Origin of the sequence: Ruegeria lacuscaerulensis, assembly GCF_013034745.1 — a bacterium.
GTDB classification, from domain to species: Bacteria; Pseudomonadota; Alphaproteobacteria; order Rhodobacterales; family Rhodobacteraceae; genus Ruegeria; species Ruegeria lacuscaerulensis_B.
Genome location: NZ_WQGP01000001.1, coordinates 113,986 through 225,746, shown reverse-complemented (window position 1 = coordinate 225,746; position 111,761 = coordinate 113,986). Strand labels below are relative to the sequence as shown.

The window sequence follows — 111,761 nt, the reverse complement described above, 5'->3', positions numbered from 1 at the left end:
TCGTGCCCGGGCCAAAGATCGCCTTAACACCGTTGTCATAGAGGAATTGATAGTCCTGCTGCGGGATCACGCCGCCACAAATAACGATGATGTCCTCAGCCCCGGCTTTCTTCAGTTCCTCGACCAGTTGCGGTGCAAGCGTCTTATGCCCTGCCGCCTGCGACGAGATACCGACCACATGAACGTCATTGTCCACCGCGTCCTGCGCAGCTTCGGCCGGCGTCTGGAACAGAGGGCCCACGTCCACGTCAAACCCGATATCGGCAAAGGCGGTTGCGATCACTTTGGCGCCCCGGTCGTGCCCGTCCTGCCCCATCTTGACAACCAGCAAACGCGGACGGCGGCCTTCGGCCTCGGCAAAATCTTCGATGGATTTTTGAATGGCGGCGAAGCCTTCATCACCTTCATAGGCCGCGCCATAGACACCGGCCAGCGTTTTCACCTCGGCGCGGTGGCGACCGAATTCTTTCTCCATAGCCATACTGATCTCTCCTACGGATGCACGGGCGCGGGCGGCCTCAACGGCGGCGGCCAGCAGGTTTCCGCCCTCTTGGGCAGCTTTGGTCAGGGCGTCCAGCGCCTGTTGGCACGCGGCCTCATCGCGCGTGGCGCGGATATTTTCCAAACGCGCCACCTGCGCTTCGCGCACAGCGACGTTGTCAACGTCCAGAATGTCGATCGGGTCTTCCTGCTCCTTGCGGTACTTGTTGACGCCGACGATGACCTCTTCGCCCCGGTCGATCATCGCCTGACGGCGCGCGGCGCTTTCCTCGATCCGCAGCTTGGGCATGCCCGAGGCAACAGCCTTGGTCATGCCGCCCATCTCTTCGACCTCTTCCATCAGGGCCCAGGCTTTTTCGACCAGCTCATTGGTCAGGCTTTCAATGTAATATGAGCCCGCCAGAGGATCGACCACATCGGTTACACCGGTCTCTTCCTGCAGCACCAACTGTGTGTTGCGCGCGATGCGGGCTGAGAAATCAGTGGGCAACGCGATTGCCTCGTCCAGCGCGTTGGTGTGCAAGCTTTGCGTTCCACCCAGAACCGCGCTCATCGCCTCATACGCCGTGCGGATCACGTTGTTGTATGGGTCCTGTTCCTGAAGCGAAACGCCAGAGGTCTGACAGTGAGTGCGCAACATCTTGGACCGCTCTGATTTCGCCCCGAAATCGGTCATCACGCGGTGCCACAGGGTGCGGGCAGCGCGCAGTTTTGCGATCTCCATGAAGAAGTTCATACCAATCGCAAAGAAGAACGACAAACGGCCTGCGAACTTGTCGACATCCATCCCGGCTTGCGTCGCCGCACGCACATACTCGCGCCCATCGGCCAGCGTATAGGCCAGCTCTTGCACCAAGTTCGCGCCGGCCTCCTGCATGTGGTAGCCCGAGATCGAAATCGAGTTGAACTTGGGCATCTCGTTCGAGGTGTAGTCGATGATATCCGAGATGATCTTCATCGACGGCTCAGGCGGGTAGATATAGGTGTTGCGCACCATGAACTCTTTCAGAATGTCATTCTGAATGGTGCCGGACAGGACGGATTTGTCATGCCCCTGCTCTTCGCCTGCCACGATGAAACTGGCCAGAATCGGAACCACAGCGCCGTTCATGGTCATCGAGACCGAGACCTTGTCCAACGGGATGCCATCGAACAGGATTTTCATGTCCTCGACAGAGTCGATTGCTACACCAGCCTTACCCACATCGCCGACAACACGCGGGTGGTCGCTGTCATAGCCGCGGTGCGTGGCCAGATCGAAGGCCACAGACACGCCCTGCTGCCCGGCGGCCAGATTGCGGCGGTAAAAGGCGTTCGATTCCTCAGCCGTCGAAAACCCGGCATATTGGCGGATCGTCCAGGGGCGCCCCGCATACATCGTGGCCTTCACCCCGCGCGTGAACGGGCCGAACCCCGGCAAATTGCCCATATGCGGCAGATCTGCGGTATCTTCAGCCGTGTAAAGCGGTTTGACGTCGATGCCTTCCAGCGTCTCTTTGGTCAGATCATCCAACGGCCGTCCGCGCAGCTCTTTTTCCGCCAGCGCCTGCCAGTCCTTGGTGTTGGTCATGTCGATTTCCTCTCGTCAATTCGGATCACGGCGGGCTGAGGCCACCGCGGTGTTGTGCTGCACCCTGCCCCGCCAACCCGGTCAAAGCGCGAAATTTTGAGCGATCCGGGCAAATCGCCGGTCGCATTCGTCAAAGCAGCAGCTATATTCAATGGAACAGGAGGCCCCATGACACGCACGCTTGCCCTTGTTTTCTCGGCACTAATCCCGCTGGCTGCGATGGCGGCCGATGGGTCCGCACCTGCGGAAGATGAGTTTGTTCGACCCGCAGGCGACAGCGAACTGTCCGAGTTTCTGTGGGTCAACCGGCCCATCATCGTCTTTGCCGATACCCCCGCCGATCCGCGATTCCAGCAACAGATCGACATGCTGGTCGAAGGCGAAGCCGCGATGCGTGATCGCGATGTGATTGTCATCACCGACACGGACCCGTCTGACCGCTCCCCGATCCGCTCGCAATTGCGCCCGCGCGGGTTCCAGATGGTGTTTGTCGACAAGGACGGCGTGGTAAAACTGCGCAAACCGTCCCCTTGGAGCGTGCGTGAGATTGGCCGATCCATCGACAAAACCCCCCTGCGCGAACGCGAGATTCGCGAACGGCGCGAGGGCGGTTGAGCGCCTTCGCCACGCCCCAAGTTCCCGGCGCAGAACGCCGGGACGTCATAGGGATATGACAATAGCACGCTCATGATCATTCGAACTCGATGATCACATCGTCCACGGCAAGGCTGTCACCAGGGCCCGCGTTGATCTTGGCGACCACGCCTTTTTTCTCGGCGCGCAGAATGTTTTCCATCTTCATCGCCTCGACGGTGCACAGCGCCTGACCTTCCTGTACTTCTTGCCCCACTTCGACGTCGATCTTCACGATCAGGCCGGGCATCGGGCAGAGCAGCATTTTCGAAGTATCTGGCGGCAGTTTCTCGGGCATCAACTTGGCCAGTTCCGCCTGACGCGGACGGCGGACATGCACCTTCAGGTCTGCACCCCGGTTGCGGATACGGAACCCACCCGAAATTTTGCCGACCTTCATGACCAGCGACTCTCCGTCGACATCCAAAACAGCCAGTTGGTCGCCCGGTGTCCAATCCGAGGCAATCCGCAGGCTCGTGCCGTCCGAGAAGGCAACCGTCGCGCCCTCTTTATCCGCTTCGATCCTGACGTCGAACTCCTGACCCTGCAGCGCAACATTCCAATGCGCGCCGACCTTGCGCTCGTGGTTGTCCATACGGCCCGAGACGCGGGTGCGACGAATTTCAGCGACACGGTACATGGCCGCGCAAGACGCTGCGATACGGCGCAGGTCTTCTTCTGGCAGGGTGACGCCTTCAAAACCGTCGGGATATTCTTCGGCGATGAAAGCGGTGGTCATGTCGCCACTGATAAATTTGGGATGATCCATCACCGCTGACAGGAATGGCAGGTTGTGACCAATGCCCTCGACCTCGAAACTGTCGAGCGCCACACGCATCGCCTCGATCGCTTGATCACGGGTCGGGGCCCATGTGCACAGCTTGGCGATCATCGGGTCATAATACATGCTGATCTCGCCACCTTCATAGACGCCGGTATCGTTGCGGACAGCGGCGGGTCCTTCAGGCGCGTCGCCTTGCCACTTACCATTCACCAACATCGGACCAGCCGCAGTTTCCTGTGGTGGGCGATAGCGGGTCAGACGGCCAATCGACGGCAGGAACCCTCGATATGGGTCCTCGGCATAAAGGCGGTTTTCAATCGCCCAGCCGGTCAGGGTCACGTCATCTTGGGTAATCGACAGCTTTTCACATGCGGCCACGCGGATCATCTGTTCGACCAGATCGACGCCGGTGATCAACTCGGTCACAGGGTGTTCCACCTGAAGGCGGGTGTTCATCTCCAGGAAGTAGAAGTTCTTTTCCCCATCCACGATGAACTCGACGGTCCCGGCGCTGGCATAGTTCACGGCCTTGGCCAGCGCGACAGCTTGTTCACCCATCGCCTTACGCGTTTCCGGGTCAAGGAACGGCGACGGAGCTTCTTCCACAACCTTCTGGTTCCGGCGTTGGATCGAGCATTCACGTTCGCCCAGATAGATACCGTTGCCGTGGCTGTCGCACAGAACCTGAATCTCGATATGGCGCGGCTGAGTCACGAATTTCTCGATGAAAATCCGGTCATCGCCAAAGGAATTCGCAGCCTCGTTCTTGGACGATTGAAACCCCTCGCGCGCTTCTTCATCATTCCACGCGATGCGCATGCCTTTGCCACCGCCACCAGCGCTGGCCTTGATCATTACTGGATAGCCTATGTCGTTGGAAATCTTCACGGCCTCATCGGCATCCTCGATCAGGCCCATATAACCCGGCACCGTCGACACGCCCGCGTCCTGCGCGATCTTCTTCGAGGTGATCTTGTCACCCATACTTTCAATCGCACCGACCGGAGGGCCGACAAAAGCCACGCCTTCGGCCTCAAGCGCCTCGGCGAACTTGGCGTTTTCAGACAGGAAGCCGTAACCGGGATGCACCGCCTGAGCACCGCTTTGACGGATCGCGTCCATCACCTTGTCAATCACGATATAGGACTGGTTCGCGGGGGGCGGGCCGATATGTACGGCCTCATCCGCCATCGACACATGAAGCGCGTTGCGGTCCGCGTCCGAGTAGATGGCGACGGTGCCAATTCCCATTTTGCGCGCGGTCTTGATGACCCGACATGCGATCTCGCCCCGGTTGGCGATCAGGATCTTGTTGAACATGGAACGTCCTTTGTCTTGATGTTTGAGAAACGCAAAACGCCGCCGCGGGGCATAGACCCCACGACGGCGTTTCGCGCGATGACGGTCGAGGCGACACGCGCCCCGTTGATTTCTTTACCTACAGTTGTTTTGCGTTTTGCAATACAATACGTTGCCAGCGGCCCCGACGGCTGCGCCCACGATGGGGTCCGCGTTGAGAACGGCGGCACCCAGCGCCCCCGCGCCGCCGCCGAACAGCGCCTGTTCGCCAAAGTTGTCGCCGCAGGCCGACAGGCCCCCGCAGACGGCCAGCGCCAGTGCCAGTTTCGAGAATTGCATGATGTCTGCCCCTTCAGAATTTTTACTGCATTCGAACGCTGATGTCGGATTTGCGGAGTGATATTCAATAACACCAGGGGAAATTGCAGAATATGCGCAGGTTTTTGCCGTCCTAGAACCGATTCATGGACAAAGAAAAACGCGGGCAGGGTTTTGTGTAACTCACAAGCCTGCCCGCGGTAGGAAGGGGTACGGAATAGTAGGTGCATGTGCGACGCAGGCAAAGTAGAGCCGCACGGCCCGCTCAACATGCACGGTGAAGTTGCACGTGAAAACTGCGATCCACGAGGCACACGGTTTCCGGCTGGAATCTGCCCATTCCCGAAAAAGCCGCGCAAATAAGCGCCTATACCGATTCTCACGCCTTCACGAGGAACTGGGCTCAAAAGCGTCACAAATTCGTTACGATTTACTATCGGAATGAGACACTTTGCAAGTGCAGCATCACTTTTCGCCACCGCAATGTGAACGTCAAAATCCCTTGTATTCCACGTTTTAAATACAGGCTTCACACGCGTGTGAAATCGAGCGTTTTTCGGAGCACTTTTTCTTGAGAAATTTACGCTCTGCAGTCCCGATCTCGTGATTTCCAAGAATTTCGCTGCCGTGGAAGGTTGCGCGTGCACACTCGCACACAAGGAAACATCCAAATGATTACAAAGAGAAAAACGGCATCTCTGCTCGCTGCCACTGCGCTCAGTGTGACCGGCACGCTTGCTTATGCCCAGGATGCGAATACGCAGGCCGAACTGGAGGAACTGCGCCTTCGGATCGAAGCCTTGGAATCTCAGGGACCGAACGCGACCCCCGGTGAATTCAGGATCGGGAATACGACGCTGGACGTCTACGGCTATGTCAAAGCCGACTTCTTTTATGACTTCGACTTTGATCAAGGCGACACCGCTTTCGTGAACGTCATCGGTGAACCTTCGACGGCAACCAGCGGCACTTTTGGTGCGACCGTTCGTCAGTCGCGCATTGGCCTGCTGACCAGCACACCCAGCGCCATTGGAGACATTGGCGGGCAGTTGGAACTTGACCTGTTTGCAGGCGGTGGAGCTGCTGAACTGCGCCTGCGTCACGCCAACATCCGCATTGGTGACGCATGGTTGATTGGTCAGTTCTGGACCAACTTCCAGCCGCTGGACACCTATCCGACCTCGGTCGAATTTAACGGTCCCGTCGGTATCGCCTTTGCCCGTGTTCCGCAGATCCGTTATACTGTCACCTCGGTCGAAAACACCGATATCGCTTTCGCAATCGAAGAAAACGTCGGCGGATCGAACTCTGATGATCCGGTCTTCACCGCGTCGGCTGAATACAATGACGGCAAATACATCGGACGCATTGCCGGCCTTTACGGTCGCGCGCAAGACGGCGGCGGCCTCAACGAAGTCGACCAGTGGGGCGTGACCCTGTCTGGTTCTGCTCGTTTGTGGGAAGGCGGTCTGTTCCAGGTCAACTACGTGACTGGTCAGGCGCTGGGTCCGTGGCTGATCGGCTTGGGTGATCCGGTCGTTGGCGGTGAAGCCAACGATGTCGACGGTTTCACCGTTGAACTGCGTCAGCAAGTCAACGACAAGTGGAACGTTGGTATCGCTTACGGTTACGAAGACTATGACCTTGCCACCTCGACTGGCGATCTGGCCTTCACCGAACTGGAGACGATCCACGTCAATGCTTTCTATCAGGCAACCGAGACTCTGACTCTGAGCGCTGAATACATCTACGGCGAGCGGAACGACGTAATCTCGGGTGAGGACTTTGACGGTAGCCGCGTTCAGGTTGCGGCGCAGTTGAACTTCTGATCGCATATTACGACCCTGCCCCCCACTGCGGGGCCGGGTTTTCCCATTGGGAAACACCCGTGAAGGATATGCGACCTCAGCAAGCACGCTTAGCGCAGTCCGTCAAAGATGTCGGGAAAGGACATCTTGGCCACATCCAGATCAATCACCAAAAGCGCATCATAGCTGGCAGGATCAAACGGGTCCTCGGCCGGAACGACCTCGCGTTCGAACAACCAGCTCAGACGGCCGGCATCCAGATTGCCACGCTCAAATGGTTGATCCCCGAAGTGCTGCCATAGCGCCTCCATAAAACCCGCATCGGCGCGCCGGTCGGCTGGTTTACGATCCCGAAAGCGCTCGCGCCGGGTCAGGGGCGTTACCCCCTTGGGGTTGGCGCGGCGAATGGTGAATTGAAAATCTGTTCCGGCAAGGCGCCCCGGAAATCCGCGATGCTTCAGCATATCGCCACCCCGCTGGCACTAGTGCCTTCCAGGAAAAGAAAATCACATCCGTTGATGGACGAGGTCATATCGCACGCCTCCAAAGCTGCATGGCTGGTCAGAAACGCTCTGTCCGTCTGAAAATCAGCATTCATGGTCAGAGCCCCTCCCAGATACACTGCGATTGCTCTAACCGGTAGGCTTCGAAAAACTGCGTGGCATCGGGCTCGGTCTGCCCAAACTCGGTCGGCCGGTCCGACAGCGAAATCACCACGCGCGCAGGATTCAAATCGTATTCGGCGACATAGGCGACAGCCAGCGTTTGGCACAGATGTTGCATGTCCACCGAGGCGACGTCATACCCAATACGACCAACATCTGATCCGATCTTGGGCGCCACAAAGCGAAAGCGCAGCCACAGTTCGCCCGGATTTTCATCCAACAGAACTTGAGTCAGATGAACGGGTTGACCGGACGGCACGGGCAGCTGAGGGGGCGTTTCAGCAACCGCAGGCAAAGTAATATTCAGGAAAAACAGAGTTAAGGCGCAATCCCGGACCCACCAAAGGTGAGCTCCTCTCTCCGGGATTGCGCGCGCATGGCTTTTGGCCCGCGCTTTTCTATTTCTGATAAGGGTATCCATGTATCAGCTTTGCACTCAGAGTCAAACTTGGCCCATTGTAAAAGTTATGTGACATTGGCCGGCAGCGCGTGAATTTCGGCGATTCATCGCGCATACCGAAACCAGCCCTCTGTTACAGAGGGATATTGTCGTGCTTTTTCCACGGGTTCTTAAGCTTCTTGTTCCGCAGGCTTGCGAAGGCGCGCGAAACACGACGTCGCGTCGATTGCGGCATGATCACCTCGTCGATGAAGCCCCGCTCGGCTGCGACAAAGGGATTGGCGAAACGATCTTCGTAATCCTGCGTGTGTTGCGCGATTTTCTCGGCATCACCCAGATCGGCGCGGTGAATGATCTCGGTCGCGCCCTTGGCACCCATCACCGCGATCTCGGCTGTGGGCCAAGCATAGTTGAAGTCGCCGCGCAGGTGTTTGGATGCCATAACGTCATAGGCCCCGCCATAGGCTTTGCGGGTAATCACCGTGACTTTTGGAACGGTGGCCTCGCCATAGGCAAACAACAGCTTTGCACCGTGCTTAATCACGCCACCATATTCCTGGCTGGTACCCGGCAAGAAGCCCGGAACATCGACCAGTGTCAGGATCGGAATTTCAAAGCAATCGCAGAACCGCACGAACCGCGCCGCCTTGCGCGAGCTGTCGATGTCCAGACACCCGGCCAGAACCATCGGCTGGTTGGCGACTACACCTACGGTCTGCCCTTCGAGGCGAATGAAACCGGTGATGATGTTTTTGGCATAGTCTTCCTGAATTTCGTAGAAGTCGCCCTCATCCGCCACCTTGGTGATCAGTTCCTTCATGTCGTAAGGCGTGTTCGGATTGTCCGGGATCAAGGTATCCAGCGAGGTCTCGATCCGGTCGGGTTCATCAAAGAACGGGCGGACCGGAGGTTTCTCCTGGTTGTTGAGCGGCAGGAAATCGACCAGACGGCGCACTTCGGCCAGCGCCTCAACGTCGTTTTCAAATGCTCCATCAGCGACCGAGGATTTCTTGGTGTGGGTCGATGCGCCGCCCAGTTCTTCGGCGGTAACGACCTCATTGGTGACAGTCTTCACCACGTCAGGGCCAGTTACGAACATGTAGGACGTGTCTTTGACCATAAAGATGAAGTCGGTCATCGCCGGGCTGTACACTGCGCCACCCGCGCACGGACCCATGATGACACTGATCTGCGGCACCACACCCGAAGCCATAACATTGCGCTGGAACACCTCGGCATAACCCGCCAACGAGGCGACACCTTCCTGAATACGCGCCCCACCCGAGTCGTTGATCCCGATCACCGGTGCACCGTTTTGAATCGCCATATCCATGATCTTGCAGATCTTCTGCGCATGGGTTTCAGACAAAGACCCGCCAAACACGGTAAAATCCTGGCTGAACACATAGACCATACGACCATTGATCGTGCCCCAACCGGTGACCACCCCATCGCCCGCAGGCTTTTGGTTTTCCATCCCGAAATCGGTGCAGCGATGACTGACAAACATGTCGAACTCTTCAAAGCTGTCTTCGTCGAGCAGCAGCTCTATGCGCTCGCGCGCAGTCAGCTTGCCGCGCCCATGCTGCGCGTCGATCCGCTTTTGACCACCCCCCAAGCGGGCATTGTTGCGGCGGTTTTCAAGCTCGGTCAGGATGTCTTTCATGACGATAATCCCCTATGTAATTTGGCGGGACACTATACGGACAAAGCGCCATTCCAAAGCAACTTTCGGCAAATTTGCAAAGTTTTGACTACACAGCTAAAGAATAATGCAAAATTGAAAAGTTACATACTCATGTCAAATGGTAGGTGGCATTCCCGAAATCCCAGATTATACCATTGAACCATGCAGTTCGGACCACCTCCCGCACGGCGTTCGCCTCCGTCTATCGCCACGCTGGTACTCTTATCGGGCCTGTCGGCGCTCAGTCTGAATCTTTATTTGCCCAGCCTGCCCAACATGGCCGTGCATTTCCAAACCGACTACAGGGTTATGCAGTTGTCCATCGCGCTGTACCTGATGGTCAGTGCGATCTTGCAGATTCTCATCGGCCCGATTGCGGACAAGGCCGGTCGCAGACCCGTTTTGCTGTGGGGCATGGCCCTGTTCCTGATCGTAACACTTGGCTGCATCTACGCGCCTACTGCCGAGGTCTTTCTGGCTTTTCGCATGTCGCAGGCGATTATTGTCGTAGGTATGGTTCTCAGCCGGGCAGCTGTGAGAGACCTGTATGATCAGGATCAGGCGGCGTCGATGATCGGCTATGTGACCATGGGCATGGCCGTCGTTCCGATGATCGCCCCGGCAATCGGAGGGCTGTTGGAGGAATCCTTCGGCTGGAAGGCAAATTTCTGGCTGCCTTTCGTGTTGGGTACTCTGACACTGATCCTGTGTTTCAAGGATTTCGGTGAAACCTCGGCCAAAAGCGGCAAGACGCTGCTGCAACAGTTCCGCGAATACCCCGAACTCCTCACCTCGCCCCGCTTCTGGGGTTATTCGATGTCGTCCGCCCTGTCATCCGGCGCGTTTTTTGCCTATCTCGGCGGCGCACCTTTCATCGGAACCGAGATCTTCGGCATGTCCGCAGCCGAGGTCGGCGTTTATTTCGGTGCACCCGCTCTGGGCTATTTTGCCGGGAACTTCATCAGCGGGCGGTTTTCCGTCAAATTCGGTGTGAACCGGATGGTCCTGCGCGGCTGCATTCTGAACGCGTGCGGCGTGCTGATTTCCGCACTGTTGTTCCTGATTGGACTTGGGACACCGCTCAGCTTTTTCGGCTTGATGACGATTGTGGGTATCGGAAATGGCATGACAATTCCCAATGCCACATCCGGTGCCCTGTCGGTGCGCCCGCATCTGGCGGCAACGGCGGCGGGTCTAAGTGGTGCCATCATGCTGGCAGGCGGAGCTGGTCTGAGTGCACTGGCCGGGTTTCTGCTAACCCATGAAACAGGAGCGATGCCGTTGCTTTGGCTGATGCTGATAACCGCTCTGCTTGCCGTAGGCGCGATAGTCTCTGTTATTCGGCGGGAAAGACGGCTGGGTCTATAGCGGTACTTGCACAGTTATTTTTGCAAAGTTAGCTTGCCGCAACAGAAAAGTTGCAAAGGCCCGCTATGGCGACCCAGAAACTCTATGCCGGTGCGAAACTGCGCGAAATGCGCACGCGCCTGACGCTGACGCAAAAAGAATTCGCTGCCAAACTTGGGGTTTCCCTGCCCTATTTGAACCAGATGGAGAACAACAACCGTCCGATTTCCACCACCGTGGTTCTGGCCTTGGCGCAGGAATTCGGCATGGACGTGACCGAGCTTAGCACTGGTGACAGCGAACGGTTGGTGTCGGATATGCGCGAGGCCCTGGCCGACCCCGTCTTTGATGATGCCACGCCACCTCTTGCCGATCTGCGGCTGGCGGCCTCAAACGCACCGGCATTGGCCCGCGCCTTCATCGCACTGCATCAAACCTACCGCCAAACCCATGAACGGCTGGCCTCACTGGACGAAGCGCTGGGGCGCGAAGACGCGCAGATTCAAGCCAGCCCCTGGGAGGAGGTTCGGGATTTCTTCCATTATTGCGACAACTATATCGACGCCGTCGACCGCGCGGCCGAGCGATTCGCAACCCGCGCACAAGACACTGGCGGCGTGCGTGCCGCCGCGATCAACAGCTTGGCCGAGCGTGACATACGCGTTCAGTTTTCCGATATCGAAGAAACGCGCAAATATGACGCTGACAGCAAAACGCTTCTGCTGTCCTCCCGCATTGCGCCGCAAACGCAGGTTTTCCAACTCTTGCTGCAAGTAGCGCTGATTCAGCAAAACAAGCTGCTCGAGGCCACATTGGACTTTGCCAAGTTCCAGACGGAAGAGGCCCGCGCGATCGCGAAAATCGGTCTGGCGAACTATTTCGCGGGTGCGTCGCTAATGCCCTATGGCACATTTTTGGAGGCGGCGCAGGACTGTCGTCACGATCTCGAGCTGCTCAGCAACCGGTTTGGGGCGTCGATTGAACAGGTAGCGCACCGATTGTCTACCATGCAGCGGCCCGGCGCCAAAGGTATCCCTTTCTTCTTTGTCCGCGTCGATCAAGCGGGCACCATCACCAAGCGCCATTCTGCAACGCGGCTGCAATTTGCCCGGTTCGGAGGCGCCTGCCCCCTGTGGAACGTCCACCGCGCGTTCGAAACACCGGGCCATTTCCTGCGCCAACTGGCGGAGACACCAGACGGGGTTCAATATATCTCGCTGGCGCGGGATGTCTCGAAATCCGGCGGCTCATTCGGGGCCCCCGTACGTCGTTATGCCATCGCTCTGGGTTGCGAAATCCGTCACGCTGAAGCGTTGGTCTACGCCGACAATCTCGATATCAACAATGCCAGCGCTTACGAGCCTATCGGCATCTCGTGCCGAATCTGCGAGCGGCAAAACTGCCACCAACGCTCAGTCCCGCCTCTGGAAAGACGCCTCACGATTGACGCGCACACACGCGGCACCCTCCCCTACGAAGTGACCTGACCTTCTTCTGTTCAGAATACCTCGGGGGAGTCGCCGAAGGCGACGGGGGCAGAGCCCCCGCCCCTGATGTTCAACCCTTGGATAAGATCGACCAGATCTCGTCCTTCAGCGCCGCACGCTTCTTGCGCAGCTCGCCCTCAGCCAGATCTTCCATCGGCTCGACATTGGTTTCAGCGCGATGAACGACACGGTTGATTTCATGATACTCATCCGCCAACCGCGCAAAATGCGCGTCTGATTGCTTGAGCTGGCTCATCAATTCAACTTTGTCCGGAAATTCTTCGGCCAGCTCATGCGGGGTGTGGGACATTCCTGTTCGCTCCTAAAATATATCGTTGCGAGTCAAGTCTATAGATGTCTTCCAAAACCCGCTTTGACGCGGATCAAATCACCGTTGCGCGGTAGCCCATTGCGGATGTATCCACGGGCGATCATTGGCCTTGGGCAAGGCGTCTTTCCCCAGCAGATGGTCCGACATCTTCTCGCCCACCATGATCGAAGGTGCATTGAGGTTGCCATTGGTAATCTGCGGAAAGATCGAGCTGTCGGCGACGCGCAACCCGCCCACACCAATCACGCGCCCTTCAGGGTCCACGACAGCGTGTTTGTCTTCCGCCCGCCCCATCCGGCAGGTACCACACGGGTGATAGGCGCTTTCGGCATGTTCGGCGATGAAAGCGTTCAATTCATCATCTGTTTGAACGTCAGCACCGGGCTGAATTTCCTTGCCGGCATAAGGTTTGAACGCCTCCTGCCCGAAAATCTCGCGGGTCAGGCGGATACAGGTGCGGAAGTCTTCCCAATCCGTCTCATGACTCATGTAGTTGAACTGGATCACAGGGGCATCCTCGGCCCTTTTGGATCGCAATGTCACAGCACCCCGCGACGGCGACCGCATCGGCCCAACATGCGCCTGGAACCCATGCCCCTCGGCCGCCGCCTGCCCGTCATAGCGTACGGCAATCGGCAGGAAGTGGTACTGAATGTCAGGATATTCGACACCCGGCTGCGAGCGAATGAACGCCGCGCTTTCAAACTGGTTCGATGCGCCAAGCCCGGTTTTGGTAAACAGCCACTGCGCGCCGATCAAGCCCTTGCTGATCAGGTTCCAGTGTTTATACAGCGTGATCGGCTGCAGCGATGCCTGCTGGATGTACAGCTCAAGATGGTCCTGAAGGTTCGCACCTACACCCGGACGATCGGCGACCACCTCAATCCCATGCTCGGCCAGTTGCGCCGACGGGCCAATCCCTGACAACATCAGCAGCTTGGGTGAGTTGATGGACGACGCCGCCAACACCACCTCGCGCCGGGCGCGAATGACCTCAGTCTTGCCACCGCGCACAAGTTCAACTCCGGTCGCACGGCCATTCTCGATTACGACCTTCGACGCCAGACCCCGCACAATATCGCAATTGTCACGCTTGAGCGCAGGCTTCAGATACGCGTTCGCCGCCGACCAGCGCCGCCCCTTCCAGACGGTTTGCTCCATTGGGCCAAAGCCTTCCTGCTTTTCGCCGTTATAGTCGCCCGTGACCTCGTACCCTGCCTGTTGGCCCGCATCGACGAACGCTTTGAACAGCGGATTCTCGCGCGGCCCACGCGACACATGCAGCGGACCATCGGTGCCGCGCCACGCCGTGTCGCCCCCGTGCCCACCGTCGTGCCAGGTCTCCATGCGTTTGTAATAAGGCAGCACATCAGAATAGGACCACCCATCCGCCCCCATCTCGGCCCAGGTATCAAAGTCCCGCGCATGGCCGCGCACATAGACCATGCCGTTGATCGAGGAAGACCCTCCGATCACCTTGCCGCGTGGACAGGCCAAACGACGGTTGTTCAGATGCGGCTCGGGCTCGGACTGATAGCCCCAGTCGTAGCGCGACATATTCATCGGATAGCTCAGTGCAGCCGGCATCTGGATGAACGGTCCAGCATCCGTTCCGCCATGCTCGATCACCAGAACCGAGGCCCCCGCCTCGCTTAGCCGGTATGCCATCGCGCAGCCTGCGGAACCTGCGCCGACGATGACGAAATCTGCTTCCATTTTCGGGTCTCCGTTTCCCACCGGTGCACCAAGATTTTCCATCGAAAAACCTTGGCGGAACCGAAGGGGGTATTACTAAATCAGTCTGTTATTCTCCGCGGGGAAAGCGTTGGCTTTCCTCGACGACATTCAGGTCCATGTGGTTGCGCATGTAACGCTCGGATGCCTTTTGCAGGGGCTGATAATCCCAAGGGTAGTACCCCCCCTGCCGCAGCGCCTCATACACCACCCATCTGCGGGCTTGACTGGCACGTACATCTTCGTCGAACCGGTTTAGATCCCAACGCGCCTCGGACTTGGCACGCAGGGTTTGCAAGGTGCCTGCATGTTCAGGTTTTTCGGCGAGATTTTCCAACTCATGCGGATCGGCCTCAAGGTCGAACAACTGGTCGGGGTCCAACGCGCAACGGTTGTATTTCCACTTGCCATACCGCAGCGAAACCAGCGGCGCGTATGACGCCTCGGCCGCATATTCCATCGCCACGGGCGCAGTCCGCTCGGCGCCTTTAGCCAGCGGCACGAGGTCTTCGCCATCGGTCCATGGTGCGATTTCGGCCATGTCGACACCTGCAAGCGCGCCAAGCGTCGGCGTGACGTCGATGGTCGAGACCGGCGTCTCAATTCGACCCGCTGGTAAATCGGGCGAAGAGATCATCAGCGGCACCCGCGACGAGCCCTCGAAGAAGGTCATCTTGAACCACAGGCCCCGCTCACCCAGCATGTCGCCGTGGTCCGAGACAAACAGGATCGTTGCCTCTTGTCGCGTGGTTTCCAACACTTCGAGGATTTCGCCGATCTTATCGTCCAGATACGAGATATTGGCGAAATAGGCCCGGCGGGACTTGCGGATATCGTCCTCAGAGATGTCAAAGCTACGCCAGTCATTCGCGTCGAAAATCCGTTTGGAATGCGCGTCCTGATTGTCATAGCCAAGGTCCGAAACTTCGGGCAGCAGATGCTCGCAATCCTCGTACAGATCCCAATATTTCCGACGCGCCACGTAGGGATCATGCGGATGGGTAAAGCTGACGGTCACGCACCATGGGCGATCGTCCTTGCCGCGCGCCAGATCATAGAGCTTGGCCTTGGCGTTATATGCGACCTCGTCGTCATATTCCATCTGGTTGGAAATCTCGGCCACGCCGGCACCCGTCACCGAACCCATGTTGTGATACCACCAGTCGATCCGCTCGCCCGGTTTGCGATAATCGGGCGTCCAGCCGAAATCTGCGGGGTAGATGTCAGTGGTCAAGCGGTCCTCGAACCCGTGCAATTGATCGGGGCCGACGAAATGCATCTTGCCTGACAAGCAGGTATAGTACCCAGCCCGGCGCAAGTGGTGCGCATAGGTAGGGATGTCGCTGCGGAACTCGGCCGCGTTGTCATAGACGCCGGTGCGCGAAGGCAACTGCCCGGACATGAAACTGGCCCGGCCAGGCGCACACAAAGGTGAGGCTGTGTAGGCATTGGCAAACCGCGTGGACCGGGCGGCCAGTTTTTTCAGGTTCGGTGCATGCAGCCAATCTGCGGGACCATCCGGAAAAAGGGTCCCGTTCAACTGATCCACCATCAGGATCAGAATGTTGGGTTGTATCATTTTTCAGCCTCAAGAAACGTGTCGAGCACGCGCATTGCGTGGTTAACTGCCAGTTCCGGTTCCTCCGGGGCGTTCAGTGCGGCGTGGATATAAAGGCCGTCAATCAGCGCCACCATGTCATCCGCGACCTCGACAGGGTCCGACAGTAATGGGCGCAGCGCGTGGATCAGATTAGAACGGATGCGCGCCTGGTATATTTTCCAAAGACGCAGGGCCTCCTCGTTGGTTTGTGCCAGCACATAAAAGGTCATCCATGCAGCGATCACATCGGGCGTAAAGCACGAGGGCGCAAAGCAGGACCGGATAATCGCCTGCGGGCGTTCATCAGGTGCGGCGGAGCTCAGCTCTTGTCGGGCCTCAGCCCCGAAGTCGGACAGGATACGGCGCATGGCCGCCAGGAAAATCTGATCCTTGCCCCCGAAATAATGATGCGCCAGTGCGCTGGACATACCGGCTCGCTTGGCAATCTGACTCACAGTGACGTCGAGGGATTTCTTTGCGCCAAGCTCGGCAATCGTCGCCTTGACGATCGCATCCCGACGGATCGGCTCCATTCCGAGTTTTGGCATCTCTCCCCCTTTCACTGCGCAGGATGGAAAAACGCTAGGGTGTTTTTATTGACTCGTCAATCAATAACACCTCTGCCACCTGGAAATCGACTAGAGCTTGGGGGCAATGCTGGGCGTGGTCAGGCTGCTGCGGTTCAAAACCGCCTCGCGCCAGGCGATGAAACTGACGGCGGCCAGAATCAGTGTGCCACCGGCGACAACCCAAAAGTCGACGCTTTCATGAAAGACCAAAGCCCCCATAAGCGTCGCCCAGATCAGCTGCAGGAAGGTCACCGGTTGTGTGACGGCCACAGGGGCTGCCTGCAAGGCCAGCGTCATCAAATAGTGCCCCAGCGTGGCGAAGCTGGCGATCAGGAACAGGATGCCCAGATCGTACCAACTGGGCGGCGTCCAGACCGCAATCGCAAAGGGGATCAGCGCGATTGTTACCCAGATGGACATATGCGCCACCACGACCGAGGGCGGCAGATCCCGCACCAGCCGCTTGGCGAGCAGATAAGACGCCCCCAATGTCAGCGAGGTCATCAGCATGGCGATATGACCTGGCGAAACCTCTCGAAACCCCGGCCTGAGGATTATGGCAACCCCGATCAGGGCCACGCCGATGGCCGCGATACGCCGAAACGCCAGCGGTTCGCCCAGAAACAGCGCCGCACCAAGCGTGACATAGACCGGGGTCATGTAGTTCATCGCCGTAACCTCGGCCAAGGGGATCTGGGTCATTGCATAGAACCAGAACATCACCGACACCGCATGCACTATCCCGCGTATCCCGAACAGGGTCAGATGCTTGCGCGTCAGCGGCGTGGACACGATTAGTCGCAAAGCAGGCAGCAGAAAGACCAACCCGAACACAAACCGGAAAAACGCGGCCTGTATCGGGTCCATACTGGATCCCAGCGACTTTACCAGCGCCGTCATGGCCACGAACGATATCCCGGCCGAGAACATCCAGAACATGCCGGCGACAGGCCGGGAGGGCGCGGTGAGGGTTGTCATGTTAACGGTTCAACACCGAATACCGCCCAAGAGCAAGACCCTTAGAGTGAGACAAGCTTGACCGCAATCGACAGCATCACCACACCGATAATCGCGTCCAGCACCTGCCATGCCCTGGGGCGCGCGAAGATCGGGGACAAGACCCCTGCCCCGTAGCCCAGCGAAAAAAAGAAGACAAAGCTGGAAATCATTGCGCCGGCGGCAAATGCCAGACGATCCTCATATTGCGCCGAGATTGATCCGATCAGAACCACGGTATCCAGATAGACATGCGGATTCAGCCAGGTGAAAGCCAGCACCGTCAGCAGGACCGAGCGCAGGCTGGCACGCTGGCCGCCCGTGACCTGCATCACCGCGCCGCCGCGCCACGCGGATCGCAGGCTGCGTAACCCGTACCATGTCAGGAAAATCGCACCACCATAGCGCATCGCGGTCTCAAACCACGGGACCGCCTGCGCCAGCGTTCCGAACCCGGCCACGCCCGCCGCAATCAGAATCGCGTCCGAGACGGCGCAGGTCAGACACAGGGGAAACACATGCTCGCGCCGCAGCCCCTGTCGCAGGACAAAGGCATTCTGGGCCCCGATGGCAAGGATCAGGCTGAAGCCAAGCGCAAAACCGGCGATCAGGGATGTGGACATGGGACCTCCTTACGCGATGCCCCGTTGACTACGACGATCCTGCCGCCCTATCAAATTAAAGATGTTGAACTTGATTAAGCTAAGCTAATGCTGCTCGATCCCAACCACCTGTCGGCTTTATCCGCCATTCTGCGCCGCGGCAGTTTCGAGGCCGCCGCGTCCGAGTTGTCCGTCACGCCTTCGGCCATTTCCCAGCGGATCAAAGCGCTGGAGGATCGGGTCGGCGCAGCCTTGATCCTGCGCGGCACCCCGTGCACGGCCACCCCCGCCGGGCTGCGCATTGCGCAACATGCCGAGGATATTGGACTGCTTGAAGCCCAACTGGCGCGTGAACTGACGCTGGACCGAGAGGCCCCCTTGACCCGCGTGCGCATCGCTGTACCCGCCGATGTTCTGGCGACATGGTTCATTCAAGCCATGGCGCAGGTGGATGGGTTGTTGTTCGACCTTGTACTGGACGATCAAGACCATTCCGCCGACTGGTTGCGCCGGGGCGAGGTCAGCGCCGCTGTCACCATTGGCGGGCAACCTGTAGCGGGATGCGATGCCTTTGCTTTGGGGTCGTTTCGCTATCTCGCGACGGCCAGCCCTGCCTTTATGCAAAAGTGGTTCTCAAACAGCGTCGATACCGTCAGTCTTGGCCGTGCGCCTTGCCTGACCTTTAACCGCAAGGACGGCTTGCAAAAGGCTTGGATCGCTCAGGAATTCGGGCGACGCATCTCACCGCCGTCGCATTTTCTCGCGTCGTCGCACGGCTTTGTCGATGCGGCCATTGCCGGATTGGGATGGGGTATGAACCCGGAAAATCTGGCGAAATCAGCGCTGGAGGATGGCCGACTGACTGTACTAAAACCCGATGCCCCGTTTGACGTGCCACTGACATGGCAGGTCGGGCGCATTCTGGCCCCGGCCCTGCAACCGTTGACCCAAGCCGTGAAACGCAGTGCAAGCCGCACGTTGCGGCCGCTATAGGTCAGGCTGAAGCCGAGCTTTCCGGCATCGGCAAAACAAGACGATAGCAGGCAAAGGCCGCAAAAACGGCCACCACAACGATAAAGGCAATGGCCCAGGCGACCTCGTGCATATGCGCCACCGCGGCCAGCGCGGCGGAAAGGATGACTGCGACTAGGCGGCTGACGCTTTTGATCGCTGCCGCGCCCTTGACGCGCTGATCCTTGGGGGCCACGTCCAGAAAATACAGTTTTCGTGCGCTGCTGATACCGGTCACGGCCACTGTCACGATGAACAACGCGATGGCGTGCAGATGAACATCATGATCCAAGTGCAAGAAATGAAAGACCAAAAGCACCGTCCCTGTGATGGCGACCATCAGGTTCCCTGTCACCATGACCGCCCGATGGGACTTCATGTTCACCGCCTGCCACAATGGCGCGGAAACCAGATAGCCAGATGCCGAGGAAACGATCATGGCCGTCAGACCCTTGGCCGAGGCATGGTGCGCCTCAGCCGCGATCAGGGCGAAAAAGGGCACTGAAAGCGTGGCCGCGACCAGAGGCAATCGCATGATCAAGTAACGCCGGAACCACGGCTCGTTGAACATCGCGATGATGTCGGTGAAATAGGTGATGAACTTGCGTTTCGCCTCAGGCGCGGTATCGCGGGTGCTTTCACCACTGCGCGCGCCTTCGAACATCGCCAGAATGGCCAGCCCAGACAGGACGAAAAAGCCTACGGACACAAAGATGATTGCTGAATGGCGCGAGAAAGGCGGGTTTTCTTTGACGATCTCATGCACCAAAAGCGCCAGACCGATGGCGCCAAGTCCCCCGACGCCTAGTTGCAGATAACGCATGATCATGCGGGATTTGGATTGAACGTGATCGCCCAATAAATCCGTATACATCAGCATCTGCATCTCATCGACCAACCCGATGATGAAGAAAACAAGGACAAACGCCGCCGCGATCAGTGGCACATAGCCCGTCGTCGCCACCCCCAGTGCGATCAGAAGGCAGAGGCCAACCGCGACTTCGGTCAGCGCAATGCCGCGTTTCTTGCGGTCGTGAGCCGAAATCGAACGCGCCAAGAACACATCCGCAATCACGCTGCCCACCATGCGAACCGAGACCAGCGCGCCCGCTATGAACATCGGCAATTCCAGCGAGACAGCAAGAAACGGCAGCACGATGGAGGGGCTGCCTAGCGTCCAGGCGATTTGCGACAGGATGCTTTGCCCGGTCAACACAGGCAGGTTTCGTTTTGCAGGGATCGGGGGACTGTCCGTCATGCTCTCATTGCTGTTTTACGAACAGCTTACCGAGTTTAACGCAATCCGCCAAGCACACTGAAAAGGCGCATAAAAAAACCCGACCAGAGGCCGGGTTTTCCTGATCGATTAACGACAGGATCACAGCTGAGCCATGACCTCATCAGTCGCTTCGAAATTGGTCGTTACGCGCTGCACATCGTCATCATCTTCCAGCGCATCGACCAGCTTCATCAGCTTTTGCATATCTTCCAGACCCAGCTCGGTCGTGGTCGTGGGTTTCCACACCAGCTTGGTAGATTCGGACTCGCCCAAGGCCTCTTCCAGCGCGTTGGATACGTCGTTCAGATCGGTATCGGCGCACCAGATGATGTGACCGTCTTCCGAGCTTTCGACATCTTCGGCACCCGCCTCGATTGCGGCTTCAAAGATCGTGTCCGCGTCGCCCGCGTCCGCCTGATAGACAACCTCTCCCTTTCGGTCGAACATGAACCCGACCGAGCCGGTCTCGCCAAGATTTCCGCCATTCTTCGAGAAGGTGGACCGCACAGTCGAGGCGGTACGGTTGCGGTTATCGGTCATGGTTTCGACGATCACGGCCACACCGTTGGGGCCATAGCCCTCGTACCGGATTTCTTCGTATTCGTCGCCTTCACCAGCCACCGATTTCTTGATCGCGCGGTCGATCACGTCCTTGGGGACCGAGTTCGACTTGGCCTCTTTCACCGCCAGACGCAGGCGCGGGTTCTTGTCGGGATCGGGGTCGCCCATCTTGGCGGCAACGGTGATCTCTTTCGACAGTTTGGAAAACAGTTTGGACCGCGCGGCGTCCTGACGTCCCTTGCGGTGCTGGATGTTGGCCCATTTGGAGTGGCCTGCCATAGTGCGTCCTCGTCATCATGTTTGCGTGTTCGGCGCTCATATAGACGTTTGCGGGGGGCAGGATCAAGAGAGCGGCTTGCCCGATATCCCGTCGCAGGTATGGTGGCGACATGACAAGTGATCAAATTATTCTTTTTGCCCTTTTCGCCACGGTTTTCGGAATGCTTCTATGGGGGCGGTTCCGATATGATCTGGTTGCCTTTTCGGCGCTGATGATTGGTGTTGTGCTGGGCGTCGTGCCCGTGGACAACGCATTCGCCGGGTTTGGCCATCCCGCGACCATCATCGTGGCGCTGGTTCTGGTCGTATCCGCCGGGCTGGTCCGCTCGGGCGCGGTGTTTCTGATCACGCGCTCGCTCGTCGATGCCTCGCGCGGGCTTGGCGCGCACATCGCGCTGATGGGCGGGATCGGCGCGGTTCTATCGGCCTTCATGAACAACGTGGCGGCACTTGCGCTTTTGATGCCGGTCGATATCCAGACGGCGCGCAAGGCCGGACGATCGGTCGGCCTATCACTGATGCCGCTGAGTTTCGCTACCATTCTGGGTGGCATGGTTACACTGATCGGCACACCGCCCAACATCATCATCGCCTCGATCCGAGCAGAGACGCTGGGTGAGCCGTTCCAAATGTTCGATTTCGCCGCCGTAGGCGGGATTGCGGCCATTGCCGGTCTGGCCTTTGTCGCTCTGATAGGTTGGCGGTTGATCCCAAATCGAGGCCCGCAGACCGAAAGTTCTGAGGCACTGGCCGAATATATCGCTGAACTGACCATCCCGCCCGAGTCGCCCCAAATCGGCAAGCGCGTCAGCGAGTTGTACGAGGTGGCCGAGAAATCCGACGTCGCCATCATCGGCCTGATCCGCGACGGCAAGCGTCGCTATGGGCGTTCAGCCCATGCCACCCTGCACGCGGGCGATGCGCTGGTGCTGGAGGCCAGACCCGAGGCGCTGGACGAATTCCGCTCGGCGCTGAACCTTGATTTCTCGGACACGCGACGGCAGGAATTGCTGACTGCCGAGGGTGACGGGTTAGAGGTGATCGAGGTCGTCGCCACCGAAAACGCCCGTATCACCGGGCGCACCGCCCAAGGGTTGGCGCTGGCATGGCGCCAAAGCACAGTGCTTATGGGCATCTCGCGCCAAGGCCGACAGATCACCGAACAAGTCCGCAAGACCGAGGTCGAGGCGGGCGATATCCTGTTGCTGCTCTGTCCGCGTGACCGCAGCGTGGACGTGACCGAGTGGCTAGGCTGTCTGCCTCTGGCCGAGCGCGGCCTCAACGTGACCGCCAATGACAAGTCTTGGCTGGCGATTGGTCTGTTCGGGGCGGCCGTGCTGGCGGCCAGTATCGGGCTGATCTACCTGCCGATTGCGCTGGGTCTGGTCGTGGTGGCCTATGTGCTGACCAAGATCATGCCTATTAGCGAGATCTACAACCATATCGAATGGCCCGTCGTGGTACTGCTGGGGTCGATGATCCCACTCGGCAGTGCATTGGAGACTTCTGGCGGGACTGAATTGATCGCAAATGCGCTGATCCAACTGACCGATGGCCTGCCCGCCTGGGCGATCCTGACTGTGTTGATGGTCGTCACCATGACCCTGTCGGATGTGCTGAACAACACCGCCACAGCCATTGTCGCCGCCCCAGTTGGCATCCAGATGGCCCGCACGCTGGAGGTCTCGCCGGATCCGTTCCTGATGACGGTCGCGGTTGCGGCCTCGGCTGCGTTTCTGACGCCGATTGGCCACAAGAACAACACGCTGGTTCTGGGCCCCGGCGGCTATCATTTCGGCGACTACTGGCGCATGGGGCTGCCGCTTGAGATTTTGATCATCGCGGTCTCGATCCCCTCGATCCTTGTGTTCTGGCCGTTGTGACGGGTAAAGGCTGCGGATGAAACGATTTCTGATCCTGCAACTGCGTCCCGAAACCGATGCCTCGGATGCCGAATATGCCTCGATCCTGGACAAAACCGGATTGACGCCCGAGCGAACGCACCGCATCCGGCTGGATTGCGAGAACCTGCCCGAGGGGCTGGACGTGACCGACTATGCCGGTGTGATCGTCGGCGGTGGTCCCGGATGTGTCAGCGATGATCCGGCAACAAAATCGGCGGTCGATGCGCGGGTCGAAGCAGCGATCATGGGACTGATGCCGCAGATTACCGCACAGGACCATCCGTTCATGGGCTGCTGTTATGGTCTTGGAATACTGGCCGCGCATCTGGGCGGTTCGGTCAGCAAGGCGCAGTATGGCGAACCCGTTGGCCCCTCGACCTGTCACATGACTGAGGATGGCGCCCAGGACCCGCTCACCAACGGGTTGGCCGATACGTTCGACGCCTTTGTCGGCCATAAAGAGGCTGTGCAGGCCTTGCCCGATGGCTGCGTGCATCTGCTAGCCTCGGACCCCTGCCCGTTTCAGATGATCCGCTTTGGCCACAACGTCTATGCCACGCAGTTCCACCCCGAGGCCGAGGCAAAAGACTTCGAGGAACGTATCAACATCTACAAGCATCACGGCTATTTTCCGCCCGAAGACGCCCAGCGCCTGATCGACATCTGCCACGCGGCCGACGTCACCCAGCCGGCACTGATCCTGCGCCGTTTTGCGGAACGCTATGGCTGACCCAACGGCGCGGTTGCGCAATTGCGGACCGCTCGCATAGGCTGTCCAGAACGGCTTTGGGAGGAGTTGTTCTTGGATCTACTCATATCTGTCGGCTTGCCCCTGTCGCTGGCCATCATCATGCTGTCGTTGGGCATCGGGCTTGAGCTCGCCGATTTCCGCCGCGTCCTGACGCGCGGCTACCCCTTTGCCATCGGCGCGCTGTGTCAGGTCGTGTTACTGCCGGTCGCGGCTTTTGCGACCGTTGCGCTGTTCGCGCTGCCGCCCGAGATTGCCGTGGGGTTCATGATCCTCAGCTTCTGCCCCGGCGGAGTGACCAGCAACATTCTCTCCAAACTGGCCAAGGGCGACGTGGCGCTGTCGGTCAGCCTGACGGCGGTGATCAGCCTATTGTCGATGCTGACCGTACCCTTTCTAGCGGCATGGTCGATCAACTACTTCATGGGCGACAACGCGCCCGAGGTCTCGATCACCGGCCTGGCCATCGCCATGTTCCTGATCACCACCCTTCCCGTCGCCATCGGCGTCAGCATCCGCCATTTTGCAATCGAATTTGCCAATCGGATCGAACCCGGATTGTCCAAGCTGGCGACCACGCTGTTTGTTCTGGTGGTGCTCGCGGCGCTGGCAGGGAATTGGCAACTCTTTGTCGATAACCTTGGGATCATGGGGGCGGGGCTGATCACTCTGAACCTTGGCCTGCTGCTCATCGGGCTGGGGCTGGCGCGGGTCGCGAACCTGTCTTGGAATGAGGCTAAGACTGTCTCAATCGAAACTGGCATTCAGAACTCGACCCTGGGCATCACGCTGGCTGCGCTGATCACCGGGACGGAAAGCGGGTTCAGCCCATTGGCCCTGCCTTCCGCCGTCTACGGGATCACCATGTATGCGGTGGCCCTGCCCTTCATCCTCTGGTTCCGCCGCCGCTGAAAGGACGCTACATGACCAAGAACACAGCAGATGCCATCGTCGTTGGGGCCGGTCTGGCGGGGCTGGCTGCCGCTGCAGAGTTGGGCGACCGGGGCAAAAAGGTGATTGTCGTCGATCAGGAACCCGCGCATTTTTTGGGCGGGCAAGCATTTTGGAGCCTTGGTGGCTTGTTCATGATCGACACTCCAGAACAGCGCTGCATGGGCATTCGCGACAGTCATGATCTGGCCTTTCGGGACTGGATGGGCAGTGCGCAGTTCCACCGGGATGAGGACGCATGGCCGCGCAAATGGGCCGAGGCCTATGTGGAATTCGCCGCTGGCGAGATGCGTCCTTGGCTGCATGACATGGGCCTGCGCTGGTTTCCGGTGGTCGGCTGGGCTGAACGCGGCGGGTCCTATGCGGATGGTCACGGCAACTCGGTCCCTCGGTTCCACATCACATGGGGCACCGGGCCGGGCGTGCTGGAACATTTCATCCGCCGCATACGCGAACATGTAGATAGTGGACTGGTCGAGCTAAAATTCCGCCATCAGGTCAGCCATATCATCATGCAGAACGGCTGCGCCAAGGGGGTCTCAGGCGAGGTTCTGGCCGACGACACCGCCCAGCACGGGGCCAAGACCAACCGCGACGAAGTGGGTGAGTTTGAGGTCTACGCGCCTTCGGTCATTGTCAGCTCTGGCGGCATTGGTGGCAATTTCGAGATGGTGCGCAAGAACTGGCCACGTGATCGGCTGGGGGAGCCGCCCAAGGATATGGTCGCAGGTGTCCCCTTTCACGTCGATGGCCGTATGATTGCCATCAGCGAGAAGGCGGGCGGTCATGTGATCAATGGCGACCGGATGTGGCATTACACCGAAGGCGTGCGGAACTGGAATCCGATCTGGCCTTCGCACGGCATTCGCATCCTGCCCGGCCCTAGTTCGATGTGGTTTGACGCGCGCGGCAACCGGTTGAAACCGCCTTGCCTACCGGGGTTTGATACCTTGGGCACACTAAAGGAAATCCTAAAAACCGGCTATGAATACAGCTGGTTCGTGCTCACTCAGAAGGTGATCAAAAAGGAATTCGCCCTGTCAGGGTCCGAACAGAACCCCGACATGACCGAAGGTGGTTGGCGCGAAGTGTTGTTTCAGCGCGTGCTGACCGGTTCAAAGGCCACCGCGCCGGTCGAAGCGTTCAAACAGCATGGTGAAGACTTCATCGTCGCCAACACCCTGACCGAACTGGTCAGCGGTATGAACCAGATGGGCGACGCCCCGATCGATGAGGCTCATCTGCGCGCCCAGATAGAGGCGCGGGATTCACAGGTTGATAACCCCTTCACCAAAGATGCCCAGATGGCCGCCGTTCTGGCCGCGCGTAACTATCGTGGCGACCGGCTGATCCGCACAGCCAAGCCGCACAAGTTCCTTGACCCGAACAACGGTCCTTTAATCGCGGTCAAGCTCCACGTTCTGACGCGCAAGACGTTAGGTGGGTTGCAGACCAACCTCGACAGCCAGATGATCGGGGCAGATGGTCAGGTCGTTCCCGGCCTGTTCGCGGCCGGAGAAGTCGCAGGCTTTGGCGGTGGCGGCTATCACGGCTACAACGCGCTTGAAGGCACGTTTCTAGGCGGCTGCATCTTCTCGGGCCGCAATGCCGGACGGTCGCGCGCTGTGGCCTGATTACTCGGCCCGGACGAATTTCAAAACGGGCTCACCGCCTGCATCCAGCATCACCAGGCTGTCCCCTGCGACCGCATAGCGGGTTACGGTCTGAAGAGCGGCCAAGAATTGATCTTCGACTTCTTCAAGCTCGGGCGGGCATGCCATCAGGGTGGCGGCCATGTTGTCGGGAAAGCTCAGGCTGTCACCGCTGATTTCAGCCTGACCCGAAAATCTGTTGCACCCGCCTGTACCGCCGAATGCACCGTCTTGTTCGAAGGTGATTTGCGGCGGGCGTTGCGCTTCGACCACATCACCGTTGATGCCGATTGCCGTCCAGTTGGTGTTGTCCAGACTGACGGTTGCTTTCGGAGAAACCTTCACCAGCACAAGATCAGCGGTATCTCCACCACCCCGTGTCAGGACAGGGTTCACCGTATCCGTTGTGAACAGCAATTTGTTGCCGTGATAGATTGAACCTCGGACCGCATAAGTCTTGCCGTCCTGGATCAGCGCATCATCATAGTTCAGCGCGTATTCAGCCGGTACACCTGTCAAGGCATAGCGCTGCGACGCCAGCGTGACAGCGGGGGCATCCGCGAGGGAAATATCTTGCAACTCAACATATAGCGTCGCATCCGGTGCCACCGCGATCCGCTCGCGGTAGGTTGCAGTTCCTGTGATGGTACCTGCATGGCTCTGACTACCTAAAATGGTTAGCGCCACTGCGCCTACGACGATGGCTTGGCCGAGTTTTGGAAAAGGCATGATCCAATCCTTTCACATTCGCATTTGATGAAAAGATTGTTACGGTAACTGTATTTACAAGTGGCGCAAACCCTTGTCGGCAAAATCGCGCCGTCTTTAAAGCGGCCAGATCAACGGAATCAGCAGCGATGCCAGCAAGCCCACTGTCAGGTTCAATGGCACCCCGACCTTAAGGAAATCGGTGAAACGGTACCCACCGGGGCCATAAACCATCATGTTGGTCTGGTATCCGATGGGCGTCGCAAATGAGGCCGAGGCCGCCACCATAACTGCCACCACCAACGGACGCGGGTCGATGCCCACCGCTTGCGCCAGCCCGATGGCAATCGGGGTCACCACCACGGCCACCGCGTTGTTCGAGACCAGCTCGGTCAGCACCGAGGTCAACAGATACACGGCCCAGATGATCAGGAAAGGCGGCAGGGCGCTGAGGCGCGGTGCGACCGCTTCGACAATCAGCGACACTGCGCCGGATTTGTCTAACGCTGCGCCAATCGCCAGCATCGAGAAGATCAGCGCCAGCAGGCGACCTTCGACAAAGGAAAACGCCTCATCCGCGTCGATACAGCGAGTCAGCAGCACCACCGCGACCGCCAGAATGGAAAGCAGAAGGATCGGTGCAACGCCCAGCGCGGCCAAAGCCACGATCCCGACCAGCGCACCGATGGCAATCGGCGCATGACTGCGTCGGAACGCGCGGGCTGAGGGCTGTGAGACGTCGACCATATCCATATCAGCGGCCAGCCTCTGGATGTCTTCGGGTGCGCCCTCCAGCAGCAGCGTATCGCCTACGCGCACCACCAGATCATCCAGTTGGCGCCCGATATTCTGGTTCCGGCGATGCACCGCCAGCACATAGACACCATAACGCCGCCGCAGACGCATTGCGCCCAGTGTCCGGCCAACCATGCGGCAGCCGGGGGTGATCAGAACCTCGACTGTCTTGGTCTCGACCGCCGAAACTTGGTCGACGCGCTTGAGTTCCTTGTTGCTTTGCAGACTCAGCAGTTCCGTCATTTCGGTGCGCAGAACCACGCGGTCGCCCAGTTTCAGCTCGACGCCTTTAAGGTTGCGGCGCAATGACTCGTCGCCTCGGATCACGTCGATCAGTCGGACGCCGGGGCGTTTGAAGAGCTGTACGCCCGTTACTTCGCGCCCGATCAGGTTGCTTTCGGGAGGGATGACGGCCTCGGTAAAGAATTTCATCTTTGAGCGGTCGGACAGAAGCGTGGCCATACTGTCACGATCCGGCAGCAGACGTGGCGCGATGAACCGCAGGTAGACCATGCCATAGATCACCAGCGCAACACCCAGCGGAGTGACCTCGAAAATGGTGAAGGGAGCCATACCCTGCGACCGGGCTACACCGTCCACCAGCAGGTTGGTCGAGGTGCCGATCAGCGTCAGCGTACCCCCAAGAATCGCCGCATAGCTGAGCGGGATCAGCAATTTCGACGCAGGCACGTTCAGCGTGCGGGCGATCTGGACAAAGACCGGGATCATCACAACGACAACCGGCGTATTCGACACCACGGCCGAGGCCAGCACCACAAACCCCATCAACAGACCAATGGCAATCCTTGGGTTGACCTGCGCCTGTTTCTGCGCGGTTGAGGTGAACGCATCCAGCGCACCCGTGCGCACCAAAGCCCCCATGATGATGAACATCGCGGCAATGGTCCAAGGTGCGGGGTTGGACAGCACGGCCAGCGCGCTTTGATAGGGCAGAATGCCCGTTACCAGCATCACGGCCACGCCGCCGATGGCGACTACCTCGGTCGGGTAAACCTCACGCAGGAACATGATGAACATGCCCGCGACAACCAAGAGCGCCAGTATCGCGCTGCCTGTTTCTGAAAGCTGAAGGAGTTGCATTCTTGGTTTATGTCCGAACCCTGACCCGAGCTGCGCGCTCGTCAGGCAGTTTCACGCATTGGGATGGGCAGAGCAAGCTTTACTGCGGCCCTGCTTGCTGCAAACGCCCGCCAACGCGCACCATTTGCACAGATTTTGCCTCTCCGGTGCGGTCATCAGTCTCGACAAACACGCCGCTGAGCGTGGCCTCGCCATCGGCGGGGGTAAATCGGGCTTTGGGCATTCCGGTGATAAAGCGACGCATCGGTTCGACCTTGTCCATGCCGATGACCGAGTCGTAATCGCCACACATCCCCGCATCGGTCAGATAGGCGGTTCCATTGGGCAGAATCTGCGCATCTGCCGTTGGCACATGGGTATGCGTGCCGACCACAAGGCTGGCGCGTTTATCGCAATAATGACCCATGGCCATCTTCTCGGATGTGGCCTCACAATGCATGTCGACAATGATTGCTTGCGCCTGACCACCGCGCGGGTGGGATTTCAGGATCGGCTCGATGGCCGAGAACGGATCATCAAAGGGCCGTTTCATGAAGACCTGCCCCAGCACCTGCACCACCAGAACCTTGCGCCCGCCCGGCGCGGTATACAGGCGATGCCCCCGCCCCGGCGCGCCTTTGGCGAAATTTACCGGGCGCACAATACGAGACTCTTTCTCGATGAATTGAAGCATATCTTTCTGGTCGAACGCGTGATCGCCCAGCGTCAGGCAATCGGCGCCGGCATCCAGCAGCAGCTTGGCGTGATCGCCGGTCAGCCCCATCCCGTTCGAGGCGTTCTCGCCATTGACCACAACAAAATCCAGCCGCCATTTGTCGCGCAGACGTGGCAGATGTTGTTGGATCGCCGCACGCCCGGCGCGGCCCATAACGTCACCCAGAAAAAGTATCCTCATACGAACCGTCCTAAGTGTGGCAATGACCAAGCACAAGTGGTTAAACTCAGGTCATAAACTGCCAATACCATTCATCGGAGCGTTTCATGACCCGCCTATACCTGCCTGCCCTTCTGCTGATCCCCCTCGCTGCATGCGAACCTGCGTCTGATAACTCGGCACAACTCGCCAACCCTGCGGCGACGTTCTGTGTCGAAAGCGGCGGCGATTATCGCATTGTCGACGGGGCCGACGGCCAAACAGGGCGGTGTACCCTACCCGATGGGCGCGATCTGGATGCGTGGGAGTATTTCCGCGAAAACCATGCGGGGTGAGCAGCGTTAAAACGTCAGAACCCGGCTTTCCGTGATCACCATGTCCAAGGGCTGATCGGTCGGCTCCAGCGGCAGGCCCTCGGCCTCTTGTGCGTCAAAGGCGAAACCAATGGCCAGTGTCGGGCGTTTGGCGCGCAGTCCCTCCAGCGTGCGGTCATAGAATCCACCGCCATAGCCCAGCCGTCCACCCTGCGCATCAAAGGCCACCAGCGGCACGATCAGGATTTCCGGGTCAAAATAATCGTCGACCTCCGGCACCTTGGCCCCGAAAGGGCCGTCTTTTAGAGCGCCTTCGGGGGTCCAGTGCGAAAACTTCAGCGGCTGCGCGGCAGCTTGGATCACGGGCACGCCGACCGGACCATAGGCCGAAGCCTCGGCCATGGCGGGCAGCGGATCAATCTCGGTGCGGATGGGCATGTAGCCCGAGATCGGCACGCCCCGGTGCCCGGCCAACACTTCGGACAAACGCCCTGCCGCACCGGGAAGTCGCGCGTCAAAGGCAGCCTTTCGACGCGCAAAGGCCGCCTTGCGCGCGGCGGCTTTGATTTCGGTCAGATCGGTCACAGTAGCACCACGCTGGCAAGTCCCAGAAAGATGAAAAACCCCATGACATCCGTTGTCGTCGTCACAAAGGTCCCCGACGCCAGCGCCGGGTCAACGCCCAGACGATCCAGCACCACCGGTACTACCGTACCCGCAAACCCCGCGATCACCATGTTCACGACCAAGGCCGACCCGATCACGACACCCAGCATCGGAGAATCAAACCACATCATCCCAACCGTGCCCAGCACGATGGCAAAACACAGCCCGTTCAGAAGTCCCACCAGCAATTCCCGCCGGATCACCCTCATCACGTTGGCGTTGGTCAGGTCGCGCGTCGCCAGCGCTCGCACCGCGACTGTAAGCGACTGCGTACCTGCATTGCCCCCCATCGAAGCCACGATCGGCATCAGGATCGCCAGCGCCACCAGCTGATCAATTGCTGCCTCGAATTGCGAAATCACCAGCGAGGCACAGATCGCCGTGCACAGATTCACCGCCAACCACGGCAGCCGTCGCTTGCTGGTATCCGCCACACTGTCCGAGATTGAGCTTTCGTCGCTAACCCCAGCCAAACGCAGGATATCTTCCTCGTGCTCTTCATCCAGAACCACCATGGCGTCGTCGATGGTAATGGCACCAACCAACCGCCCATCAGCATCCACCACCGGGGCCGAGATCAGGTGGTACTGGTTGAACGCATAGGCCACGTCCTCTTCATCCTGATCGACCGGAATAATGTGCAGCTCTTCATCGGCCAGATCGGCCAGCCGCACTTCGCGGCGCGCCGCCATAAGCTTGCCCAGTGTCACCTGCGCCACAGGTTTCAGGCGCGGATCTACCATGACGACATAGTAGAATTGCTCGGGCAGATCGTCATTGGCGCGCATGAAATCGATGGCCTGACCCACCGTCCAATGTTCGGGCGACATGACCACTTCGCGCTGCATGAGGCGACCGGCCGAGTTCTCGGGGTAAGACAGCGCTTGCTCTGCCGCGATCCGCTCGGAATCCTCCAGCGCGTCCAGAATGGCCTCTTGCTGCGGCTCTTCGAGGTCCTCCAGCAGGTCGACGACATCGTCGCTTTCCATCTCGCGCACGGCGTCGGCGAGAACGTCGGGCTTGAGAATGCCGATGATCTCTTCCCGCACGGCCTCGTCAAGTTCGGACAAGATGTCGCCGTCAAACTCTTTGTCATACAGCCGGATCAGCTGGGCGCGGTCGTACGGGTTGATCTGTTCCAGAAGGTCGGCGATGTCGGCGGCGTGCAGCGGCTCCATAAGCTCAACCAGCTTGTCGCGGTTATCCACATCGACAGCATAAAGAATTGCCGTGATAGCCTTCGGGTCCAGCGCATAAACGTCGTCGTCACTGGTCGACTCGACTTGGGGTTCGTCAATGCCTGTGGTCATGTCTGCCCCCGCTATCCTTCGGTCATTGCCCTTTAAATAGAAGAAGCAGCTACCGGAAAACAATGACAATGCGCCGATTTACCCAGAAGTTTCCCGCGCCTATGCTATTTGACGGTTCCATACAGGCGGAGATGAATGAAAATGGCGCAGAAAACGCTGCTGAAAGGGCGTGTGCTCAGCTTTACCGGTTCCCCGTTCGAGGGCGAGCCAACCGACGCCGTTGAGTTCAGCGAAGCAGTGGTGGTCGAGGGTGGCCATATCGCCGCGGTGGGTGATGCCGATACGCTGCGCTCTGCGCATCCCGACGCGCAGGTGGTCGATCACGGCCAGCACGTGATCATGGCCGGATTTGTGGACGCGCATGTGCACTATCCACAGACCGCGATGATTGCCAGCTGGGGCAAACGTCTGATCGACTGGTTGAACACCTACACCTTCCCCGAAGAGATGAAGTTCGGCGACCCGACATACGCCGCCGAAATTGCAAACCGCTATCTGGACCTAACAGCGGCCCATGGCACCACGACGATGTGCAGCTTTTGCACCATTCACCCCGAAAGCGTCGATGCGTTCTTTGCGGCTGCACAAGCGCGCAACCAGCGTGTGGTGGCAGGCAAGACCTGCATGGACCGCAACGCGCCCGAGGGGCTGCGGGACACTGCGAAAACGGCCTATGACCAATCGGAGGCATTGCTAGAGAAATGGCATCGTGTTGACCGTTTAACCTATGCTATCACACCGCGGTTTTCACCGACATCCACGCCTGAACAGCTTGAGGCGATGGGCGCGCTGTGGGCCGAGCACCCTCATTGTCTAATGCAGACCCATCTGAGTGAACAAACGGATGAAATCGCCTGGGTCCGCGAGTTGTTTCCCGAGGCGCGCGACTATCTGGATACTTACGAGAAATTCGGTCTTCTGGGTTCGCATGGGGTCTATGGCCACGTCATCCATCTGGAGGCGCGCGAGCGCGACCGCCTGCGCGAGGTGGACGCGGCGCTGATCCATTGCCCGACCTCTAACACCTTCATTGGCTCGGGCCTGTTCGATATGACCGGATTGATGCATGACGGGCATCGGGTCGGGTTGGCCACGGATACGGGCGGCGGGTCGAGTTTCTCGATGCTGCATACAATGGCCTCGGCCTATGAGATCGGACAACTGCGCGGCGCGCCTCTGCATGCGGCGCAACTGTTGTGGTTGGGCACGGTCGGATCGGCGCGGTCGCTGCGGTTGGACGATCGGATTGGCAATATCGCACTGGGGATGGAGGCGGATCTGGTCGTGCTTGATCTGGCCTCGACCCCGGCCATCGCGCAGCGCGAGGCTTGTGCGGATGATATATGGGAGGCGATCTTCCCGACCATCATGATGGGGGATGATCGCGCCATTGCCGAGGTTTGGATCGGTGGGGCCGCTGTCGTGTGAGGGAATGCGCCTTGCGGCGCATGCCTCCGGCGGAGGTATTTTTGAACAGAAGAAGAGTTTCAGCTTTGCAGGGCTCGCGCCAGCGCGTTCTGCCGTTCGATCACACGTGGCAGGTCCAGAGTGGTGATAGCCCCGCTGCGCACGATTTGGCGGCCTTCGACGAACAAATGTTTCACCTTCATCGGCCCGGACAGCAACAGCGCCGCCGGGTCCCAACTGCCTGCGCTTTCGATACCGCCTATGTCCCAGATGGCGATATCTGCGCGCTTGCCCGGCGCTAACCGACCGCAATCGGGGCGGTTGAGGACATCAGCACCGCCTCGGGTTGCGATTTCAAGCGCCTCGCGGGAGGACATCGCATCCGCGCCATTGGCGACCCGTTGGAGGAGCATGGCCTGTCGCGCCTCGAGCACCAGGCTGCCATTGTCATTGCTGGCCGAGCCATCCGCGCCCAGCCCAACTGGCACGCCGCAATCGCGCATTTTCCGAACCGGCGCGATCCCTGAGCCCAGCCGACAGTTCGAACAGGGGCAATGGGCAACGCCGGTCTGTGTGCGGGCGAAGAGGTCGATCTCGGCGCCGTCCAGCTTGACGCAATGAGCGTGCCACACATCCGGGCCAGTCCAGCCCAGATCTTCGGCGTATTGACCGGGGCGGCAGCCGAATTGCGCCTGGGAATAGGCGATATCCTCATCGTTTTCGGCAAGATGAGTGTGCAGCATCACGCCCTTGTCTCGCGCCAGTACGGCTGTGTCGCGCATCAGGTCACGGCTAACCGAAAACGGAGAGCATGGAGCCAGGCCGACCCGGCACATTGCGCCCTCGGACGCGTCATGAAAGGCGTCGACGACGCGGATCATATCGTTGAGGATTGCATCCTCGGTTTCAACCAGCGCATCCGGGGGCAGGCCACCATCGCTTTCACCGATGCTCATCGCGCCACGGGTCGGGTGGAAACGCAGGCCGACCTCGGCAGCGGCGGCGATGGTGTCGTCCAGCCGTGCGCCGTTGGGGTAGAGGTACAAGTGGTCCGAACTAAGCGTACAGCCCGAAAGCGCCAATTCGGCCAGCCCAATCTGAGCTGAGGTGAACATTTCATCCGGTCCGAACCGTGCCCAGATGGGGTAGAGCGTTTTCAGCCAACCAAAGAGCAGCGCATCCTGCCCACCGGGTACGGCGCGGGTTAGGGTTTGGTAAAGATGGTGATGTGTGTTCACCAAACCAGGTGTCACCACGCATCCTGTCGCGTCATGGATTTCTCCGGTCGTGGTCAGGCCCTGCCCGATCTGCGCAATCTGGCTGTTTTGGATCAGAATATCGGCCCCGCGCAATTCGCGTCGCGTGTCATCCATTGTGAGGATGGTATCTGCGTGTTTGATAAGGATTTCGGTCATCTCGCCCCTCCGTCGCATCAACCCGTCTCATGCTTGGAGAATGCGGGCTGGCGGAAAACGGGCGTAAGAACCAACCGGTCAGAAAATAACCGACCGGGCCGGTCCGGGCAACCGGATTCAGTATTGGCGCAAGATATCCAGCGCAGCGGCGTGCAGATCGGCATTGGCCGCTGCCAGAGCGCGACCGCCGTTGTGGGCGGGGCCACCCTGCCAGTCGGTGACGATGCCGCCAGCCGCCTCGATCACGGCTATGGGTGCCTGGATGTCATAGGCTTGCAAACCGGCCTCGATCACCAGATCCACCTGCCCGGCGGCCAGCAAGGCATAGGCGTAGCAATCCATGCCATATCGCGTGAGGCGCGCGTGCCGCGCCACGGCCTCGAACCCGGCGCGTTCTTCCGGGGTGCCGACCTCGGGGAAAGTGGTAAACACGATGGCCTGAGCCAGCGAGGTTGTCGCCCGCGTGTCCAAAGGCCGGGTTCCCGTGGGTCCGCTGACCTGCGCAATATCGACCGAGCCCACGAACCGTTCACCAATATATGGCTGATCAATGACCCCCATGATCGGCCCGTCAGCGCTGCTGAGCGCAATCAGAACACCCCATGTGGGCGTCCCGCTGATGAACCCGCGCGTGCCGTCGATCGGGTCCAAGACCCAGGTTCGGCCGCTGCTGCCCGGCACCTGACCGAATTCTTCCCCCAAAATCCCGTCATCAGGGCGATGTTTGGCCAGAATGTCGCGCATTACACGCTCGGCCTCACGATCGGCGATCGTCACCGGATCGAACCCCTGTGACAGCTTGTTCGAGGTTTCCAGATTTGCTTGGCGGAAAAACGGAAGAATGGCCGCGCGCGCTGCGTCGGCCATTTCTTCTGCTACGTCCAGATCGGTCAGAATAGGCTGTGTCATGCGCTACCCGTGCGGGGCACACGCATCAAAGTCAACCCGCTTAATCAGGCAACGTCGCTGAGAACACGCGCCAGTTCGAACAGTCGACGGCGCTGGTTTTCCGGGATCGCATAGTAGGACCGAACCAGATCCAACGCCTCTTTGTCTCCCATCAGATCAGCAGGCACCGATTTTTTGCTTGAGGTTTCCTTCTCAGCCTCTTCCAAACCTTCGAAGAAAAAGCTGACCGGAACATCCAGCGCTTCGGCGATGTCCCACAAACGCGACGCACTGATGCGGTTCGCACCCGTTTCGTATTTCTGAATCTGCTGGAACTTGATACCAACTTGCTGCGCCAGTTGCTGCTGGGTCATTCCAATCAGCCAGCGGCGATGCCGGACGCGCTTGCCCACATGGACATCGACGTGATGGGTCATTGGTATTCTCCTCTACTACACAACTACCGGGGACGTGCGATATATTTCATCATCGCATAACTAACGAGCAGTTCTTAACCGCTCACTAAGTTGGAACATGCCCCCAAATCAGCACCATAGCGCACTATTGCCCTATTTGCGTTTTTTTTCAAGAAGGTTGAGTAAGATTTCAAGGGTAAGGATTTGTGGTTGTGCGATGCGCACACATAATACCTCTATGTTTATTGCATTATGTATATATTAGCGTTCGTGCCAGTTTTTTGCGCGCAAGGTCACTGATTGACAATTCAACCAGAAAACGAATCTACTCCGCCCAAAATCACGGAGCACCTTTATGCTGGCCTACAGAATCTCATCGAAAGGCGCGGACGCTCAGCTGTGCGATATCGCGCTCCCTGACCCCGGTCCGGGGCAGATTCGCGTCGCCATCAAGGCCTGCGGTCTGAACTTCGCGGATCTGCTGATGCAGAAGGGCACCTATCAGGACACCCCCTCAGCCCCCTTCACGCAAGGGATGGAAATTTCTGGTATTGTCGATCAGCTTGGCCCGGATGTGACAACCTTGTCCGTAGGGGATCGTGTGGCTGTCTATTCAGGTCAGGGCGGTTTGGCGGAATTTGGGGTGTTCGACGCAGATCGTGCGATCCCCCTACCCGCTTCGACGAGCTTTGAGGACGCCGCCGCCATCCAAATTGCATATGGAACCAGTCACATTGCGCTGGATCACCGCGCCCGATTGCAGCCGGGTGAAACCTTGCTGGTCACAGGGGCTGCTGGTGGCGTCGGATTGACGGCTGTCGAAATCGGCAAGTTGATGGGGGCCACGGTGATTGCGCAGGCGCGCGGGGCGGAAAAGCTGGAGGTCGCGCGCACCGCAGGAGCCGATCACCTGATTGACGCCTCCGAAGATCTTCGGTCGCGCGTGAAGGAATTGGGTGGCGCCGATGTGGTCTATGACGCCATCGGCGGCGACGTGTTCCAGGCCGCCTTTCGTGCCACTAATCCCGAGGGCCGTCTGCTGCCCATCGGGTTCGCGGGCGGCGACGTGCCACAAATCCCCGCCAATCACCTTCTGGTCAAGAACTTGACTGTCATCGGCTTTTACATCGGCGGCTATCTAAGATTCCGCCCTCAGATCGTGCAGGACAGCTTCGCCACCCTATTTCGCTGGCATTCGGAGGGGAAAATCAAACCCCATATCAGCCATACCCTGCCCCTGACCGAGGTCGCGCAAGGCCTGCAACTGCTGAGGGACCGTGCGGCCACAGGCAAGGTCGTCATCACACCCTAGCCCGCGACAGCCTTCAACGGTGTCCCCGCCATGATGCGGAAATTCTGTCGTACCAGCGCCGCCAGGGCTTCGATGATTTCCCCGCGACCCGAGTCGCCGCCGTAAAGGTTGATCATTTGAACCGGTAGATCGGGAAGAGCGCCGCCCGATTCGATCAGCTCAAGATGGGCGGCCTCAGTGCCTTCCAGCATGGCCGAGACAGCCAGATCGGCGCTGACCGTGGCCTCGATGGTGCGGTCATCTTCGGAATCAACGGCCAGTTCCCAGGGAATATCGGCTCCGTCCAGTGCGCTGATGACCTTGGGCCGAAACAGGCAGCGTCGCCCCTCAGCCAAGGGGATCGGTCGCTTGCGCCATGCCGACCCACCCGGCGCGCCAACCCAGCGCAGAGGCAATTCGGCAATCGTTTCTGCCCCTTCCGCGGCGTTTGATTCCGTCGTCAGGATCAGATCGCATTCGCCTTTCCTATACATCTCTTTCAACTGCATCGAAAAAGACGAGAACAACTGTACCTTCACGCGTGGGAAATCAGCGTTGAATCGCTTCAGAACCCTTGGAATCGCGGGGTAAACGATGTCGTGCGGCACACCCAGAACGACCTCGCCCTCGAACGCCTGATCGGTGAGCTTCGAGATCACCTCGTCATTCAACGCAATCATGCGGCGTGCATAAGCCAGCAGTTGCTCCCCCGATGCCGTCAGCGCAATTGTGCGTCCGCTGCGGTCCAGCAACTCAAGCCCCAGCAGTTCCTCCAGCCGTTTCAACTGCATCGAAACCGCAGATTGCGTCAGGTGCAAAAAACCGGCTGCCCGCGTTACGCCGCCTTGATCGGCAACCGCCACGAATGAGCGCAGAGTGGTGATGTCCAGATTTCTCATCTTCACGATCCCTTATGCATTCCGTCAAAAATATTCATTTTTAAAATGTGTCATATCGGGACATATAGATCAAGGAAGTTGATGGAAATTCTAAAAACCATCGGAAACGAAAGAAAGGACAATACCTATGACCCAGATTGCGCTGACATCCCGCTGCAAACCGCATCGCCGGTTTTCCGTTTTGACTCTGTTGGACGCCTTGTCCCTGCATCGCCAGCGCCACAAGCTGGCCCGATTGGACGACCGCGCATTGAAAGACATCGGTATCACCCGCGAACAAGCCGAAGCCGAGGCTGCTCGCCCCATTTGGGATGCGCCGGATTTCTGGCAAAAGTGATTTCTGAATGTATCTTTTTCTCATCAATGGCGACCCGCGTCAGCAGGTCGCCATTTTTGTTGCGTGTTTTAGCCAGTTTCCAGCGTTAAACTCTTGAAACACAGCCCCCACTTGCCGATATTTGCGGGGAAGGCGTCTCGCTTGCAGACGCACCAAAGAATTAACGAAGGGAGACCCTTTTATGGCACAATTTGACACGATCCGGACGGCGGCCGGCGCGCGCGCTGCCCAGATTGACGAGGGCCTGCGCGCCCATATGAACAAAGTCTACGGCACCATGTCCGTGGGCATGCTGATTACTTTTGCTGCTGCATGGGCGATTGCCGGCATGGCTGTATCCAGCGTTCCGACCGAATACCAGATCAGCGCGAACACGTATCTGACCCAATTCGGCGCGACCTTGTTCACATCGCCCCTGAAATGGGTGATCATGTTTGCCCCGCTGGCTTTTGTGTTCGGCTTTGGCGCAGCAATCAACCGTCTGTCGGCAGCAGCGGCTCAGCTGGTGTTCTACACCTTCGCCGCAGTGATGGGTATTTCGATCAGCTGGATTTTCCTGGTCTTCACCGGTCAGTCGATCATCCAAGTCTTCCTAATCACCTCGATCGCCTTTGCCGGCCTGTCGCTGTATGGCTATACGACCAAAAAAGACCTGTCGGCCATGGGCACATTCCTGATCATGGGCGTGATCGGCCTGATCGTTGCGTCCGTTGTGAACATCTTCATCGCCTCGTCGGCCATCGCGTTTGCAGTTTCCGTTCTGGGTGTCCTGATCTTCGCAGGCCTGACCGCGTATGACACGCAGAACATCAAGACAACCTACCTGCAAATGGCCCATTCGGGCGATCAGGAATGGTTGGGCAAGGCCGCAATCATGGGCGCGCTGAGCCTGTATCTGGACTTCATCAATATGTTCATGTTCCTGCTGCAACTGTTCGGCAACCGCGAATAAGCAACCGATACACATCAAACAAAGGGCGGGTTATTGACCCGCCCTTTTTCATTTGCGCCTGAAGATCCAAGGCCTATCGGGCAAAAGAAAAAGCCCCCACCCAGATGGGCGAGGGCTTTGGAGTTCTCTCAGACCGGGATCAGCTACAGTTCAACGCAACCGCGAAGCCCGAGCTGCGCGAGGACGAACCTTTGCGGAATACGTCTCCGGCGGGTAGGCATCCGGTGAACTGTTCGGCGTTCCGGCCAAAGGCGGCACCGATTTCGTTGTCCACGCGGGTGCTGTTGTTAGCTGTACGCAGCACGCCATAGGGCGTGCCATTCACATTGACCGTGCTTAGGAACAAGTTGGTACCCGAGCCATTCAGAACAACCGCGTTGCTATCTCCGCGCCCGCCATTGTCGATTGCGACGCGCGCGACTTTCTGGGCTTCAGTCTCGCCTGTCGACACCGAGACCGGCGTCAATTCCGCCAGATCAGCTGGGATGTTCCGCGACTCGGGAACAAATGCGACAGTGCCCGGCACGTCCGAGGATGTCCGGGGCTCTCCGCTAAGGCCAGCAAAGCCGACGCCCTGACGGTTATAGAGATCTTCGCAGCCCGCAAGGGCCAGAACGGTGATTGTGGATAACAAGATTTTTTTCATGACGGCCAACATTTTGGAACGGTTAGCTGAAGCGTATGGGCAAGGTGTCCCAAAAAGCAACCCGCACCTCACTCGAATGCGCAGGTGGCTGATGCGCCGCTGCAACGGACTGGTGCTGACCTCAGCGCAACTGGATGCCGATCGAACATGAAAAAGGGCTGCGCCGTGGCGCAACCCTTTTAAACTGTCCAAGCGGATCGGCAGATTACTTGATCTTGCCTTCCTTGTACTCGACATGCTTCCGAGCGACCGGATCGTATTTACGAATGGTCATTTTCTCGGTCATGGTGCGCGCGTTCTTTTTGGTCACGTAGAAGTGGCCCGTGCCCGCGGTCGAGTTCAGACGGATCTTGATTGTCGTCGGCTTCGCCATGGTTATCTCCTGCGTCCGGAAAGGCAGGGGCCTTTCGGTTGAATTCCTATGAGCGTGCGCTTTTACCCGGTCGCGCAGCCGAGTCAACCGGAATCGGGCTGATTTGCGCAGTTTTCCAATCGAGTTTCCGACAACAAGCCGGCCCTCGTTTGGCGAGATCACGGTTCCGTGATAGTGTGCATCCAGTTTGTCAAACCAAGACGTCGGAAATCGACGCGACAGTTGAGGCACAGATCTGACGGCAACCCCTGACCGAGTAGTTCTTTTTTGTGCAAATTTACTTGGGGGCAATCATGACAGAATGGACAATTCAGGCTGAAGAGCTGGCCAATTGCAACTGCAATTTCGGCTGCCCGTGCCAGTTCAGCGTTCTTCCCACCCATGGCAACTGTGAAGCTGTTGTCGTCTATGACATTGAGTCCGGCCATTACGGCGACACTGACCTTGCCGGGGTCCGCGCCGCTGGCGTGTACTACTGGCCCGGCCCGATTCACGAAGGCAACGGTCAGATGCAGTTGATCATCGACGAAAGCGCCAGCGACGCGCAACGTGCGGCTTTACAAGCCATCATGACCGGTCAAGACACGGACGAAATGGCGACCTTCTGGTATGTTTACAGCGCCATGGCACCGACCAAACATGAGACGCTGTATCTGCCCATCGAACTGGACTGGTCGCGTGAGGACCGCACAGGCTATGCTAAGGTGAAAGGTATTTTCGACCTGAATGTCAGGCCGATCCCCCATATCGTTTCAGGTCAACCGCACCGTGCGGCGATCCAGCTGCCCAACGGGTTCGAATACCGACACGCAGAATCAGCCTCGGGCACGACCACCACCCATGGGGGTGAGATCAGCCTGAGCTTTGATGCGACCCATGCCCATCTGGCGCATCTGAATATCTCGGGCCATGGCGTTCTGGGCGCTTAGATGAAACCCAATCCATCTGCACCCACGCCTGGGGTGGTCGAGCAAGTGCTGCGTCGTGACGGCAGTATCGTGCTGTTCTGCGTTCTGATGATCGTGCTGTTTGCCTGTTGGTATACGGTTGCGGGCATCGGCATGAACATGACAGCGGTTGATATGACCGCGATGGCCGGACCGATCGGCACTCCGATGCAAATGGGCGGCGAGGTTCATTGGTCCCTAAGCTATGGCATTCTGATCTTCCTGATGTGGTGGGTCATGATGGTTGCCATGATGACACCCAGCGCGGCACCAACGGTGCTGCTGTATACGGCGATCAAACGAATGGGATCTGAGCAGGCGCGCTCAACCCGGCTGAGCCTTTTGTTTCTAAGTGGGTATCTCGTCGCATGGGCCGCCTTCAGTATGCTCGCAACCGGCAGCCAATGGGGGTTGGAGCAGATCGGCCTGTCGGACGGGCCGATGATGACGATCCGGTCCGAGGTCTTTGCAGGTACTGTTTTGCTGGCCGCTGGTCTCTATCAGCTTTCCAGCCTCAAGACGGCCTGTCTGCGCCATTGCCGCAGTCCGGCGCGGTTTCTGGCCGACCACAACCGCCCAGGCCTCTATGGCGCGTTTCGGGTCGGCGTGTTGCATGGGCTTTACTGTCTGGGGTGTTGCTGGGCGTTGATGCTGCTGCTGTTCGTTGGCGGCGTGATGAACCTCTATTGGATCGCCGGTATCGCGCTTTATGTCGGGTTGGAGAAACTACTTCCCCAGGCGCGGTGGTTGGTCCCGGCAACCGGGGTTGCGCTGATCGTCGCCGGTATCTGGGTGATCGGGCGTGGGGTCTTGCCGCTTGCTTAGAGCGGAATATGCGCGGAAGGCCTGTAAGCCGGATCTTGTTCCGGGGTTGCCCCCTTCGATGACCATTCCTCTAGGCCGTGCATTGCTGCGCGGCTCAAGCTGCCAACCCGGTCCCTCTGGGCCAAGACAGGCCTAGCGGCGGTATCGGCGGACGCCGACCGGCCCGCGCGGGGACCCTATTTGGCATTGCTCCCGGTGGGGCTTGCCGTGCCGCCCCTGTTGCCAGCGGCGCGGTGGGCTCTTACCCCACCGTTTCACCCTTACCACACGCATGTGGCGGTCTGATTTCTGTGGCGCTTTCCGTCGGGTTGCCCCGCCCGGGCGTTACCCGGCACCGTTGTCTTGTGGAGTCCGGACTTTCCTCTCGGGCCCTTGGACCCCAGCGGCCATCCGGCCCTCCGCGCGTGGGATGGGTTAGGCGTTGGGCCCAGCGGCGTCAAGAGTTGATCGGTAGGTAGAAGGGGCCAGCCCCTTCTTGGCCTGCGGCCAATTCAACCCCGGGATATTTTTGGCCAGATGAAGGGCGGATCATGCGCTAACGGCAGGCGGCATCAAGGGAATGAAGTCTTCGGCGGTCAGGGGTCCGGTCGCCCAGGGGCGGTATCTGAGGCGGATTGTTGACAGGAGAGTTTTGTAATCCGCGTCGGCGGTGTATCCGGCCGCTTGCGCGCAGGCGCGAAAGGACGCCGGCGAGGTGTCTTGCGGGGGTGCGCTGCTGCCGCGGCTGGCGGCAAGCGCCTGGCGTTCCAACCTTAGCCAGTCGAACCGAGGGCCGGGGTCGATTTTGCGGCCCGGAGCCATGTCGGAATGACCAATAATGCCGGTTTCGGGGATATTCCAGCGGGTCATGATGGCAGGTAACAGGGCCTCAAGCGAAGTCATCAGCGGATCGGAAAAGGGGTGATCGCCGCGATTATCCAATTCGATCCCAATGGAGCGCGAGTTTATGTCGCTTTGCCCCATCCACTCCCCCGCGCCCGCATGCCACGCACGGTCTGTTTCCTGCACCATGTGCCAGAGCGTTCCGTCTGCGCCGATCAGGTAGTGGGCCGAGACCTCGTATTGCGGATCGCACAGGCGGGTCAGCGCGGCTTGCGCGCTGCTCATCGCTGTATAGTGCAGGACGATCAGGCTGGGTTTCAGGCTATCCCGTCGCGGACCAAAGTTGGGCGACGGGTGCCAGATCGGGCTCAGCTCAGTTTGCGACGGCACTGCGGAACGGGCTTGGGTCCCAGCTGCATGCATAGCCATCCCCATCCGGGTCCAGACCCTTGCGGTCGCGTTGCGGGCCGCCGTTGGCCAAGAACTCGATCTGCGCTTGATCCGCCGAGGGGAACTTGGCGCAGTTGCGCTGCGCTTTGGCTTGCAGGTTGAACCCCGCCCGGCTGTAGAGCTGTGTTCCGACCGGGTTGGATGTATTCAGCGCATATTGGACGATATTAGGCTGTCCGTCGGTGCCACGCTGCGGGACCGCGGTAGGGGCGACCACTTCGTAGGTCTGGCGGTTTTGCTCGATCCGGGCCGCGTCCGATTCGATCGTGCGTCGGTCGGATACAGCGGCGAAATCCTGTTCGTCAGAGATGGTGTTGTTGCTTGGGATCGCGGTTTGAACCGGGGCCGTCGTGGCCGGATCAAAGCCGCCCGCTGGCTGCGCATTGGACGTGCTGGCCAAGGCTGCCGCCGTGGCCGAGGCCAAGTCGGCATTTTCACCTGTCGGGGGCAGCGCGGAGCCCGGTGCTCCCAGAGCCTGTTCAGACACATCTACGGGACCGGTCAGCGGGTTGCCCGTATATCCCTGCCCCGTCAGCGCGGCCTCGCGCTGTGCTTGATAGGAGGGTGTGTTGAACCCGGCGCCCTGAATGGGGGCCACCGTATTGCAGGCGGTTACGAGCCCGAGTGCGGGGATCAGAAGCGTGATGCGCATCCTGCTGCTCCGTGTTGCGATGTCTTGCCTTGGCCCAGACCTACCACCATTTGCCCGGCTTGGCCACAAAGCCTGCCGCGTTTTCCAGCGCGTAGGCCGTATTAAGCAGATCACCCTCTTCCCAAGGGCGACCGATCAGTTGCAGACCCAGCGGCAACCCTTGCGCATCCAGTCCGGCGGGGACTGAAACACCCGGAAGACCGGCGAGATTCACGGTGACGGTGAAGACGTCGTTCAGATACATCTGGACCGGATCGGCCTCGGTCATCTCGCCAAGACCAAACGAGGCCGAAGGGGTGGCTGGGGTCAAGATCGCATCGACACCTGCGGCGAAGACGTCTTCAAAGTCTTTCTTGATCAGGGTGCGAACACGACGTGCGCGGTTGTAATAGGCGTCGTAGAAACCAGCCGACAGCACATAAGTGCCGATCATCACGCGGCGCTGTACCTCGTGGCCAAAACCCTCGGCGCGGGTTTTCTCGTACATCTCGGTGATGCCATCGCCTTGCGCCAGATGCGCGCGGCGGCCATAGCGGACACCGTCATAACGGGCGAGGTTCGAGGACGCCTCGGCCGGAGCAATCACGTAATAGGCTGGCAGCGCGTATTTGGTGTGCGGCAGCGAGATATCGACGATCTCGGCGCCCGCGTCTTTCAGCATCGCGGCGCCATCGGCCCAAAGCTTTTCGATCTCGGCAGGCATACCATCCATGCGGTATTCTTTCGGAATACCGATCTTTTTACCTTTGATATCGCCGGTCAGCATCGCTTCGAAGTTGGGTACGGCCAGCTCGGCGCTGGTGGAATCCTTGGCGTCATGGCCACACATGGTTTCCAGCATGATCGCCGCATCGCGCACGTTCTTGGTCATCGGACCGGCCTGATCCAGCGAGGAGGCAAAGGCCACGATGCCCCAGCGCGAGCAGCGGCCATATGTGGGTTTGATGCCGGTGATGCCAACAAAAGCGGCAGGCTGACGGATCGAGCCGCCGGTATCGGTGCCGGTTGCCGCCAGACAAAGGTCGGCAGCCACAGCAGACGCCGAACCTCCCGACGAGCCGCCAGGTGTCAGTTGCGCGTCGTCATTGCCGCGCCGCCACGGGCTGACCGCGTTTCCGTAGACCGAGGTTTCGTTGGACGAGCCCATGGCGAATTCGTCCATGTTCAGCTTGCCCAGCATCACGGCACCGGCATCGGCCAGTTGCTGAGACACAGTGGATTCGTATTCCGGCTTGAAGCCTTCCAGAATCTTCGAGGCCGCCTGCGAGGGCACGCCCTTGGTGCAGAACAGATCCTTGATGCCGATCGGCAGACCACACATGGATGGCGCGTCGCCTTCCTTGATGCGTGCGTCCGCGGCCTTGGCGCGCTCCAGCGCAATCTCGGGCGTTTTGTGGACAAAAGCGTTCAGCGCGTCGGCGTCATCAATGGCTTTCAGGCAAGATTCGGTCAGCTCGACCGAGGTCACATCACCCTTGCGCAGCGCATCGCGGGCCTCGGCCAGGCCCAGTTTGTTCAGATCGCTCATGTCTTACTCCACCACTTTGGGGACTGCGAAAAAGCCCTCGCGCGCGTCGGGGGCGTTGGCCAGAACCTTGTCCTGCTGGTTTCCGTCGGTGACCACATCCTCGCGCCGTTTCAGGCGCATCGGCTCGACCGAGACCATGGGCTCGACGCCTTCGACATCCACTTCGTTCAGTTGCTCGATGAACCCAAGGATGGTGTTGAACTCGGACGCCAGCGCGGGCAGCGCGTCATCCTCGACCTTGATCCGGGCCAGTTTGGCCACCTTGGCGGCGGTGCTTTGGTCAATCGACATCGGAAAACCTCTTGTGCGTTAGGGGGCATTTACCCGTCTGATGCCCCGGTCGCAAGAGCGGCAGAGGCCTGTTTTCCCCTGTCCCGGCCCAGACGGCGCCCTTGCGCCATCAATTCCGCATAGCTGTCTTGCATAAAAGTAAACCAATTAGTTCATTTTTGCCCTTGAAAAACTAAACTGTACTGTTCATTTCATTTACACGGAAACGCTATATCGGAGAAAGACGATGAAAACGTTCATGACCGCCCTTGTACTGGCCTCGACCGTTCTGGCCGCCCAAGCACAGGCATTCGGGCCGACCATGGACAGCCTGACTCGCGACCTAAACTTCCCCGAAACGGTCGCAGAGCCTGTCTCGCAAGACAAAACGAAGATCGGTAAATGATATGACCCCTTCGTCCGGGTCGGGAACTCCTCCTCCCGACCCGGGTTTTTACAATCATGTGCTGCGCTTAGCGTGATGACGCGTTACGATGCTCGAAAGATGTCTCATCCGACGGAGCCTCCGATGACCACCCGCAAGCAAGCCGTTCTGGACGCAATCGACGCGGCCAATACCCAAGACCCCACCCTTGAAGACGGTCAGCCGGCCGCATTGCTTTATGGCCAGCGGATGAGCGCCGAGCTGGACCGGCTGTTCCCTGACGCATCAGACCCGTTGCAGATCGCCGCGCGTGGACAGCATGTCGAGCGGTGGAAACTGGCGCGCAGCGAATATCCCGAGGGGCGCACGGGTTATCTGACCTGGCGCAAGGCACAGGCGGAGCATCATGCCGAGGTGGTGGCCGGTCTGATGGAGCTGAGTGAATATGGCGCTGGCGACATCGACGCGGCCCGGCGGATGCTGCGCAAACAAGGCATCAAGCGCGATGCCGAAGTTCAGGCGTTGGAAGATGTGATCTGTTTCGTCTTCCTCAAGTGGTATTTCGCACCCTTTGCCGCAAAGCACTCTGCCGAGAAAATCCAAAGCATCGTCGAAAAGACTGCCCGCAAGATGTCGGCTGAGGGTCGCGCGCGGGTATTGGACGAATTCGACCTGCCCGCTGACCTTGCCGACGCCTTTCGGGGTTAAGCCATGCGGGTCATGTGCCTGCGATAGACCTCGATCATCCAGCCCAGCATGGTGGCGTTCAGGATATGCCACATGAAATGTGTGCCCAACGGCAGGTGGCCGCAGATCGGTTCATCCAGTGCGCGGAACGTGATCGAGGCGATCAGGATGGCTGCGCCGATGGCTAGCCCCTTGGCCGTGCCGGGGGCGCGATGGCGCAGCAGATAGGCATAGATCAGAATCAGTAAGGGGACCGGTGCATAGGCTGATGACGCGCCCAGTCCCGGTATCAGTTGAAACAGCGGCACCGTCGCGGCAGCGTAGGGAATAAACAGCGCGGTTACGGCTCCGGCAATAAGCGGTCGCATCTGCCAGACATCACGGTTGATGGCAAAGATATAGACCAGGATATACAGCACGATCGGCAGCACGTCAGCCATGGCGGCCCAGACCTGCGCATGAGTGTGAAACAGATAGCTACCCACGCCGATCGCCGCCAAAATCGCCACCAGCACCATTGCCAGCGCCATCCCCTGCCCACGCACCCGACGCCACATGATGAAAGCGGCAATCAGAAAGGCAGCGTTGGTCACGGCGTTTATGGGCTCGGCCCAATAGGCGGGCGACAAGCGCTCGCAATAGCTGTCAATTTCCTGAAACCAGTCCATAGAATTTTACATAGCCGATGCTAGGGTAAAGCCAACAGTCTGATTGGGAGGAATTATTCATGAATATCATTTGGCTGGGCCACGGCAGTTTCCGCATCGAAACCGGAGGACAAGTGCTGTTGATCGACCCGTGGCTGACCGGTAATCCGGTTCTGCCCGAAGACCAGCACGACGCGGCGCTGGATGGTGCGACACATATCCTTCTTACGCATACGCATTTCGACCATGTGGTTGATGTTGTCTCGCTGGCAAAGCGCCTCAAGATTCCGGTAGTCGGCCAATACGATCTGATGGGGTATTGGAGCGAAGCTGAAGAGATCGAGACCGTTGGCTTCAACAAAGGTGGCACGGTCAACCTGAACGGCGTGATGGTGTCGATGGTTCCGGCCTCACACAGCTCGACCTTTTCCACTCCCGACGGCCTGCGTACGGGTGGCAGCAAAGTTGGATTCATGATCGCGGGCGATGGTCACATGCTCTATGTGTCGGGGGACACGGACATCATGGCCGATATGGACTGGATGGGCGATTATTACGAACCCGATATTGGGATCCTGTCAGCGGGTGGGCATTTCACTATGGATATGAAAGGCGCTGCTTATGCCGCGCAGCGGTATTTCAACTTCAAAACCGTGATTCCCTGCCACTACAAGACCTTCCCGATCCTGGAACAATCTGCCCAGACGCTGATTGAAGGACTGCTCGGCGTCGATGTGATCGAACCCGAGGTGATGAAACCTATCACGCTTTAGGATCACGCCGCGCGGCAAAGAAAGCCTTCAGCAAGTCGGCGGCCTCTTGCCCCGCGATACCATCGTATACCTCGGGCGCGTGATGCGCCTGAGGATGCGTGAACACCCGCGCCCCATGCGCCACCCCGCCCGATTTCGGATCGGCCGCGCCATAGTAAATGCGCCGGATACGCGCCGCAGACAAAGCGGCAGCGCACATCGCGCAAGGCTCCAGCGTCACATAGAGGTCATGATCGGGTAGCCTCTCGGACCCCACCTCAGCACAAGCCGCACGCAGAGCCAGAATCTCGGCATGCGCCGTTGGGTCGTTTAGTTCGCGCGTGCGGTTGCCCGCCGCAGCCACCACTTGGTCGCCCTGCACGATGACAGCGCCCACCGGAACCTCTCCACGATCGGCAGCTGCGCGGGCCTGTTCCAGCGCGATGTTCATAAAGGACTTGAAAGTCATGCCTCTGACTGCATCAGAAACCTGTCTTTCGCAAGCCGGCGGGATGCGCTATGGGCTGCGGATGACCAAAACCCCTCCTCCCGGCGACCGGATCGCCAAAGTGCTTGCCCGCGCGGGCGTCGCCTCGCGCCGTGAAGCTGAACGCATGATCGAAGCCGGTCGTGTGACCGTGAATGGCAAGGCTATCACCGGCCCCGCCTTGAATGTCACCAGCAAGGACCGGATCACTGTGGATGGCAAGCCGGTGTCCGAACCGGAACCCTCGCGCCTGTGGCTGTATCACAAGCCCTCCGGATTGGTGACGACAACGCGCGATGAAAAGGGTCGCGCGACGATCTTCGACAACCTGCCCGAGGACATGCCCCGCGTCATGAGTGTCGGGCGGCTGGACTTGAATTCCGAAGGCTTGCTGCTGCTGACCAATGATGGCGGCATCAAGCGCAAGCTGGAACTGCCCTCAACTGGCTGGCTGCGCAAATACCGCGTGCGGGTGAACGGTCGCCCCAAGGACGAAGATTTTGCCCCTTTGCGCAAGGGCTTGGTGATCGACGGTGAGCGCTTCCTGCCCATGGATGTCTCGCTGGACCGCCAGCAGGGCGCCAATGCCTGGCTCACCATCGGGCTGCGCGAAGGCAAGAACCGCGAAATCCGCCGCGCGATGGAAGATATCGGCTATGCCGTGAACCGCTTGCTGCGTGTGTCTTACGGCCCGTTTCAGCTGGGTAATCTAAAGCCGGGCGAGGTCGAGGAAATTCGCCGCCGCGTCATGCGTGACCAGCTTGGACTGGATCCCGCACCCGAAGCCCCGGTCAAACGCCCGACCAGACCTCAGCGAAACAGGCCACCGGTCGGCAAGAAATCACGCAAGTGACGCGGGTTAGGCAACCTTCCCCCTAGCGCCAAGGCCCCTCATGCCCTAAATTTTCCGTGAGCATTGTCATTGGGGGCTCTAATGTCCGGCACCGGAGTACAGAAACTGGCCTATGCCGCCCTTTTGGCGCTGTTATTTGGTGTTTGCACCGGCCTTCTAGGGGGGCTGTAGACCATGGCCAAAAGATTTGGCGGAAAATACAGCCCGTCAGGTGACGCATCCAAGTCGGAGAGCGGGTCGCGCGGGCAGTTCGACGGCGCACGGGTTGAACCTGCCGGTGCGCGCGCCAATCTGTTGTTTCTACCCGCCATCCCATTGGTGTTTTTGTCCCTGAACGATGGTGCCATCGGCATGACCGTCGGGTTGATCGCCGCCGCAACCCTGACCGGAGCTGCCTTCTTACTGCGCGAAGGGCTGCGGGCCGAGGCCGCCTATAACGCGCGCCGCACAGCGCGGCGTCCGGCGATTCCGCGAAAGATCTTTGCCAGCGTCCTGACTGGGCTTGGCACAGCGCTGGCCGCCTACCGCTCGGAACTGGTGGATGCAGCGGCTCAGGCGAGCTTACTCGCCCCCGTTCTTTTCGGAGCAGCCGCGACAGCACTGCACGCGGTGTCCTTTGGACTTGACCCGCTGAAAGACAAGGGGATGGAGGGGGTCGATACCTTCCAGCAAGATCGCGTGGCGCGGGTTGTGGAAGATGCTGAAAAGCACCTGACCGAGATGACCGACGCCATTAAGCGCGCAGGCGACCGCCGGATCGAGGCGCGGGTCGAGCAATTTCAGGACACCGCCCGCGACCTGTTTCGTACGGTCGAGGATGACCCGCGTGACCTGTCGGGCGCGCGCAAATATCTGACCGTCTATTTGCAAGGCGCACGGGATGCGACCGTCAAATTTGCCGATGTCTATGCCCGCACGCGGGATGCGCAGGCGCTGGCCGATTTCACGGCCCTGCTGGACGATCTGGAGCAAAATTTCGCTGCTCGAACCCGCAAGATGCTTTTGGATGACCGCAGCGATCTGACGGTTGAAATTGACGTGCTGCGCGAACGGTTGCAGCGCGAAGGCGTCCGGTTGAAATGATCAGCCGGATTTTTTGAGAAAGGATTTCCCATGTCCGACGACATTAAGAACAAGGCGGTTGAAGCCGAAACACTGGTACAAGAGGTCACCGCTGTGACCCTGCCCGAACCCCAGTCCGAAGTTGTCCCGCTGGAAGAAGCGGACGATCCGGTCAAGGCCGAAATCCGCACCCGCATGGATGAGATCGATATGGACAACACGAACTCGATCGTGTCCTTCGGATCGTCGGCGCAGGCGGAATTGCAAGAGATCAGCCAGGCGATGCTGGCCGACGTGCGCAACAAGGATGTGGGCCCCGCTGGTGACAGTTTGCGCAACATCGTTACCACGATCCGAGGTTTTTCCGTCAGCGAGTTGGACGTGCGCCGCGAACGCAGCTGGTGGGAAAAGCTGATGGGCAAAGCTGCTCCGTTCGCCAAGTTCACCGCCCAGTATGAAGAGGTTCAGGGGCAGATCGACCGCATCACCGACGACCTTTTGGCGCACGAACATACGCTGCTGAAAGACATTAAATCCCTCGATCTACTCTATGAAAAGACACTGGGCTTTTACGACGAGCTGGCGCTTTACATTGCGGCAGGCGAGGAAAAGCTGACCGAGCTGGACAGCCATGATATCCCCGAAAAAGAGGCCGCCGTCCAGGACGCGCCGGAAGACGAACAGGTCATGCGCGCGCAAGAATTGCGCGACCTGCGCGCCGCACGGGATGATCTGGAACGCCGCGTGCATGACCTGAAACTGACCCGGCAGGTAACGATGCAGTCCCTGCCTTCGATCCGGTTGGTGCAAGAAAACGACAAGTCCCTGGTGACTAAGATCAATTCGACCTTGGTGAACACCGTACCGCTGTGGGAAACGCAGTTGGCGCAAGCTGTCACGATCCAACGCAGCGCCGAGGCGGCCTCGGCCGTGCGTGAGGCCAACGACCTGACCAATGAATTGCTTACTTCGAACGCGGCCAATCTGCGCCAGTCAAACAAGATGATCCGCGAAGAGATGGAACGCGGCGTGTTCGACATCGAAGCTGTGAAACAGGCCAATGCCGATCTCATCGGCACCATCAACGAAAGCCTCGCCATCGCGGATGAGGGCAAGGCGAAACGCGCTGCCGCCGAGCAGGAATTGCAGAAGATGGAGACCGAGTTGCGCGACACGCTGGCCGCCGCTAAGGCCCGCAAGGATGGGATCGGCGACAATGCCGGTACCGCCGTACCGGGCTGATTCGCGTGACCCTACGCGCCCTGGTCAAACCTGCTCTTGGGCTGGCTGCGTTGCTGGCCCTGGCCAATTGTGACGAGGCCCTAACCACGTCTGTGGCACCGCAAGCCCCTGCGGCACCGGCGCTCCCTGCGGCCAATGCCTATGTGCCGCCCTCAGCGGCCAGTCAGGATCTGGCCCGGTTCTATCAGCGGGTCGAGGGCGATCTGCTGACCCGAGGGATGCTGCGCATTGACGGCGGCGGGCCCGATACGCCCTATGACGCGGACGATCTGGCGCGCAATTTCGAGGCTATTGCCTTTTACAGCGAATATCCCGACCACACGGTGACGATCCGCAGCCCGCAAACGGACGGGCGTCTCAGCCGTTGGGCAGGCCCGGTGCGCATACAGTCTGAATTTGCCCCTTCGGTGGCCCCAGACACACGCGTGGCCGATGCGGCACTGGTCGATGCTTTTGCCACACGGCTGGCGCGGGTGACGGGGCATCCAATTTCGGTCGTGACGCGCAAACCCAACTTCCATGTCTTCTTTGCGGGTAAGGATGACAGTGCCTATGTGGTCAAACGCCTGAAAGAGCTGGTGCCGGGGATCAGCGCGCCGCTGCTGGATCTGGTGGCCAATCCGCGTTCGAATATCGACTGTCTGGTTTTTGCCTCGCAAACCCCGAGTGCGCCTTTCAAATTCGTGCGCGCGGTCACGCTGATCCGGGCCGAGCTGCCGGATCTGACCCGGCTTAGCTGCATTCATGAAGAGATCGCGCAAGGTTTGGGTCTGTCTAATGACAGCCCAGCGGCGCGACCGTCGATTTTCAACGACGACGACGAATTCGCGCTGTTGACCAGCCATGACGAGAAACTTTTGACCATGCTTTATGATCCGCGCCTGAAACCCGGCGTGTCCGCCGAAGACGCGCGCCCCGTGGTGCGGATCATTGCGCGTGAATTGATGGGCCAGCCGCTTTAGGCCCAAGAAAAGGAGACCCCAATGGGCATTTTCGATTTTCTGACCGGAGAATTCATTGACGTCATTCACTGGGTCGACGACACCCGCGACACCATGGTCTGGCGGTTCGAGCGTGAAGGCCACGAGATCAAATACGGCGCCAAGCTGACAGTGCGCGAAGGTCAGGCCGCCGTTTTCGTGCATGAGGGGCAGCTGGCAGATGTGTTCACCCCGGGTCTTTATATGCTTGAGACCAACAACATGCCGATCCTGACGACCTTGCAGCATTGGGATCACGGCTTTCAATCTCCGTTCAAGTCCGAGGTCTATTTCGTCAACACGACCCGGTTCAACGACCTGAAATGGGGCACCAAGAACCCGATCATGCTGCGCGACCCCGAGTTCGGACCCACGCGCATTCGGGCTTTCGGTACCTATACGGTTCGGATCAAGGACCCCGCAAAGTTCATGGTCGAGATTGTGGGCACAGATGGCGAATTCACCATGGATGAGATCAGCTTTCAGATCCGCAACATCATCGTGCAGGAATTCAGCCGCGTGATTGCGGGCTCGGGCATTCCGGTTCTGGACATGGCCGCCAACACCGCCGATCTGGGTAAACTGATCGCCGCCGAAGTCTCGCCCGTGCTGGATGGCTATGGGCTGGAGATGCCTGAGTTTTACATCGAGAACATCTCATTGCCGCCAGCGGTCGAGGCGGCGCTGGATAAGCGAACCTCAATGGGGTTGGCGGGCGATCTGGGCAAGTTCACCCAGTATTCCGCAGCCGAGGCTATGACGGCAGCTGCCAACAACCCTAGTCAGGGCGGCGGCATGGGCGCGGGTCTTGGCATGGGAATGGGAATGGCCATGGCGCAGCAGATGTCAAACATGGCAGCGGGTCAGCCGGGCGGCCCGTGGGGCAGTTCCGCCCCCGCTGCCCCGCAACCCTCGGCGCATGTGACACCCCCGCCTCCGCCGCCGGTCGAGCATGTCTGGCATATCGCCGTGGATGGTCAAACCAGCGGACCGTTTTCCAAAGCCAAGATGGGTCGCATGGCCGCTGACGGAGAGCTAACGCGCGACACCTACGTCTGGACCGCCGGTCAGGATGGCTGGAAAAAGGCCGGTGACGTGCAGGAGCTGGCGCAGCTGTTCACGATCTTGCCGCCCCCACCGCCGGGGGCGTGAATTTTTCGTAGGGCTGTTAAATGACAGAAGAACACCGTTTCCCCTGTGACCAATGCGGCGCGGATTACCGTTTCAACCCGACCGACGGATCCCTGACCTGCGACCATTGCGGCCATTCCGAGGCCATCGGCGCAGGACCGTGGGGCGGGGCCAGTCTGAAAGAACTGGATTTCGACGCCGCCATCGCCGACCGCTTGCCTGACAGCGAGATCGAGGAAACCCGCGTTCTGTCCTGCCCGAACTGCGCCGCTCAGGTCGAGTTTGATCCAGACACCCACGCGGCGGAATGCCCGTTCTGTGCGACGCCGGTGGTGACGGATACCGGCGTGAACCGACATATCAAGCCGCGCGGCGTTCTGCCCTTTGCACTGGAGGAACGCGCCGCCCACGCTGCCATGACCGAATGGTTGGGCCGGCTGTGGTTTGCGCCCAACGGGTTGAAAGACTATGCCCGCAAGGGGCGTAAGATGCAGGGAATTTATGTACCCTACTGGACCTTTGACGCGGACACCAAATCCTCTTATCGGGGTGAGCGGGGCACGGTTTACTATGAAACCCGAACGGTCATGCGCGACGGCAAGCGCGTGCAGCAGCGGGTGGCCAAGGTGCGGTGGTCGCCGAAATCCGGCCGTGTCGCGCGGTTCTTTGACGATTTGCTGGTTTTGGCGTCTCAATCCTTGCCCAAATCATATACCGACGCCTTGGAACCATGGGATCTGCCCGCGCTTGAACCTTACCAGCCTGAGTATCTGGCTGGATTTCGGGCAGAGGCCTACACGGTCGAGCTGCGTGAAGGCTATGGGCAGGCCCGCGCGCATATGGCCCGCGTGATCGAACGCGACGTGCGGTTTGATATCGGCGGCGACCGTCAGCGCATCCATGCGGTCGACACCGATGTGCACGATGTCACCTTCAAACATATCCTGCTGCCGGTCTGGATGGCCGCGTATAAGTTCCGGGGCAAGACCTATCGGTTTGTCGTGAACGGCCGCACTGGGCGCGTTCAAGGCGAACGCCCCTGGTCTGCGATCAAGGTCACGATTGCTGTTACACTGGGCCTGCTGGTTGCGGCCGGGGTCGGTTACTTGGTGGCAACGGGCCAGCAATAGCAAACAACCGGGTCGGTGTTTTAATCGCTTGAACATCCCAGGCGCAGGCGTCATCTTGCGCGTCGTCAGCACCGAAGGGGAGGTCAGTGTGACGCTATCCGATCTGAACAGATTGCTGGACCAGCGCCATTCCTGCCGTGCGTTTCGCTCCGATCCCGTTCCGAAAGAGCAGATCGAACAGATCCTGACCAGCGCAGCCCGCGTGCCCAGTTGGTGCAATGCGCAACCCTGGCAGGTCACTGTCACCAGCGGGGCTGAAACCGACGCCTTCCGCAAGGCGTTGCAAGACGAGGTTCAAACTGCCTCACACGAACCCGACCTGCCGTTCCCGACCTCTTATTCCGGCGTCTATCGGGACCGCCGACGCGAATGTGGCTGGGCGCTGTACGAGGCAGTCGGGGTACAGCGCGGCGACCGCGCCGCATCTGCCGAACAGATGATGCAGAATTTCGCGCTGTTTGGTGCGCCGCATTGCGCGATCATTTCAAGCCCGCTCGAGCTTGGATCTTACGGCGCGCTGGATTGTGGCGGGTTCGTTACCGCATTCACCCTTGCGGCGCAGGCCTTGGGGGTGGCGACCATTCCACAGGCGGCACTGGCCAGCTATAGCCCGTTCCTGCACCGTTATTTCGATATTGCCGACGACCGCTTGATCCTGTGTGCGATCTCGTTTGGCTATGCCGACACCGATCACCCCGCAAATTGCTTCCGAACCACCCGCGCCGCCCCCGAGGCATTTGTGAACTGGGTCGGGTAATCGCGATACTAATACCTACGGAGAAAAATTTTGCGCGCAGTTCTACAACGGGTCAGCCATGCCAGCGTTTCAGTCGATGGCACTGTCATCGGGCAGTGCGGTCAAGGGATGATGATACTGGTTTGCGCCATGCAGGGCGATGACGAGGCGCGGGCCGGCCAGCTTGCCGCCAAAATCTCGAAACTGCGGATATTCAAGGATGACGCGGGTAAAATGAACGGGTCGTTGTTGGATATCGGTGGCTCGGCCCTTGTGATCAGCCAGTTCACGCTGGCCGCTGATACGTCGCGCGGGAACCGGCCCGGCTTTTCCGAGGCTGCCCCGCCCGAGCTTGGAAAGCACCTGTATGAAACCTTCGCGCAACAACTGAGCGATCACGGCATCCCCGTTGAAACCGGTCAGTTCGGCGCGGATATGGCTGTTGAGCTGGTCAATGACGGGCCGGTCACGATTTGGATGGAAAGCTGATGGAGCGAACAGAAAAAGCCCTGCGGATCTGGAACGCCGGAGTGGAGGCCGTGGGTGGCTATGCCGCGACGAAGGCGGTTCTGGGCGATATCGAAAAGCCTGATCAGATACTAGCCGTGGGAAAACCTGCGGCGTCGATGGCGCTTGCTGCGCTGGAGCATTTTGGCACAGTCCCGACGCTGGTCGTAACCAAGGATGACCATGCAGGCGACTTGCCCGACCACGTGCAGGTCATCGAAGCCTCGCACCCAGTGCCCGACGCGCGCAGTCTGGAAGGCGGGCGTGCGCTACGCGAATCGGTCGAGGGTCTGTCGACTGATGCGCATCTGCTGCTGCTGGTCTCGGGCGGTGCGTCCTCATTGGCTGAGGATCTGGTGCCGGGCAAAACGCTGGACGATCTGGCTCAGCTCAACAAACAACTGCTGTCGCAGGGGCTAGACATCACCGCGATGAACGCCCAGCGCCGCAAGCTTTCGCGGATCAAGGGCGGCGGGTTGTTGTCCCATTTCGCGGGTCGCAAGGCGACTGTATTGGCGATCTCGGACGTGCCCGGCGACGATCTGAATGTGATCGGCTCGGGGATCGGCGTCTTGCCCGTGACCCGCGATTTTGAAGCAACGGCGCAGATCGTGGCCTCCAACGCCCATGCCCGCGCGGCGGCGGCCAGGCAGGCCGAGGCCGAGGGCGCGCGTGTCATCGCCAATGAAGAAGCGCTGCATGACGACTATCAGGCGGTTGCGACAGCTCTTGGCCCTCGCCTGCGCGATATGCCGACAGGCGTGATGGTGTTAGGGGGCGAACCGACCGTCGTCCTGCCCGAAACCCCCGGGCGCGGTGGGCGCAATCAGGCGCTTGCGTTGGCTTTGGCCAAGGAGATCGCGGGGGCCAAGGGGCTGACGGTAATCGTTGGCGGTACCGATGGCACCGATGGCCCGACACAGGCCGCTGGGGGCATCGTCGACGGAACCACATGGGGCGATGACGCGGAACAGGCGCTGCGCGATGCCGACAGCGGCAGCTTTCTGGAAAAGGCCAGGGCGCTGTTGGTGACAGGTCCGACCGGGACGAATGTTATGGACCTGCTTGTCGCAATCCGCGATTGAATTGACGATTTTCATGACACACCCAAAACCCAAGGCCCTGACACTCAGACCATGACCAGCCCTTCAAACACGTTGCGCGAGATCGAAGACCTTCCCGATGTTGGCATTCAAATGCCTGATGGCTGCCGCCTCTCGGCGCGGGTCTGGTGTCCGGTGGATGCCCATGATGCACCGGTCCCGGCCATTCTGGAATTCCTTCCCTACCGCAAACGCGACAGCACCGCGACGCGCGATGCGCTGACCCATCCGTGGTTTGCCAAGCGCGGCTATGCCTGCATCCGCGTGGACATGCGCGGCAATGGCGACAGTGAAGGGCTGATAGAGGACGAATACACCCAGCAAGAGCTGGACGACGCGGTTTCGACCATCCAATGGCTGGCCGAACAACCTTGGTGCACCGGCCATGTGGGAATGATGGGGATCAGCTGGGGCGGTTTCAATTCGTTGCAAGTGGCCGCCATGCAGCCCGAGGCGCTGAAGGCGATAATTACCCTCTGCTCGACTGCCGATCGATATGCGGATGACATTCACTATAAGGGCGGTTGCCTGCTGAATGAAAACTTGGGCTGGGGAGCCACCATGTGGTCCTATTCCTCGCGCGCGCCCGACCCAGCGCTGCGCTCGAACTGGCGCGAGCTATGGCTTGAACGGCTTGAGAATGAACCCTTCTTGCCCTCGGTTTGGCTGCGCCATCAGACGCGGGATAGCTATTGGCAGCACGGATCGGTTTGCGAAGATTTCAGCGACATCCGTGCGGCAACCTTAGCCGTCGGTGGCTGGGGGGATGCCTACAAAAATACGGTACCTCTGCTGGTCGAACAGCTTGCCGCCCCGGTCAAAGGCATCGTCGGCCCCTGGGTGCATAAATACCCTCATTTCGCGGTGCCCGAACCCCGGATCGGGTTCCTGCAAGAGGCACTTCGGTGGTGGGACCACTGGCTGAAAGGTGCGGATACCGGCGTGGATCAGGACCCCGACTATCGCACCTATCTGATGGATGGGGTGCGACCGCAACGTTGGTACACCGAGCGCCCCGGCCGCTGGATTACCGAAGACAAAGGCGCAACCACGCATCTGCCAATTCAGACGCTGGACTTGGCGGATAACGGGCTTGGCACCGCAGGCACATTGGACGCACGCATCCGGTCTCCACAAACTTGCGGGATGGAAAGCGGCGAATACTGCGCGATCTGGCTGGGCCCTGACATGCCCGGCGATCAACGCGCGGACGACGCGCTGTCCGCCTGTTTCGACAGTGCCCCGCTGGCCGACGATATGGATGTCGTGGGTGCCCCCCGCCTGCGGCTACGGATAAGCGCAGACCGGCCACACGCCCAGTTGGCGGTGCGACTGAACCATATCCACCCCGACGGTGCCTCGACGCGCATCACCTATGGGGTGCTGAACCTGTCCCATCGAGATAGCCACGCAACGCCGTCGCCGTTGACCCCCGGTGAAACCTATGAGGTCAAGCTGGATTTGGATCACATTGCGTACCGCGTGCCCAAGGGGCACCGGTTGCGGGTTGCGATCTCCAGCGCCTATTGGCCCTTGATTTGGCCCACGCCCGAAGCCGCCGAGTTGCATTTGACTCAAGGTACGATTGACATCCCCATCCGCCCCTCGACCGTTGATGAATGGGTGTTTCAACCGCCCGAATCCGAAACTCCGCGCGATGTCACCACTTTACGTCCCGACAAAAATGCGCGACGGGTCGAGGTGGACATGAACACCGGCGAAACCCATCTGATCATCGAAGATGATTTCGGCCTGATCACCGACAACCATCACGGCCTGACCCATGGCAGCACGGCCACGGAACGGTGGTCGATCCATCCCGACGACCCACTGTCAGCACGCGGCCATTGCCTTTGGACGCAAGAAATGCAGCGTGATGACATCCTCCTGCGGACAGAGACATCCTGTACGATGTGGTCAGACGCGGAAAACTTCTACCTCCGTGCCGAGCTAAAGGCCTATGAAGGGCAAGACCTGATCTTTTCGAAAGAGCTGGAGGATGAAATTCCGCGCAATCACATGTGACGCGGCACCTGCCGGGGCCAAGATTAACCCTTGCCCGTCAGGACGAATTCCGCCTATTTTGACTCATGCGTCAATAAAAAGCCCTCAAGGGTAAAATCCAATCAACCGGGAGACCATAATGAACGAACAACTCACTCACATGACCAAACAGGTCACTTCGGGCAAACTGACCCGCCGCGAATTCATGGGGAAAGCGGCGGCTCTGGGTGTTTCGGCAGCGATGGCCAGCACCATTTTTGCCGACGCGGCGCGCGCGGCGGGCCCGAAAAAGGGCGGCGATCTGAAGTTTGGCCTGCAAGGCGGCGAATCCACTAACTCGCTAGACCCGGCCACCTATGCCAGCTCGGTTCCGTTCCAAAACGGCAAGCAATTTGGCGACCAACTGGTCGAAGTTGCACCAGATGGCTCGATCGAACCTCGCCTGGCCGAAAGCGTCGAAGGTAGCGCAGACGCCAAGGTCTGGACCTTCAAGCTGCGTCAAGGTGTTGAGTTCCACAATGGCAAGACCATGACCAGCGATGACGTGCTGAAAACCATGCAACGTCACTCCAATGAAGATTCGAAATCTGGTGCCCTTGGCATCATGAAGGGCATCGAATCGATGAAGGCCGATGGCGACAATTTCCAGGTCACCCTGAGTGAGGGCAACGCCGACCTGCCGTATCTGATGGCTGATTATCACCTGATCATTCAGCCGGACGGAGGCATGGACAACCCTGGCGCAGGCATCGGTACCGGGCCCTACAAAGTCGAAGTCGACGAGCCGGGCGTACGTCACCTCTACACGAAGTTTGAAAACCACTGGAACCCGGATTTCGGTAATTTCGACAGCGTCGAGGTGATCGTAATCAACGACGCAACTGCCCGTACTGCTGCGCTGCAATCAGGTCAGGTCCACGCGATCAACCGTGTCGAACCGAAGGTTGCAGATCTGTTGGGCCGCGCGCCCAACCTGACCGTGCATTCGACTGCCGGTCGCGGACACTACGTGTTCATCATGCATTGCGACACCGCACCATTCGACCAGAACGAACTGCGTCTGGCACTTAAGCATGCGATCAACCGTCAGGAGCTGGTCGACAAGGTTCTTCGCGGCTATGGCACCATTGGCAACGACATGCCCATCAACGCAGCTTATCCGTTGTTCGATGGCTCTATCCCTCAGAGGGAGTTCAGCCTTGAAAAGGCAGCTGAACACTACAAGAAATCCGGCCACGATGGTTCGCCCATCATCCTTCGTGTGGCTGACGGTGCCTTCCCGGGGGCTGTGGATGCTGCTGCGCTGTTCCAGCAAACTGCTGCGCAAGCTGGTATCCCGCTGGAAATCAAGCGTGAACCCAATGATGGCTACTGGTCCGAGGTCTGGAATGTGCAGCCCTTCTGCGCGTCCTACTGGGGCGGCCGCCCGGTACAGGATCAGATGTACTCGACCGCGTATCTGTCAACTGCAGACTGGAACGACACGCGCTTCAAGGTTCCGGCCTTTGATGAGATGCTATTCCAGGCACGTGCCGAACTGGACAACGACAAGCGTAAGAACATCTACAGCCAGATGGGTCAAATGATCCGCGACGAAGGCGGCCTGATCTGCCCGATGTTCAATGACTTCATCGAAGGTGTCAGCAATCAGCTGGCCGGCTGGGAAAGCGATCCCACCCAAGAGATGATGAATGGCAACATGTCCCGCAAGATGTGGTTCGCCTGATAGGGACCACGGATCATGCATCCTATTGTCAAATTGGTTTCCCAGCGCATTGCGCTGGGAATACTCTTGCTGCTCGGCGCTTCGGCCCTGATTTTTGGCCTGACCGAAGCCCTTCCCGGAGACGCCGCGCAAGCCGTCCTGGGGCAGTCCGCAACCCCTGAATCTCTGGCAAACCTGCGCGAGGAAATGGGCCTCAACCGCCCTGCCCTGACCCGCTATTTCGAGTGGCTGGGGGGTATTTTACAGGGCGATCTGGGACAATCACTGACCAACAAGCTGGATATCGCTGAAAGCATCGGCAAACGTTTGGGCAATACCCTGTTTTTGGCCTGTGCCGCCGCAGTCGTGTCGGTTCCGCTTGCGATCTTTTTGGGTCTTCTGGCCGTCCGGTTCCGCAATCGCTGGCCGGATAAACTGATTTCTGCGATCACCCTGACCACGGTTTCGATACCGGAATTCCTGATCGGCTACGTGGTGATCTACTTTGTCTCGGTGAAACTGGGATGGTTCTCATCGCTGGCGATGATTAACGAGTCGATGTCATTCGGTCAAAAACTGAACGCCATCGCCCTGCCGGCCTTCGTGCTGACACTGGTGGTTCTGGCGCAGATGATGCGCATGACCCGCGCCGCGATCCTAAACCTGATGCAATCGGCCTATATCGAAACGGCCGAGTTGAAGGGCCTGTCGAACTTTCAGGTCATTGCGAGGCATGCGTTTCCCAATGCAATTTCACCCATCGTCAACGTCGTGATGCTGAACCTGGCCTATCTGGTCGTGGGCGTCGTCGTAGTTGAGGTGGTGTTCGTTTATCCCGGCATGGGCCAGTATCTGGTCGACTCGGTGACAAAACGTGACGTGCCTGTTGTTCTGGCCTGCGGCGTTGTCTTTGCCGCCGTCTATATCGGGCTGAATATGGTGGCTGACATCGTCTCGATCCTTGCCAACCCAAGACTGAGGCACCCGAAATGATGAAGAATATCCCTATTTCGGCGATGATCGGTCTGTTTTTTACGGGCCTGTATTTCTTCGTCGCCTTCGCCGCCCCGCTGATCGCCCCCTATGGCATGGCCGAGGTCGTCGGCGATGTGTGGGAGCCTTCAAGCTCCGCGCATCTGCTGGGTACCGACAACATCGGTCGCGACCTGCTGACCCGCATGATCTATGGTGGGCGCACGACGATCTTTATCGCCGCGGCCGCAACGATCCTCAGCTTTCTCACCGGCACCTCCCTGGGCCTGCTGGCCGCGGTTCTGGGTGGCTGGGCGGATCAGGTTCTCAGCCGGACGGTAGATCTGGTCATGTCGATCCCGACACTGATCCTGGCGCTGGTCATTCTGGCGATCGTACCGGTAACTGTGCCGATCCTGATCCTTGTGATGGGCCTGCTGGACGCCACACGCCCCTATCGCCTGTCGCGGTCGGTGGCCGTGGACATCAACGTCATGGACTATGTCGAGGCCGCCAAGCTGCGCGGAGAAGGACGCTCTTGGGTCATCTTCCGCGAGATTCTGCCCAACGCCCTGTCACCGCTGGTGGCGGAATTCGGGCTGCGGTTCATCTTCATGGTTCTGTTCATCTCGACCCTGTCGTTCCTGGGCCTGGGCGTTCAGCCGCCGCTGGCCGATTGGGGCGGGATCGTGAAAGAAAACAAGGACGGCATCGTCTATGGTATCGGCGCGGCGCTTTACCCTGCTGTGGCCATCGCGACGCTGGCTATCTCGGTCAACCTTGTCGCTGACTGGGTCCTGAACCGAACCACATCGCTGAAAGGAGGCCGGGGATGAGTGAACCGCTTCTCAAAGTCCGTGGCCTCAAGATTGGCGCGACAGTCTATCCGCCAGGCGAAAAGCCCCATGACATCGAAATCGTGCACGGAGTCGATTTTGACCTCGAACGCGGCAAGGTGCTGGGGTTGATCGGTGAATCCGGGGCCGGCAAGTCTACCATCGGTCTGGCCTCGATGGCCTATGGCCGGGGCGGTGTAAAGATCACCGGGGGCGAGGTCTGGGTCAACGGGCGTGATATCCTCAAGTCGTCGCACGGCGATATCCGCAAGTTGCGCGGGGGTGAGGTCACATATGTGTCCCAATCCGCCGCGGCGTCCTTCAACCCAGCCAAGAAGATCATGGATCAGGTGGTTGAGGCCGCAGTTGAGCAGAAAAAGTTCAGCCGGAAAGAAGCCGAAGCCCGCGCGCGTGAGCTGTTCGCCAAGCTGGGTCTGCCGGACCCGGACAATATTGGTAACCGCTACCCGCACCAGGTGTCGGGCGGGCAGTTGCAGCGTTGCATGACGGCACTGGCCCTGTGCCCCGAGCCTGATCTGGTGGTGTTCGACGAACCCACCACGGCGTTGGATGTGACCACGCAGATCGACGTTCTGATGGCTATCAAGGAAGCCATCGCGGATACCGGCGTTGCCGCGCTCTATATCACCCATGACCTTGCCGTCGTTGCGCAGGTGAGCGATGACATCATGGTTTTGCGCATGGGCAACACGGTCGAATACGGCAATACCGACCAGATCATCAACAACCCGCAGGAAGACTATACCAAGGCGCTTGTCTCGGTCCGGTCCATCGAGCATGACGAGAAACAGCCCACAGCGGAACCGGTGCTGAGCATTGCCGGCATCACTGCGCGCTACAAGGGGCTGAATTTCGACGTGCTGCACAACGTCAATGTTGACCTCCATCCTGGGCAGACACTGGCAGTTGTGGGCGAATCCGGCTCGGGCAAGTCCACGTTGGCGCGGGTGATTACTGGCTTGCTGCCTCCTCGTGAAGGTGAGATCACGTTCAACGGGCGTAAGTTGTCGCCCGACCTCAAGGGACGTACCCGCGAGGACCTGCGCGAGTTGCAGATGATCTACCAGATGGCCGACGTTGCGATGAACCCGCGTCAAACCGTGGGCACCATCATCGGCCGGCCGCTGGAGTTCTACTTCAATATGCGCGGTGCGGAAAAACGCAAGCGGATCGTGGAATTGCTGGATGAAATCGAGCTGGGCGAGAAGTTCATCGACCGCTATCCGGCAGAACTGTCTGGTGGGCAGAAACAGCGTGTCTGCATCGCGCGGTCACTGGCGGCCAAGCCCAAGATGATCATCTGCGACGAGGTCACCTCGGCACTGGACCCGCTGGTGGCGGACGGCATCCTGAAACTGCTTCTGGACCTGCAAAAGATCGAGGACGTGGCCTATCTGTTCATTACCCACGATCTGGCGACAGTCCGTGCGATCAGCGACAGTATCGCGGTGATGTATCAGGGTCGCGTGGTTCGCTACGGCCCGAAATCACAAGTGCTGAGCCCACCGTTCGACGACTACACCGACCTTCTGCTCAGCTCGGTGCCCGAAATGCATCTGGGCTGGCTGGAAGAGGTGGTCGCCCACCGCAAGATGGAAAGCGCCGGGAACTGATCCCGCGCAAAACAATCAAAAAATCCCGGCGCTTGTCATAAACAGGTGTCGGGATTTTGCTATTTGGGGCGTGAACAAGCTGCCCCTGCTCTGCGAATCTCGTAGGGTCGCCGAAAGATCCCATGAAAAGGCCGAACCATGGACCGCAAACTTCTTCTCATCATCCTCGACGGTGTTCCCTGGCGCAATTTCCGCCGTCTGTTCGGCAACCTTGAAGGCTGGGTCGACAGCGGCGAGGCGCGCGTATGGAAGCTGCGCTCGGTGCTGCCATCGACCTCGGCCAGTTGCTATGCCTCGATCCACACCGGGGTGACACCACAGGAACATGGCTGCACCGGTAACGGCAATGTCTTCCGCTTGAGCCACAAAGACGTGTTCAGCCAGGTTCGCGAGGCCGGAGGCGTCACCGGAGCTGTCACCCACAGCTATTGGTCGCAGTTCTTCAACCGCCATCCCTTCGACTATGTGCGGGACGTGGAATATGACGAGCCGGACAGCACCACAATCAATCACGGTCGGTTCCACACAATGACCGGCTACGGCAAGGCGAACCAGATGACGCCGTCCGATGTCGATCTCTATGCCACCCTGACCAACCTGTGCCTGCGCTTCGGACTGGATTACGGCATTCTACACGCCTGTACCCTGGACAGCATGGGGCACCGGTTCTTCCATGATTGCGAGGAAATGGACCACGCCTGTTTCGTCGCAGACGAGATGCTGGCTCCATTCATCCCCCGCTGGCGGCAGTTGGGCTATGAAGTGATCGTCACCGCCGACCACGGGCAGGATGAACGAGGTCATCACGGCGGGCGCGGACCACTGCAACAGGAAACAGCACTGTATTATTTCGGCGATGCCAAAGGCCCCGAGGCTGATACGGTGATCGACCAGTTGCAACTGGCACCCACGATCCTGAACCGGATGGGCGCACCAATCGCCGAGACAATGAAAGCCAAGCCGTTCTTGAAGTAATCAGCCGTAGGGCCAGATCTGTTGGCCCAATGCCTCAATAGCGACGGATATCCGCTCAAAACTGTCTGCGGCGCGTTTAACCGAGGTGCGCGCCCGCAGATAGCCATGCACAAGGCCTGGTTCGTTGATGCAATGGGCAACCCCTCCGGCCTGCGTGATCTGGGCGCAATAGTCGGGCCCGTCATCGCGCAGCGGGTCGCAATCAGCAGTCACAACCACGGTCGGAGGCAGGTTCGAGAAATCGCTGTCCTGCAACGGCGCGTAAGTCGGATCGCTCTGAGGAGGTTCTCCGCTGCACCGCACCTTTTCGTAGAAAACGATATCATCCAGCGTCAAAAGCGGCGCGTGGGCATGTTCCAGATACGATCCCTTGGTCCGATCACCACCCAAACCGGGATAGATCAGAACCTGCCCCAAAATCGTATCCAGCCGACGCCGTGCATGATGGGTGACGGCAGCAGCCAGATTGCCTCCTGCACTGTCCCCCGCCAATACCAGCGCGTTACCATATTCCTTCGCGGCCCAGTTCACTGCCGTCCATGCGTCCTGAAACTGCGCGGGGTGCACATGTTCAGGGCAAAGGCGATAGTCTACCGCCACCACCCGATATCCCGTCTGCGCACAAATCTCGGCGCAAACGTCGTCATGGCTGTCCAGCCCACCGACAACAAAACCACCGCCATGCAGATAAACCACCGTCCGCGTCGGATCACCGGCAGTATAGACGCGAACAAGCACGCCGTCGGCGTGCTTGTCCTCAGCCTCGACCCCCATCGGGCGCGGCTGCCGAAAGTCACGACACATCGCGTCATAGACCCCGCGCTGATCCTGGATCGAAAGATCGACCGCATCATCGGGATAGCTTTCGGCGGTCCTGCTTATGAACGCCCAAGTTTCTTCATCAATCAGGCGTTCATAATCCATGTCCCCTCCGCGATCAGGCAGCCCATTCCCATGGCCGGGTGAATGCGCCCAGCACTTTGCTGACATCGTCCTCTGAGGAGCCGTTCGCGTCAAGCTGTGCAACAAGCCCACGCTTTTTATCATCGAGCACCGAGACGACCCGCGCATCCACGCCCGCCTTTTCCAGCGCGCCATTGTAGATACGGGTGATCGCCTGTTTCCGCAGTTCTGGCTTGAACACTTTGCCCACCGCGGTTTTCGGCAATTCATCGAGAATGGTCATATGCTTGGGCTGCGCGGCACGTTCGTGGACGTGAACGTCGCAGTATTCCATCAACTCCTGCTCGGTGACCGAGGCACCGTCAACCAGCTCGACAAAGGCGCAAGGCACCTCGCCTGCGTAGGCATCGGGCTGACCGATGGCCCCAGCGAAGGCGACCGCGTCGTGGCCCAGAAGGGCCTCTTCAATTTCAGCGGGATCGATGTTGTGTCCACCCCGGATGATCAGATCCTTGGCACGTCCGGTGATCCACAGATAGCCATCCTCATCGAACCGCCCCAGATCGCCCGTGCGCAGATATGAGTCAAAGTGGTAGAGGTCGACGTTCTTTTCCGATTCGGTATAGGTATTGCCCGCATAAACGCCGGGATTGGAAACGCAAATTTCACCGATTTCGTTGGCCGCAGATTCCACTGGTCCATCCGGTCCGTCGGTCAATATTTTGACGTCCGTATAGGGGAACGGAATCCCGATCGAGCCGATCTTTTTCTCACCATCCACCGGGTTGCAAGACACAAGGCATGTCGCTTCGGTCAGGCCGTACCCTTCGACAATGGTGACACCTGTGGCCTCTTCAAATCTACGGAACAGCTCCACGGGCAAGGGGGCTGAGCCCGAGAACGCGGTTTTGACGGTTGAGATATCGGCATCCACGAGGCGCTGCATCTTGGCGGCAATCGCGGTAGGCACGGTGATGATGAACGTCACTTTCCAGCGTTCGATCAGCTTCCAGAAATTGTCAAAGACACCATCACCACGATAGCCCTGCGGCGTTGGGAAGATCACATGCGCGCCCGAAGATACGGCTGCCATCATGATCACATGCACTGCAAATACATGGAACATCGGCAGCGGGCACATGACCACGTCCTCTTCCGAGAACAGCAGCGTATCGCCCAGCCAACCGTTATAGATCAGGCCCGAGTACTTGTGCTGCGCCACTTTGGGCATGCCCGTTGTGCCGCCGGTATGGAAATAGCAGGCAACGCGGTCTTCCTTGCTGTCTTCGAATGTCAGCGTGGTTGGTTGCTTGGCCAGTTCGGCGTTGAAGCTTTTGTAATCCGCGTGAGCCAGATGTTCCTTGTCGCCCATTTTGGGGCGCAGGAAAGGAACGATCCATGACTTGGGCGGCGTCAGGTAGCGGTTCAGGTCAATCTCAAGGATGGTGTTGACCTTGGGCGCATGGCGCACGGCCTCTTCCACTTTTTGCGCCACATCGGTCTTAGGGAAGGACTTGAGCGTCACAACCACCTTGGCGCCGGTTTCCCGTAGAATGGCTGCAATCTGTTCAGGCTCCAGCAGCGGATTGATCGGGTTGACGATCCCCGCAACTGCGCCACCCATCATGGTGATCAGCGTTTCGTTGCAATTGGGCAGGATATAAGCGACCACATCCTTTTCCCCGACGCCCAGCGACCGAAACAGGTTGGCGGCCTGATTGACCTTGCCCAGCAAACCCGACCATGTCAGCGTCTCGGCCTTGTCCGTAGGGCCGGAAAACAGTTGGAAACTAACCGCGCTGCTATTCGGATACCGGGCCGCTGTACGAGACAGCATCTGGTGGAACGTGACCGGGATATCCCGATCCTCCCACGGCATTTCTTGTTCAAGTTTTACCTTGTCGTCGATCCCCTCAAAGGCCATGCGTCTCCTCCCTATTGTGCCGCACGCTTCGCGCGAATTATTCCACAGTAGGATGGGTGCAAAACCGCGCTGGTTCAAGCAAGGGCTTAGCGGCTCAGAGTCAGAAAAACAAAATGACGCTGCGGCGGTTAGGCCTTTCCCTCGCGTCAGCCTATTCAGCCGCGACCCCGTCTGTGAACTGAAGTCGCGCCAGACGTGCATATAGCCCATCTTGTGCTACCAGGTCGTCATGGGTGCCCTGTGCCACAATTTGGCCTGCCTCCATCACCACGATACGGTCGGCCTTTTTGACGGTGGCCAGACGGTGCGCCACGATCAGAGTGGTTCGTCCGGCGCGCATCTGATCCACGGCCCCCTGCACCGCGCGCTCACTTTCTGCATCCAGCGCCGAGGTCGCCTCGTCCAGCAGCAGAACCGGTGCATCGCGCAGGATGGCGCGCGCGATGGCGATGCGCTGTTTCTGACCGCCCGACAGCATCACCCCGCGCTCGCCGACAAAACTGTCATAGCCTTCTGGCAACACCGAGATGAAATCATGCGCGGCAGCGGCGCGGGCGGCGGCCTCGACCTCGGCATCTGTTGCGTCCAGACGACCAAAGCGAATGTTCTCGCGGGCCGATGCGGCAAAGATCGTCGGGTCCTGCGGCACCAGCGCCATGTGGCGGCGGAATTCAGCCCGGTTCAGGTTGCGCAGGTCGACACCGTCCAGACTAACGCCACCAGCGTCTGGGTCATAAAACCGCTGGATCATCTGAATGACAGTCGTTTTGCCTGCACCAGAAGGACCAACAAAGGCAACTGTTTCGCCAGGACTTACGGTCAACGACATCTGGTCCAGCGCAACAACATCGGGGCGCGCAGGATAACGGAAGGTTACGTTTTCAAACCTGATTTCGCCACGCACGGGTGCAGGCAGCGCTTTGGCCGCCGTTGGGTCGTTCACCGTGTCTTGTGAATTCAGCAATTCAACCAGGCGTTCGGTCGCCCCCGCGGCGCGCTGAAGTTCGCTCCAGATCTCAGACAGGGCAGCGACCGAGCCTGCCATGATGATCGAATAGATCACGAACTGGATCAAAACGCCTTCGGTCATCACGCCGTTACGGACGTCATTCGCCCCCATCCACAAAACGCCCACGATGCCGGAGAAGACCAGAAAAATCACGATCACCGTCAGCACCGCACGAGTCTGGATTCGGCGCAGAGAAACTTCGTACGAAGTTTCTGTCATCTCACCGAACTGAGCGCGGCTTGCCTGTTCGTGGGTAAACGCCTGAACGGTCTGAACCGCACTCAGTGCCTCGCCTGCATTGCCGGATGAGGCGGCGATCCAGTCCTGATTTTCGCGGCTGATGACCCGCAGACGGCGACCCAGAACCAGAATCGGTACTACGACCAGCGGGATCAGCAGAAGGACCATCGCTGTCAGCTTGGCCGAGGTCAGCAACATCAGCACCAATCCGCCGACAAACATCAACATGTTGCGCAGTGCAATCGACACGGATGAACCCAGCACCGACTGGATCAACGTGGTGTCTGTGGTGATCCGGCTTAGAACTTCTCCGGTCATAATCCGTTCGTAGAATTCGGGGCTCATCCCGATGACGCGATCGAAGACGGCCTTGCGAATATCGGCCACCACGCGTTCACCCAGCCGCGTCACCAGCGAATAGCGGATGCCTGTACCGATGGCCAAAATTCCAGCAATGCCCAGCGCGGCCAGAAAATACCAATCCAGCAGCTCGCCATCTTCGATGCGGAAATTGTCGACCACTCGGCGCACGGCCAGTGGCAGGGTCAGCGTCATACTGGCCGTGAGGATCAATGCCAGCGTCGCCCCGATCATCAACAGGCGGTACGGCTTCATGAAGGGCCAAAGTGAGGCCAGAACGCCTATTTTCCGGGATCGCGCGCGCTCTTCGCTAGCGCCGGGCGCAGCTTTTGCGGATGGACTGGCTGAGGCGTTTCTTGCCATGACTGGGCCCTACGTCGTGTTCAAACTTACTAATGCGCTTCTTGGCGGTCAGTGCAGGTGGGGTCAAGCTGCACGGCAGAAATGCAGCCTCAAACGGGCCTTTTGACGCAGAATGTAAGGGCTGATTTGGAGCGGGCGGCGGGAATCGAACCCGCTTCATCAGCTTGGAAGGCTGAGGTAATAGCCAGTATACGACGCCCGCTCAGCGGAGGTCGGTTTAAGCGATGCGTCAGATGGCGTCAAGCGCCGTTCGGTGCCGGATTTCAAAATCATTCCTGGAAAACAATCTCCCGCCCGGTGCGGCAGAAAAAGGGCGCGACTGCCTACAGCCACGCGCACTTGTCGAGCGTTCCGCTGATGCGGATCATGCTGTCGCGGGTGATGGCAGCGCCCGGCATTCGCCCGATCAACTGTGCAGGATAGGTGGTGGCAGCGGCCAGCGCCGCAGGCAAAGGCACGCCCACTTGCGTGACCAGCACCCGGATGGCAGTCGTCAAATCCAGATCCGCGCCAGCCAGCGTCCCGTCTTCCAGCGTCAGCCGCCCGTCAGTGCGGGTGATCCTGCGCCCTTCCAGACGAAACTCGGATTGATCCGTTCCTGCAACCGCCATCGCGTCGCTGACCAGATAGATTTGCCCCGGTCCAGTTTTAGCCGCCCACGCCGCCCGCATGACCTGCGGGTGGACATGGATGCCATCAGCAATCAGCCCGGCCGAAAACCCACCATTCGACAGCGCCGCGCCGACCAATCCGGGTTCGCGGTTGCCCAACTGGCTCATGGCGTTGAACAGATGGGTCACACATCGCGCACCAGCGGCGGCATAGCGCTGGCAGGTGGCGAAATCCGCATCAGTGTGCCCCAACGATACCAGTACACCCGCATCGCTTAGCGCGCGAACCTGCTGCTCTGAGACCGATTCGGGCGCCACAGTCACTTTGAGACAAGGCAGATGACCCGCCGCCTCTATCAAGGCAGCGAGGTCTGCATCAGACATCGGACAGATCAGATCGCCATCATGCGCCCCTTTGCGCGCAACCGACAGGTGGGGCCCTTCCAGATGTAACCCGGCGACGCCCGGCACGCCCTCATTGACGGCGTGAATGGCAGCATCAATCGCGGCACGGGTCTTATAGGCCGTATCCGTGATCAAAGTCGGCAGCAGCGCGGCGACCCCCAACCGGCGATGAGCCTGCGCGATGCGCCGGATCGTTTCGACCGAGGGGACGTCATTCAGCATGACCCCATCGCCACCATTCACCTGCAAGTCTACATAACCGGGGCTGACGATGTCTCCGTTCAGATCGACATAGTCACCGGTCGCTATATTCGCATCGGACACAATCCTCCCGGTGGCATCGCCGTCACAGATCAACGCATGATCATACAGCAACCGCTTGCCATCAAAGATTGCCCCGTTTCGAAAGATCACCCTGTCCGTTGTCATACCGTCTCGGTCACTTTCTTGAGGTGGCGCGGCGCGTCAGGGTCGATTCCTCGCATACTGGCAACCGATTCGACCATGCTGTAGAAGGCGGTGACCGCCGTGATCGGATCGGTGATCCAGTGATCCGTGCGCTCGGCCGGCAAAGACTGCGCTCGCGTGACCCGATCCGTCGTCGCAAACACCACCGCGCCTTTTTCAGCCAAAGCATCAGCAGCCTGTGCGGTTGTCTCCTCCGCCGCATCCTGAGCAGCGAAAATGATTGCAGGGAACCCCTCTTCAACGATCGAGACGGGGCCGTGCAGCACTTCGGCAGCCGAATAGCTTTCAGCGTGAATCTGGCAGGTCTCCTTGATCTTTAATGCCGCCTCGCCCGACACCGCAAAGGACGGCCCCCGGCCCAGCGTAAACAGAGACCGACCCGTGATCGCCGACGCCGCTGCGGACCAGTCGCAACGGGCTGCGCGGTCCAATTGGGCGGGCAGAGCCCGGATAGCCGCCAGCAAGTCGGCATCCCCTTTGACCTCGGCCAGCATCCACAGACCCGCGACAAGCGAGGTTACGAAGGTCTTGGTCGCCGCAACGCTCAGTTCAGGACCGGCGTGCAGCGGCAGCACCGCATCAGCAGTTTCCGCCAGACGCGAGGTTGAATTGTTTGTGATCGCCAGTGCCACCGCGCCCGAAGACCGCAAGGACCGCGTCAACCCGACGATGTCAGGGCTTTGGCCGGACTGCGACACGGACACACAGACCGCCCCCCGCGCCATCAGATCGGCCCCGTAGATTGAACTGACCGACGGCCCGACCGAGGCCACAGGCAGACCAAGGAGCAACTCACTGGCATATTTCAGATAGCTGCACGCATGGTCCGACGACCCGCGCGCCACGGTGATCATAAACCGCGGATCGGCGTCGCGGACCAGCCCTGCGGCGTTTTGAATATTGGCCGCGCCACTGCCCAGCAGCCGGTCGACCGCATCGGGAATTTCCAGAATTTCCTGACGCATCTTGGATGTATGTTCGGACATCGGCCTTTGATCCTTCCGGTTATAGCCGTAGCTCGGCGACGAAATCATAGGCGTCACCGCGATAGAGCGAGCGGGTCAACTCTGCGACCCGACCGTTTTTGAGAAACGAGAGACGTTCGATATTCAGCCCCGCCGCCCCTTCAGGCACGTCCAGCAACTCGGCCTCGCGCGCTGCCAGATTAAGCGCCGAGATCTTCTGAACCGCCCGCACCGGACGATGACCCAACCCATCCAGCACCTCGTAGAGCGAGGTCGTCACCTCGATCGGGTTTGGCAGGATGTCCAAGGGCAAGGCCGCTTTTTCCAGCGCCAGCGGGCGGCCATCCGCCTCGCGCAGACGATAGATACGGGCGATTTGCGCGCCGTCCAACAGGTTCAGCGCGGCCACCTCGTGTGGTGTTGCGGCGAACACGCCACGTTCCAACCATTTAGAGGTGGTCTGCATCCCCCGGCTCGACATATCTTCGGTGAATGATGTCAGATGGGTCAGCGATTGCTCGACCCGAGGCACGCGCTCGCGGATGAACGAACCCGACCCCTGACGCTGTTCGATCACGCCTTCTTGCACCAGCTCCTGGATTGCTTTGCGTACGGTGACGCGGGACAGGTCGGTGATTTCCACCAATTCCCGTTCTGACGGCAGCGACGCATTGGGGGCCAGCACACCGGTGTCGATCCCCTCTTGCAACCGGCGGCGCAGCTGTACGTATCGAGGGCCGTTTTCAGGGCTTAGCCATGCATCGGCGCGCAGGAATTCAGCGATGCTCATCTGCCACCTCCTTTGCCAAAGCCAACGCACCTGCCAGCGGTTCCCCCTGCGGCGGACGGATTGCCTCTTGCATTTCGCCGGGCAGGTAGTCGGCGTAGTGCGGTGCAATTCCCCCGGTCAGACATAGCGTCAGACCGGGTTTCCAACCCAAACGGGCGGCCATATCCGTAAGGTAATCCGCACCTGTTTGCAGAACTTTCCGGGCAACGATATCTCCATCGACCGCCGCCGACGTAACCTGCGGCGCCAACGTGCCAAACTCTCCCGGCGACGCTTGGCCTGCAAATGCAACAATGCCTGCGGTACCACCCAACCGATCAGACAGGGCCCGGGTCAGGCCCGAGCTTTCCTGAACACCATCTGCAACGTTCAACGCTTCGGCCAAGGCGCGACGTCCGACCCATTGGGCCGAGGCCTCATCCCCAAGGATTGAACCCCATCCCCCAGCAAACCGCATGCGACCACGGGTCTGGAGCGCAAGGAATGAGCCCGTGCCGCAATGCGCGACAAGGCCGTCTGTTGCTCCCAAGGCCCCTCGGACGGCGGCCGGCCGATCATCTTCCACCCGGGCATTCGTCAAGTTCAGAACAGCCTGCAAGCGCCCAGCTACCGCGTCCCCAGTCACTCCGGCCAAGCCTACGAAAGCGGGCCAATCGAACAGGTCGGCGGCGGGCCGTCCGAGACGTTCGGCCAAACGCGCGACGCCCGTCCTGATCTGGTCGGCACCACCCTCAAAATCGGTTGAGACATTGGCCGCACCTGTTTCGACCGCATGGACTTCACCATCCACATCGCAGGCAACCCGGCATCGGGTTCCACCGCCATCAACGGCCAAAACTGCGTGGTTTTCAGACTCACTCATGACAATACCATTATAATACCTTTTGCCATCAGAAAAGATCAAACCTGCTATGATTAGCAATTTTAGAGAGATTTATGCGAAAAAATCGTTCATCTCGGTCGCAATAAGAAAGTTATGGACAGGTGGTATTAGATAGGTATTGTAAAGGAACTGTAAGGGGGATTCTCTTGACGCTGCCGTCGACTGAACAACTGCACACTGATGCCGCACGACTTGACCCGAGCGATCTGGCAGGCTCCGCCCGCGCCTTGGCCGCCGGTCAAATCGCTGCGGCGCAGGCGGTTGAGGGGGCCGTCGACAGCATCGCGCAGGCTGCACTGGCAATGGCAGAGACTTTGCGTACGGACGGGGTGCTGCACTATGTGGCGGCGGGCTCGTCAGGATTGATGGCCGCCGCAGATGCCCAAGAGCTGGGCGGCACGTTTTCGATCTCACCCGCGCGGCTGCGCATTCACATGGCAGGCGGCCTGCCCACCGGGGTTGAAATGCCCGGCGCAGCAGAAGACGCGGATGCGGGCCTTGCCGACGCGTTGCAAGACTTGCGCCCGCATGACACTGTCATCGCTGTGTCGGCCAGTGGATCGACACCCTACACCCTAATCGCCAGCACCATCGCACAGTCCAAAGGTGCCAAGGTGATCGGCATCGCCAACAATGCAGGCAGCCCCCTGCTGCTGAATGCGGACATCCCGATCCTGCTGGCCACGCCGCCGGAGTTGATCTCGGGCTCGACCCGCATGGGGGCTGGTACGGCGCAGAAGATAGCCCTTAACATGCTGTCATCCCTTATGGCGCTAGAGTTGGGGCATGTGCATGACGGCATGATGGTCAACCTGCGCGCCGACAATGACAAGTTGCGCGCCCGCGCCGCAGGGATCGTAGCGCGTATTGCAAATGTAGACACCGCTGTCGCGCAATCCGCGCTGGACACAGCCAAGGGTGAGGTCAAACCAGCGATCCTGATCGCGGCGCTCGGCCTGTCATTGCCCGAGGCCATGACCCAACTGGGCAACTCGGGCGGAAACCTCAGCACCGTTCTTACAACAGATAACAACCGCTAACCAACTTGGAGACTGAAATGAAACACAAAAGCCTGAAACTGGCCCTGTTGGGCACAACCTTGGTGGCAACATCGGCCTTGGCCGAAGACGTGACGATCACCATCGAAAGCTGGCGCAACGATGACCTGACCCTGTGGCAAGACCAGATCATCCCCGCATTCGAGGCCGCCAACCCCGGCATCAAGGTCCAGTTCACCCCATCGGCGCCCGCCGAATACAACGCTGTTCTGAACTCGAAACTGGATGCGGGCTCGGCCGGTGATCTGATCACTTGTCGCCCCTTCGATGCTTCGCTGGCGTTGTATGAGGCAGGACACCTGACGGACCTTTCGGGCGTTGAAGCCATGAGCAATTTCTCGGACGTCGCCAAATCCGCGTGGCAGACCGATGACGGCGCGGTCAGCTTCTGCGTTCCGATGGCCTCGGTGATCCACGGCTTCATCTACAACAAGGACGCCTTCAACGAGCTAGGCATCGAAGTGCCCACCACCGAGGATGAGTTCTTTGCCGCGCTGGACAAGATCAAGGAAGACGGCACCTATATCCCGATCGCGATGGGCACCAATGACCAGTGGGAAGCCGCCACAATGGGTTACAACAACATCGGCCCGAACTACTGGAAAGGTGAAGAAGGCCGTCAAGCGCTTATCAAAGGTGAGCAGAAGCTGACGGATGAGGCCTGGACCGCACCTTACGCAACACTGGCCCGTTGGGGCGAGTATATGGGCGACGGGTATGAGGCACAGACCTATCCCGACAGCCAGAACATTTTCACGCTAGGCCGCGCCGCGATTTATCCCGCCGGTTCGTGGGAGATTTCGGGTTTTAACACGCAGGCCGATTTCCAGATGGGCGCATTCAAGCCGCCGGTCCGCAACGCGGGCGACACTTGCTATATCTCGGATCACACCGATATCGGCATCGGCATGAACGCCGCCACCGAGAACCCCGAAGCGGCTGAGACGTTCCTGGCCTGGGTCGCAAGCCCCGAGTTCGCGGAAATCTTCGGCAACGCCCTGCCCGGCTTTTTCCCGCTGTCCAGCACCCCGGTCGAGCTGCAAGACCCGCTAGCCAAGGAAATCGTCGGCTGGCGTGATGAGTGTGAATCGACCATCCGCTCGACCTACCAAATCCTGTCGCGCGGCACGCCGAACCTCGAGAATGAGACCTGGGGCGCATCGGTCGCCGCCATCAAGGGCGCCAAATCGCCCGAAGAACTGGGCGCCGAGTTGCAGGAAGGCCTAGCCTCCTGGTACGCGCCGCACCAGTAAACTGACCCCTACTCGGGCGGCTCATCCCGCCCGAGTACCCCCTGACACCCCTTTGAAAGCTGACCCATGAACCGCCCCCGCTTCCGCTGGCATATCGTCGTGTTTCTGGCCCCTGCTGTGCTGGTCTATACGGCGGTGATGATCTTCCCGCTGTTCAACACGCTGCGGCTGGCGCTCTATTCCGAAGTGGATCAGAGCCGCGTGTTCGTGGGCTTGCAGAACTTTCAAACGCTGTTTTTCGATCCCATCTGGTCCGAGCAGTTCTGGAACGCTTTGGGCAACAACTTCTGGTTCTTCCTGATCCATATGCTTGTTCAAAACCCCATCGGGATCGCACTGGCAGCCCTGCTCAGCCACCCGCGCCTGCGGTTCTCGGCGCTCTATCGGTCGGCGATATTCATCCCAACGATCCTGAGCTTTGTGATCGTGGGCTTTGCATGGAAACTGATCCTGTCACCCATCTGGGGCATCGCGCCGTCGATGCTGGATGCCGTGGGCCTGAAATCCCTGTTTGCGCCGTGGCTGGGGAAAGAGGAATATGCGCTCACCACGCTGGCGCTGATCTCGGTCTGGCAATTTGTGGGCATCCCGATGATGCTGATCTATGCCGCCCTGCTGACCATCCCCGAGGAAATCCTTGAAGCCGGAGAGATCGACGGCATCACCGGGGCCTCGGCCTTCTGGAAGATCAAACTACCGCTGATCCTGCCCTCGATCGGGATCATCTCGATCCTGACTTTCGTGGGCAATTTCAACGCGTTCGACCTGATCTATGCCGCACAAGGCGCGCTGGCGGGGCCGGATTTCTCGACCGATATCTTAGGCACCTTCATGTACCGCACCTTCTTTGGGTTCCAACTGCAATTGGGCGACCCGCATATGGGTTCCGCCATCGCCGGGGCCATGTTCGCGATCATCCTTGTGGGCGTCTGCATTTACCTGTTCGGCATCCAGACCCGGATGCGCCGGTATCAACTGTGAGGGGCCAGCGATGAACAAAGCACGTCATAACCCGCTGAATACCGCCGCGATGCACGGGGCGCTGATCCTTTACACGCTGATCGCCCTGTTCCCGGTTTTTGTGATCATCATCAACAGCTTCAAATCCCGCCGCGCGATCTTCCGCGAGCCGCTGGCGCTGCCGAATGCCGACAGTTTTTCCATGATCGGATATGAGACGGTAATGAAGCAGGGGGATTTCTTCCTCTACTTCCAGAACTCTATGATCGTCACCGTCGCATCGCTGTTTTTCATCCTGCTGTTCGGGGCCATGGCGGCCTACGCGCTGTCGGAATATCAGTTCAAGGGCAACCTGCTGATGGGGCTGTATCTGGCGCTGGGGATCATGATCCCGATACGCATCGGCACTGTGGCGATCCTTGAGATGATGGTGGCCACCGGGCTGGTGAACACGCTTTGGGCGCTGATCCTGGTTTACACCGCGCAAGGGCTGCCGTTGGCCGTGTTCATCCTGTCGGAGTTCATGCGACAGGTCAGTGATGATCTGAAAAACGCGGGCCGTATCGACGGGCTGTCGGAATATACGATCTTTTTCCGACTGGTTCTGCCTCTGGTCAGGCCCGCGATGGCGACCGTGGCCGTGTTCAACATGATCCCGATCTGGAATGACCTGTGGTTCCCGCTGATCCTCGCCCCGGCTGAAGAAACCAAGACGCTCACGCTGGGCAGTCAGGTCTTTATCGGACAGTTCGTCACCGACTGGAACGCGGTTCTGTCGGCCCTGTCGATGGCGATCCTGCCAGTGCTGGTTCTGTATGTCATCTTTTCGCGCCAACTGATCCGCGGCATCACTTCGGGAGCTGTCAAATGACCAAAGTTCTGATCGCTGGCCTTGGCAATATGGGTCTCAGCCACGCGCTGGCTCATCACAACCACGCGGACGCGCAGATCGTGGGGCTGGTGAACCGCTCGGGCCACGTGGATCACCCCGAGCTGGGCCAATACCCCGCCTATTCGGATTTCCACACCGCGCTGGCCGAGACCAAACCCGATTTGGTGGTCGTCGCCACCTATTCCGACAGCCACGCCGATTTCGCCTGCGCCGCAATGGAGGCTGGCGCGCATGTGTTTGTCGAAAAGCCGCTGGCCACCAACGTGGCCGATGCACGGCGCGTGGTCGAAACCGCCACTCGCCTGAACCGCAAACTGGTCGTGGGCTATATCCTGCGCCACCACCCCTCTTGGATGCGCCTGATTGCCGAGGCGCGGGACCTGGGCGGGCCGTATGTGTTCCGCCTGAACCTGAACCAGCAATCCTCAGGCGCTGAGTGGGAGACACATAAGGCGCTGATGCAGACGACCTCGCCCATCGTGGATTGTGGTGTGCATTATGTGGATGTGATGTGCCAGATCACCGATGCGCAGCCCGTCCGCGTGCATGGCATGGGCCTGCGCCTGTCCGATGAGATCGCCGACGACATGTATAATTACGGCCAGTTTCAGGTGATTTTCGAGGACGGCTCGGTCGGCTGGTACGAGGCCGGATGGGGCCCGATGATGTCCGAAACCGCGTTTTTCGTGAAAGACATCGTCTCGCCCAACGGCTCGGTCTCGATCACCGATGGCAACAAGGGCGCGTCGGCGGATATTGACGGCCATACCAAGGTCGGCGGCTTGTTGATCCACACTCCGGGCGGCGACCATACGGTTGAGATGCCCGATGAACCCGGCCATCAAGAACTCTGTGACGCCGAGCAAGCCTATATGCTGCGCGCCATCGCTGACGATATCGACCTGACGCGCCATAAGAATGACGCCGTCCAATCCCTTGCCATTTGTCTGGCCGCCGATGAAAGCATCCGCACCGGCCAGTCCGTTTCGCTTAAGGTACCCGCATCATGACCGCTTTGACCCTAACCAATGTGAACAAGTCCTTTGGCGAGGTGCATGTCCTGAAAGACATCTCGCTTGAGGTCGAAGAAGGCGAGTTTGTCGTTTTCGTAGGCCCCTCGGGCTGTGGCAAATCCACCCTGCTGCGGGTGATCGCAGGGTTGGAGGATGCGTCCTCGGGTGAGATCAATATCGACGGCCAGACCGTCAATCTGGTGCCGCCGTCGAAACGTGGCATCGCGATGGTATTCCAAAGCTATGCGCTCTATCCCCATCTGAACGTGCGCGGGAACATGACACTGGCGCTGAAACAAGAGAAGCAGCCCAAAGCGGTGATCGAAGAGCGCGTCGCCAGCGCCAGCCGGATGCTGAACCTTGAGGAATATCTGGACCGCTATCCATCTGAGCTGTCCGGCGGTCAGCGCCAACGCGTCGCCATCGGGCGGGCTATCGTGCGTGAGCCGAAACTGTTTCTGTTTGACGAGCCGCTCTCGAACCTCGACGCGGCGCTGCGGATGAACACACGGATTGAGATTGCAAACCTGCACCGGGCACTGGATGCCTCGATGATCTATGTCACCCACGACCAGACCGAGGCGATGACGCTGGCCGACAAGATCGTCGTTCTGCGCGATGGGCGGGTCGAACAGATTGGCAGCCCGATGGAGCTGTATAATAACCCCGCCAACCAGTTTGTCGCGGGATTCCTTGGATCTCCTTCGATGAACTTCCTGCCCGAAAGCCTGCTAAACCAGGGGTCAGACACCCTTGGTATTCGCCCCGAAGACCTGTTCCTGTCTGACGACGGCCCCCTGTCAGCGCAGGTCAGCCATGTCGAAAAGCTGGGCGGTGATACCAACGTCATTGCGACCGTTCAGAACCATTCGGTGACGGCGCGCTTGTTCGGGCAACACGCAATATCCGAAGGCCAAGACCTGCGTCTTGGGTTCGCGCCCGAAAAAGCGTATCGGTTCAATGCTGATGGGCAGCGGCTGCGCTAACCCAATCACGACGATGTGATCAATCCGCTTTGATGACTGAAAACCCTGCTTGCGTCTCGCAGACAGGGCTTTGGCGCGTTTCAGCGCATCAAAAATGAGTCTATTTTCAGGTCGAAATACAGCGGCTTTAATGGCGCTGTTAAGAACCTGTCACAAAGACCTCTTAAATGCCGTTCATCAACTTTCATTTTAGCCAGGAGCCATCCATGAAAGACGTCGACAACACCACACTTTCCGCAGACGACTGGGACGAGCTGCACTTCCCCCGCCCCGAGGAAAACGACTTTGACCGCGTGGTCGAAAGCGCCATTTCCCGCCGTGGATTTCTGGCCGGTGTGGTGGCCTTTGGATCGGGCGCTGCCGCAATGGGCACAGGTCTGCTCAGCTCGACCTCGGCACAGGCCGCTGACGCGTCGCGCTTTGCCTTTACCCCGATCGCAGCCCAGACCGACGGCACCGTTCACGTCCCCGAAGGGTACGAATGGAAAGTCATGATGCGCTGGGGCGATCCGCTGTTCTCGGATGCCGACGGCTATGACATCGCCGATGGTGGTTCGGTCGAAAAATCCGACCGTATCTTTGGTGAGAACACTGACGGGATGGAAACCTTCTCGTTCCAGGGTCATGAACTGATCGCGATCAACCACGAATACCCCAACCGCAAGATCAACCTGCCGGCCGCTACGGAAGGTGTTCCGGCAAACGCAGGCGATGTTCTGAAGCTGCAGAACATTCAAGGCGTGACAGTCATGGAAATCACCGAAGGCCCTGAGGGCTGGTCTGTTGTCAAAGACAGCCCCTTCAACCGCCGTATTCATCATAACACTCCGATGAAAATCGTTGGCCCCGCAGCCGGTCATGACCTGCTGAAAACCGAGGCTGATCCGACCGGCACCACCTCGTTGGGCACCATGAACAACTGTGGTGCGGGCAAGACGCCCTGGGGCACCTATCTGACCTGCGAAGAGAACTTCAATGGCTACTTCGGCTCGTCGGATGAAAATGCCGCCTATGACCAGAAGGTCTCGGACGGTATGGCGCGCTACGGTATCAAGGCCGAAAGCTGGAACGGTTACGAGTTCTTTGACCCGCGCTTTGACACCTCGAAGAACCCCAACGAGCCGCATCGCGCAGGCTGGATCGTCGAGATTGACCCAACCAAGCCTGACAGCACCCCTGTCAAACACACTGGTCTGGGTCGTTTCAAGCACGAGAACGCCGAAGTCACCCTGGCTGCCGACGGTCGCGTGGTTGTCTACATGGGCGACGATGAACGTGGTGAATACCTGTACAAGTTCGTCTCGAACGGCACCTATCAGCCCGGTGGTGAAACCGAGAGCCTGCTGAACGACGGCACGCTTTATGTCGCCAAGTTCAACGACGACATGAAGGGTGAATGGCTGGCTCTGACCGCGGAAACCACCGGAATGGACGATGCCGAGATTCGCATCTTTACCCGCATGGCCGCCTCCAAAGCGGGCGGCACCACCATGGACCGCCCCGAATGGGTCGCCTCCAGCCCGGTCGCGGTCGAGGCCTATTGCTGCCTGACCAACAACAAGAACCGCGGCGTCAAGCCAAACGCCGGTGGTGATGATACCTCGGTCAACGCGGCCAACCCGCGTGAAGCCAACAAGTATGGTCAGATCGTTCGCTGGCGTCCGGCCAATGACGACCACGCCGCCCAAGCGTTCGATTGGGACCTGTACGTCATGGCAGGCAACCCCACCGTGCATTCCGATGACCGCGCCGGTTCGCCCAACGTGAACGAGGGCAACCTGTTCAACTCGCCCGACGGTATGGTGATCGATTCGACCGGTCTGATCTGGATCCAGACAGACGGGAATGACGACAACGAGGAAGATTTCGCAGGCAACGGCAACAACCAGATGCTGGTTGGTGATCCCGTGACCGGTGAGATTGCACGCTTCATGACTGGCCCGAACGGCTGTGAGGTGACCGGTCTGGCGTGGTCCACAGACCTGCGGACCATGTTTGTCGGCATCCAGCACCCCGGCAGCAACTGGCCCGACGGCGGCACGCCGCGCTCGTCGGTCATTGCGATCAAACGCGCCGATAACGGTCTTGTCGGCTAAGTCCCAAGATCGAAAACCCCCGGCCTGTTTGGTCGGGGGTTTTGTATTTCAGATGTCTTGGCCTTGTGGTGCCAACGGCCCTCCGGGGTCCATCAAGTGGCGTTCAGAGAGCCACGGGTTCAGCTCCAGCGCCTGTTCCAAAGCCTCGCGAGCTTCGTCGATCCGCCCAAGCCCTAACAAAGTCAGTGCACGCCCACTGATTGCTGCCACATGATTGGGCGACAGTTCGATTGCCCGATCCAGATCCGGCAGAGCGGCCTGATAATCCCGGCCCAGAAAATAGGCGAAGGCGCGCTGGTTATACCCTTCGGCATAAGATGGGCAGTAATCTATCAGCGAGTTGAAGTCTTCGATTGCGCCCAGCAGATCGCTTTGACTACGACGTGTCATCCCCCTGTCCAGCGCGACTTGTGCCTTGCTATCCGGTGCATCTGTCCAAAACTCCCAAAGCTTGCCCGACAAAACCTGCGCGGCGCGCTCGGTCTCGGCCTGTTGAATTTGAGAGATAATCCCGGCCACCCCGTCCGAGTGATCCGGAGCGGCGGGACAGTCCTGTGAATGGGCAGCGATGGTGCCTGCGACCAGCACGACAAAGGCTGAGGCGATGTGTTTCATGTGTCTATGGTGACGCGCAGACAGGCTGCGTCAACCCTTGGGCTCGTTCAAGTCTTCGTCACACACCTCGCCACCATGCCGTATGCTGCGTAAACGTACCTTGACCTTGCCCGCCCGAAAGCCCAGCGTCGCGCCATGTTTCCGATCCGTGACCATAACCCCTCGGGGCGCACCCCATACGTCGTCTATCTGCTGATGGCCGCGAACATTCTGATTTTCCTCAGTTATGTAGGCATCATGAATGACGCGCGGTTGCTCAACCGGCTTTATTTCGACTACGCGGTCATCCCGGCCCGGATCGAAGACGGGGTCGCGTATGAGACGCTGTTCACCTCAATGTTCCTTCACGGCGGCTGGATGCATCTGGCAGGGAACATGCTGTTCCTTTGGATATTCGGCGACAATCTGGAAGACGAGATGGGCCACCTGCCCTTTTTGCTTTTCTATACGATGGCCGGTATCGGAGCAGGCCTGATCCACGTCCTGACGGCCCCGGGATCAGTGGTGCCGACCATCGGGGCCTCTGGTGCAATCGCCGGGGTCATGGGGGGATACCTGTTGATGTTCCCTAAGGCCCGCGTGGATATTCTGCTGATCCTGATCGTCTATGTGCGGGTTTTCACCATCCCGGCCTTCGTCATGCTGGGGGTCTGGCTGGGGATGCAATTCCTGGGCAGCCTTGCCAGCAACCCGGACGAAGGCGGCGTTGCCTATTGGGCTCATACCGGCGGGTTCTTTGTCGGTCTGCTTTTGTGCATCCCGCTTTGGGCCCGGCGGGGCGGTACGCGGTATTGGAACCGAACACATGGCCACCCGCCGCACCCCGAGCATACATACAAACTGTCACAATCCCGCATCCCCCGAATCCCGCGCCGGTAGATGCATATCCTTGCACGACATTGGCGGCCTTGATCGCCTGTGCTGCCGACAACAAAAAAGCGCGCCTCGGACAGGGCGCGCTTGTTCGTCTCAGGGTTCTGCAAGTCAGCCCCGGATCACCTTCGAGAACTGGTCGAAGATCGGTTCATTCGAACAGATAACCTCGCCATCTTCCAAGACGCTACCTTCGGGGTTCAGAGCCTGCACAAAGCCACCGGCTTCTTTCACGATGATGATACCAGCAGCCACGTCCCACGCGTTCAGGCGGCGTTCCCAGAAGCCCTCGTAACGGCCTGCAGCCACATAGGCCATATCCAGCGCCGCAGCGCCCCAGCGGCGCACGCCTGCGCAAGTGGGCATGATCCGCGCCAGATCCTGAAGGGTCGCAGGCAAATCAGAACGTCCGCCAAAGGGCAAACCGGTCGAGAAAATGGACTCGATCATGCGGTGGCGGCCCGAAACGCGGATGCGGGTGTCGTTCATCCACGCGCCCTCACCTTTTTCGGCAAAGAACATCTCATCCTTGGCGGGGTCATAGATCACGCCGGCAACGATCTTGCCCTTGTGTTCCAAAGCGATAGAAATCGCCCAATGCGGCAGCCCGTGCAGGAAATTGGTGGTGCCGTCCAGCGGGTCAACGATCCAGCGGCGTGTCGGGTCTTCACCGGCCTGCCCGCCGCCTTCTTCACCCAGCCAGCCATAGGTCGGGCGGGCACCCAGCAGTTCCTCTTTCAGGATGTTTTCAGCAGCAATATCGGCCTTGGAGACAAAATCGCCCGCGCCTTTCATCGAGACTTGCAGGTTCTCGACTTCACGAAAGTCCTTGACCAGAGACCGCCCCGCCTTGCGCGCGGCTTTGATCATGATGTTGAGGTTTGCACTGCCTACCATTGTCCCACGGCTCCTGTTCGGTCAAACCGCGCGTATACTGATGCAATGCGCCCTTGCCAAGAGGCTTGATGCGCATAGCAGACCCGCGTTTCCCGCCTATTGCGATTGCAGCTTGCGCGCCTCGGTTCCGGCAAGGTCGATCAATTCCTGCACATAGGGTTTTTCAAGGTCCTCAGCCCGCACTGCCGCATACAAGCTACGGGTGATCCCATCCTTGGTCAGCGGGCGGGTCACATAGTCTGAATTGTACTTCACTTCCCTCACCACCCAGTCTGGCAACACCGAAATTCCGCGATTTGATGCGACCAGCAATAAGATCACCGCCGTCAGTTCCACCTGCCGAATAGCGGCTGGTTCTACCCGCGCCGGGATCAGCAATTGGCTGAATACATCCAACCGGGTGCGCTCGACCGGGTACGTGATTAGGGTCTGGCCGCGAAAATCCTCGGCCTCGATGAAATTCTTCTGCGCCAATGGGTGTGCCGAGGCCGCAACAAACACCGCGTCATAGTCGAACAGTTTGATGAACTCGACCCCCGGCAGGTCCTCAGGGTCGGACGAGACGACCAGATCGACCTCTTCCTTTTGCAGCGCGGGCAAAGCGTCAAAGGCCAGACCGGGGCGGATATCTACATCCACATCGCCCCAGGATTTGCGAAAGGATTCCAGCACCGGAAAAAGCCATTCGAAGCAGGCATGGCACTCGATGGCGATATGCATTCGACCAGTGCGCCCATCGCGCAGCGAGGTGAACTCCTGCTGCGTCGCTTCGACCTGCGGCAGAATCTGTTCGGCCAGCCGCAACAGGCGCAGCCCCGCCGCAGACAGTTTCATCGGTTTGGAGCGGCGCAGGAACAATTCCACGCCGGCCTGATCCTCAAGACCTTTGATCTGATGGCTCAGCGCCGACTGAGTGATATTCAACTGATCCGCCGCGCGGGCCAACCCGCCGCACTCATGAATCGCCTTGATTGTGCGCAGGTGCCGAAATTCGATATGCATTCAATGGAACTCATGTTGTTCTTGAGGAATATGAGTTTGTCTCACAATGCGTCACATGGCACAAGACCCACAACTGGAATATGCGAGGCCATGATGACCCAACCTGAGATTTCATTCGAGTTCTTCCCGCCCCAAACGCTCGAAGCTTCGTTCCGCCTTTGGGATACGGTTCAAACGCTCGCCCCGCTTGAGCCCCGATTCGTCTCGGTCACCTACGGCGCAGGCGGCACAACACGTGAGCTGACTCGCGACGCGGTCGCCACCTTGCACAAATCATCCGGCCTGCCGGTTGCCGCGCACCTGACCTGTGTGGATGCCACGCGCGAAGAAACCCTGAAAATCGCCGATTCCTTTGCAAAAGCAGGCGTGCGGGACATCGTGGCCTTGCGCGGCGATCCCCCCAAAGGACAGGAAAAGTTCGTGCCTCACCCGGAAGGTTTTGCCAATTCGGTTGAACTGATCAAGGCACTGGCTGACACTGGAAACTTCAACATCCGCGTGGGTGCCTATCCCGACATCCACCCCGAGGCCCAATGCGCCCGTACGGACATTGACTGGCTGAAAGCCAAGCTGGACGCGGGAGCCGACGAGGCGCTGACACAGTTCTTTTTCGAAGCCGAGACGTTCTTTCGCTTCCGCGATGCGTGCGCCAAGGCGGGCATCGACAAGCCCATCGTGCCGGGCATCCTGCCCATCGAAAACTGGAAGGGCGCGCGCAGTTTTGCCAAACGCTGCGGCACACGTATCCCCGCGTGGGTTGAACAGGCTTTTGACAAGGCGATCCGCGACGACCGCGAAGACTTGCTGGCAACCGCACTGTGCACCGAGCTCTGCTCGGATTTGATCGAGGGCGGTGTGGACAAGCTGCATTTCTACACGCTGAATCGCCCCGAATTGACCCGCAACGTTTGTTTCGCCTTGGGCATTACGCCTAAAGCCGATCTGCAAAACGTGGCCTGAGCGAAAAGTCGGCTCTCACAAGCACATTCACCAGAACAATCCTGCAGTGCATGGCGGGATTGTTCTACGTTTAGCCTCAAAAAACCATCAAATTTGACAAAAATGCGGCCATCCCAACACTAAGAGCACGTTGTTGTTTTAACGAGTGTTTTGGGTATGGAAGCTGTTGAAAAGATGAAGGCCCGCGCTGCGGCGCTGGCCGCCCTTGGCCTAGATCAGACCGCCGGTTCTGAGGATATCAGACAAGCGTGGCGCAACATTGCGTTCAATGTGCATTCTGATCGAACCAGGGGCGACAGCTCGGAATTTACCCGTGCGAAAGAAGCCTATGACCTGTTGCGGCTGGAAGGTTTGGTCAGCAAGGGCGCGCAGACCGGCAAACCACGACGTCCGAAATTGCGCAAGCGGGTCATCTCGCTGGATATTACCGATATCGATGCCTGCCGGACGCTTTTGAACAAAGCGCTTCCGCGAGGTGCCAGCGGCGCGGACGAGACTTGCACCGCTGACTCGATTGCCGATTCCGATCACATCCCCGAGGCGGTCGGCTTTCATGGCCGTAACCTGACCTATTTCGTGTCCTCGCCCGTTCGGCAGGGGCAAAACCGGGTGGCTTTGCCCACTTCGGTTCTAGCTGGTGCACGCCGTACCGAAACCGAAGTGCTGAGCTTTCAGGCTAAGGAAACCGGCGGTGGAGAGGTTGTCGTTCCAGATACAATCCGCGATCGCAAATTCCCCGGCGCCAAAAACGTGCGTATCCGCTTTGATGCAAGTAAGCAGATACGAGACGAATTCTGCCTGGCAAGCTGATCAAAACGTAAAAAAGCCCGGCAAATAGACAGCCGGGCTTTTCTGTGAGTGGACCCTTAGTTCGAGATCGGGCCTTTCGAAGTGAATTTCGGAATGACTGCAGTCGATGCTTTCGCAGGCTCGATCCCCGGCCAGTTGCCTTCGGCCAGGTTGATGTTGCCCGGAATGTCTTCTTCAAAGAACCCAACAACTACATCGGTGATGTTCAGGTACAGCTTGTCATCAACGATGCGCCACAGGTTCGGGTTTGCCGGAACCTTACCGCCGCGCGAAACACCATAGGCACAGTGCCCGTCATATTCCGGTGCGTAATAGGCGGGGTTTTCCAGAAACTTGTCGCGGTTCTCTTCAGTCGAGAACGCCCATGTCGCACCGTTATATTCTGCGGTGATGTCGGAACGGCCACGCACACCTTCTGGCTGGGACTGACCAACCGGGGCCTGATCCAGGCTGCGGTAGGCTACAACATCGTAACCCGATACAGCGAATCCGGTACCGTCTACATACTGATCACCGGCAAAAGCGGGAACAGCGAAAGCCAGGGTCGCTGCAACGGTTAGGGCAAAACGTTTCATATAGGTCGTCCTTTTGTCCTCAGGTTTAAGGGGCACCCGTGTTCCGGGTCTGCTCAGACAATAGGTGATTCCAGCCGACAGAGCAGTCCTGCTCGCGGGCCTGTGACGTCGAATGAAGAAACGTGAGACTATTCCTGCCGAATGTTACAGAAAGAAGCAAACAACCGGGGTTGGACTCGGCGCTTTGCAATATTAGCTGTTGTGACGGACGGACAATTCACCCCAGATTTGCTGAGAAAGGCAAGAGATGAGCGAGCAATCGACCTATACCCCCCCGAAGGTCTGGACATGGGACAGTCAGAATGGCGGGCAGTTTGCCAATATCAACCGCCCCATCGCCGGTGCAACCCACGATAAGGATTTGCCTGTCGGACGCCATCCCCTGCAGCTGTATTCACTGGCCACGCCAAACGGCGTGAAGGTCACGGTACTGCTGGAAGAATTGCTAGCCCTGGGTCATGAAGAAGCCGAGTATAATGCGTGGCTGATCAATATCGGTGAAGGCGATCAGTTCGGGTCGGGCTTTGTCGAAGCCAACCCAAACTCGAAAATCCCTGCGCTGTGGGACCGATCCAGCGACAAGCCAGTGCGCGTCTTCGAAAGCGCCTCGATCCTGTTCCATCTGGCCGAAAAGTTTGACGCCTTCCTGCCCAAGTCAGGACCCGAGCGGACCGAGGTGATGAACTGGGTGTTCTGGCAGATGGGCAGCGCGCCCTATCTGGGCGGCGGATTTGGCCATTTTTACGCCTATGCGCCCGAGAAATTCGAATACCCGATCGACCGCTTTACAATGGAAACCAAGCGTCAGCTTGATGTTCTGGATAAGCAACTGGCGGAGAACACCTATATTGCTGGTGAAGACTATACCATCGCCGACATGGCCATCTGGCCCTGGTATGGGCAACTGGTTCTGGGTCGCCTTTATGATGCGGCCGAATTCCTGGACGTCGAATCCTATAAGAATGTCATGCGTTGGGCCAAAGCGATCGATGCACGCCCAGCCGTTCTGCGCGGACGCATGGTGAACCGCCCCTTTGGCGAAAAGCACTTGCAGCTTCATGAGCGCCACGAAGCCAGCGACTTTGAAACCCGTACGCAGGACAAGCTGGAAGCTGCTGCAGAATAAACCTGTCGGGCCTCGCCGGGATCTGGTGAGGCCCTATTTATCTGAGGATTGGTGGCTTTTCCGGGTCACTGCCCGGCGCGGTCCGCAGGAGCCTAGAGGTTTCCGGCTGCGGTAAATCGAACCGTAGCCCCACCTGCGCCAGAGCGGACGCGGCAGCGTCGTGGGCTGCAAAAAAACCCACATCCATTGCGCCCGCCTCGATCCCTGAAAAAGTCAGCGCTTCGGACGCGGCCTTGGCCAAGGCCGCTTCCGCCCCTTCAACCGCGCCGACAAAACCCAGAAGGTGGCCGGTCCCCCCCTCAGATGTCTTGGTGCCGACCAGATAGGCGGATTGCGCCAGACCAACGGCCGTTGCCAGTTTGGCATCCAAAGCCGTCAGTAGATCGTCGGGCAAACCGACTGGGGGCAGGAATTCCGACAAGTGCTGCTGCACCTCTTCCGGCGCGTGCTGCAAGGTGGTCGCCAACCAGCCCAGCGCCTCGGACGGGATCAGCATCGAGGACGGCGCGACCTCAAGATTCAGGCCCAATCCGATGCCCTGCCCGGCCAACATATTCGACAACACCCGCCCTGACAGGGCGACGTAGGGAACAGGGCGTTCAGCAAAGCGCGCCAAACGATCCTCGCGGTCGAACGCCAGAACAAAGCGGCCATCGACCACGTCAAACAACTCGGGCGAGATGTTTTCGCCCTTTGCCTCTTCGGTCAGAAGCAGGAACAGTTCGCTATCGGCCAGCCGCTCAAAGAACCGCAACCGGGCGGCATCGTCCTGCGGCGCGGCCTCCATCCCGGAATGGGCCGAGTCCAGAGCGGTCATGTCAGTCATTCAGAACCTCTTGCACCCGTGCGCGCAGGACCGGCAGAAGGTCGGCCTCGAACCACGGGTTTTTCTTCATCCATGCCGTATTCCGCCACGACGGATGAGGCAAGGAAAAGACGCGCGGCGCATGGTCCTGCCAGTTGCGTACCGTCTCGGTCACGGACCCGCGCGCCTTGAGGTGGTATTTATGCGCATGCCCCCCGACCAACACAGTCAGCGGCACATCACCCAGCGTCTGCATCACCTTGTCATGCCACGTCTGCCCGCAGATCGGTGGCGGCGGCAGATCGGCCTTGCGCGCGTCATAGCCCGGAAAGCAAAAGGCCATTGGCACGATCGAGACACGAGCGCGGTCATAAAAAACGTCTTCCCCGATCCCCAACCAGTCGCGCAGACGATCCCCCGAGGGGTCCGTAAACGGACGGCCCGAGGCATGAACCCGCGCGCCCGGCGCCTGCCCTGCGATCAGGATCGGGGTACCTTGCCGAAACCAGACGACCGGGCGTGGTTCATGCGCCGTTTCGGTTGCGGCAAACCTGTCGGCGCAGATTCTGCAGGCGGCGATGTCTTTTTCGAGGGAATTCATCAGATCGCAAGGTTTCCTGAAGCACAGTGGTTGACACTTGGCAACAAAGATAGTCACCGCAGTGGCGAGAACCAACAGATGGAAAAGTCACAATAACAACAGCCTGCGGCAGCGCGGATTGATCATCATGTGCAAAACTGGACATAATGCCGCCAACATGGCCGGACATGAGTCATGAGATCACGCCGTCCGGCTGCGGCAAGAATAAGCAGACAGGCCCAAAATGCTTGAGTTCGAGAATGTCAGTAAGTCCTTTTGGACCGGGACACGCCGCAAGGTAATCCTGGACCGGGTCTCGTTCCGGGTCGAACTTGGCACCTCAATCGGCATTCTCGCCCCGAACGGGACGGGCAAAACCACGTTGATCAACATGATGGCGGGGTTGGAAAAGCCGGACGAAGGCGTCATCCGCAAATCCTGCCGGGTGTCCTTTCCAATGGGGTTTACGGGTGGCGTGGCCAACAAACTGTCGGCACTGGAAAACGCGCGTTATATCGCCAAGATCTATGGTATGGACCCCGACTATGTCGAAGCCTATTGCAAGTGGCTATGTGGTCTGGGCGAGTATTTCGATCAACCGATGGCGACCTATTCCTCGGGGATGCGGGGGCGGTTTACTTTTGCGCTGATGCTGGCGCTGGACTTCGACATGTATCTGATTGACGAGGGCATGCCCGCCACGACGGATGTCGAATTTAACAGAAAAGCAGGGGATATCCTGCAAGAAAGGCTTCGGACGACGACATTGGTGATCGTGTCGCACAACCCGACCGTGTTAGAAAAATTTGCACAGCAGGCCGCTGTCCTTGTCGATGGGCAACTGCATGTGTTCGACTCCTTGGAAGAGGCAAAACAACTGTATGACTACCAAACCCAAGGCTAGAATATACAACTGGCGACGCAAACGTCAGGGTCCGGCAGATGCCGAGGCCCGCGCCGACGCGATCTCACGCATTCGCAAAGCGACGCAACCACCCGAGGCGGCCAATGATGCACAGACCTCTGAGCTGGAAAAGATCAAGGCTGAGGGGCTAACCGGTCGGCAGCTTCGCATTGCGCGAAAGCTGGCGCAGAAAAACGGGGTCGAGGCGGACTCGGATTATGATGCTGTGCGCTTGTTGCGCAAAAAGGGTATCGACCCATTCGAACGCAGCAGTCTGCTGGACCTTGCCGCCGAGAAAAAGCGTGTCGAAGATGAAACCAAAGACAAGGTGACGATCCAACTGCCTCAGCCCATTCTGCAATCGCCCGAAACTCTGCCCGGCCCCGAGATGAGCCCCGCGGAACGGCGCAACTATGAGATCGGGCAAATTCAGAAGGACATCGCGCGCCGCCGCAGGCGCAAACTGTTTGCTCTGTTTGCGCGTTTGGCAGTGTTTGTATTGCTGCCGACGCTTGTGGTCGGGACTTATTTCTATCGCTTTGCAACGCCGATGTATGCCAGCGATTCGGCCTTCTCCATACTTCAAGCGGATGGCGGCGGAGCCTCATTCGGAGGTTTCTTGGCGGGCACCCAATACGCAACCGCGCAGGACTCGGTTGCCACGCAGGAATTTCTGGAATCCAAGGACGCTCTGCTACGGCTTGAGCGCGATATGGGGTTTTCCGAGATATTCAAACAGGACTGGATTGATCCGATCCAGCGTCTGTCGCCCGACGCAAGTCTGGAAGAGACCCACAAGCTGTACATGCGGATGATCACCATCGGCTATGACCCCAGCGACGGCATCATCCGAATGGAGGTCGCCGCGCCCACACCTGATATCGCAGTCGCGATCTCGGACAGGTTGCTGTCCTATGCCGAAGACACCATCAACGGACTGTCCGAACTGAAACGCGAAGACCAGATGCGCGACGCCGTGGCCAGTTTCGAACTGGCGCAGGAGGCGCGCAACAAAGCGCAGGAAGCCCTGATCGAAGCGCAGCTGCAAGGCGCTCTGCTAGACCCAGAAAACGTGCTTGCCGGCCTACGCGGCCGAATAAACACGCTTGAGGCGCAATTGCAGGATAAAGAACTGCAACTGGCTTCGCTTTTAGACAATCTGCGGCCCAATCAGGCCAAAGTGGACGGTGTACGCGCCGAAATTGCGCGCTTCGAAGAAGTGCTGGAGGAGCTGAACGCCGAGATGTTGGATGTCTCGGCTGGCGAAAACTCGCTGGTGCGTCTGACCTTGCGAATCCAGACTGCGCAGGCTGATCTGGCTGCACGGGACATGATGCTGCAAGCAGCCATGCAGCAAATGGAAACCACCCGGACCGAGGCCAACCGCAAGGTACGGTATCTGACCGTCTCAGTGAACCCGGTTCCCAGCCAGGATCCGACCTATCCGAGGAAATTCGAAAATACGATTTTGGCATTCCTGTTGTTTGCTGGTATCTACCTGTTGATCTCGCTTACCGCGTCGGTCCTTCGTGAACAGGTATCCTCGTAAGACACATGAAACATGTAAAAATCTCCGATCTCACGGTCGGCAATGATCTGCCTCTGACAATCATTGCCGGTCCATGTCAGCTTGAAAGCGCCGATCATGCCCAGATGATCGCCGGCAAAATGAAAGAGGCCTGCGATGCGGCCGGAGCACAGTACGTTTTCAAGGCGTCATATGACAAAGCTAACCGTACTTCCTTGTCCGGTGTCCGTGGCCTGGGTATTGACGCTGGATTGAAAGTTCTGAGCGATATTCGCAACTCGATGGGTATTCCTGTTCTGACTGATGTTCATACTGAATCCCAATGTGCCCTAGCGGCCGAGGCCGTAGACGTATTGCAGATTCCCGCCTTTCTCTGCCGCCAGACGGATATGTTGCTGGCTGCTGGTGAAACCGGGAAAGCCGTTAACGTCAAGAAAGGTCAGTTTCTTGCGCCTTGGGAAATGGGCAACATCGTTGACAAGATCGAAAGCACGGGAAACACGAATATCCTCCTGACGGAACGCGGCACATCTTTTGGATACAACACACTGGTTGCTGATATGCGCGGCCTGCCGCAGATGGCGAAAACGGGCTACCCGGTCGTGATGGACGCAACGCATTCGGTACAGCAACCAGGTGGCAAAGGTGGGTCCTCTGGCGGTCAGCGGGAGTTTGCGCCGGTCATGGCGCGTGCGGCAGTGTCATTGGGTGTCGGAGCTGTGTTCATTGAAACCCATCAGGACCCTGACAATGCGCCATCTGACGGCCCCAATATGATCTATCTTGACCAGATGCCGCAACTTATTGACACTTTGATGCGCTTTGATGCGCTGGCCAAGGCAAACCCCATTCAGATTTAACGATTGAGATTTTCTATGACCAAACCAATCCCCGAGGTGACCCCGAACACCTGGAGCTTTCTGCGCGATGCCATGATCAAACCCACGGGTTTCCGTGAATATGACGCCAGGTGGAAATACCCCGAGGAAATCAACCTGCCCGGCATGACCGCGCTGGGTCTGGGGCTTGGGACGCAGATGCGCAGGCGCGGGATTGCACCGGTGATCGCGGTGGGAAACGACTACCGCGACTATTCGCTGGCCATCAAGAACGCACTGATCCTGGGGCTGATGCAGGCCGGCATTCAGGTCAAGGATATCGGCCCAGCGCTCAGCCCCATGGCCTATTTCGCGCAATTTCATCTGGACGTGCCGGCGGTTGCTATGGTCACTGCCAGCCACAATCCCAACGGCTGGACCGGGGTCAAGATGGGGTTTGAGCGTCCTCTGACCCATGGCCCCGATGAGATGTCCGAGTTGCGCGATATCGTCCTGAATGGCGAAGGACAACCCCATGAGGGTGGCTCGTATGAGTTCGTGGACGGCGTGAAAGAGGCTTATATCGACGATCTGGTCGGCGATTTCAAAATGTCTCGCCCGCTGAAAGTGGTCTGCGCCACCGGGAACGGCACCGCCTCGGCCTTTGCGCCCAAGATATTCGAACGAATGGGGGTCGAGGTTGTGCCCAGCCACACCCGGCTGGACTACACGTTCCCCAACTACAACCCGAACCCCGAAGCGATGGAGATGTTGCACGACATGTCCGACAGCGTGAAATCCAGCGGTGCCGACCTGGCGCTGGGGTTTGACGGCGACGGCGACCGGTGTGGTGTTGTCGATGATGAAGGTGAAGAGATTTTCGCCGACAAGGTCGGTGTGATCATGGCCCGCGATCTGGCCAAACTGTACCCGAACGCGACCTTTGTGGCTGATGTGAAATCAACCGGTCTGTTCGCAAGTGATCCGCAGTTGCAGGCCCGTGGGGTCAAGGCAGATTACTGGAAAACCGGACACAGCCACATGAAGCGCCGGGTCAAGGAAATCAATGCGCTGGCCGGGTTCGAGAAGTCGGGCCACTACTTTCTGGCTGAACCGATCGGGCGTGGCTATGACTGCGGCATGCGCGTGGCGGTTGAGATCTGCAAACTGATGGACCGCAACCCCGATCAGAGCATGTCTGATCTGCGCAAGGCCCTGCCCAAGACTTGGTCGACTCCCACCATGTCGCCCTATGCGGCAGATACCGAGAAATATGACATACTCGCCCGTCTGGTCGACAAGCTGGTGGCCAAATCCGAGGCGGGAGATTCCTTTGCCGGACGCGCGATCAAAGAGGTCGTCACCGTCAATGGCGCTCGGGTCATTCTGGACAATGGCAGCTGGGGTCTGGTGCGGGCATCCTCGAACACGCCCAATCTGGTCGTGGTCTGCGAAAGCAGCGAAAGCGAGGATGAAATGCGCGCGATATTTGCCGATATCGACGCTGTCATCCGTACAGAACCCGGCGTGGGCGACTACGATCAGACAATCTAGAGCCTTGGGGCGCGTCTTGCGCCCCGCCGCTCAATCCGCGCCCAGCAATTTCAGCAGCCCTTTCGTGGCCTCTTCCTGCAATTTGTTCTTCACCGCATTCTCGATGCTTTCGGAGTCTGTCACGGCAGTCCCAAGCTCGTCGCTGACCTTGTCCAGCACCTGTTGTTTGGCGTCGTCCTCAAGTTCTTTGATTTTGCCTTCGGCGGCCGCTTCGATCACTTTACTGAGGTCGGGTTTGATCGACGGATTACTCCACGGTCCAACAATGCGCACCGGCACCGACAGGCCCTGACCAGAATTTGCCCGCAACGCTGTGGGGGTGAACAGATAGTCGATATTGCGCTCGCCTAAGCCGACGCGACCGGCGCCATCGGCACGGAAATTATCCAGTGACATCAGCAGGTCATCATTACTGAGAACACCCTGATCAATGGTGAAACTAGCGGCAAGACTGTTGAACACAGTAGTGCCGCCTGACCCTTCGCCCCGCCCCATCAGGCGGTCCAGGTCGAACCCGTTGATCACCCCCTGCCCCACATCCACGCGACCCTTGCCGCTGAGTGAACGCATGATCTGATCCTCGCTTTGCCCAACGCCCAGAAACTCGAACGAACCGGTGCCCGTGCCGGACAATCGGTCAATATCGGCCAGCGTCATCAGGGCCTGTTGGATGTCGATCCCGTCTGCCTTCATGTTGCCACCGACAGACAGCCCGTTGCGGTTATTCGCGACGACCTGACCGGTCAACTGACCCGAGAACAAGGTGGCCGGGTTCATCTGCAACACCGCGCGTGACCGGTCCAGATTCAAGGTCAGATCGCTGGGACCAAGGGTCAGGTCGGGCACTGCTATCGAATTCGCCTTCAGCCGGATTTGCCCATTCGCCAAAGCCAGCGCCGAGGCGTCAATCGGTGTGGTCGACCAGCCATCGGATTGGCTTGGCGCAGCGCCGCCACCACCGCCCGAGCCTCCATTAGACTCGTTGAATCGGGACAGATCCAAATCGCCCGCGTCAAACCGCGCGGTGATCTGTGGTGGGTCCGAGATCACGATATCCGCCTCGCCGGTCAGGCGGTTGTCGTCCAGTTGCGCCACCAATTCACGCACCGACAGACGCCCGTCCTGCGTATAGGTCATACGACCGACCAGTTCCGCGCGGCGACCCAGACCCAAAGGCACGGCTGTACCGGGCTGTCCGAAAGCGGCCAGCAATGTCTCGGTATTTTGGGTTTTAAGGTGCAGGTCGCCGTCCATCTCTCCGGCAAGATTCACGCGACCGTCAAAGTCGACTTCACCCCCGGGCGCGCGCAGCAACAGATCCAACTGGGTGGCCGCGCCGGTTGCATAAGCGGGCAGATCTGGGATTTTCATATCCACCTCAACCGCGCCCCCTGGTACCGCCATTTTCGCCTCCAGCAACAACGGTGCTGTGACCTCGGGCCAGCTTGCCGACAGGTCGACTTGCGAGAAATCGAACGTCACCGCCCCGTTTTCCAGATAGAGCAGACGCGCATTTGTTAATTCCAGCCTATCCAGCGTTACGACACCCGGTTGCCCCTGCGGGGCGGCAGAGGTGCCAGATCCCGAGGACGCCGCCGCAGGCGCTGACGCGCCAAACTCCCAATTGCCGCGCCCGTCAGACAGTTCCAACCGCAGCGTCGGGTTTTCCGCAATCACCCGCCGGATACGCAAATCCCCTGACATCAACGCCGCCGCATCCACACCAACGGCCAGATGATCCGCGCTGAGCATCGGCTCGGACCCGGCCCAAGGGGCATTGCTGAACGTCACAGGCCCGGTCTCCATCCCTAGCACTGGCCAGAATGACAGTTTCACATCTCCTGTCAGGGTCAGATCCCGGCCCGTTTCGGCCTTGACCTGCTCGGCCAGGATACGCGCCAGCTTGTCGCCGGGCATCATCAGCAAAGCCCCGATAACCAGCCCGATCACGGCCACGATGAGAAAGAGAATGCGCACCAGCCACTTCATTTTACCGCTCTTTGCTTTTTGTTATGCGTTGAAATTATCATTCTAAGCCCAGCGGCCATTTGCAAGGGGAAGCGTTCCCCACTATATGCCGCGCCATGACCACGAACCCGCCGAACCTCCGCCCCGACCTGGCGCCTGCCGCCCGGATCACCGACACGCCCCGTCCGAACCAGCCCACCATTGGTATGGTGTCTTTGGGCTGCCCCAAGGCTTTGGTGGATAGTGAGCGTATTCTGACGCGCCTGCGGGCCGAAGGATACGGGATTTCGCCCGATTATTCAGGCGCAGATGCCGTGATCGTGAACACCTGCGGGTTTCTGGATAGCGCCAAGGCCGAGTCGCTGGACGCGATTGGTGAGGCACTAGTGGAAAACGGCATGGTCATTGTCACCGGCTGTCTGGGTGCCGAACCGGATTACATCCGCGAGCATCACCCCCGCATCATGGCCGTCACCGGGCCGCATCAATACGAACAAGTGCTGGACGCCGTACATCAAGCCGTTCCACCCGATCCCGACCCGTTTGTAGACCTGCTGCCCGCGGCTAGCGTGCAACTGACCCCGCGCCACTACAGCTATCTGAAAATATCCGAGGGCTGTAACCACAAGTGCAAGTTCTGCATCATCCCTGACATGCGCGGCAAACTGGCCAGCCGCCCCGCCCACGCCGTGCTGCGTGAGGCCGAAAAGCTGGTCGACAATGGCGTGCGTGAGCTGCTGGTGATTTCTCAGGACACCTCTGCCTATGGGCTGGATCGCAAATATGACGTGAACCCGTGGAAAGATCGCGAGGTTCGCAGCCACATCACCGATCTGGCGCGAGAGTTGGGGCAGTTCGATGCGTGGGTGCGCCTGCACTATGTCTATCCCTACCCGCATGTGCGCGAGTTGATTCCGCTGATGGCCGATGCGGGCTGCAACGTGCTGCCCTATCTGGATATTCCGTTCCAGCACGCCCACCCAGACGTTCTGAAACGCATGGCCCGCCCGGCGGCGGCTGCCAAAACGCTGGACGAGATCGCCGCATGGCGCGCGACCTGCCCCGATATCACCCTACGCTCGACCTTTATCGTTGGCTATCCCGGCGAGACCGAGTCCGAGTTCCAGACCCTGCTGGATTGGATGGACGAGGCTCAATTGGATCGTGTCGGCTGTTTTCAATACGAAAACGTGGCCGGGGCGCGCTCGAACGACCTGCCCGATCATGTCCCGTCCGAAGTCAAACAGGACCGCTGGGAACGGTTCATGGAAAAAGCGCAGGCGATATCCGAGGCGAAGCTGGCCGCAAAGGTCGGACAAAGGCTAGACGTGATCGTGGATGAGGTCGATGACGAGGCTGCCATCTGCCGCACCAAGGCCGACGCCCCCGAAATTGACGGCAACCTGTTCGTCGACGAAGGGTTCGAAGACCTCAAACCCGGCGACATCGTCTCGGTCGAGGTGGACGAGGCTGGGGAATATGACCTGTGGGGCACGTTGCGCTGAGGCAATGTAACTACCGATAGGGCAAGCGTGAGCCAAGTTTATTGGCGATCCCCCGCATCAGGCCCCAGATTTAGACAGAACCCAAACACGTCCAAAAAGGAGGGTTACCATGTCTAAATTGCGTCCTTTCGCAACGAAATGCGCCGTCGCGCTCCTGGCTGTACAACTATTTGCAGCGCCTGCTTTTGCAGAAGTGCGCTCGGGCAGCACGGCTCAGTTCACGCTGGTCGGAGGGAAATCCTTTGGCATCCACTATCGCGGCAAACATCGTGTCCACAAACACTTCGTTGCGCCCAAAGTGTATGAGAAAAAGGTCCACAAGCCGGTCGCAAAAGCCAAGGTGCATCATGCCAAGCCGGTCAAAAAGCACCACCGGTCGAAGTTCAAACACAGCAAGAAACGTTACCATCGGTACTATGTGCCGAAGAAACACGCGTTCCGGCACCAAAGATCTTATCGAGGAGTCCGGTATCACAGATCTCATCGCGGGTACGGGCGGTATCGAATCAAGTAATGACGACCGTCAGAGCATAGCTACAAGACCCGCCATCCATGCCACCGCAGCGGCAATGGCCGTCAGCGCAACCGCTGCGCTGGCGGCGTCTTTGGCTTGGCCGGCCAAAGTGTTGTGGTCTGTAGATGTGTGATCCACGGCCCGTTCTATCGCCGTGTTGAAAAGTTCGGCGACCAGAACCAAAATTCCCATGATGACAATCAACGCGCGCATACCGCCGCTGAGGGGTAGTCCAATTGCCAGCCCCACCGAGATCAGGTTGGCCCATCCCCATACGCGAAACGAGTACTCATCGCGCCACGTCGCGGCCAGCCCTTGCCAGCTCCAGACTGTGCGATGTTTTAGACGGATTAGAAAGTTTTTCATGTGTTCCCTGCACAGCGCTCTCGCAGACAAAAGCCCAAACCGGCAATTACAGGCAAGAAAAAACCGCCCAGTGGGCGGCATCTATCTGAAAGCAGGCGGCCCGCGCGCGAGCCGCCTGAAGGTTTGTTATTGCGCGACCGGGTTACAGACAGTCTGGCCTGCCTCAGTCGTGGCCAATGCGGTTCCGGCCGGACAGCTTGGCGTACCAAACTTGTCATATTCGGGTGTAATATAAACCGGAGCTGGTTCTTCCTGCTGAGAACAGGCTGCAACGACCAAAGCAAACGCACCAACGGCGGCAAATCTAAGTTTCATGTCCGTCATTCCTTCTAATAATTTTCTGATTTTGCCCAGAAATTCGGGGCCAGTCTCAAAATACGACTTCGCTGGCATTTTTGCAACAAATCTGATCACGTGAATGTGAAAACGGCAAATCCATGCTGCCATGGCAGAACGGAAATCGGACGCTAAACTGTCTGACCAGCAGACATCAGCAAACTCCGGAGAAGCCACGTGTCAGACGCACCGATCATTTCTCAGAAAGCCCCCTATCCCGTCGAAGTGACCGAGGGGAAAAACTATTTCTGGTGCGCCTGTGGTAAATCCTCGCGTCAGCCTTTTTGTGACGGTTCACATAAGGGAACGGGGATTGAGCCGGTCAAATACACCGCAGAGGCAGACAAGAAAGTGTTCTTTTGCGGATGCAAACACAGCGCCAACCCGCCGCTATGTGACGGCTCGCATTCCAAAATTTAGGGTTTCAGCGCATTCAAAGCCTGCGCGTTCACGCAAAACTCAGGCGCTTTGTCCGCCTTGGCCTGCTGTTCGGCCAACCATATCGCACATGTCTCGCTGCAATCGGCAGCGCGACATTTCGTGACCATTTCCGCGTAGCGTTCGGCGCTAAGACGCCCTTCGGTCATCGCCTCGGTCAGGGACAGATTCATGCAGCGCGCGACGGACCGCGTCAGCCAGAAGTGTTTTTCGACGTCCCCAAGAATATCTTTCATTCTCAACCCTCTCGAGTTTTCCCGGACCTAAGCGTGGCAAATCTGGCCCGGTTCGGGCAGGTTCGAGGTGCCTGGGTCGCGCCCTTGTTTTGATCCAACCAATCGGGGCAGCATCTGGCCCAAGCGCATCCCTGACAGGCCCGTACCATGCTGGCCCAGTCCTCCTGGCTCAAGCGGCCCTGCCGATGCGCTGAAACCACGTCCGCGCCTGTTGCCTGCCCCATGCGCAGGACAAGCCGTAGGTGCGTCATGACAGCCCCAAGCGTTTGCATCACCGCCCCTTACGTGGCTTGATCTGGGCGAACAGGCCTTTGTTGCGGCAATATTCCGGCGTGTCCTGCGATACCGCCACTTGCGCCAGCAGCGCTTCGCAATGTCCGGGATTGGCGCATCCTGTGCAGCGCAGAACCGCTTCGGATATCTCATCGATCGAGACATCACCCCGAAGCGCTGCGTCTTCCAGGTCGATGCCTACTCGCGTTGCCATCTGATCGACGAGGCCCGCGTGATGCTTCAGGGTCTCTCTGTTGGACATATGGCACCCTTTCCCTGATGCGTTTCGATCAGGTTAGCGGATGCGGCGGCGCAGGCCCTTGATACAGGTCAAGCCCCGGTGTCGATCTGATCCAGATAGGTTCGCGTTGCGTCCTGCACCCGCCGAAAGCGGTCCCCGCCCAGCTTTTTGCCCCCATACCAGCGGGTGACTATTACGACGTGGTTCTGCACGTCGGCCCGTTCCATCATCCGCAGGATCACCATCCCCGCGCCACTTTCCCCATCATCCGCCTTGAGCGCCCCAGTGGGCAGTACCGCCGCCCATGTATTATGTGTGGCCTTGGCATATGATTTATCCGCCTTAAGCGCATGCAGCACAGTGTCGACCTCGGTCCGCGATGACACGGGCGCACCGGATACTGCGTATTTCGAGCCCCGATCCGTCAGGATCACCCCCAGCTTTTTCACTGCGGTCATTGCGTCAACCCAAGCCCGCGGGCGGTCTGCTTCACCACCTCGACCCGTTTGGCGTTGGGGGGATGGGTGCTGAGGAAACTGTCTTCGGGATCCGGCAGGCGGTCGAAATATTTCGCACCGATCAAAGGGTTATACCCGGCGCGAAAGGTTATGATCGTTCCAAGCTCATCAGCTTCAAGTTCAAAGTCACGCACATAGACCTGCGTCCCCACCCGCGCGCCCAGTTTCTGCGCCTCTTCCACGGCCGCCCCTTCGGCACCGGCCAATCGCGCCAGATCGCCGAAAATCTCGGCACTTTCGCGTGCATTCACCGATTGGCGCGGAATATGACGCAGGATGTGATGGGAGGCTTCGTGCCCCATCACAAAGGCCAACTCATCCGCGTTCTGAGCGGATTCGATCATCGCGCGGGTAAAAATGATCACCGGCTGGTCGTTTTTATCCAGTGTTTGAAATGCGTTGGCAGGGGCTTTCGGGTCCAGATCGACCAATGTGGTAAAGTCGCAATTCTTGACATTGGCACGTCGCAAACATTCGACCCTGGCCTGTTCGCCGACCCTTTGGCTGATCTGCTGGAAAGTGGCGGCTTCGACCCTGAAATCCCCCTCGCCCTGTATCCAGTCCTCGGCAGGTTGAACCCGCAGCGCATTGGCGTCGCAGGCGGCCAGAAACACGGGAAATAACAGGTACATCAAACGGTGCATGGATCATCCTTTGAAACGGTCACGCCGTTTGGCTGACCATAGCGCAGACCCCTTGGGACTGCCACCGGTTGAATGCGATAGTACGGGTTGCCAAGCGGAACATCGCCCTGCACTCTGCCATCATGTTTTCGATTGAGCATGAATTCGACTCGACGGTCATTACGCTGGTGGACGAAGGCGAAAAGCCTTTGCAAGAGGATGTGGTGATCAACAATTTCGCAGAATGCGTGACGCTAGAGCAGTTTGATCCTAGAACCGATCAGGTCCAGAAAATCACGCTGTCGCCGGAACAGGTCCGCGATCTGGCCGCTGCGCTGGATTTGCCCGAGGGGGTGTACCAAATCCACGAAACACCGGATTAAGGATCGTAGACAAAGACCTTGTCCCGCGCCGTATGTCCGCGCTTCAGGGTCAGCGAAGACGTGGCCACCCCCATGGCCGCAGCGAGGATGCGGCGCACGGCCTCGTTCGCCTTGCCGTCTTCGGGCGCAGTGGTCACATGGATGCGCACTACGCTCCCATCCCGCGTGATCCGGTCCGAAGCTGCCTTAGGCGTCACCTTAACCGCAATCTCGGCCCCCGCGTCGGTCAGATCGCTCAGATCCGGCAGATTGCGCAGTTTAGGTTTAGCCATCTCATCCTCCGATCCCAAAACACTGTTGCACGGCTGGCCCCGGGATGGAATTGATCCACCAAGCCCAGCCCTTTGCACTTGAAACCCGCCAGAGGCTCAACCAGATACAGAAAGCCCATGTAAAGGAAGTTAACATATGTCCTTGAAGAATCCGGCCGCATTTGAGTTTCTGCTGTCCCGCCGGTCCCGCCCTGCGAAAACACTGATCGCTCCTGCCCCGACGCGGGATGAACTGACCCCATTGCTGACCGCCGCCGCCCGCAGTCCCGATCACGGCAAGCTGGAGCCGTGGCGATTCATAGTGCTGGAAAGCGGCGCGATGCCCCGTTTGTCAGCGCTGACGCAGGAATGCGGCGAACGGCTGGGTAAATCGCCTGAAGAGATCGCCAAAGCATGCAGCCAGTTCGACATGGGTCATCTGGCCGTAGCAGTGGTCGAGGTTCAAAAACCATCCGAAAAAGTCCCCGCGATTGAACAGACCTATTCCGCCGGTGCGGTGTGTCTGGCGTTGCTGAACGCAGCCTTAGTGGCGGGCTGGGGCGCGAACTGGCTGTCGGGTTGGCAGTCACATGATGCCGAGTTTTGCCGCACCGCCTTTGGACTGCAAGACAATGAACGGATCGCTGGTCTGATCCACATTGCCACCGAATCCGCAGCCCCGCCAGAACGTCCCCGCCCGGACGTGGCCGCACTGACCGAATGGGTTCCTGAATGATCATCCTCAACGCATTTTTTGCGGCAATCGGACAGATCGGAGATCCCAAATTCCGTTCGGTTCTGTTCCGGGGCGTGGGCCTGACAATCGTGTTGCTGATCGCAGCCTGCGCAGGCGCGATCTGGTTGATCAACTGGCTGTCCAGCGGCGAAATCACACTGCCCTTCGTCGGAGCCGTTCCGTGGCTAAACGACGTGTTGAATTATTCCGGTATTTTTGCGGTGGTGATTCTGCCGGTCTTCCTGATGATGCCGGTCGCCTCGGCCATCATCTCGCTGTTTCTGGAAGAGGTCGCGCAGGCGGTCGAGGACAAACACTATCCCACCCTGCCAAAGGTGCCCGGAGTTGCCATCAGTGACGGGTTGCGCGATGCGCTCAGCTTTATGGGGGTGTTGATCGTCGCCAACTTGCTGGCACTGATCCTCTATGTAATCTTCACGCCGCTGGCCCCGTTCATCTTTTGGGGCATGAACGGGTTTCTACTGGGTCGGGAATATTTCACTTTGGTCGCGATGCGGCGGATCGGGCGCGAAGGCGCGCGCAAGCTGCGTGGCAAACATATGGTCACGATCTGGCTGGCGGGCACTTTGATGGCCATTCCTCTGACCGTGCCGCTGGTGAACCTTGTCATCCCGATTGTCGGAGTGGCCACGTTTACCCATATCTACCACAGGCTGTCCGTCTGAGGCTCAACCGCGCGGCTCAAGCTGGTTCAACCAGTCGAAATCCCGCACCGAGATGACGCCAGAAATGATGATCCCCGCGATGATCGCCCAGAGCACCACCGTCAACCCGGTGGTGATCCACAGCTTTTTCTTCATATGATGCACTTCCGGCGCACCCGCATGAGTGCCCGGAACGATCTCGCCCAGATCGCCCTGTGTCTTGATGCGGATCGGCAATACGACCAGCAATGTCAGAAACCAGATAACGGCAAACAGAACCAATGCAGCAGTGATCGTCATGGCAGCCTCGCTTGGGTTAGACCTGTTCTAGCTCGACCAGACAGCCGTTAAAGTCTTTGGGGTGCAAAAACAGCACCGGCTTGCCATGGGCCCCAATCTTGGGTTCACCCGAGCCCAGCACGCGCGCACCGGTTTCCTTCAGATGGTCACGGGCCGCGATGATATCTTCGACCTCATAGCAGACATGGTGAATGCCACCAGCCGGGTTCTTTTCCAGAAACCCGTTGATCGGGCTATCATCGCCCAATGGGTACAGTAGTTCGATCTTGGTGTTTGGCAGTTCGATGAACACCACGGTTACGCCGTGATCGGGTTCGTCCTGAGGCGCGCCGACCTTGGCTCCCAATGCATTGCGATATTGCGCGGACGCGGCCTCAAGGTCAGGCACGGCGATGGCAACATGGTTCAGGCGACCGATCATAGAACACTCCTCTATTCTGCGTTGCAGCGGTTATGGGGGCAGTTCAATCAAAGAACAAGTGCGCCAAATTGCCGTTAACGTCGTGTTAGCCAGAAGTTCCTAGCGTGAGGCATCTGCTGATTAGGAGTTCCGCCATGGACGATTCGAGCCCCTTCACCTCAGCCGCACAGCCAACGGCGATGCGGCCTTTGCTGGGACAAACCATTCTGGTTGTCGAAGACAGCCGCTATGCTTGCGACGCGATCCGACTGATGTGCCTGCATTCCGGTGCCCGGATCCGACGCGCGGATTGCCTGAAATCGGCAAGGCGGCATTTGCAGATCTACCGTCCCTCGGTTATCTTGGTCGATATGGGGCTGCCGGATGGCTCAGGGGCCGAGCTGATTGCCGAATTGACCGAAGCATCGCCGCGTATCGGGGCCATTCTGGCGATGTCCGGCGACAGCTACACCGAAAACGCAGCCATGCAGGTCGGGGCTGACGGTTTTCTGGCCAAGCCGCTGAAATCGCTTTCTTACTTTCAATCCATGGTGCTGCAGCACCTGCCCGAGGATCGCCGCCCCAGCAGCTTGAACGCTGTCCGGGATCAGGTCATTAACCCCGATCCGCTGGCCTATCAGGATGACATGGCCCGTATCGCCGATGTGCTGGCTGGCCCGAATGATCACCGCACGCTGGACTATGCCGCCCAGTTCCTGCGGGGGGTTGCCCGCGATGCCGATGACAAAGTGCTGGCAGACGCGGCCAAACGCTTGGCCGCGTCCCGCGCCGAAGGGACGCCCGTCACCGCATTGGCCGCTCAGGTCGCCGGGATCGTTCAAGCTCGCCTAGAACAGCGTGAGGCGATCTGAGATGGCAACAGCCTATTTCGCGACGGCTACGCTGCTGAGCCTTTGGATCTATTGCCAGACCCGCGCGGCGGCCCGCAACATTCGCGCCGCCCGAGCCTTGGTCAACGATCCACTGGAGCAAACCGGACAGCTTTGACCGCTTCGCGAAACATCCGACCAAAGAAAAAACCCGCCGCAAGCGTTGCGACGGGTTTTCTTGTCATTCCTGCGGGATGATCCGCAATCCCAGCTCCATCAACTGATCCGAGCTAGGGTCGGACGGTGCGTCCATCATCAGATCTTCGGCGCGCTGGTTCATCGGGAACATCATGACCTCGCGGATGTTGGCCTCATCAGCCAACAGCATCACGATCCGGTCGATACCCGCGGCACAGCCACCGTGCGGCGGCGCGCCATAGTGGAACGCATTGAACAAAGCACCAAAGCGAGATTTCACCTCATCCGCGCCATAGCCTGCCAGCTCAAAAGCTTTCAGCATGATCTCGGGCTTATGATTCCGGATCGCGCCCGAGACCAACTCATACCCGTTACAGGCCAGATCGTACTGATAGCCGCGCACGTCCAGAGGGTTGCCGTTTAGCGCCTCCATACCGCCCTGCGGCATCGAGAACGGGTTATGTTCAAAGTCGATCGCGCCGGTTTCTTCGTCCTGCTCATAGATCGGGAAATCGACGATCCAGGCAAAGGCAAAGCGGTCTTTTTCGGTAAGACCCAGCTCATCACCGATCACGTCACGAGCTTTACCAGCCACCTTTTCAAAGGCCTTCGGCTTGCCACCCAGGAAGAACGCCGCGTCCCCGACACCCAGGTCCAGTTGCTGACGGATCGCCTCGGTGCGCTCGGGGCCTATGTTTTTGGCCAGTGGACCTGCGGCTTCCATCCCTTCGCCCTGATCGCGCCAGAAGATGTAACCCATCCCCGGCAGACCCTCTTTCTGGGCAAAGGCGTTCATACGGTCACAGAACTTGCGGCTGCCCCCGGTCGGCGCCGGGATAGCGCGAATTTCGGTACCCTCCTGCTCCAACAGCTTTGAGAAAATCGCAAAGCCAGACCCGCGGAAGTGGTCGGAGACCACTTGCATTTTAATAGGGTTCCGCAGGTCGGGCTTGTCGCTGCCGTACCACAGGGCCGCGTCCTTGTAGGATATCTGCGGCCATTCCTGATCCACTTTGCGGCCACCGCCGAATTCTTCGAACACACCGGTCAGAACCGGTTGGATCGTGTCAAACACGTCCTGCTGCTCGACAAAGGACATCTCAAGGTCAAGCTGATAGAAATCGGTGGGCGAGCGGTCGGCGCGCGGGTCTTCGTCGCGGAAGCACGGCGCGATCTGGAAATACTTGTCAAAGCCCGACACCATGATCAGCTGTTTGAACTGCTGCGGGGCCTGCGGCAGCGCATAGAACTTGCCCGGATGCAGGCGCGAGGGCACCAAAAAGTCGCGCGCGCCTTCGGGAGAAGACGCCGTGATGATCGGCGTCTGGTATTCGCGGAAGCCCTGATCCCACATGCGGCGGCGCATCGAGGCGACAACGTCCGAGCGCAGGGTCATGTTCTGCTGCATCGCCTCGCGGCGCAGGTCCAGATAGCGATAGCGCAGGCGGGTTTCCTCAGGGTATTCCTGATCGCCGAACACCATCAACGGAAGTTCGTCGGCTGCGCCCAGCACTTCTAGCTCGCGCACGTAAACCTCGACCTCGCCTGTGGGCAGTTTCGGGTTCACCAGTTCCGGGTCGCGCGCTTTGACGGTACCGTCGATGCGGATACACCATTCGGAGCGTACTTTTTCCAGCTCGGCAAAGGCGGCGCTGTCGCCGTCGCACAGAACTTGCGTCACACCAAAGTGATCGCGCAGGTCGATGAACAGCACGCCACCGTGGTCGCGGACCCGATGCACCCAGCCAGACAGGCGGACGGTTTCACCGACATTGGCGGCGGTCAGAGCGGCGCAGGTGTGGCTGCGATAGGCGTGCATGGATCATATCCCTTCGGGCGCAGAATTCGTCGCGCCGATACACCCCGTCGGGCCGCGAAAGTCAAGGCAGGTATCCCGCTCAAAACGGCCTTTGCACGTTGCCCGAGTAGAAATAGATGCCCAGACCGACCGCAAAGATGATATTGCCCGCAATCGCATGCAACAGCACCGCATAGAAAAATGAGCCGCGTTTGCGATAGGCCCAAGTGAACAGTAGCCCACCCGCAAATGTCATGACAGCGACGATCCAGCTCCAGTACATCAGATGCGCCAGCGAAAACAGCGCGGCGTTCAGCAGATAGGCCGCGCGCTCGCCCGGCAGGATTGCATGATAGCGGCGGAAGAACAGCGACCGAAACAGAAGCTCTTGCGGTAGGGCCGAGATGAAGGGGTAGAAGACCCAGATCATCAGCAGGATCTCGGGCCGTTCGCGCAGCAGAAAAAAGGCGGCCTCGGGGCGGGCGATTATCACGACCGCCACGCAGAACAGAGTCATCGCAACGGCGAACAGGGCAACTTCGGTCCAGGACCAGTTGCCATGGTTGTATCGCAGTTCGGCCCATTCAAAGCCCGGTGTATAGTGCAGCAGTAAGATGCCAAGTGCGGTGAAACTGAACAGCGACGGGAACATCCAACTGGGCGGAAAGAATACCGCGATCAGCACCGGGACAGCGATGAAGAACAGTCCGAACTCGACACGCAGCCGCAGCGTTTGAGGCGCGCTCTCGGCCCACTCGATTTGTTTGCTCACAGTTCTACCAACTCCGCCCGGATCAGGCCGCGTAAGGAATTTCCGACATATATTTCTGTCGCATCCTTCAGGTCGGTCAAGGATAACACGGCGTCAGTAACCTGTTTATTTTTCAGCGCCTCTTCGCGCAGTATGCCGGGCAGCACGCCGCAGGACAGCGCGGGCGTCAGGCCGCGTCCATCAGGCATGTGCAGAAACAGATTGCTGATCGTGCCCTCGCACAGTTCGTCGCGTTCATTCAGGAACAGCAGTTCGTCAATTCCCGGTGGCAGCGATGCGCGGGCGTCATCATAAAGCGCGCGTTGTGTGGTCTTGTGCTGCAACCACACATCCGAGGCCCGCAAACGCTGATCCGCGATTGCCACACGCCAGAACGGCGGGTTCTCGAGCAGCGCACCGGTCGTCACCTCCACAGCGCCTGCCATATCTAGCGTCAGCCGGCAACGCAGAGGGGATGGACCCGCGACATCTTCCAAAGCGGCCACGGCGCGGGCCCGATCAAACGGCACTCCCAACGCCTCAGCCGATCGCGCCATGCGCGCCAGATGGCGATCACGGCGCACAAACCCCTGCCCCGGCCGGAAGGCCAGCGTTTCGATCAGGCGGAAGTCAGGGTCATCTGGCGGGCGAAGCGGGCTTTCCATAGCGCCTCCTCATATTCGGATGGGGCGGTGCTGTCCCAGACCACGCCGCCGCCCACATTCAGGGTGGCTTTGCCGCCCTCGACCATCAGCGTGCGGATGGCCACGTTAAACTCCGACCGCCCATCCGGCGCGGCCCAGCCAATCGCGCCGCAATAGATGTCGCGCGGCCAAGGTTCGAGGTCGGATAGAATCTCCATCGCGCGGATTTTGGGCGCACCTGTGATCGAGCCGCAGGGGAAAAGCGCCATCAGAATGTCCGAAAGCTCGGCCCCCAGATGCAGCTGCGCCTGCACCAGCGAGATCATCTGATGCACGGTCGCATAAGTTTCGACCTTGAACAGTTCGGGCACGTTGACCGAACCGGGCAGCGCCACACGGCTGATATCGTTGCGCAGCAGGTCGACGATCATCAGGTTCTCGGCCCGGTTCTTTGCGTCACTCGACAGGAAATCGCGGCGGCGGGCGTCTTCGGCCAAATCCTCGCTGCGCGGTTGGGTGCCTTTCATCGGGCGCGTTTCGATCAAACGGTCGGCATCGGTACGGAAAAACAGCTCGGGCGAGCGGCTGAGCAAGTCAGGCAAACCGTCCTGCTGCACAAGCGCGCCGTGGCCCACGGGCTGACCTGCCGCCAACGCGGCATACAAAGCGGCGCTGGTGCCTTCGACCATCAGGTCAATCGGAAAGGTCAGGTTGGCCTGATAGATATCGCCCGCGCCGATGGCCTCATGCACGCGCGCGAAGGCTTGGGTATAGCGCGCCTCGTCCCAGCGAGGCGCAAAACCGGTCACTCCACCCGCAGGCGCAGGCAGCTCGCTTTGGGCTGGCGTGTCAAAGACGCCAAAGCGCAGCAATGGCAGGCGGCGGCCCTTGGGCATCCGCGCGGACAACCTCGGCTCCAGCGCATAACCAAGCTCATAGCTGGCATAACCGGCCAACCACGCACCATCCGCGCGCGCGGAATCCAGCGCCTCCAACGCGTGAGGCACATCTTCCGCGCGGTCGGCGCGGATCACCTGCGTGGGCCGGTCAAAAGTGGTTCCCTGCCCGGCCGGGCCCTGATCGAAACGAATACGCACCTGCATCCTCATTTGCCGTGCTGCGCGGTATAGA

Annotated in this window: 116 protein-coding genes, 1 tRNA gene and 1 other RNA gene (1 of these 118 running past the window's edge); 57 read left to right on the top strand and 61 right to left on the bottom strand. The window is 59.2% G+C overall.

Annotation, left to right across the window (positions count from 1 at the left end):
• Positions 1-2,071: the 5' portion of a methylmalonyl-CoA mutase gene (gene scpA / locus GOV79_RS01105; protein WP_170788276.1), read on the bottom strand. Its footprint begins 56 nt before the window's first position; 2,071 of the gene's 2,127 nt are visible here — the first part of the coding sequence; it begins with the start codon at positions 2,069-2,071; its stop codon lies off the left edge, out of view.
• A gap of 168 nt (positions 2,072-2,239) precedes the next feature.
• Here scpA and GOV79_RS01100 point away from each other — a divergent pair, with 168 nt between their 5' ends.
• Entirely contained in the window at positions 2,240-2,686 is a 447-nt protein-coding gene (locus tag GOV79_RS01100; RefSeq protein WP_170769154.1) for a DUF4174 domain-containing protein, read from the top strand.
• 76 nt (positions 2,687-2,762) lie between these two features.
• On the opposite strand, the gene GOV79_RS01095 is transcribed toward GOV79_RS01100, so the two are convergent.
• Positions 2,763-4,808, bottom strand: coding sequence for an acetyl-CoA carboxylase biotin carboxylase subunit (locus GOV79_RS01095; protein ID WP_170788275.1), 2,046 nt, complete (start codon positions 4,806-4,808; stop codon positions 2,763-2,765).
• Between the two features lie 114 nt (positions 4,809-4,922).
• Positions 4,923-5,126 carry a hypothetical protein gene (locus tag GOV79_RS01090; RefSeq protein WP_170769152.1) on the bottom strand — a complete coding sequence of 68 codons (204 nt, stop codon included), beginning with the start codon at positions 5,124-5,126 and terminating at the stop codon, positions 4,923-4,925.
• A 650-nt stretch (positions 5,127-5,776) separates the two neighbouring features.
• Here GOV79_RS01090 and GOV79_RS01085 point away from each other — a divergent pair.
• Positions 5,777-6,934, top strand: coding sequence for a DcaP family trimeric outer membrane transporter (locus GOV79_RS01085; RefSeq protein WP_170769151.1), 1,158 nt, complete (start codon positions 5,777-5,779; stop codon positions 6,932-6,934).
• 89 nt (positions 6,935-7,023) lie between these two features.
• Here the strand turns inward: GOV79_RS01085 and GOV79_RS01080 are convergent, their stop codons facing one another.
• From GOV79_RS01080 to GOV79_RS01070, 3 genes are all read right to left on the bottom strand, one after another.
• Positions 7,024-7,377, bottom strand: a complete 354-nt coding sequence (locus GOV79_RS01080) for a hypothetical protein (RefSeq protein WP_170769150.1) — start codon at positions 7,375-7,377, stop codon at positions 7,024-7,026.
• A 136-nt stretch (positions 7,378-7,513) separates the two neighbouring features.
• On the bottom strand, positions 7,514-7,873 hold the full coding sequence (locus tag GOV79_RS01075; protein ID WP_174819314.1) for a DUF6497 family protein: 360 nt from the start codon (positions 7,871-7,873) through the stop codon (positions 7,514-7,516).
• Positions 7,874-8,111: 238 nt separating this feature from the next.
• The gene (locus GOV79_RS01070) at positions 8,112-9,644 is read right to left on the bottom strand and encodes an acyl-CoA carboxylase subunit beta (RefSeq protein ID WP_170788274.1); all 1,533 of its coding nucleotides are present in this window, start codon (positions 9,642-9,644) and stop codon (positions 8,112-8,114) included.
• 183 nt (positions 9,645-9,827) lie between these two features.
• Here GOV79_RS01070 and GOV79_RS01065 point away from each other — a divergent pair, with 183 nt between their 5' ends.
• On the top strand, positions 9,828-11,033 hold the full coding sequence (locus tag GOV79_RS01065) for a multidrug effflux MFS transporter (RefSeq protein ID WP_170788273.1): 1,206 nt from the start codon (positions 9,828-9,830) through the stop codon (positions 11,031-11,033).
• Between the two features lie 65 nt (positions 11,034-11,098).
• Complete coding sequence (locus tag GOV79_RS01060; protein WP_170769147.1) at positions 11,099-12,499, top strand: helix-turn-helix domain-containing protein; 1,401 nt, start codon at positions 11,099-11,101, stop codon at positions 12,497-12,499.
• Between the two features lie 70 nt (positions 12,500-12,569).
• Here the strand turns inward: GOV79_RS01060 and GOV79_RS01055 are convergent, their stop codons facing one another.
• The 6 genes from GOV79_RS01055 to GOV79_RS01030 all read right to left on the bottom strand — a co-directional run bounded on the left by GOV79_RS01055 (position 12,570) and on the right by GOV79_RS01030 (position 18,352).
• Complete coding sequence (locus GOV79_RS01055; RefSeq protein WP_170769146.1) at positions 12,570-12,809, bottom strand: HP1242/YdcH family protein; 240 nt, start codon at positions 12,807-12,809, stop codon at positions 12,570-12,572.
• 78 nt (positions 12,810-12,887) lie between these two features.
• Positions 12,888-14,546, bottom strand: coding sequence for a choline dehydrogenase (gene betA / locus GOV79_RS01050; RefSeq protein WP_170788272.1), 1,659 nt, complete (start codon positions 14,544-14,546; stop codon positions 12,888-12,890).
• Between the two features lie 88 nt (positions 14,547-14,634).
• Positions 14,635-16,143, bottom strand: coding sequence for a choline-sulfatase (gene betC / locus GOV79_RS01045; RefSeq protein ID WP_170788271.1), 1,509 nt, complete (start codon positions 16,141-16,143; stop codon positions 14,635-14,637).
• Positions 16,140-16,712 (bottom strand): choline-binding transcriptional repressor BetI, encoded by a 573-nt coding sequence (betI, locus tag GOV79_RS01040; RefSeq protein WP_170769143.1) that lies wholly within the window; start codon positions 16,710-16,712, stop codon positions 16,140-16,142. Before betI ends, betC begins: the two co-directional genes overlap by 4 nt.
• Positions 16,713-16,802: 90 nt before the next feature.
• On the bottom strand, positions 16,803-17,711 hold the full coding sequence (locus tag GOV79_RS01035; protein ID WP_170788270.1) for a DMT family transporter: 909 nt from the start codon (positions 17,709-17,711) through the stop codon (positions 16,803-16,805).
• A 41-nt stretch (positions 17,712-17,752) separates the two neighbouring features.
• Complete coding sequence (locus tag GOV79_RS01030) at positions 17,753-18,352, bottom strand: LysE/ArgO family amino acid transporter (RefSeq protein ID WP_170788269.1); 600 nt, start codon at positions 18,350-18,352, stop codon at positions 17,753-17,755.
• An 87-nt stretch (positions 18,353-18,439) separates the two neighbouring features.
• Between GOV79_RS01030 and GOV79_RS01025 the strand changes: the two genes are divergently transcribed.
• The gene (locus tag GOV79_RS01025; RefSeq protein ID WP_170788267.1) at positions 18,440-19,324 is read left to right on the top strand and encodes a LysR family transcriptional regulator ArgP; all 885 of its coding nucleotides are present in this window, start codon (positions 18,440-18,442) and stop codon (positions 19,322-19,324) included.
• 1 nt (position 19,325) lies between these two features.
• Here the strand turns inward: GOV79_RS01025 and GOV79_RS01020 are convergent, their stop codons facing one another.
• Both GOV79_RS01020 and GOV79_RS01015 read right to left on the bottom strand, forming a co-directional pair.
• The gene (locus GOV79_RS01020) at positions 19,326-20,600 is read right to left on the bottom strand and encodes an MFS transporter (RefSeq protein ID WP_170788266.1); all 1,275 of its coding nucleotides are present in this window, start codon (positions 20,598-20,600) and stop codon (positions 19,326-19,328) included.
• Positions 20,601-20,720: 120 nt separating this feature from the next.
• Positions 20,721-21,461, bottom strand: coding sequence for a YebC/PmpR family DNA-binding transcriptional regulator (locus tag GOV79_RS01015; protein WP_170352472.1), 741 nt, complete (start codon positions 21,459-21,461; stop codon positions 20,721-20,723).
• Positions 21,462-21,571: 110 nt separating this feature from the next.
• Here GOV79_RS01015 and GOV79_RS01010 point away from each other — a divergent pair, with 110 nt between their 5' ends.
• From GOV79_RS01010 to GOV79_RS00995, 4 genes are all read left to right on the top strand, one after another.
• Entirely contained in the window at positions 21,572-23,344 is a 1,773-nt protein-coding gene (locus GOV79_RS01010) for an SLC13 family permease (protein WP_170788265.1), read from the top strand.
• A 16-nt stretch (positions 23,345-23,360) separates the two neighbouring features.
• Entirely contained in the window at positions 23,361-24,095 is a 735-nt protein-coding gene (locus GOV79_RS01005) for a glutamine amidotransferase (RefSeq protein WP_170784001.1), read from the top strand.
• A 72-nt stretch (positions 24,096-24,167) separates the two neighbouring features.
• Positions 24,168-25,025, top strand: a complete 858-nt coding sequence (locus tag GOV79_RS01000; RefSeq protein ID WP_170788263.1) for a bile acid:sodium symporter family protein — start codon at positions 24,168-24,170, stop codon at positions 25,023-25,025.
• 11 nt (positions 25,026-25,036) lie between these two features.
• A complete protein-coding gene (locus GOV79_RS00995) occupies positions 25,037-26,698 on the top strand; it encodes an FAD-binding dehydrogenase (RefSeq protein ID WP_170788262.1) in 1,662 nt (553 codons plus the stop codon).
• Here the strand turns inward: GOV79_RS00995 and GOV79_RS00990 are convergent, their stop codons facing one another.
• From GOV79_RS00990 to GOV79_RS00980, 3 genes are all read right to left on the bottom strand, one after another.
• Entirely contained in the window at positions 26,699-27,445 is a 747-nt protein-coding gene (locus GOV79_RS00990) for a YbaY family lipoprotein (RefSeq protein ID WP_170788261.1), read from the bottom strand.
• 96 nt (positions 27,446-27,541) lie between these two features.
• A complete protein-coding gene (locus tag GOV79_RS00985) occupies positions 27,542-29,320 on the bottom strand; it encodes an SLC13 family permease (protein ID WP_170788260.1) in 1,779 nt (592 codons plus the stop codon).
• 79 nt (positions 29,321-29,399) lie between these two features.
• Complete coding sequence (locus GOV79_RS00980; RefSeq protein WP_170788259.1) at positions 29,400-30,215, bottom strand: TIGR00282 family metallophosphoesterase; 816 nt, start codon at positions 30,213-30,215, stop codon at positions 29,400-29,402.
• Positions 30,216-30,301: 86 nt separating this feature from the next.
• Here GOV79_RS00980 and GOV79_RS00975 point away from each other — a divergent pair, with 86 nt between their 5' ends.
• The gene (locus GOV79_RS00975) at positions 30,302-30,529 is read left to right on the top strand and encodes a putative hemolysin (protein WP_170788257.1); all 228 of its coding nucleotides are present in this window, start codon (positions 30,302-30,304) and stop codon (positions 30,527-30,529) included.
• A gap of 6 nt (positions 30,530-30,535) precedes the next feature.
• Here GOV79_RS00975 and GOV79_RS00970 read toward each other — a convergent pair whose 3' ends face one another.
• The gene (locus tag GOV79_RS00970) at positions 30,536-31,093 is read right to left on the bottom strand and encodes a 5-formyltetrahydrofolate cyclo-ligase (protein ID WP_170783987.1); all 558 of its coding nucleotides are present in this window, start codon (positions 31,091-31,093) and stop codon (positions 30,536-30,538) included.
• Positions 31,090-32,484 carry a magnesium transporter gene (gene mgtE, locus GOV79_RS00965; protein ID WP_170788256.1) on the bottom strand — a complete coding sequence of 465 codons (1,395 nt, stop codon included), beginning with the start codon at positions 32,482-32,484 and terminating at the stop codon, positions 31,090-31,092. The genes GOV79_RS00970 and mgtE overlap by 4 nt, the downstream gene beginning before the upstream one ends.
• A gap of 141 nt (positions 32,485-32,625) precedes the next feature.
• On the opposite strand from mgtE, the gene guaD reads away from it, so the two are divergent.
• A complete protein-coding gene (guaD, locus tag GOV79_RS00960; protein ID WP_170788254.1) occupies positions 32,626-33,912 on the top strand; it encodes a guanine deaminase in 1,287 nt (428 codons plus the stop codon).
• A gap of 59 nt (positions 33,913-33,971) precedes the next feature.
• On the opposite strand, the gene GOV79_RS00955 is transcribed toward guaD, so the two are convergent.
• The 3 genes from GOV79_RS00955 to GOV79_RS00945 form a co-directional block, all read right to left on the bottom strand.
• Complete coding sequence (locus GOV79_RS00955) at positions 33,972-35,306, bottom strand: 8-oxoguanine deaminase (protein ID WP_170788253.1); 1,335 nt, start codon at positions 35,304-35,306, stop codon at positions 33,972-33,974.
• 117 nt (positions 35,307-35,423) lie between these two features.
• Positions 35,424-36,215, bottom strand: a complete 792-nt coding sequence (gene hisN / locus GOV79_RS00950; RefSeq protein WP_170788252.1) for a histidinol-phosphatase — start codon at positions 36,213-36,215, stop codon at positions 35,424-35,426.
• 44 nt (positions 36,216-36,259) lie between these two features.
• Complete coding sequence (locus GOV79_RS00945; protein ID WP_170769125.1) at positions 36,260-36,631, bottom strand: helix-turn-helix domain-containing protein; 372 nt, start codon at positions 36,629-36,631, stop codon at positions 36,260-36,262.
• A 334-nt stretch (positions 36,632-36,965) separates the two neighbouring features.
• Here GOV79_RS00945 and GOV79_RS00940 point away from each other — a divergent pair, with 334 nt between their 5' ends.
• A complete protein-coding gene (locus GOV79_RS00940) occupies positions 36,966-37,922 on the top strand; it encodes an NADPH:quinone oxidoreductase family protein (protein WP_170788251.1) in 957 nt (318 codons plus the stop codon).
• Here the strand turns inward: GOV79_RS00940 and GOV79_RS00935 are convergent.
• Positions 37,919-38,800: a LysR family transcriptional regulator gene (locus GOV79_RS00935; RefSeq protein ID WP_170769123.1), complete on the bottom strand. Its 882-nt coding sequence runs from the start codon at positions 38,798-38,800 to the stop codon at positions 37,919-37,921. The two genes, GOV79_RS00940 and GOV79_RS00935, sit on opposite strands and share 4 nt — an antisense overlap.
• 127 nt (positions 38,801-38,927) lie before the next feature.
• Between GOV79_RS00935 and GOV79_RS00930 the strand changes: the two genes are divergently transcribed.
• The gene (locus GOV79_RS00930; RefSeq protein WP_170788249.1) at positions 38,928-39,137 is read left to right on the top strand and encodes a DUF1127 domain-containing protein; all 210 of its coding nucleotides are present in this window, start codon (positions 38,928-38,930) and stop codon (positions 39,135-39,137) included.
• Between the two features lie 181 nt (positions 39,138-39,318).
• The gene (locus GOV79_RS00925; protein WP_170769121.1) at positions 39,319-40,089 is read left to right on the top strand and encodes a Bax inhibitor-1/YccA family protein; all 771 of its coding nucleotides are present in this window, start codon (positions 39,319-39,321) and stop codon (positions 40,087-40,089) included.
• Positions 40,090-40,228: 139 nt separating this feature from the next.
• Here GOV79_RS00925 and GOV79_RS00920 read toward each other — a convergent pair whose 3' ends face one another.
• Together GOV79_RS00920 and rpmG are read right to left on the bottom strand one after the other, a co-directional pair.
• Positions 40,229-40,735: a hypothetical protein gene (locus GOV79_RS00920; RefSeq protein ID WP_170769120.1), complete on the bottom strand. Its 507-nt coding sequence runs from the start codon at positions 40,733-40,735 to the stop codon at positions 40,229-40,231.
• A 205-nt stretch (positions 40,736-40,940) separates the two neighbouring features.
• Positions 40,941-41,108: a 50S ribosomal protein L33 gene (rpmG, locus tag GOV79_RS00915; protein WP_010441901.1), complete on the bottom strand. Its 168-nt coding sequence runs from the start codon at positions 41,106-41,108 to the stop codon at positions 40,941-40,943.
• A gap of 293 nt (positions 41,109-41,401) precedes the next feature.
• On the opposite strand from rpmG, the gene GOV79_RS00910 reads away from it, so the two are divergent.
• Complete coding sequence (locus GOV79_RS00910; protein WP_170769119.1) at positions 41,402-42,037, top strand: DUF1326 domain-containing protein; 636 nt, start codon at positions 41,402-41,404, stop codon at positions 42,035-42,037.
• Positions 42,038-42,880 carry a DUF2182 domain-containing protein gene (locus GOV79_RS00905; protein ID WP_170788248.1) on the top strand — a complete coding sequence of 281 codons (843 nt, stop codon included), beginning with the start codon at positions 42,038-42,040 and terminating at the stop codon, positions 42,878-42,880.
• An 8-nt stretch (positions 42,881-42,888) separates the two neighbouring features.
• Here the strand turns inward: GOV79_RS00905 and rnpB are convergent.
• The 5 genes from rnpB to gatC all read right to left on the bottom strand — a co-directional run bounded on the left by rnpB (position 42,889) and on the right by gatC (position 46,623).
• Positions 42,889-43,282: RNase P RNA component class A (gene rnpB, locus GOV79_RS00900), an RNA gene on the bottom strand.
• 126 nt (positions 43,283-43,408) lie between these two features.
• Positions 43,409-44,125, bottom strand: coding sequence for an N-acetylmuramoyl-L-alanine amidase (locus tag GOV79_RS00895; protein ID WP_170788247.1), 717 nt, complete (start codon positions 44,123-44,125; stop codon positions 43,409-43,411).
• Positions 44,076-44,804: a hypothetical protein gene (locus tag GOV79_RS00890; protein WP_170788246.1), complete on the bottom strand. Its 729-nt coding sequence runs from the start codon at positions 44,802-44,804 to the stop codon at positions 44,076-44,078. Before GOV79_RS00890 ends, GOV79_RS00895 begins: the two co-directional genes overlap by 50 nt.
• Positions 44,805-44,844: 40 nt before the next feature.
• Complete coding sequence (gene gatA / locus GOV79_RS00885; protein WP_170788245.1) at positions 44,845-46,332, bottom strand: Asp-tRNA(Asn)/Glu-tRNA(Gln) amidotransferase subunit GatA; 1,488 nt, start codon at positions 46,330-46,332, stop codon at positions 44,845-44,847.
• A 3-nt stretch (positions 46,333-46,335) separates the two neighbouring features.
• Positions 46,336-46,623, bottom strand: a complete 288-nt coding sequence (gatC, locus tag GOV79_RS00880; protein ID WP_170325838.1) for an Asp-tRNA(Asn)/Glu-tRNA(Gln) amidotransferase subunit GatC — start codon at positions 46,621-46,623, stop codon at positions 46,336-46,338.
• A 226-nt stretch (positions 46,624-46,849) separates the two neighbouring features.
• Here gatC and GOV79_RS00875 point away from each other — a divergent pair, with 226 nt between their 5' ends.
• Together GOV79_RS00875 and GOV79_RS00870 are read left to right on the top strand one after the other, a co-directional pair.
• Positions 46,850-47,008, top strand: coding sequence for a hypothetical protein (locus GOV79_RS00875; RefSeq protein ID WP_170788244.1), 159 nt, complete (start codon positions 46,850-46,852; stop codon positions 47,006-47,008).
• Between the two features lie 123 nt (positions 47,009-47,131).
• Positions 47,132-47,695, top strand: coding sequence for a DUF4202 domain-containing protein (locus tag GOV79_RS00870; RefSeq protein WP_170788243.1), 564 nt, complete (start codon positions 47,132-47,134; stop codon positions 47,693-47,695).
• Here GOV79_RS00870 and GOV79_RS00865 read toward each other — a convergent pair.
• Complete coding sequence (locus GOV79_RS00865; protein ID WP_170788241.1) at positions 47,692-48,342, bottom strand: ceramidase domain-containing protein; 651 nt, start codon at positions 48,340-48,342, stop codon at positions 47,692-47,694. The genes GOV79_RS00870 and GOV79_RS00865 overlap by 4 nt on opposite strands.
• A 59-nt stretch (positions 48,343-48,401) precedes the next feature.
• On the opposite strand from GOV79_RS00865, the gene GOV79_RS00860 reads away from it, so the two are divergent.
• Positions 48,402-49,094, top strand: coding sequence for a metal-dependent hydrolase (locus GOV79_RS00860; protein WP_170788240.1), 693 nt, complete (start codon positions 48,402-48,404; stop codon positions 49,092-49,094).
• Here the strand turns inward: GOV79_RS00860 and GOV79_RS00855 are convergent.
• Entirely contained in the window at positions 49,084-49,542 is a 459-nt protein-coding gene (locus GOV79_RS00855) for a nucleoside deaminase (protein ID WP_170788239.1), read from the bottom strand. The two genes, GOV79_RS00860 and GOV79_RS00855, sit on opposite strands and share 11 nt — an antisense overlap.
• Between GOV79_RS00855 and GOV79_RS00850 the strand changes: the two genes are divergently transcribed.
• The 15 genes from GOV79_RS00850 (at position 49,541) to GOV79_RS00780 (ending at position 66,430) form a co-directional block, all read left to right on the top strand.
• Complete coding sequence (locus tag GOV79_RS00850) at positions 49,541-50,413, top strand: pseudouridine synthase (RefSeq protein WP_170788238.1); 873 nt, start codon at positions 49,541-49,543, stop codon at positions 50,411-50,413. The genes GOV79_RS00855 and GOV79_RS00850 overlap by 2 nt on opposite strands.
• Positions 50,414-50,587: 174 nt before the next feature.
• Positions 50,588-51,496: a 5-bromo-4-chloroindolyl phosphate hydrolysis family protein gene (locus GOV79_RS00845; protein WP_170788236.1), complete on the top strand. Its 909-nt coding sequence runs from the start codon at positions 50,588-50,590 to the stop codon at positions 51,494-51,496.
• 30 nt (positions 51,497-51,526) lie between these two features.
• Entirely contained in the window at positions 51,527-52,717 is a 1,191-nt protein-coding gene (locus tag GOV79_RS00840) for a toxic anion resistance protein (protein WP_170788235.1), read from the top strand.
• Positions 52,717-53,679, top strand: a complete 963-nt coding sequence (locus GOV79_RS00835; RefSeq protein ID WP_408015510.1) for a DUF2927 domain-containing protein — start codon at positions 52,717-52,719, stop codon at positions 53,677-53,679. The genes GOV79_RS00840 and GOV79_RS00835 overlap by 1 nt, the downstream gene beginning before the upstream one ends.
• A 21-nt stretch (positions 53,680-53,700) precedes the next feature.
• Positions 53,701-54,849 (top strand): SPFH domain-containing protein, encoded by a 1,149-nt coding sequence (locus GOV79_RS00830; RefSeq protein ID WP_170788234.1) that lies wholly within the window; start codon positions 53,701-53,703, stop codon positions 54,847-54,849.
• A 20-nt stretch (positions 54,850-54,869) separates the two neighbouring features.
• Positions 54,870-55,958 carry a TFIIB-type zinc finger domain-containing protein gene (locus GOV79_RS00825; protein WP_170788233.1) on the top strand — a complete coding sequence of 363 codons (1,089 nt, stop codon included), beginning with the start codon at positions 54,870-54,872 and terminating at the stop codon, positions 55,956-55,958.
• An 88-nt stretch (positions 55,959-56,046) separates the two neighbouring features.
• Positions 56,047-56,715, top strand: coding sequence for a nitroreductase (locus GOV79_RS00820; RefSeq protein ID WP_170788232.1), 669 nt, complete (start codon positions 56,047-56,049; stop codon positions 56,713-56,715).
• A 30-nt stretch (positions 56,716-56,745) separates the two neighbouring features.
• Positions 56,746-57,183 (top strand): D-aminoacyl-tRNA deacylase, encoded by a 438-nt coding sequence (gene dtd / locus GOV79_RS00815; RefSeq protein ID WP_170788231.1) that lies wholly within the window; start codon positions 56,746-56,748, stop codon positions 57,181-57,183.
• A complete protein-coding gene (locus GOV79_RS00810; protein WP_170788230.1) occupies positions 57,183-58,286 on the top strand; it encodes a glycerate kinase type-2 family protein in 1,104 nt (367 codons plus the stop codon). Before dtd ends, GOV79_RS00810 begins: the two co-directional genes overlap by 1 nt.
• Positions 58,287-58,337: 51 nt before the next feature.
• A complete protein-coding gene (locus GOV79_RS00805) occupies positions 58,338-60,329 on the top strand; it encodes a CocE/NonD family hydrolase (RefSeq protein WP_170788229.1) in 1,992 nt (663 codons plus the stop codon).
• A 118-nt stretch (positions 60,330-60,447) separates the two neighbouring features.
• Positions 60,448-62,034 carry an ABC transporter substrate-binding protein gene (locus tag GOV79_RS00800; protein ID WP_170788228.1) on the top strand — a complete coding sequence of 529 codons (1,587 nt, stop codon included), beginning with the start codon at positions 60,448-60,450 and terminating at the stop codon, positions 62,032-62,034.
• A 15-nt stretch (positions 62,035-62,049) separates the two neighbouring features.
• Positions 62,050-63,006, top strand: coding sequence for an ABC transporter permease (locus GOV79_RS00795; RefSeq protein ID WP_170769099.1), 957 nt, complete (start codon positions 62,050-62,052; stop codon positions 63,004-63,006).
• Positions 63,006-63,821 carry an ABC transporter permease gene (locus tag GOV79_RS00790; protein ID WP_170788615.1) on the top strand — a complete coding sequence of 272 codons (816 nt, stop codon included), beginning with the start codon at positions 63,006-63,008 and terminating at the stop codon, positions 63,819-63,821. The genes GOV79_RS00795 and GOV79_RS00790 overlap by 1 nt, the downstream gene beginning before the upstream one ends.
• Positions 63,818-65,455, top strand: a complete 1,638-nt coding sequence (locus tag GOV79_RS00785) for an ABC transporter ATP-binding protein (RefSeq protein ID WP_170788227.1) — start codon at positions 63,818-63,820, stop codon at positions 65,453-65,455. The genes GOV79_RS00790 and GOV79_RS00785 overlap by 4 nt, the downstream gene beginning before the upstream one ends.
• A gap of 138 nt (positions 65,456-65,593) precedes the next feature.
• A complete protein-coding gene (locus tag GOV79_RS00780; protein ID WP_170788226.1) occupies positions 65,594-66,430 on the top strand; it encodes an alkaline phosphatase family protein in 837 nt (278 codons plus the stop codon).
• Here GOV79_RS00780 and GOV79_RS00775 read toward each other — a convergent pair whose 3' ends face one another.
• The 8 genes from GOV79_RS00775 to GOV79_RS00740 form a co-directional block, all read right to left on the bottom strand.
• Positions 66,431-67,354, bottom strand: a complete 924-nt coding sequence (locus GOV79_RS00775; protein WP_170788225.1) for an alpha/beta hydrolase — start codon at positions 67,352-67,354, stop codon at positions 66,431-66,433.
• Positions 67,355-67,367: 13 nt separating this feature from the next.
• Positions 67,368-69,257, bottom strand: a complete 1,890-nt coding sequence (locus GOV79_RS00770) for an acyl-CoA synthetase (RefSeq protein ID WP_170788224.1) — start codon at positions 69,255-69,257, stop codon at positions 67,368-67,370.
• A gap of 151 nt (positions 69,258-69,408) precedes the next feature.
• Positions 69,409-71,229 (bottom strand): ABC transporter transmembrane domain-containing protein, encoded by a 1,821-nt coding sequence (locus tag GOV79_RS00765; protein WP_170788223.1) that lies wholly within the window; start codon positions 71,227-71,229, stop codon positions 69,409-69,411.
• Positions 71,230-71,356: 127 nt separating this feature from the next.
• Positions 71,357-71,431, bottom strand: a tRNA-Gly gene (locus tag GOV79_RS00760).
• A 121-nt stretch (positions 71,432-71,552) separates the two neighbouring features.
• A complete protein-coding gene (gene nagA / locus GOV79_RS00755) occupies positions 71,553-72,674 on the bottom strand; it encodes an N-acetylglucosamine-6-phosphate deacetylase (protein ID WP_170788222.1) in 1,122 nt (373 codons plus the stop codon).
• Complete coding sequence (locus GOV79_RS00750) at positions 72,671-73,699, bottom strand: SIS domain-containing protein (RefSeq protein ID WP_170788221.1); 1,029 nt, start codon at positions 73,697-73,699, stop codon at positions 72,671-72,673. Before GOV79_RS00750 ends, nagA begins: the two co-directional genes overlap by 4 nt.
• Before the next feature lie 19 nt (positions 73,700-73,718).
• Entirely contained in the window at positions 73,719-74,468 is a 750-nt protein-coding gene (locus tag GOV79_RS00745) for a GntR family transcriptional regulator (protein WP_170788220.1), read from the bottom strand.
• Positions 74,455-75,330 (bottom strand): glucosamine kinase nucleotide-binding domain-containing protein, encoded by an 876-nt coding sequence (locus tag GOV79_RS00740; RefSeq protein ID WP_170788219.1) that lies wholly within the window; start codon positions 75,328-75,330, stop codon positions 74,455-74,457. The genes GOV79_RS00745 and GOV79_RS00740 overlap by 14 nt, the downstream gene beginning before the upstream one ends.
• Positions 75,331-75,497: 167 nt before the next feature.
• Between GOV79_RS00740 and GOV79_RS00735 the strand changes: the two genes are divergently transcribed.
• The 7 genes from GOV79_RS00735 (at position 75,498) to GOV79_RS00705 (ending at position 83,609) form a co-directional block, all read left to right on the top strand.
• Positions 75,498-76,391 (top strand): N-acetylmuramic acid 6-phosphate etherase, encoded by an 894-nt coding sequence (locus GOV79_RS00735; RefSeq protein ID WP_170788218.1) that lies wholly within the window; start codon positions 75,498-75,500, stop codon positions 76,389-76,391.
• Between the two features lie 17 nt (positions 76,392-76,408).
• The gene (locus GOV79_RS00730) at positions 76,409-77,662 is read left to right on the top strand and encodes an ABC transporter substrate-binding protein (RefSeq protein WP_170788217.1); all 1,254 of its coding nucleotides are present in this window, start codon (positions 76,409-76,411) and stop codon (positions 77,660-77,662) included.
• Positions 77,663-77,728: 66 nt separating this feature from the next.
• Positions 77,729-78,643 (top strand): carbohydrate ABC transporter permease, encoded by a 915-nt coding sequence (locus tag GOV79_RS00725; RefSeq protein WP_170352415.1) that lies wholly within the window; start codon positions 77,729-77,731, stop codon positions 78,641-78,643.
• 10 nt (positions 78,644-78,653) lie between these two features.
• Entirely contained in the window at positions 78,654-79,493 is an 840-nt protein-coding gene (locus GOV79_RS00720; RefSeq protein WP_170352414.1) for a carbohydrate ABC transporter permease, read from the top strand.
• Positions 79,490-80,524: a Gfo/Idh/MocA family protein gene (locus GOV79_RS00715; protein WP_170788216.1), complete on the top strand. Its 1,035-nt coding sequence runs from the start codon at positions 79,490-79,492 to the stop codon at positions 80,522-80,524. Before GOV79_RS00720 ends, GOV79_RS00715 begins: the two co-directional genes overlap by 4 nt.
• The gene (locus GOV79_RS00710) at positions 80,521-81,513 is read left to right on the top strand and encodes an ABC transporter ATP-binding protein (RefSeq protein WP_170788215.1); all 993 of its coding nucleotides are present in this window, start codon (positions 80,521-80,523) and stop codon (positions 81,511-81,513) included. Before GOV79_RS00715 ends, GOV79_RS00710 begins: the two co-directional genes overlap by 4 nt.
• A gap of 206 nt (positions 81,514-81,719) precedes the next feature.
• Positions 81,720-83,609, top strand: a complete 1,890-nt coding sequence (locus GOV79_RS00705; protein ID WP_170788214.1) for a PhoX family protein — start codon at positions 81,720-81,722, stop codon at positions 83,607-83,609.
• 48 nt (positions 83,610-83,657) lie between these two features.
• Here GOV79_RS00705 and GOV79_RS00700 read toward each other — a convergent pair whose 3' ends face one another.
• The gene (locus GOV79_RS00700; protein WP_170783913.1) at positions 83,658-84,224 is read right to left on the bottom strand and encodes a tetratricopeptide repeat protein; all 567 of its coding nucleotides are present in this window, start codon (positions 84,222-84,224) and stop codon (positions 83,658-83,660) included.
• A gap of 135 nt (positions 84,225-84,359) precedes the next feature.
• Between GOV79_RS00700 and GOV79_RS00695 the strand changes: the two genes are divergently transcribed.
• Positions 84,360-85,103 carry a rhomboid family intramembrane serine protease gene (locus tag GOV79_RS00695; RefSeq protein ID WP_170788213.1) on the top strand — a complete coding sequence of 248 codons (744 nt, stop codon included), beginning with the start codon at positions 84,360-84,362 and terminating at the stop codon, positions 85,101-85,103.
• Between the two features lie 105 nt (positions 85,104-85,208).
• On the opposite strand, the gene GOV79_RS00690 is transcribed toward GOV79_RS00695, so the two are convergent.
• Both GOV79_RS00690 and GOV79_RS00685 read right to left on the bottom strand, forming a co-directional pair.
• The gene (locus GOV79_RS00690; RefSeq protein WP_170788212.1) at positions 85,209-85,994 is read right to left on the bottom strand and encodes an inositol monophosphatase family protein; all 786 of its coding nucleotides are present in this window, start codon (positions 85,992-85,994) and stop codon (positions 85,209-85,211) included.
• A gap of 96 nt (positions 85,995-86,090) precedes the next feature.
• Positions 86,091-86,996 carry a LysR family transcriptional regulator gene (locus tag GOV79_RS00685; RefSeq protein WP_170788211.1) on the bottom strand — a complete coding sequence of 302 codons (906 nt, stop codon included), beginning with the start codon at positions 86,994-86,996 and terminating at the stop codon, positions 86,091-86,093.
• 93 nt (positions 86,997-87,089) lie between these two features.
• Between GOV79_RS00685 and metF the strand changes: the two genes are divergently transcribed.
• Positions 87,090-87,956, top strand: coding sequence for a methylenetetrahydrofolate reductase [NAD(P)H] (metF, locus tag GOV79_RS00680; protein WP_170788210.1), 867 nt, complete (start codon positions 87,090-87,092; stop codon positions 87,954-87,956).
• A 156-nt stretch (positions 87,957-88,112) separates the two neighbouring features.
• On the top strand, positions 88,113-88,766 hold the full coding sequence (locus GOV79_RS00675) for a J domain-containing protein (RefSeq protein WP_170788209.1): 654 nt from the start codon (positions 88,113-88,115) through the stop codon (positions 88,764-88,766).
• Between the two features lie 56 nt (positions 88,767-88,822).
• Here the strand turns inward: GOV79_RS00675 and GOV79_RS00670 are convergent, their stop codons facing one another.
• Complete coding sequence (locus GOV79_RS00670; RefSeq protein ID WP_170783904.1) at positions 88,823-89,341, bottom strand: YHS domain-containing (seleno)protein; 519 nt, start codon at positions 89,339-89,341, stop codon at positions 88,823-88,825.
• A 247-nt stretch (positions 89,342-89,588) separates the two neighbouring features.
• Between GOV79_RS00670 and yghU the strand changes: the two genes are divergently transcribed.
• Positions 89,589-90,467 (top strand): glutathione-dependent disulfide-bond oxidoreductase, encoded by an 879-nt coding sequence (yghU, locus tag GOV79_RS00665; protein WP_170788208.1) that lies wholly within the window; start codon positions 89,589-89,591, stop codon positions 90,465-90,467.
• Positions 90,468-90,504: 37 nt separating this feature from the next.
• Here yghU and GOV79_RS00660 read toward each other — a convergent pair whose 3' ends face one another.
• Both GOV79_RS00660 and GOV79_RS00655 read right to left on the bottom strand, forming a co-directional pair.
• On the bottom strand, positions 90,505-91,293 hold the full coding sequence (locus GOV79_RS00660) for an SseB family protein (RefSeq protein WP_170788207.1): 789 nt from the start codon (positions 91,291-91,293) through the stop codon (positions 90,505-90,507).
• Positions 91,286-91,873: a uracil-DNA glycosylase family protein gene (locus tag GOV79_RS00655; protein WP_170788206.1), complete on the bottom strand. Its 588-nt coding sequence runs from the start codon at positions 91,871-91,873 to the stop codon at positions 91,286-91,288. The genes GOV79_RS00660 and GOV79_RS00655 overlap by 8 nt, the downstream gene beginning before the upstream one ends.
• A gap of 223 nt (positions 91,874-92,096) precedes the next feature.
• Here GOV79_RS00655 and GOV79_RS00650 point away from each other — a divergent pair, with 223 nt between their 5' ends.
• From GOV79_RS00650 to GOV79_RS00635, 4 genes are read left to right on the top strand one after another with little or no spacing between them, the layout of a single operon-like run.
• Positions 92,097-92,756, top strand: coding sequence for an ABC transporter ATP-binding protein (locus GOV79_RS00650; RefSeq protein WP_170769075.1), 660 nt, complete (start codon positions 92,097-92,099; stop codon positions 92,754-92,756).
• Complete coding sequence (locus GOV79_RS00645) at positions 92,734-94,305, top strand: KpsE/RkpR family capsule polysaccharide export protein (RefSeq protein ID WP_170788205.1); 1,572 nt, start codon at positions 92,734-92,736, stop codon at positions 94,303-94,305. The genes GOV79_RS00650 and GOV79_RS00645 overlap by 23 nt, the downstream gene beginning before the upstream one ends.
• Positions 94,306-94,310: 5 nt before the next feature.
• Entirely contained in the window at positions 94,311-95,144 is an 834-nt protein-coding gene (kdsA, locus tag GOV79_RS00640; protein WP_170788204.1) for a 3-deoxy-8-phosphooctulonate synthase, read from the top strand.
• Between the two features lie 15 nt (positions 95,145-95,159).
• Positions 95,160-96,656 (top strand): phosphomannomutase/phosphoglucomutase, encoded by a 1,497-nt coding sequence (locus GOV79_RS00635; protein WP_170788203.1) that lies wholly within the window; start codon positions 95,160-95,162, stop codon positions 96,654-96,656.
• Positions 96,657-96,686: 30 nt separating this feature from the next.
• Here GOV79_RS00635 and GOV79_RS00630 read toward each other — a convergent pair whose 3' ends face one another.
• On the bottom strand, positions 96,687-98,645 hold the full coding sequence (locus GOV79_RS00630; RefSeq protein WP_170788202.1) for an AsmA family protein: 1,959 nt from the start codon (positions 98,643-98,645) through the stop codon (positions 96,687-96,689).
• Positions 98,646-98,740: 95 nt separating this feature from the next.
• Between GOV79_RS00630 and rimO the strand changes: the two genes are divergently transcribed.
• Complete coding sequence (gene rimO / locus GOV79_RS00625; RefSeq protein WP_170788201.1) at positions 98,741-100,129, top strand: 30S ribosomal protein S12 methylthiotransferase RimO; 1,389 nt, start codon at positions 98,741-98,743, stop codon at positions 100,127-100,129.
• Positions 100,130-100,238: 109 nt separating this feature from the next.
• On the top strand, positions 100,239-100,643 hold the full coding sequence (locus GOV79_RS00620) for a hypothetical protein (RefSeq protein ID WP_170788200.1): 405 nt from the start codon (positions 100,239-100,241) through the stop codon (positions 100,641-100,643).
• Between the two features lie 9 nt (positions 100,644-100,652).
• On the opposite strand, the gene GOV79_RS00615 is transcribed toward GOV79_RS00620, so the two are convergent.
• Complete coding sequence (locus GOV79_RS00615) at positions 100,653-101,009, bottom strand: diacylglycerol kinase (RefSeq protein ID WP_170769068.1); 357 nt, start codon at positions 101,007-101,009, stop codon at positions 100,653-100,655.
• A 126-nt stretch (positions 101,010-101,135) separates the two neighbouring features.
• Positions 101,136-101,324, bottom strand: coding sequence for a hypothetical protein (locus tag GOV79_RS00610; protein ID WP_170769067.1), 189 nt, complete (start codon positions 101,322-101,324; stop codon positions 101,136-101,138).
• A 198-nt stretch (positions 101,325-101,522) separates the two neighbouring features.
• Between GOV79_RS00610 and GOV79_RS00605 the strand changes: the two genes are divergently transcribed.
• A complete protein-coding gene (locus GOV79_RS00605) occupies positions 101,523-101,765 on the top strand; it encodes a CDGSH iron-sulfur domain-containing protein (RefSeq protein WP_170769066.1) in 243 nt (80 codons plus the stop codon).
• Here GOV79_RS00605 and GOV79_RS00600 read toward each other — a convergent pair.
• From GOV79_RS00600 to GOV79_RS00585, 5 genes are all read right to left on the bottom strand, one after another.
• Positions 101,762-102,019: a DUF6455 family protein gene (locus GOV79_RS00600; protein WP_170788199.1), complete on the bottom strand. Its 258-nt coding sequence runs from the start codon at positions 102,017-102,019 to the stop codon at positions 101,762-101,764. The genes GOV79_RS00605 and GOV79_RS00600 overlap by 4 nt on opposite strands.
• 2 nt (positions 102,020-102,021) lie before the next feature.
• The gene (locus GOV79_RS22290; protein ID WP_269149751.1) at positions 102,022-102,291 is read right to left on the bottom strand and encodes a DUF6455 family protein; all 270 of its coding nucleotides are present in this window, start codon (positions 102,289-102,291) and stop codon (positions 102,022-102,024) included.
• Positions 102,291-102,554, bottom strand: coding sequence for a DUF6455 family protein (locus GOV79_RS00595; protein ID WP_170769064.1), 264 nt, complete (start codon positions 102,552-102,554; stop codon positions 102,291-102,293). The genes GOV79_RS22290 and GOV79_RS00595 overlap by 1 nt, the downstream gene beginning before the upstream one ends.
• A 68-nt stretch (positions 102,555-102,622) precedes the next feature.
• Positions 102,623-102,991 (bottom strand): YigZ family protein, encoded by a 369-nt coding sequence (locus tag GOV79_RS00590; RefSeq protein ID WP_170769063.1) that lies wholly within the window; start codon positions 102,989-102,991, stop codon positions 102,623-102,625.
• Entirely contained in the window at positions 102,988-103,695 is a 708-nt protein-coding gene (locus GOV79_RS00585; RefSeq protein ID WP_170788198.1) for a M48 family metallopeptidase, read from the bottom strand. Before GOV79_RS00585 ends, GOV79_RS00590 begins: the two co-directional genes overlap by 4 nt.
• A 122-nt stretch (positions 103,696-103,817) precedes the next feature.
• On the opposite strand from GOV79_RS00585, the gene GOV79_RS00580 reads away from it, so the two are divergent.
• A complete protein-coding gene (locus GOV79_RS00580; RefSeq protein ID WP_170769820.1) occupies positions 103,818-104,057 on the top strand; it encodes a DUF8831 family protein in 240 nt (79 codons plus the stop codon).
• Here the strand turns inward: GOV79_RS00580 and GOV79_RS00575 are convergent.
• Positions 104,054-104,329 carry a DUF167 domain-containing protein gene (locus GOV79_RS00575; protein ID WP_170788197.1) on the bottom strand — a complete coding sequence of 92 codons (276 nt, stop codon included), beginning with the start codon at positions 104,327-104,329 and terminating at the stop codon, positions 104,054-104,056. The genes GOV79_RS00580 and GOV79_RS00575 overlap by 4 nt on opposite strands.
• Before the next feature lie 136 nt (positions 104,330-104,465).
• On the opposite strand from GOV79_RS00575, the gene GOV79_RS00570 reads away from it, so the two are divergent.
• Together GOV79_RS00570 and GOV79_RS00565 are read left to right on the top strand one after the other, a co-directional pair.
• A complete protein-coding gene (locus GOV79_RS00570) occupies positions 104,466-105,044 on the top strand; it encodes a nitroreductase family protein (RefSeq protein ID WP_170788196.1) in 579 nt (192 codons plus the stop codon).
• Entirely contained in the window at positions 105,041-105,730 is a 690-nt protein-coding gene (locus tag GOV79_RS00565; RefSeq protein ID WP_170788195.1) for an EI24 domain-containing protein, read from the top strand. Before GOV79_RS00570 ends, GOV79_RS00565 begins: the two co-directional genes overlap by 4 nt.
• Before the next feature lie 3 nt (positions 105,731-105,733).
• On the opposite strand, the gene GOV79_RS00560 is transcribed toward GOV79_RS00565, so the two are convergent.
• Positions 105,734-106,009: a DUF1467 family protein gene (locus tag GOV79_RS00560; protein ID WP_170769058.1), complete on the bottom strand. Its 276-nt coding sequence runs from the start codon at positions 106,007-106,009 to the stop codon at positions 105,734-105,736.
• Between the two features lie 16 nt (positions 106,010-106,025).
• A complete protein-coding gene (gene mce / locus GOV79_RS00555; protein ID WP_170352375.1) occupies positions 106,026-106,430 on the bottom strand; it encodes a methylmalonyl-CoA epimerase in 405 nt (134 codons plus the stop codon).
• A 134-nt stretch (positions 106,431-106,564) separates the two neighbouring features.
• On the opposite strand from mce, the gene GOV79_RS00550 reads away from it, so the two are divergent.
• The gene (locus tag GOV79_RS00550; RefSeq protein ID WP_170788194.1) at positions 106,565-107,281 is read left to right on the top strand and encodes a response regulator; all 717 of its coding nucleotides are present in this window, start codon (positions 106,565-106,567) and stop codon (positions 107,279-107,281) included.
• A 1-nt stretch (position 107,282) separates the two neighbouring features.
• Complete coding sequence (locus GOV79_RS22475; RefSeq protein ID WP_269149750.1) at positions 107,283-107,417, top strand: hypothetical protein; 135 nt, start codon at positions 107,283-107,285, stop codon at positions 107,415-107,417.
• Between the two features lie 63 nt (positions 107,418-107,480).
• On the opposite strand, the gene aspS is transcribed toward GOV79_RS22475, so the two are convergent.
• From aspS to GOV79_RS00530, 4 genes are all read right to left on the bottom strand, one after another.
• Positions 107,481-109,256, bottom strand: a complete 1,776-nt coding sequence (aspS, locus tag GOV79_RS00545) for an aspartate--tRNA ligase (RefSeq protein ID WP_170788193.1) — start codon at positions 109,254-109,256, stop codon at positions 107,481-107,483.
• 79 nt (positions 109,257-109,335) lie between these two features.
• Positions 109,336-110,007 (bottom strand): CPBP family intramembrane glutamic endopeptidase, encoded by a 672-nt coding sequence (locus GOV79_RS00540; RefSeq protein ID WP_331252234.1) that lies wholly within the window; start codon positions 110,005-110,007, stop codon positions 109,336-109,338.
• Positions 110,004-110,651 carry an aminotransferase class IV family protein gene (locus tag GOV79_RS00535; RefSeq protein WP_170788192.1) on the bottom strand — a complete coding sequence of 216 codons (648 nt, stop codon included), beginning with the start codon at positions 110,649-110,651 and terminating at the stop codon, positions 110,004-110,006. Before GOV79_RS00535 ends, GOV79_RS00540 begins: the two co-directional genes overlap by 4 nt.
• Positions 110,606-111,733, bottom strand: a complete 1,128-nt coding sequence (locus tag GOV79_RS00530) for an aminodeoxychorismate synthase component I (protein WP_170788191.1) — start codon at positions 111,731-111,733, stop codon at positions 110,606-110,608. The genes GOV79_RS00535 and GOV79_RS00530 overlap by 46 nt, the downstream gene beginning before the upstream one ends.
• Positions 111,734-111,761: the final 28 nt, after the last annotated feature.

Bases quoted from the DNA above. Each gene is read 5' to 3' on its own strand.
- GOV79_RS01100 (WP_170769154.1), top strand. From the start codon at position 2,240: ATGACACGCACGCTTGCCCTTGTTTTCTCGGCACTAATCCCGCTGGCT.
- GOV79_RS01095 (WP_170788275.1), bottom strand. From the start codon at position 4,808: ATGTTCAACAAGATCCTGATCGCCAACCGGGGCGAGATCGCATGTCGG.
- GOV79_RS01090 (WP_170769152.1), bottom strand. From the start codon at position 5,126: ATGCAATTCTCGAAACTGGCACTGGCGCTGGCCGTCTGCGGGGGCCTG.
- GOV79_RS01085 (WP_170769151.1), top strand. From the start codon at position 5,777: ATGATTACAAAGAGAAAAACGGCATCTCTGCTCGCTGCCACTGCGCTC.
- GOV79_RS01080 (WP_170769150.1), bottom strand. From the start codon at position 7,377: ATGCTGAAGCATCGCGGATTTCCGGGGCGCCTTGCCGGAACAGATTTT.
- GOV79_RS01070 (WP_170788274.1), bottom strand. From the start codon at position 9,644: ATGAAAGACATCCTGACCGAGCTTGAAAACCGCCGCAACAATGCCCGC.
- GOV79_RS01065 (WP_170788273.1), top strand. From the start codon at position 9,828: ATGCAGTTCGGACCACCTCCCGCACGGCGTTCGCCTCCGTCTATCGCC.
- GOV79_RS01060 (WP_170769147.1), top strand. From the start codon at position 11,099: ATGGCGACCCAGAAACTCTATGCCGGTGCGAAACTGCGCGAAATGCGC.
- GOV79_RS01055 (WP_170769146.1), bottom strand. From the start codon at position 12,809: ATGTCCCACACCCCGCATGAGCTGGCCGAAGAATTTCCGGACAAAGTT.
- betA (WP_170788272.1), bottom strand. From the start codon at position 14,546: ATGGAAGCAGATTTCGTCATCGTCGGCGCAGGTTCCGCAGGCTGCGCG.
- betC (WP_170788271.1), bottom strand. From the start codon at position 16,143: ATGATACAACCCAACATTCTGATCCTGATGGTGGATCAGTTGAACGGG.
- betI (WP_170769143.1), bottom strand. From the start codon at position 16,712: ATGCCAAAACTCGGAATGGAGCCGATCCGTCGGGATGCGATCGTCAAG.
- GOV79_RS01035 (WP_170788270.1), bottom strand. From the start codon at position 17,711: ATGACAACCCTCACCGCGCCCTCCCGGCCTGTCGCCGGCATGTTCTGG.
- GOV79_RS01030 (WP_170788269.1), bottom strand. From the start codon at position 18,352: ATGTCCACATCCCTGATCGCCGGTTTTGCGCTTGGCTTCAGCCTGATC.
- GOV79_RS01025 (WP_170788267.1), top strand. From the start codon at position 18,440: ATGCTGCTCGATCCCAACCACCTGTCGGCTTTATCCGCCATTCTGCGC.
- GOV79_RS01020 (WP_170788266.1), bottom strand. From the start codon at position 20,600: ATGACGGACAGTCCCCCGATCCCTGCAAAACGAAACCTGCCTGTGTTG.
- GOV79_RS01015 (WP_170352472.1), bottom strand. From the start codon at position 21,461: ATGGCAGGCCACTCCAAATGGGCCAACATCCAGCACCGCAAGGGACGT.
- GOV79_RS01010 (WP_170788265.1), top strand. From the start codon at position 21,572: ATGACAAGTGATCAAATTATTCTTTTTGCCCTTTTCGCCACGGTTTTC.
- GOV79_RS01005 (WP_170784001.1), top strand. From the start codon at position 23,361: ATGAAACGATTTCTGATCCTGCAACTGCGTCCCGAAACCGATGCCTCG.
- GOV79_RS00995 (WP_170788262.1), top strand. From the start codon at position 25,037: ATGACCAAGAACACAGCAGATGCCATCGTCGTTGGGGCCGGTCTGGCG.
- GOV79_RS00990 (WP_170788261.1), bottom strand. From the start codon at position 27,445: ATGCCTTTTCCAAAACTCGGCCAAGCCATCGTCGTAGGCGCAGTGGCG.
- GOV79_RS00985 (WP_170788260.1), bottom strand. From the start codon at position 29,320: ATGCAACTCCTTCAGCTTTCAGAAACAGGCAGCGCGATACTGGCGCTC.
- GOV79_RS00980 (WP_170788259.1), bottom strand. From the start codon at position 30,215: ATGAGGATACTTTTTCTGGGTGACGTTATGGGCCGCGCCGGGCGTGCG.
- GOV79_RS00975 (WP_170788257.1), top strand. From the start codon at position 30,302: ATGACCCGCCTATACCTGCCTGCCCTTCTGCTGATCCCCCTCGCTGCA.
- mgtE (WP_170788256.1), bottom strand. From the start codon at position 32,484: ATGACCACAGGCATTGACGAACCCCAAGTCGAGTCGACCAGTGACGAC.
- guaD (WP_170788254.1), top strand. From the start codon at position 32,626: ATGGCGCAGAAAACGCTGCTGAAAGGGCGTGTGCTCAGCTTTACCGGT.
- GOV79_RS00955 (WP_170788253.1), bottom strand. From the start codon at position 35,306: ATGACCGAAATCCTTATCAAACACGCAGATACCATCCTCACAATGGAT.
- hisN (WP_170788252.1), bottom strand. From the start codon at position 36,215: ATGACACAGCCTATTCTGACCGATCTGGACGTAGCAGAAGAAATGGCC.
- GOV79_RS00945 (WP_170769125.1), bottom strand. From the start codon at position 36,631: ATGACCCATCACGTCGATGTCCATGTGGGCAAGCGCGTCCGGCATCGC.
- GOV79_RS00940 (WP_170788251.1), top strand. From the start codon at position 36,966: ATGCTGGCCTACAGAATCTCATCGAAAGGCGCGGACGCTCAGCTGTGC.
- GOV79_RS00935 (WP_170769123.1), bottom strand. From the start codon at position 38,800: ATGAGAAATCTGGACATCACCACTCTGCGCTCATTCGTGGCGGTTGCC.
- GOV79_RS00930 (WP_170788249.1), top strand. From the start codon at position 38,928: ATGACCCAGATTGCGCTGACATCCCGCTGCAAACCGCATCGCCGGTTT.
- GOV79_RS00925 (WP_170769121.1), top strand. From the start codon at position 39,319: ATGGCACAATTTGACACGATCCGGACGGCGGCCGGCGCGCGCGCTGCC.
- GOV79_RS00920 (WP_170769120.1), bottom strand. From the start codon at position 40,735: ATGAAAAAAATCTTGTTATCCACAATCACCGTTCTGGCCCTTGCGGGC.
- rpmG (WP_010441901.1), bottom strand. From the start codon at position 41,108: ATGGCGAAGCCGACGACAATCAAGATCCGTCTGAACTCGACCGCGGGC.
- GOV79_RS00910 (WP_170769119.1), top strand. From the start codon at position 41,402: ATGACAGAATGGACAATTCAGGCTGAAGAGCTGGCCAATTGCAACTGC.
- GOV79_RS00905 (WP_170788248.1), top strand. From the start codon at position 42,038: ATGAAACCCAATCCATCTGCACCCACGCCTGGGGTGGTCGAGCAAGTG.
- GOV79_RS00895 (WP_170788247.1), bottom strand. From the start codon at position 44,125: ATGCATGCAGCTGGGACCCAAGCCCGTTCCGCAGTGCCGTCGCAAACT.
- GOV79_RS00890 (WP_170788246.1), bottom strand. From the start codon at position 44,804: ATGCGCATCACGCTTCTGATCCCCGCACTCGGGCTCGTAACCGCCTGC.
- gatA (WP_170788245.1), bottom strand. From the start codon at position 46,332: ATGAGCGATCTGAACAAACTGGGCCTGGCCGAGGCCCGCGATGCGCTG.
- gatC (WP_170325838.1), bottom strand. From the start codon at position 46,623: ATGTCGATTGACCAAAGCACCGCCGCCAAGGTGGCCAAACTGGCCCGG.
- GOV79_RS00875 (WP_170788244.1), top strand. From the start codon at position 46,850: ATGAAAACGTTCATGACCGCCCTTGTACTGGCCTCGACCGTTCTGGCC.
- GOV79_RS00870 (WP_170788243.1), top strand. From the start codon at position 47,132: ATGACCACCCGCAAGCAAGCCGTTCTGGACGCAATCGACGCGGCCAAT.
- GOV79_RS00865 (WP_170788241.1), bottom strand. From the start codon at position 48,342: ATGGACTGGTTTCAGGAAATTGACAGCTATTGCGAGCGCTTGTCGCCC.
- GOV79_RS00860 (WP_170788240.1), top strand. From the start codon at position 48,402: ATGAATATCATTTGGCTGGGCCACGGCAGTTTCCGCATCGAAACCGGA.
- GOV79_RS00850 (WP_170788238.1), top strand. From the start codon at position 49,541: ATGCCTCTGACTGCATCAGAAACCTGTCTTTCGCAAGCCGGCGGGATG.
- GOV79_RS00855 (WP_170788239.1), bottom strand. From the start codon at position 49,542: ATGACTTTCAAGTCCTTTATGAACATCGCGCTGGAACAGGCCCGCGCA.
- GOV79_RS00845 (WP_170788236.1), top strand. From the start codon at position 50,588: ATGGCCAAAAGATTTGGCGGAAAATACAGCCCGTCAGGTGACGCATCC.
- GOV79_RS00840 (WP_170788235.1), top strand. From the start codon at position 51,527: ATGTCCGACGACATTAAGAACAAGGCGGTTGAAGCCGAAACACTGGTA.
- GOV79_RS00830 (WP_170788234.1), top strand. From the start codon at position 53,701: ATGGGCATTTTCGATTTTCTGACCGGAGAATTCATTGACGTCATTCAC.
- GOV79_RS00825 (WP_170788233.1), top strand. From the start codon at position 54,870: ATGACAGAAGAACACCGTTTCCCCTGTGACCAATGCGGCGCGGATTAC.
- GOV79_RS00810 (WP_170788230.1), top strand. From the start codon at position 57,183: ATGGAGCGAACAGAAAAAGCCCTGCGGATCTGGAACGCCGGAGTGGAG.
- GOV79_RS00805 (WP_170788229.1), top strand. From the start codon at position 58,338: ATGACCAGCCCTTCAAACACGTTGCGCGAGATCGAAGACCTTCCCGAT.
- GOV79_RS00800 (WP_170788228.1), top strand. From the start codon at position 60,448: ATGAACGAACAACTCACTCACATGACCAAACAGGTCACTTCGGGCAAA.
- GOV79_RS00795 (WP_170769099.1), top strand. From the start codon at position 62,050: ATGCATCCTATTGTCAAATTGGTTTCCCAGCGCATTGCGCTGGGAATA.
- GOV79_RS00790 (WP_170788615.1), top strand. From the start codon at position 63,006: ATGAAGAATATCCCTATTTCGGCGATGATCGGTCTGTTTTTTACGGGC.
- GOV79_RS00785 (WP_170788227.1), top strand. From the start codon at position 63,818: ATGAGTGAACCGCTTCTCAAAGTCCGTGGCCTCAAGATTGGCGCGACA.
- GOV79_RS00780 (WP_170788226.1), top strand. From the start codon at position 65,594: ATGGACCGCAAACTTCTTCTCATCATCCTCGACGGTGTTCCCTGGCGC.
- GOV79_RS00775 (WP_170788225.1), bottom strand. From the start codon at position 67,354: ATGGATTATGAACGCCTGATTGATGAAGAAACTTGGGCGTTCATAAGC.
- GOV79_RS00770 (WP_170788224.1), bottom strand. From the start codon at position 69,257: ATGGCCTTTGAGGGGATCGACGACAAGGTAAAACTTGAACAAGAAATG.
- GOV79_RS00765 (WP_170788223.1), bottom strand. From the start codon at position 71,229: ATGGCAAGAAACGCCTCAGCCAGTCCATCCGCAAAAGCTGCGCCCGGC.
- nagA (WP_170788222.1), bottom strand. From the start codon at position 72,674: ATGACAACGGACAGGGTGATCTTTCGAAACGGGGCAATCTTTGATGGC.
- GOV79_RS00750 (WP_170788221.1), bottom strand. From the start codon at position 73,699: ATGTCCGAACATACATCCAAGATGCGTCAGGAAATTCTGGAAATTCCC.
- GOV79_RS00745 (WP_170788220.1), bottom strand. From the start codon at position 74,468: ATGAGCATCGCTGAATTCCTGCGCGCCGATGCATGGCTAAGCCCTGAA.
- GOV79_RS00740 (WP_170788219.1), bottom strand. From the start codon at position 75,330: ATGAGTGAGTCTGAAAACCACGCAGTTTTGGCCGTTGATGGCGGTGGA.
- GOV79_RS00730 (WP_170788217.1), top strand. From the start codon at position 76,409: ATGAAACACAAAAGCCTGAAACTGGCCCTGTTGGGCACAACCTTGGTG.
- GOV79_RS00725 (WP_170352415.1), top strand. From the start codon at position 77,729: ATGAACCGCCCCCGCTTCCGCTGGCATATCGTCGTGTTTCTGGCCCCT.
- GOV79_RS00720 (WP_170352414.1), top strand. From the start codon at position 78,654: ATGAACAAAGCACGTCATAACCCGCTGAATACCGCCGCGATGCACGGG.
- GOV79_RS00715 (WP_170788216.1), top strand. From the start codon at position 79,490: ATGACCAAAGTTCTGATCGCTGGCCTTGGCAATATGGGTCTCAGCCAC.
- GOV79_RS00710 (WP_170788215.1), top strand. From the start codon at position 80,521: ATGACCGCTTTGACCCTAACCAATGTGAACAAGTCCTTTGGCGAGGTG.
- GOV79_RS00705 (WP_170788214.1), top strand. From the start codon at position 81,720: ATGAAAGACGTCGACAACACCACACTTTCCGCAGACGACTGGGACGAG.
- GOV79_RS00700 (WP_170783913.1), bottom strand. From the start codon at position 84,224: ATGAAACACATCGCCTCAGCCTTTGTCGTGCTGGTCGCAGGCACCATC.
- GOV79_RS00695 (WP_170788213.1), top strand. From the start codon at position 84,360: ATGTTTCCGATCCGTGACCATAACCCCTCGGGGCGCACCCCATACGTC.
- GOV79_RS00690 (WP_170788212.1), bottom strand. From the start codon at position 85,994: ATGGTAGGCAGTGCAAACCTCAACATCATGATCAAAGCCGCGCGCAAG.
- GOV79_RS00685 (WP_170788211.1), bottom strand. From the start codon at position 86,996: ATGCATATCGAATTTCGGCACCTGCGCACAATCAAGGCGATTCATGAG.
- metF (WP_170788210.1), top strand. From the start codon at position 87,090: ATGACCCAACCTGAGATTTCATTCGAGTTCTTCCCGCCCCAAACGCTC.
- GOV79_RS00675 (WP_170788209.1), top strand. From the start codon at position 88,113: ATGGAAGCTGTTGAAAAGATGAAGGCCCGCGCTGCGGCGCTGGCCGCC.
- GOV79_RS00670 (WP_170783904.1), bottom strand. From the start codon at position 89,341: ATGAAACGTTTTGCCCTAACCGTTGCAGCGACCCTGGCTTTCGCTGTT.
- yghU (WP_170788208.1), top strand. From the start codon at position 89,589: ATGAGCGAGCAATCGACCTATACCCCCCCGAAGGTCTGGACATGGGAC.
- GOV79_RS00660 (WP_170788207.1), bottom strand. From the start codon at position 91,293: ATGACTGACATGACCGCTCTGGACTCGGCCCATTCCGGGATGGAGGCC.
- GOV79_RS00655 (WP_170788206.1), bottom strand. From the start codon at position 91,873: ATGAATTCCCTCGAAAAAGACATCGCCGCCTGCAGAATCTGCGCCGAC.
- GOV79_RS00650 (WP_170769075.1), top strand. From the start codon at position 92,097: ATGCTTGAGTTCGAGAATGTCAGTAAGTCCTTTTGGACCGGGACACGC.
- GOV79_RS00645 (WP_170788205.1), top strand. From the start codon at position 92,734: ATGACTACCAAACCCAAGGCTAGAATATACAACTGGCGACGCAAACGT.
- kdsA (WP_170788204.1), top strand. From the start codon at position 94,311: ATGAAACATGTAAAAATCTCCGATCTCACGGTCGGCAATGATCTGCCT.
- GOV79_RS00635 (WP_170788203.1), top strand. From the start codon at position 95,160: ATGACCAAACCAATCCCCGAGGTGACCCCGAACACCTGGAGCTTTCTG.
- GOV79_RS00630 (WP_170788202.1), bottom strand. From the start codon at position 98,645: ATGAAGTGGCTGGTGCGCATTCTCTTTCTCATCGTGGCCGTGATCGGG.
- rimO (WP_170788201.1), top strand. From the start codon at position 98,741: ATGACCACGAACCCGCCGAACCTCCGCCCCGACCTGGCGCCTGCCGCC.
- GOV79_RS00620 (WP_170788200.1), top strand. From the start codon at position 100,239: ATGTCTAAATTGCGTCCTTTCGCAACGAAATGCGCCGTCGCGCTCCTG.
- GOV79_RS00615 (WP_170769068.1), bottom strand. From the start codon at position 101,009: ATGAAAAACTTTCTAATCCGTCTAAAACATCGCACAGTCTGGAGCTGG.
- GOV79_RS00610 (WP_170769067.1), bottom strand. From the start codon at position 101,324: ATGAAACTTAGATTTGCCGCCGTTGGTGCGTTTGCTTTGGTCGTTGCA.
- GOV79_RS00600 (WP_170788199.1), bottom strand. From the start codon at position 102,019: ATGAAAGATATTCTTGGGGACGTCGAAAAACACTTCTGGCTGACGCGG.
- GOV79_RS22290 (WP_269149751.1), bottom strand. From the start codon at position 102,291: ATGCAAACGCTTGGGGCTGTCATGACGCACCTACGGCTTGTCCTGCGC.
- GOV79_RS00595 (WP_170769064.1), bottom strand. From the start codon at position 102,554: ATGTCCAACAGAGAGACCCTGAAGCATCACGCGGGCCTCGTCGATCAG.
- GOV79_RS00590 (WP_170769063.1), bottom strand. From the start codon at position 102,991: ATGACCGCAGTGAAAAAGCTGGGGGTGATCCTGACGGATCGGGGCTCG.
- GOV79_RS00585 (WP_170788198.1), bottom strand. From the start codon at position 103,695: ATGCACCGTTTGATGTACCTGTTATTTCCCGTGTTTCTGGCCGCCTGC.
- GOV79_RS00580 (WP_170769820.1), top strand. From the start codon at position 103,818: ATGTTTTCGATTGAGCATGAATTCGACTCGACGGTCATTACGCTGGTG.
- GOV79_RS00575 (WP_170788197.1), bottom strand. From the start codon at position 104,329: ATGGCTAAACCTAAACTGCGCAATCTGCCGGATCTGAGCGATCTGACC.
- GOV79_RS00570 (WP_170788196.1), top strand. From the start codon at position 104,466: ATGTCCTTGAAGAATCCGGCCGCATTTGAGTTTCTGCTGTCCCGCCGG.
- GOV79_RS00565 (WP_170788195.1), top strand. From the start codon at position 105,041: ATGATCATCCTCAACGCATTTTTTGCGGCAATCGGACAGATCGGAGAT.
- GOV79_RS00560 (WP_170769058.1), bottom strand. From the start codon at position 106,009: ATGACGATCACTGCTGCATTGGTTCTGTTTGCCGTTATCTGGTTTCTG.
- mce (WP_170352375.1), bottom strand. From the start codon at position 106,430: ATGATCGGTCGCCTGAACCATGTTGCCATCGCCGTGCCTGACCTTGAG.
- GOV79_RS00550 (WP_170788194.1), top strand. From the start codon at position 106,565: ATGGACGATTCGAGCCCCTTCACCTCAGCCGCACAGCCAACGGCGATG.
- GOV79_RS22475 (WP_269149750.1), top strand. From the start codon at position 107,283: ATGGCAACAGCCTATTTCGCGACGGCTACGCTGCTGAGCCTTTGGATC.
- aspS (WP_170788193.1), bottom strand. From the start codon at position 109,256: ATGCACGCCTATCGCAGCCACACCTGCGCCGCTCTGACCGCCGCCAAT.
- GOV79_RS00535 (WP_170788192.1), bottom strand. From the start codon at position 110,651: ATGGAAAGCCCGCTTCGCCCGCCAGATGACCCTGACTTCCGCCTGATC.
- GOV79_RS00530 (WP_170788191.1), bottom strand. From the start codon at position 111,733: ATGCAGGTGCGTATTCGTTTCGATCAGGGCCCGGCCGGGCAGGGAACC.